Annotated in this window: 105 protein-coding genes and 4 tRNA genes; 66 read left to right on the top strand and 43 right to left on the bottom strand. The window is 58.6% G+C overall.

From position 1 onward, the window contains the following. Positions 1-182: 182 nt before the first annotated feature. Positions 183-1,727, top strand: a complete 1,545-nt coding sequence (locus ACR0FG_RS01965; RefSeq protein ID WP_480889504.1) for a trimethylamine methyltransferase family protein — start codon at positions 183-185, stop codon at positions 1,725-1,727. Positions 1,728-1,780: 53 nt separating this feature from the next. Here ACR0FG_RS01965 and ACR0FG_RS01960 read toward each other — a convergent pair whose 3' ends face one another. Next, positions 1,781-2,026, bottom strand: coding sequence for an EF-hand domain-containing protein (locus ACR0FG_RS01960; RefSeq protein ID WP_170711919.1), 246 nt, complete (start codon positions 2,024-2,026; stop codon positions 1,781-1,783). A gap of 542 nt (positions 2,027-2,568) precedes the next feature. After that, positions 2,569-6,186, bottom strand: coding sequence for a vitamin B12-dependent ribonucleotide reductase (locus ACR0FG_RS01955; RefSeq protein WP_480889502.1), 3,618 nt, complete (start codon positions 6,184-6,186; stop codon positions 2,569-2,571). A 314-nt stretch (positions 6,187-6,500) separates the two neighbouring features. Here ACR0FG_RS01955 and ACR0FG_RS01950 point away from each other — a divergent pair, with 314 nt between their 5' ends. Then, on the top strand, positions 6,501-7,166 hold the full coding sequence (locus tag ACR0FG_RS01950) for a hypothetical protein (RefSeq protein WP_480889500.1): 666 nt from the start codon (positions 6,501-6,503) through the stop codon (positions 7,164-7,166). Between the two features lie 9 nt (positions 7,167-7,175). Here ACR0FG_RS01950 and ACR0FG_RS01945 read toward each other — a convergent pair. The 4 genes from ACR0FG_RS01945 to pdxH form a co-directional block, all read right to left on the bottom strand. Beyond that, positions 7,176-7,252: transfer RNA gene (locus ACR0FG_RS01945), tRNA-Pro, on the bottom strand. A 43-nt stretch (positions 7,253-7,295) separates the two neighbouring features. Next, a complete protein-coding gene (locus ACR0FG_RS01940; RefSeq protein ID WP_480889497.1) occupies positions 7,296-7,763 on the bottom strand; it encodes a DUF192 domain-containing protein in 468 nt (155 codons plus the stop codon). Positions 7,764-7,771: 8 nt separating this feature from the next. Continuing rightward, the gene (locus ACR0FG_RS01935) at positions 7,772-8,299 is read right to left on the bottom strand and encodes a cold shock domain-containing protein (RefSeq protein WP_170711912.1); all 528 of its coding nucleotides are present in this window, start codon (positions 8,297-8,299) and stop codon (positions 7,772-7,774) included. 121 nt (positions 8,300-8,420) lie between these two features. Beyond that, on the bottom strand, positions 8,421-9,026 hold the full coding sequence (pdxH, locus tag ACR0FG_RS01930; RefSeq protein ID WP_480889493.1) for a pyridoxamine 5'-phosphate oxidase: 606 nt from the start codon (positions 9,024-9,026) through the stop codon (positions 8,421-8,423). A gap of 136 nt (positions 9,027-9,162) precedes the next feature. Here pdxH and fabI point away from each other — a divergent pair, with 136 nt between their 5' ends. The 5 genes from fabI to trpE all read left to right on the top strand — a co-directional run bounded on the left by fabI (position 9,163) and on the right by trpE (position 15,161). Continuing rightward, entirely contained in the window at positions 9,163-9,969 is an 807-nt protein-coding gene (fabI, locus tag ACR0FG_RS01925) for an enoyl-ACP reductase FabI (RefSeq protein ID WP_170711908.1), read from the top strand. Between the two features lie 3 nt (positions 9,970-9,972). Continuing rightward, on the top strand, positions 9,973-10,482 hold the full coding sequence (gene gpt / locus ACR0FG_RS01920; protein ID WP_170711906.1) for a xanthine phosphoribosyltransferase: 510 nt from the start codon (positions 9,973-9,975) through the stop codon (positions 10,480-10,482). A gap of 57 nt (positions 10,483-10,539) precedes the next feature. After that, on the top strand, positions 10,540-11,715 hold the full coding sequence (locus tag ACR0FG_RS01915; RefSeq protein WP_480889491.1) for an aminotransferase: 1,176 nt from the start codon (positions 10,540-10,542) through the stop codon (positions 11,713-11,715). Between the two features lie 81 nt (positions 11,716-11,796). Then, positions 11,797-13,638, top strand: coding sequence for a SurA N-terminal domain-containing protein (locus ACR0FG_RS01910; RefSeq protein ID WP_480889489.1), 1,842 nt, complete (start codon positions 11,797-11,799; stop codon positions 13,636-13,638). An 11-nt stretch (positions 13,639-13,649) separates the two neighbouring features. Further along, positions 13,650-15,161 (top strand): anthranilate synthase component I, encoded by a 1,512-nt coding sequence (gene trpE, locus ACR0FG_RS01905; RefSeq protein WP_480889486.1) that lies wholly within the window; start codon positions 13,650-13,652, stop codon positions 15,159-15,161. Positions 15,162-15,191: 30 nt separating this feature from the next. Here trpE and ACR0FG_RS01900 read toward each other — a convergent pair whose 3' ends face one another. Continuing rightward, positions 15,192-16,718 carry a divergent polysaccharide deacetylase family protein gene (locus ACR0FG_RS01900; RefSeq protein WP_480889484.1) on the bottom strand — a complete coding sequence of 509 codons (1,527 nt, stop codon included), beginning with the start codon at positions 16,716-16,718 and terminating at the stop codon, positions 15,192-15,194. Positions 16,719-16,914: 196 nt separating this feature from the next. On the opposite strand from ACR0FG_RS01900, the gene ACR0FG_RS01895 reads away from it, so the two are divergent. The 6 genes from ACR0FG_RS01895 (at position 16,915) to lexA (ending at position 21,740) form a co-directional block, all read left to right on the top strand. Beyond that, on the top strand, positions 16,915-17,496 hold the full coding sequence (locus tag ACR0FG_RS01895) for an aminodeoxychorismate/anthranilate synthase component II (protein WP_170711896.1): 582 nt from the start codon (positions 16,915-16,917) through the stop codon (positions 17,494-17,496). Then, positions 17,493-18,512, top strand: coding sequence for an anthranilate phosphoribosyltransferase (trpD, locus tag ACR0FG_RS01890; RefSeq protein ID WP_480889482.1), 1,020 nt, complete (start codon positions 17,493-17,495; stop codon positions 18,510-18,512). The genes ACR0FG_RS01895 and trpD overlap by 4 nt, the downstream gene beginning before the upstream one ends. Next, positions 18,509-19,321 (top strand): indole-3-glycerol phosphate synthase TrpC, encoded by an 813-nt coding sequence (gene trpC, locus ACR0FG_RS01885; RefSeq protein WP_480889480.1) that lies wholly within the window; start codon positions 18,509-18,511, stop codon positions 19,319-19,321. The genes trpD and trpC overlap by 4 nt, the downstream gene beginning before the upstream one ends. Next, complete coding sequence (moaC, locus tag ACR0FG_RS01880; protein ID WP_480889479.1) at positions 19,321-19,794, top strand: cyclic pyranopterin monophosphate synthase MoaC; 474 nt, start codon at positions 19,321-19,323, stop codon at positions 19,792-19,794. Before trpC ends, moaC begins: the two co-directional genes overlap by 1 nt. Further along, positions 19,791-20,963: a molybdopterin molybdotransferase MoeA gene (locus ACR0FG_RS01875; RefSeq protein WP_480889476.1), complete on the top strand. Its 1,173-nt coding sequence runs from the start codon at positions 19,791-19,793 to the stop codon at positions 20,961-20,963. Before moaC ends, ACR0FG_RS01875 begins: the two co-directional genes overlap by 4 nt. A 78-nt stretch (positions 20,964-21,041) precedes the next feature. Next, positions 21,042-21,740: a transcriptional repressor LexA gene (gene lexA, locus ACR0FG_RS01870; protein ID WP_170712233.1), complete on the top strand. Its 699-nt coding sequence runs from the start codon at positions 21,042-21,044 to the stop codon at positions 21,738-21,740. Here lexA and ACR0FG_RS01865 read toward each other — a convergent pair. Then, positions 21,734-23,764, bottom strand: a complete 2,031-nt coding sequence (locus tag ACR0FG_RS01865) for a ComEC/Rec2 family competence protein (protein WP_480889473.1) — start codon at positions 23,762-23,764, stop codon at positions 21,734-21,736. The genes lexA and ACR0FG_RS01865 overlap by 7 nt on opposite strands. Before the next feature lie 79 nt (positions 23,765-23,843). On the opposite strand from ACR0FG_RS01865, the gene gltX reads away from it, so the two are divergent. From gltX to ACR0FG_RS01850, 3 genes are all read left to right on the top strand, one after another. Next, complete coding sequence (gene gltX / locus ACR0FG_RS01860) at positions 23,844-25,244, top strand: glutamate--tRNA ligase (protein ID WP_480889471.1); 1,401 nt, start codon at positions 23,844-23,846, stop codon at positions 25,242-25,244. Between the two features lie 120 nt (positions 25,245-25,364). Beyond that, complete coding sequence (gltA, locus tag ACR0FG_RS01855; protein WP_480889469.1) at positions 25,365-26,660, top strand: citrate synthase; 1,296 nt, start codon at positions 25,365-25,367, stop codon at positions 26,658-26,660. Between the two features lie 180 nt (positions 26,661-26,840). Beyond that, the gene (locus tag ACR0FG_RS01850) at positions 26,841-27,791 is read left to right on the top strand and encodes an autotransporter outer membrane beta-barrel domain-containing protein (RefSeq protein WP_170711880.1); all 951 of its coding nucleotides are present in this window, start codon (positions 26,841-26,843) and stop codon (positions 27,789-27,791) included. A gap of 8 nt (positions 27,792-27,799) precedes the next feature. Here the strand turns inward: ACR0FG_RS01850 and ACR0FG_RS01845 are convergent, their stop codons facing one another. Beyond that, positions 27,800-28,867 carry a PA0069 family radical SAM protein gene (locus ACR0FG_RS01845; protein ID WP_480889467.1) on the bottom strand — a complete coding sequence of 356 codons (1,068 nt, stop codon included), beginning with the start codon at positions 28,865-28,867 and terminating at the stop codon, positions 27,800-27,802. A 299-nt stretch (positions 28,868-29,166) separates the two neighbouring features. Between ACR0FG_RS01845 and ACR0FG_RS01840 the strand changes: the two genes are divergently transcribed. The 3 genes from ACR0FG_RS01840 to ACR0FG_RS01830 all read left to right on the top strand — a co-directional run bounded on the left by ACR0FG_RS01840 (position 29,167) and on the right by ACR0FG_RS01830 (position 31,775). After that, entirely contained in the window at positions 29,167-29,865 is a 699-nt protein-coding gene (locus tag ACR0FG_RS01840) for a cobalamin B12-binding domain-containing protein (protein WP_170711876.1), read from the top strand. A gap of 139 nt (positions 29,866-30,004) precedes the next feature. Continuing rightward, complete coding sequence (locus ACR0FG_RS01835; protein WP_480889464.1) at positions 30,005-31,039, top strand: Hint domain-containing protein; 1,035 nt, start codon at positions 30,005-30,007, stop codon at positions 31,037-31,039. 76 nt (positions 31,040-31,115) lie between these two features. Next, entirely contained in the window at positions 31,116-31,775 is a 660-nt protein-coding gene (locus ACR0FG_RS01830; RefSeq protein WP_480889461.1) for a DUF1638 domain-containing protein, read from the top strand. A 9-nt stretch (positions 31,776-31,784) separates the two neighbouring features. Here ACR0FG_RS01830 and ACR0FG_RS01825 read toward each other — a convergent pair whose 3' ends face one another. Continuing rightward, positions 31,785-32,195, bottom strand: a complete 411-nt coding sequence (locus ACR0FG_RS01825) for a SufE family protein (protein WP_170711869.1) — start codon at positions 32,193-32,195, stop codon at positions 31,785-31,787. Positions 32,196-32,336: 141 nt separating this feature from the next. Here ACR0FG_RS01825 and ACR0FG_RS01820 point away from each other — a divergent pair, with 141 nt between their 5' ends. Continuing rightward, complete coding sequence (locus tag ACR0FG_RS01820) at positions 32,337-32,861, top strand: hypothetical protein (protein WP_170711867.1); 525 nt, start codon at positions 32,337-32,339, stop codon at positions 32,859-32,861. 7 nt (positions 32,862-32,868) lie between these two features. On the opposite strand, the gene rnd is transcribed toward ACR0FG_RS01820, so the two are convergent. From rnd to purM, 3 genes are all read right to left on the bottom strand, one after another. Next, on the bottom strand, positions 32,869-34,026 hold the full coding sequence (gene rnd / locus ACR0FG_RS01815) for a ribonuclease D (RefSeq protein ID WP_480889459.1): 1,158 nt from the start codon (positions 34,024-34,026) through the stop codon (positions 32,869-32,871). A 115-nt stretch (positions 34,027-34,141) separates the two neighbouring features. Continuing rightward, positions 34,142-34,738: a phosphoribosylglycinamide formyltransferase gene (gene purN / locus ACR0FG_RS01810; RefSeq protein WP_480889456.1), complete on the bottom strand. Its 597-nt coding sequence runs from the start codon at positions 34,736-34,738 to the stop codon at positions 34,142-34,144. After that, positions 34,735-35,781, bottom strand: coding sequence for a phosphoribosylformylglycinamidine cyclo-ligase (gene purM / locus ACR0FG_RS01805; RefSeq protein WP_480889454.1), 1,047 nt, complete (start codon positions 35,779-35,781; stop codon positions 34,735-34,737). Before purM ends, purN begins: the two co-directional genes overlap by 4 nt. 108 nt (positions 35,782-35,889) lie before the next feature. On the opposite strand from purM, the gene ACR0FG_RS01800 reads away from it, so the two are divergent. Both ACR0FG_RS01800 and ACR0FG_RS01795 read left to right on the top strand, forming a co-directional pair. Further along, a tRNA-Ile gene (locus ACR0FG_RS01800) sits at positions 35,890-35,966 on the top strand. A gap of 595 nt (positions 35,967-36,561) precedes the next feature. Continuing rightward, entirely contained in the window at positions 36,562-36,771 is a 210-nt protein-coding gene (locus tag ACR0FG_RS01795) for a hypothetical protein (protein WP_480889452.1), read from the top strand. A gap of 7 nt (positions 36,772-36,778) precedes the next feature. Here ACR0FG_RS01795 and ACR0FG_RS01790 read toward each other — a convergent pair whose 3' ends face one another. After that, positions 36,779-38,098 carry an ATP-binding protein gene (locus ACR0FG_RS01790; RefSeq protein ID WP_480889450.1) on the bottom strand — a complete coding sequence of 440 codons (1,320 nt, stop codon included), beginning with the start codon at positions 38,096-38,098 and terminating at the stop codon, positions 36,779-36,781. A 44-nt stretch (positions 38,099-38,142) separates the two neighbouring features. Here ACR0FG_RS01790 and ACR0FG_RS01785 point away from each other — a divergent pair, with 44 nt between their 5' ends. The 3 genes from ACR0FG_RS01785 to ACR0FG_RS01775 all read left to right on the top strand — a co-directional run bounded on the left by ACR0FG_RS01785 (position 38,143) and on the right by ACR0FG_RS01775 (position 39,408). Next, positions 38,143-39,057 carry an MBL fold metallo-hydrolase gene (locus ACR0FG_RS01785; RefSeq protein WP_480889448.1) on the top strand — a complete coding sequence of 305 codons (915 nt, stop codon included), beginning with the start codon at positions 38,143-38,145 and terminating at the stop codon, positions 39,055-39,057. Positions 39,058-39,131: 74 nt separating this feature from the next. Next, positions 39,132-39,206: transfer RNA gene (locus ACR0FG_RS01780), tRNA-Asn, on the top strand. 127 nt (positions 39,207-39,333) lie between these two features. Next, positions 39,334-39,408: transfer RNA gene (locus ACR0FG_RS01775), tRNA-Asn, on the top strand. An 11-nt stretch (positions 39,409-39,419) separates the two neighbouring features. On the opposite strand, the gene ACR0FG_RS01770 is transcribed toward ACR0FG_RS01775, so the two are convergent. The 4 genes from ACR0FG_RS01770 to zwf all read right to left on the bottom strand — a co-directional run bounded on the left by ACR0FG_RS01770 (position 39,420) and on the right by zwf (position 44,938). Next, on the bottom strand, positions 39,420-41,039 hold the full coding sequence (locus tag ACR0FG_RS01770; protein WP_480889446.1) for a long-chain-fatty-acid--CoA ligase: 1,620 nt from the start codon (positions 41,037-41,039) through the stop codon (positions 39,420-39,422). 166 nt (positions 41,040-41,205) lie between these two features. Next, positions 41,206-42,816 (bottom strand): glucose-6-phosphate isomerase, encoded by a 1,611-nt coding sequence (pgi, locus tag ACR0FG_RS01765; protein ID WP_480889443.1) that lies wholly within the window; start codon positions 42,814-42,816, stop codon positions 41,206-41,208. A 5-nt stretch (positions 42,817-42,821) separates the two neighbouring features. Next, positions 42,822-43,493, bottom strand: a complete 672-nt coding sequence (pgl, locus tag ACR0FG_RS01760; protein ID WP_170711850.1) for a 6-phosphogluconolactonase — start codon at positions 43,491-43,493, stop codon at positions 42,822-42,824. Beyond that, complete coding sequence (gene zwf, locus ACR0FG_RS01755) at positions 43,490-44,938, bottom strand: glucose-6-phosphate dehydrogenase (protein WP_480889441.1); 1,449 nt, start codon at positions 44,936-44,938, stop codon at positions 43,490-43,492. The genes pgl and zwf overlap by 4 nt, the downstream gene beginning before the upstream one ends. 162 nt (positions 44,939-45,100) lie before the next feature. Between zwf and ACR0FG_RS01750 the strand changes: the two genes are divergently transcribed. Together ACR0FG_RS01750 and ACR0FG_RS01745 are read left to right on the top strand one after the other, a co-directional pair. Further along, positions 45,101-46,054 (top strand): radical SAM protein, encoded by a 954-nt coding sequence (locus ACR0FG_RS01750; protein WP_480889439.1) that lies wholly within the window; start codon positions 45,101-45,103, stop codon positions 46,052-46,054. A 102-nt stretch (positions 46,055-46,156) separates the two neighbouring features. After that, positions 46,157-46,873, top strand: coding sequence for a glycoside hydrolase family 19 protein (locus ACR0FG_RS01745; RefSeq protein WP_480889437.1), 717 nt, complete (start codon positions 46,157-46,159; stop codon positions 46,871-46,873). On the opposite strand, the gene ACR0FG_RS01740 is transcribed toward ACR0FG_RS01745, so the two are convergent. Beyond that, positions 46,870-47,139 carry an usg protein gene (locus tag ACR0FG_RS01740; protein ID WP_170711841.1) on the bottom strand — a complete coding sequence of 90 codons (270 nt, stop codon included), beginning with the start codon at positions 47,137-47,139 and terminating at the stop codon, positions 46,870-46,872. The two genes, ACR0FG_RS01745 and ACR0FG_RS01740, sit on opposite strands and share 4 nt — an antisense overlap. A gap of 194 nt (positions 47,140-47,333) precedes the next feature. Between ACR0FG_RS01740 and gyrA the strand changes: the two genes are divergently transcribed. Further along, on the top strand, positions 47,334-50,054 hold the full coding sequence (gene gyrA / locus ACR0FG_RS01735) for a DNA gyrase subunit A (RefSeq protein WP_480889433.1): 2,721 nt from the start codon (positions 47,334-47,336) through the stop codon (positions 50,052-50,054). Between the two features lie 67 nt (positions 50,055-50,121). Here gyrA and yghX read toward each other — a convergent pair whose 3' ends face one another. The 4 genes from yghX to ACR0FG_RS01715 form a co-directional block, all read right to left on the bottom strand. Further along, positions 50,122-51,018 carry a YghX family hydrolase gene (gene yghX / locus ACR0FG_RS01730; RefSeq protein WP_480889431.1) on the bottom strand — a complete coding sequence of 299 codons (897 nt, stop codon included), beginning with the start codon at positions 51,016-51,018 and terminating at the stop codon, positions 50,122-50,124. Between the two features lie 63 nt (positions 51,019-51,081). Then, positions 51,082-52,551, bottom strand: coding sequence for a carboxypeptidase M32 (locus ACR0FG_RS01725; RefSeq protein ID WP_480889429.1), 1,470 nt, complete (start codon positions 52,549-52,551; stop codon positions 51,082-51,084). A gap of 4 nt (positions 52,552-52,555) precedes the next feature. Beyond that, entirely contained in the window at positions 52,556-53,701 is a 1,146-nt protein-coding gene (gene ctaA / locus ACR0FG_RS01720) for a heme A synthase (protein WP_480889426.1), read from the bottom strand. Between the two features lie 60 nt (positions 53,702-53,761). Continuing rightward, on the bottom strand, positions 53,762-54,505 hold the full coding sequence (locus ACR0FG_RS01715; RefSeq protein WP_480889424.1) for an RNA methyltransferase: 744 nt from the start codon (positions 54,503-54,505) through the stop codon (positions 53,762-53,764). A gap of 164 nt (positions 54,506-54,669) precedes the next feature. Between ACR0FG_RS01715 and ACR0FG_RS01710 the strand changes: the two genes are divergently transcribed. From ACR0FG_RS01710 to ACR0FG_RS01695, 4 genes are all read left to right on the top strand, one after another. Next, positions 54,670-55,290, top strand: a complete 621-nt coding sequence (locus tag ACR0FG_RS01710) for a thiamine phosphate synthase (RefSeq protein ID WP_480889422.1) — start codon at positions 54,670-54,672, stop codon at positions 55,288-55,290. A 63-nt stretch (positions 55,291-55,353) separates the two neighbouring features. Beyond that, positions 55,354-56,247: a PfkB family carbohydrate kinase gene (locus ACR0FG_RS01705; protein WP_480889419.1), complete on the top strand. Its 894-nt coding sequence runs from the start codon at positions 55,354-55,356 to the stop codon at positions 56,245-56,247. Continuing rightward, positions 56,244-57,158: a pseudouridine-5'-phosphate glycosidase gene (locus ACR0FG_RS01700; RefSeq protein ID WP_480889417.1), complete on the top strand. Its 915-nt coding sequence runs from the start codon at positions 56,244-56,246 to the stop codon at positions 57,156-57,158. Before ACR0FG_RS01705 ends, ACR0FG_RS01700 begins: the two co-directional genes overlap by 4 nt. Positions 57,159-57,222: 64 nt before the next feature. Then, a complete protein-coding gene (locus ACR0FG_RS01695; protein WP_480889415.1) occupies positions 57,223-57,912 on the top strand; it encodes a DUF502 domain-containing protein in 690 nt (229 codons plus the stop codon). Here the strand turns inward: ACR0FG_RS01695 and ACR0FG_RS01690 are convergent, their stop codons facing one another. Next, positions 57,913-58,941 (bottom strand): patatin-like phospholipase family protein, encoded by a 1,029-nt coding sequence (locus ACR0FG_RS01690; RefSeq protein WP_480889414.1) that lies wholly within the window; start codon positions 58,939-58,941, stop codon positions 57,913-57,915. Positions 58,942-59,003: 62 nt separating this feature from the next. Then, positions 59,004-59,777, bottom strand: a complete 774-nt coding sequence (locus tag ACR0FG_RS01685) for a 3-hydroxybutyrate dehydrogenase (RefSeq protein ID WP_480889412.1) — start codon at positions 59,775-59,777, stop codon at positions 59,004-59,006. Positions 59,778-60,078: 301 nt separating this feature from the next. Between ACR0FG_RS01685 and ACR0FG_RS01680 the strand changes: the two genes are divergently transcribed. The 5 genes from ACR0FG_RS01680 (at position 60,079) to ACR0FG_RS01660 (ending at position 64,336) form a co-directional block, all read left to right on the top strand. After that, positions 60,079-61,893, top strand: a complete 1,815-nt coding sequence (locus tag ACR0FG_RS01680; protein WP_480889409.1) for an extracellular solute-binding protein — start codon at positions 60,079-60,081, stop codon at positions 61,891-61,893. Between the two features lie 32 nt (positions 61,894-61,925). Beyond that, the gene (locus tag ACR0FG_RS01675) at positions 61,926-62,750 is read left to right on the top strand and encodes an arsenate reductase/protein-tyrosine-phosphatase family protein (RefSeq protein WP_480889406.1); all 825 of its coding nucleotides are present in this window, start codon (positions 61,926-61,928) and stop codon (positions 62,748-62,750) included. A gap of 28 nt (positions 62,751-62,778) precedes the next feature. Beyond that, the gene (locus ACR0FG_RS01670) at positions 62,779-63,255 is read left to right on the top strand and encodes an arsenate reductase ArsC (RefSeq protein WP_480889404.1); all 477 of its coding nucleotides are present in this window, start codon (positions 62,779-62,781) and stop codon (positions 63,253-63,255) included. Further along, a complete protein-coding gene (locus ACR0FG_RS01665) occupies positions 63,252-63,929 on the top strand; it encodes an aquaporin (RefSeq protein WP_480889402.1) in 678 nt (225 codons plus the stop codon). Before ACR0FG_RS01670 ends, ACR0FG_RS01665 begins: the two co-directional genes overlap by 4 nt. A gap of 170 nt (positions 63,930-64,099) precedes the next feature. Beyond that, entirely contained in the window at positions 64,100-64,336 is a 237-nt protein-coding gene (locus ACR0FG_RS01660; protein WP_170711817.1) for a hypothetical protein, read from the top strand. Here ACR0FG_RS01660 and ACR0FG_RS01655 read toward each other — a convergent pair. Beyond that, positions 64,325-64,948, bottom strand: coding sequence for an XRE family transcriptional regulator (locus ACR0FG_RS01655; RefSeq protein ID WP_170711815.1), 624 nt, complete (start codon positions 64,946-64,948; stop codon positions 64,325-64,327). The genes ACR0FG_RS01660 and ACR0FG_RS01655 overlap by 12 nt on opposite strands. A 65-nt stretch (positions 64,949-65,013) precedes the next feature. On the opposite strand from ACR0FG_RS01655, the gene ACR0FG_RS01650 reads away from it, so the two are divergent. From ACR0FG_RS01650 to ACR0FG_RS01630, 5 genes are all read left to right on the top strand, one after another. Then, positions 65,014-66,531, top strand: coding sequence for a class I adenylate-forming enzyme family protein (locus ACR0FG_RS01650; protein ID WP_480889399.1), 1,518 nt, complete (start codon positions 65,014-65,016; stop codon positions 66,529-66,531). Continuing rightward, positions 66,528-67,187, top strand: coding sequence for a DsbA family oxidoreductase (locus tag ACR0FG_RS01645; protein ID WP_480889396.1), 660 nt, complete (start codon positions 66,528-66,530; stop codon positions 67,185-67,187). The genes ACR0FG_RS01650 and ACR0FG_RS01645 overlap by 4 nt, the downstream gene beginning before the upstream one ends. A 74-nt stretch (positions 67,188-67,261) precedes the next feature. Beyond that, the gene (locus ACR0FG_RS01640; RefSeq protein WP_480889393.1) at positions 67,262-68,470 is read left to right on the top strand and encodes a multidrug effflux MFS transporter; all 1,209 of its coding nucleotides are present in this window, start codon (positions 67,262-67,264) and stop codon (positions 68,468-68,470) included. A 59-nt stretch (positions 68,471-68,529) separates the two neighbouring features. Then, positions 68,530-70,194, top strand: a complete 1,665-nt coding sequence (locus ACR0FG_RS01635) for a tetratricopeptide repeat protein (protein WP_480889391.1) — start codon at positions 68,530-68,532, stop codon at positions 70,192-70,194. Then, positions 70,191-70,823 (top strand): SH3 domain-containing protein, encoded by a 633-nt coding sequence (locus ACR0FG_RS01630; protein ID WP_480889389.1) that lies wholly within the window; start codon positions 70,191-70,193, stop codon positions 70,821-70,823. The genes ACR0FG_RS01635 and ACR0FG_RS01630 overlap by 4 nt, the downstream gene beginning before the upstream one ends. Here ACR0FG_RS01630 and mfd read toward each other — a convergent pair. Next, positions 70,820-74,272, bottom strand: coding sequence for a transcription-repair coupling factor (mfd, locus tag ACR0FG_RS01625; RefSeq protein WP_480889386.1), 3,453 nt, complete (start codon positions 74,270-74,272; stop codon positions 70,820-70,822). The genes ACR0FG_RS01630 and mfd overlap by 4 nt on opposite strands. Before the next feature lie 18 nt (positions 74,273-74,290). Then, a complete protein-coding gene (locus tag ACR0FG_RS01620) occupies positions 74,291-74,818 on the bottom strand; it encodes a component of SufBCD complex (RefSeq protein WP_170711800.1) in 528 nt (175 codons plus the stop codon). A gap of 120 nt (positions 74,819-74,938) precedes the next feature. Here ACR0FG_RS01620 and hemB point away from each other — a divergent pair, with 120 nt between their 5' ends. The 4 genes from hemB (at position 74,939) to ACR0FG_RS01600 (ending at position 79,776) form a co-directional block, all read left to right on the top strand. Next, positions 74,939-75,937, top strand: coding sequence for a porphobilinogen synthase (hemB, locus tag ACR0FG_RS01615; protein WP_480889383.1), 999 nt, complete (start codon positions 74,939-74,941; stop codon positions 75,935-75,937). Between the two features lie 147 nt (positions 75,938-76,084). Next, entirely contained in the window at positions 76,085-76,657 is a 573-nt protein-coding gene (locus ACR0FG_RS01610; protein WP_170711796.1) for a YSC84-related protein, read from the top strand. Between the two features lie 163 nt (positions 76,658-76,820). Further along, complete coding sequence (locus tag ACR0FG_RS01605; protein ID WP_480889380.1) at positions 76,821-79,283, top strand: penicillin acylase family protein; 2,463 nt, start codon at positions 76,821-76,823, stop codon at positions 79,281-79,283. 97 nt (positions 79,284-79,380) lie between these two features. Then, entirely contained in the window at positions 79,381-79,776 is a 396-nt protein-coding gene (locus tag ACR0FG_RS01600; RefSeq protein WP_480889379.1) for an SgcJ/EcaC family oxidoreductase, read from the top strand. Between the two features lie 3 nt (positions 79,777-79,779). Here ACR0FG_RS01600 and hflX read toward each other — a convergent pair whose 3' ends face one another. The 4 genes from hflX to trkA all read right to left on the bottom strand — a co-directional run bounded on the left by hflX (position 79,780) and on the right by trkA (position 84,337). Continuing rightward, complete coding sequence (gene hflX, locus ACR0FG_RS01595) at positions 79,780-81,051, bottom strand: GTPase HflX (protein WP_170711790.1); 1,272 nt, start codon at positions 81,049-81,051, stop codon at positions 79,780-79,782. Then, a complete protein-coding gene (gene hfq, locus ACR0FG_RS01590; protein WP_480889377.1) occupies positions 81,051-81,290 on the bottom strand; it encodes an RNA chaperone Hfq in 240 nt (79 codons plus the stop codon). The genes hflX and hfq overlap by 1 nt, the downstream gene beginning before the upstream one ends. A gap of 132 nt (positions 81,291-81,422) precedes the next feature. Beyond that, positions 81,423-82,961 (bottom strand): potassium transporter TrkG, encoded by a 1,539-nt coding sequence (locus ACR0FG_RS01585; protein WP_170711788.1) that lies wholly within the window; start codon positions 82,959-82,961, stop codon positions 81,423-81,425. After that, complete coding sequence (trkA, locus tag ACR0FG_RS01580; RefSeq protein ID WP_480889376.1) at positions 82,961-84,337, bottom strand: Trk system potassium transporter TrkA; 1,377 nt, start codon at positions 84,335-84,337, stop codon at positions 82,961-82,963. Before trkA ends, ACR0FG_RS01585 begins: the two co-directional genes overlap by 1 nt. A 153-nt stretch (positions 84,338-84,490) precedes the next feature. Here trkA and ACR0FG_RS01575 point away from each other — a divergent pair, with 153 nt between their 5' ends. Then, on the top strand, positions 84,491-84,913 hold the full coding sequence (locus ACR0FG_RS01575; RefSeq protein ID WP_480889374.1) for a hypothetical protein: 423 nt from the start codon (positions 84,491-84,493) through the stop codon (positions 84,911-84,913). On the opposite strand, the gene ACR0FG_RS01570 is transcribed toward ACR0FG_RS01575, so the two are convergent. The 7 genes from ACR0FG_RS01570 to dusB all read right to left on the bottom strand — a co-directional run bounded on the left by ACR0FG_RS01570 (position 84,910) and on the right by dusB (position 93,878). Continuing rightward, positions 84,910-86,067 carry an MFS transporter gene (locus tag ACR0FG_RS01570; RefSeq protein WP_480889373.1) on the bottom strand — a complete coding sequence of 386 codons (1,158 nt, stop codon included), beginning with the start codon at positions 86,065-86,067 and terminating at the stop codon, positions 84,910-84,912. The two genes, ACR0FG_RS01575 and ACR0FG_RS01570, sit on opposite strands and share 4 nt — an antisense overlap. Before the next feature lie 43 nt (positions 86,068-86,110). Continuing rightward, positions 86,111-86,710 carry a helix-turn-helix transcriptional regulator gene (locus tag ACR0FG_RS01565; RefSeq protein WP_480889371.1) on the bottom strand — a complete coding sequence of 200 codons (600 nt, stop codon included), beginning with the start codon at positions 86,708-86,710 and terminating at the stop codon, positions 86,111-86,113. Continuing rightward, entirely contained in the window at positions 86,688-88,097 is a 1,410-nt protein-coding gene (gene ntrX, locus ACR0FG_RS01560) for a nitrogen assimilation response regulator NtrX (protein WP_170711778.1), read from the bottom strand. The genes ACR0FG_RS01565 and ntrX overlap by 23 nt, the downstream gene beginning before the upstream one ends. A gap of 2 nt (positions 88,098-88,099) precedes the next feature. Next, positions 88,100-90,379, bottom strand: a complete 2,280-nt coding sequence (locus ACR0FG_RS01555; protein ID WP_480889368.1) for a sensor histidine kinase NtrY-like — start codon at positions 90,377-90,379, stop codon at positions 88,100-88,102. Between the two features lie 99 nt (positions 90,380-90,478). Continuing rightward, positions 90,479-91,846 carry a response regulator gene (locus tag ACR0FG_RS01550; protein ID WP_480889366.1) on the bottom strand — a complete coding sequence of 456 codons (1,368 nt, stop codon included), beginning with the start codon at positions 91,844-91,846 and terminating at the stop codon, positions 90,479-90,481. Then, a complete protein-coding gene (locus ACR0FG_RS01545) occupies positions 91,846-92,925 on the bottom strand; it encodes an ATP-binding protein (RefSeq protein WP_170711771.1) in 1,080 nt (359 codons plus the stop codon). Before ACR0FG_RS01545 ends, ACR0FG_RS01550 begins: the two co-directional genes overlap by 1 nt. Next, entirely contained in the window at positions 92,922-93,878 is a 957-nt protein-coding gene (dusB, locus tag ACR0FG_RS01540; protein ID WP_480889555.1) for a tRNA dihydrouridine synthase DusB, read from the bottom strand. Before dusB ends, ACR0FG_RS01545 begins: the two co-directional genes overlap by 4 nt. Positions 93,879-94,087: 209 nt before the next feature. On the opposite strand from dusB, the gene ACR0FG_RS01535 reads away from it, so the two are divergent. From ACR0FG_RS01535 to ACR0FG_RS01455, 17 genes are all read left to right on the top strand, one after another. Next, entirely contained in the window at positions 94,088-95,218 is a 1,131-nt protein-coding gene (locus ACR0FG_RS01535) for a bifunctional 2-C-methyl-D-erythritol 4-phosphate cytidylyltransferase/2-C-methyl-D-erythritol 2,4-cyclodiphosphate synthase (protein WP_480889363.1), read from the top strand. Next, positions 95,215-95,712, top strand: coding sequence for a phosphatidylglycerophosphatase A family protein (locus ACR0FG_RS01530; protein ID WP_170711766.1), 498 nt, complete (start codon positions 95,215-95,217; stop codon positions 95,710-95,712). Before ACR0FG_RS01535 ends, ACR0FG_RS01530 begins: the two co-directional genes overlap by 4 nt. Next, positions 95,709-96,185, top strand: coding sequence for a CinA family protein (locus ACR0FG_RS01525; protein WP_480889358.1), 477 nt, complete (start codon positions 95,709-95,711; stop codon positions 96,183-96,185). The genes ACR0FG_RS01530 and ACR0FG_RS01525 overlap by 4 nt, the downstream gene beginning before the upstream one ends. 185 nt (positions 96,186-96,370) lie before the next feature. Further along, entirely contained in the window at positions 96,371-97,552 is a 1,182-nt protein-coding gene (locus tag ACR0FG_RS01520; protein WP_480889355.1) for an ammonium transporter, read from the top strand. A gap of 137 nt (positions 97,553-97,689) precedes the next feature. After that, entirely contained in the window at positions 97,690-98,367 is a 678-nt protein-coding gene (locus tag ACR0FG_RS01515) for an orotate phosphoribosyltransferase (RefSeq protein WP_480889353.1), read from the top strand. Between the two features lie 199 nt (positions 98,368-98,566). Continuing rightward, positions 98,567-100,057: a replicative DNA helicase gene (locus ACR0FG_RS01510; RefSeq protein ID WP_170711757.1), complete on the top strand. Its 1,491-nt coding sequence runs from the start codon at positions 98,567-98,569 to the stop codon at positions 100,055-100,057. 268 nt (positions 100,058-100,325) lie between these two features. After that, entirely contained in the window at positions 100,326-101,360 is a 1,035-nt protein-coding gene (alr, locus tag ACR0FG_RS01505) for an alanine racemase (protein ID WP_170711755.1), read from the top strand. Beyond that, entirely contained in the window at positions 101,357-102,139 is a 783-nt protein-coding gene (locus ACR0FG_RS01500; RefSeq protein ID WP_170711753.1) for an MlaE family ABC transporter permease, read from the top strand. Before alr ends, ACR0FG_RS01500 begins: the two co-directional genes overlap by 4 nt. Further along, positions 102,136-102,882 (top strand): ATP-binding cassette domain-containing protein, encoded by a 747-nt coding sequence (locus tag ACR0FG_RS01495; protein ID WP_170711751.1) that lies wholly within the window; start codon positions 102,136-102,138, stop codon positions 102,880-102,882. The genes ACR0FG_RS01500 and ACR0FG_RS01495 overlap by 4 nt, the downstream gene beginning before the upstream one ends. 14 nt (positions 102,883-102,896) lie before the next feature. Then, complete coding sequence (locus ACR0FG_RS01490) at positions 102,897-103,550, top strand: hypothetical protein (RefSeq protein ID WP_480889349.1); 654 nt, start codon at positions 102,897-102,899, stop codon at positions 103,548-103,550. Beyond that, positions 103,544-103,993 carry a paraquat-inducible protein A gene (locus ACR0FG_RS01485; RefSeq protein ID WP_480889553.1) on the top strand — a complete coding sequence of 150 codons (450 nt, stop codon included), beginning with the start codon at positions 103,544-103,546 and terminating at the stop codon, positions 103,991-103,993. Before ACR0FG_RS01490 ends, ACR0FG_RS01485 begins: the two co-directional genes overlap by 7 nt. Positions 103,994-104,145: 152 nt before the next feature. Then, on the top strand, positions 104,146-104,928 hold the full coding sequence (locus ACR0FG_RS01480) for a DNA repair protein (RefSeq protein WP_480889347.1): 783 nt from the start codon (positions 104,146-104,148) through the stop codon (positions 104,926-104,928). A 120-nt stretch (positions 104,929-105,048) separates the two neighbouring features. Beyond that, the gene (gene radA, locus ACR0FG_RS01475; RefSeq protein ID WP_170711742.1) at positions 105,049-106,413 is read left to right on the top strand and encodes a DNA repair protein RadA; all 1,365 of its coding nucleotides are present in this window, start codon (positions 105,049-105,051) and stop codon (positions 106,411-106,413) included. Between the two features lie 40 nt (positions 106,414-106,453). Next, entirely contained in the window at positions 106,454-107,062 is a 609-nt protein-coding gene (locus ACR0FG_RS01470) for a CvpA family protein (protein ID WP_480889345.1), read from the top strand. 616 nt (positions 107,063-107,678) lie between these two features. Next, positions 107,679-109,199 carry an amidophosphoribosyltransferase gene (gene purF / locus ACR0FG_RS01465; protein ID WP_480889343.1) on the top strand — a complete coding sequence of 507 codons (1,521 nt, stop codon included), beginning with the start codon at positions 107,679-107,681 and terminating at the stop codon, positions 109,197-109,199. Between the two features lie 262 nt (positions 109,200-109,461). Continuing rightward, entirely contained in the window at positions 109,462-109,710 is a 249-nt protein-coding gene (locus ACR0FG_RS01460; protein ID WP_170711736.1) for a hypothetical protein, read from the top strand. A 42-nt stretch (positions 109,711-109,752) separates the two neighbouring features. Continuing rightward, positions 109,753-110,397 (top strand): SDR family NAD(P)-dependent oxidoreductase, encoded by a 645-nt coding sequence (locus ACR0FG_RS01455; RefSeq protein WP_480889342.1) that lies wholly within the window; start codon positions 109,753-109,755, stop codon positions 110,395-110,397. A 62-nt stretch (positions 110,398-110,459) separates the two neighbouring features. Here ACR0FG_RS01455 and ACR0FG_RS01450 read toward each other — a convergent pair whose 3' ends face one another. The 4 genes from ACR0FG_RS01450 to ACR0FG_RS01435 all read right to left on the bottom strand — a co-directional run bounded on the left by ACR0FG_RS01450 (position 110,460) and on the right by ACR0FG_RS01435 (position 112,977). After that, positions 110,460-111,302, bottom strand: coding sequence for an ATP-binding protein (locus tag ACR0FG_RS01450; protein ID WP_480889340.1), 843 nt, complete (start codon positions 111,300-111,302; stop codon positions 110,460-110,462). Positions 111,303-111,418: 116 nt separating this feature from the next. After that, on the bottom strand, positions 111,419-112,300 hold the full coding sequence (tatC, locus tag ACR0FG_RS01445; protein WP_170711730.1) for a twin-arginine translocase subunit TatC: 882 nt from the start codon (positions 112,298-112,300) through the stop codon (positions 111,419-111,421). After that, positions 112,297-112,755, bottom strand: a complete 459-nt coding sequence (tatB, locus tag ACR0FG_RS01440) for a Sec-independent protein translocase protein TatB (protein WP_480889338.1) — start codon at positions 112,753-112,755, stop codon at positions 112,297-112,299. The genes tatC and tatB overlap by 4 nt, the downstream gene beginning before the upstream one ends. Before the next feature lie 6 nt (positions 112,756-112,761). After that, a complete protein-coding gene (locus tag ACR0FG_RS01435) occupies positions 112,762-112,977 on the bottom strand; it encodes a twin-arginine translocase TatA/TatE family subunit (protein WP_170354368.1) in 216 nt (71 codons plus the stop codon). A 220-nt stretch (positions 112,978-113,197) separates the two neighbouring features. Between ACR0FG_RS01435 and ACR0FG_RS01430 the strand changes: the two genes are divergently transcribed. Together ACR0FG_RS01430 and ACR0FG_RS01425 are read left to right on the top strand one after the other, a co-directional pair. Continuing rightward, positions 113,198-113,503 (top strand): hypothetical protein, encoded by a 306-nt coding sequence (locus ACR0FG_RS01430; protein WP_480889335.1) that lies wholly within the window; start codon positions 113,198-113,200, stop codon positions 113,501-113,503. A 21-nt stretch (positions 113,504-113,524) separates the two neighbouring features. Next, a complete protein-coding gene (locus tag ACR0FG_RS01425; protein ID WP_480889332.1) occupies positions 113,525-114,196 on the top strand; it encodes a helix-turn-helix transcriptional regulator in 672 nt (223 codons plus the stop codon). Positions 114,197-114,206: the final 10 nt, after the last annotated feature.

The following is a 114,206-nucleotide window of genomic DNA, read 5'->3' as shown; positions in this document are numbered from 1 at the left end:
TGTCGCGCTCCATTGGAAGACTTTACATGAGCTATCGAGGAAACCGATGCAGAATGAAGTCTGGAAGATCCAGTTGATCAGCAGAACCATCGGTGCTGACCGGGGTCGGGCCGCGCGCGGTCGTCCGTAACGGATTTCTCCGCCAAACCGTTCTTACCCGCTCAGATATTCGGAATCCCGACATGAATGATCAACCCCGCAATTCTTCCCGCAGCGGAGGTCGCGCCGCACGTCGCGCCGCCCGAGCAACAGCGCTGCCGGATCACCTTCGACCAGTCCGTCCCGGCATGGAAGGCGGAACCTATAAACCCCTCAGTCAGAACGACATGGAGCGTATCCATAAGACTGCGCTGCAAGCCCTTGAAACTATTGGTCTTGCTGATGCTCCTGAAAGCGGTATCAACTATCTTGTAAACGCCGGATGCATCCTTGGGGATGACGGTCGAATTCGTTTTCCCTCCTCTGTGGTCGAGGATGTGCTGGCCAAAGCCAATCGATCCATCACGCTGTTCAGCCGCGACGGCAATACCGACCTGTTGCTGGAGGGAAACCGGGTTCACTATGGAACCGCTGGCGCGGCTGTACATATGGTTGACGTCCACGGCCGCGAATATCGTGACTCAACCGTTCAGGATCTGCACGATGCAGCGCGCATTTGCGAACAACTCGACAATATCCACTTTGTTCAGCGCCCCATGGTCTGCCGCGACATCACCGACAATATGGAGATGGACCTGAACACGATTTATGCTTGCTGTTCTGGATCTCATAAGCATCTCGGCACGTCGTTTACCGATCCCAGCTATGTGGCACCTGCGGTCGAAATGCTGCACATGATCGCTGGTGGCGAGGATAAATGGCGCGCGCGTCCGTTTGTCTCCAATTCCAACTGCTTTGTGGTCCCGCCGATGAAATTCGCGACCGAAAGCTGTCAGGTGATGGAAGAATGCATCAAGGCCGGAATGCCGGTCCTGCTGCTCTCTGCCGGCATGGCCGGAGCAACCGCCCCTTCGTCAATCGCAGGTGCAATCGCGCAAGCCACCGCAGAGTGTCTTGCTGGCCTGGTTTATGTAAACGCTGTAACCCCCGGTGCACCCGCGATTTTTGGCACTTGGCCTTTTGGGCTGGACCTGCGAACCGGAGCGATGACCGTGGGTTCGGGCGAGCAAGCCTTACTCAGCGCGGGATGTGCCCAGATGCACAAATTCTACGGCCTGCCCGGAGGTGCTGCAGCCGGTGCTTCGGATTCGAAACTACCCGACATGCAGGCCGGGTGGGAACAGATGTGTTCAAACGTCATGACCGGATTGGCCGGGTTGAATATGGTGTACGAAGCAGCGGGAATGCACTCTTCGCTGCTTGGGTTCTGCCACGAGTCGCTGATCCTTGGTGATGACCTGATCGGGCAGGCACAGCGCTGTGTACGCGGAATCGAAGTGAATGATGACACCCTCGCGCTTGAACAGATGGCGCAGGTTTGTCTGGGCGGCCCTGGTCACTATCTTGGTACAGACGAAACTCTGGGCAGAATGCAATCCGATTACGTTTATCCCGCTTTGGGGGATCGCACTTCGCCAAAAGAATGGGCGGAACTCGACAAGCCTGATCTAATCGAAAAGGCGATTGCACGGAAAACCGAAATTCTGAGAGAAAGGTCACCAGCGCGATTTGATGCTGCTCTGGACGCTGAGATTCGCGATAGATTCAACATTCACTTGCCAGCATAACGCGTTGAAACTGATGGCCCACCACTGGGCGGGCCATCAAAATCAAGGTTGCATCAGCCGTTGTTGGGCGGAAGCAATCCCGCCTCTTGTGCGACCGCGATTTCATCTGCGTCCAATGCGCCATCGCCATTCGCATCCATCGCCGAGAAGCCATCCGTATCGACTTCGGGCATCACAGCCTGAACTTCTTCGATGGTCAGAACACCATCGCCGTTCGTATCCGCGCTGGACTGGGCGTTGACCAGTGCCGGAAGTCCGATCGCAATTGCTGCGATACCAACCAGATATTGCGGTTTCATGTTTGTGCCTCCTGAGTGAATTTCTGTGTTTCTTGTCCGGACGAACACCACAAACATGGGTTTGGTCGTCTCTGTCACTCAAGCGAGGTCCGATTGCGCAGTTCGCGCCATTCTCCGCGTGTTTGTCCGAGTCGCATCCGCAATCAACCGCTGGGCGAAATGGGCGCTCGAATGATCGGCGAAATTTTCCCTACGCTCGAACGTCAATCCAGCAATGCGCCGCCGGATCGCCGACTCAGGAGCATCTAAAAAGAAAGGGGGCCGAAGCCCCCTGTCAGTTTCGCCTTCCAGGCTCATTTCGTTGACCGCCCGGTGTTTTTTTGCCTGCGGCCTGGACTGCGCATGGGACGAGCGCACCCGCCCCGTGAAAGAGTGGGAGGGAGCAAATATTCCGCCCCACCCTGTTTGTGGCCAACACGGGCATGTCGGCCGCATGGACCAAGGCATTGACGGTAAGTCTCAGCGCCTTGCTCCGTATTCGTCGGGGCCGGTCACTGTGGCAGCGTCCGACCCCTGCGCCCCGGGGTGCCGGGGCGCTGAACTCAGCTACACCCGCTTGTCGCGCCGCAGGTGTTGCACTTCATGCAGGTGCCGTTGCGCACCAGCGTATAGTTTCCGCATTCGCCACAGGGGTCGCCCTCGTAACCCTGCATCTTGGCTTTGGTGCGCGCGTCCATACCGGTTGCGACGGCGGTTTCTGCAGGGGCGTCGAACTGCGCGGCGGTTTCCGCCATGCCAGTCACATCTGACTGACCTCCGTTCAGAACCATCAGATCCTGCGGCAGACGCTTGCGCAGATACCCGGTTGAGCTGATTTGTTTCAGCACTTCCAGGGACTTGGTTGCCGCGCTTTCACTGATTTCCGAGACGTTCGACAGACCATCCTCTTCACCGCGACCCAGATCATCAAAGGTTGCACCTTCGGGTTTCACATGCGCCAGATCGGTGCGGTCCAGATAGGACACGGCCAGTTCGCGGAAGATATAATCCAATATCGACGTCGCGTTCTTGATCGAGTCGTTGCCCTGCACCATCCCCGCCGGTTCGAACTTGGTGAAGGTGAAGGCATCGACGAACTCTTCCAGTGGAACACCGTATTGCAGGCCAACTGAAACCGCGATGGCAAAGTTGTTCATCATCGCCCGGAAGCCAGCGCCTTCCTTGTGCATGTCGATGAAAATCTCGCCCAGCTTGCCATCTTCGAACTCTCCGGTGCGCAGGTAAACCTTGTGGCCGCCCACGATTGCCTTTTGGGTGTAACCCTTGCGACGATGCGGCAGTTTCTCGCGGTGGCTGCGGATCATTTCCTTGACCACAACCTTCTCGATCACCTTCTCGGCCAGAACGACGGCTTTTTCATGCGTCGAACCGCTTTCAAGCACTTCTGCCGCCTCGTCGTCATCCTCGACCAGCGCCGCTGCCAGAGGCTGAGACAGTTTCGATCCGTCGCGGTACAGCGCGTTGGCCTTCACACCCAGCGACCAGCTGAGTTCGTATGCCTTCTGGCAATCCTCGATGGTCGCGTCATTCGGCATATTGATCGTCTTCGAGATCGCGCCCGAGATGAAGCTCTGCGCGGCCGCCATCATGGTGATGTGGCTATCAACCCCGAGGAAACGCTTGCCTTTCTTTCCGCACGGGTTGGCGCAGTCGAAGATCGCGTAGTGTTCCTCTTTCAGGTGCGGCGCACCTTCCAGCGTCATGGTTCCGCAAACATGGTCGTTGGCCGCTTCGATATCCGCTTTGGTAAAGCCCAGATGGCGCAGCAGGTCGAAGGTCGGGTCATTCAGCTTGGTCGCCGGAATGCCCAGAACGCCGGTGCAGAAGTCTTCGCCCAGTGTCCACTGGTTGAAGACGAACCGGATATCAAAGGCGCTTTCCAGCGCGGCATCCACCTTGGCCAACTCATTCGGACCAAAGCCGTGACCGGTCAGCGAGGTGTGGTTGATCCCCGGCGCGTTGCCGATGGTACCGTGGCCAACCGCGTAGCCCACGATCTCTTCGATCTGAGCCGAGGAATAGCCCAGCTTCTCCAGCGCCGACGGCACCGAGCGGTTGATGATCTTGAAGTAACCGCCACCGGCCAGCTTCTTGAATTTGACCAGCGCAAAGTCCGGCTCAATCCCGGTCGTGTCGCAATCCATCACCAGACCAATGGTGCCGGTCGGCGCGATCACGGTGGCCTGCGCGTTGCGGTAACCGTTCTTCTCACCAAGGCTCAGTGCCTCATCCCAAGCCGACATGGCCAGATCGACCAGACGTTTGTCAGGGCAGTTGCCGTGGTCCAGAGGAACCGGCTTCACGGCCAATTTCTCATACCCCTCGGTCACGCCCTGTGACGCGCGGCGGTGGTTGCGGATGACACGCAGCATGTAGTCTGCGTTGCGCTCATAGCCTTTGAACGCGCCTAATTCTCCCGCAATCTCAGCCGATGTCGCATAAGCCACACCGGTCATGATCGCGGTCAGCGCACCACAGATCGCCCGGCCCTCATCCGAGTCGTAGCTGTAACCCATGTTCATCAGCAGCCCGCCGATATTGGCATAGCCCAGACCCAGCGTGCGGAAGTCATAGGACAGTTGCGCGATTTCCTTGGACGGGAACTGCGCCATTGTCACCGAGATTTCCAGCGTCAGGGTCCACAGGCGCGAAGCGTGCATGTAATCCGCCGCCTGAAACTCACCATCCTTGAGGAAGGTCAGCAGGTTCATCGACGCCAGGTTACAGGCCGTGTCATCGAGGAACATGTATTCCGAGCACGGGTTCGAGCCGCGAATCTCGCCGTCTTCGGGGCACGTGTGCCATTCGTTAACGGTGTCGTGGAACTGGATGCCCGGATCGGCACAGGCCCAAGCAGCGTGGCCGACCTTTTCCCACAGATCGCGCGCCTTGACGGTCTTGGCGACCTTACCGTCGGTCCGGTTGATCAACTCCCAATCCGCGTCTTTTTCGACGGCGGTCAGGAACGCATTGGTCACACGGATCGAGTTGTTCGAGTTCTGACCCGAAACCGAGCTGTAGGCTTCCGAATCCCAGTCCGTGTCATAGGTCGGGAATTCGATGCTGTCGTGGCCCTGTTTGGCATAGTCCAGCACGCGCTTGATGTAAGTCTCGGGGATCGCGACCTTTTTGGCCTCGCGCACCGCCTTTTTCAACGCATCATTCGCGTTCGGATCGTGGGCGTCATCAGCAGACCCATCCCACGACCGGATGGCCTCGAAAATGCCGTTCAGCATTTTCTCGTGCATCTTCGATCCGGCAACGATCGAGGCCACTTTTTGCTCTTCGAGCACCTTCCATTCAATGAACTGCTCGATATCCGGATGATCTGCGTCGACGATCACCATCTTTGCTGCTCGACGGGTTGTCCCGCCTGATTTGATCGCGCCAGCGGCGCGGTCGCCGATCTTGAGAAAGCCCATCAGGCCCGAGGATTTTCCGCCACCCGACAGCGCTTCGCCTTCCGCGCGCAGATGGCTGAAATTGGTCCCTGTGCCCGAGCCGTATTTGAACAGGCGCGCCTCGCGCACCCACAGGTCCATGATGCCGCCTTCGTTCACCAGATCATCGTCGACGGACTGGATGAAACAGGCGTGCGGTTGCGGATGCTCGTAAGCGGATTTCGATTTGGTCAGTTTGCCAGTTTTGTAATCGACATAGTGGTGCCCTTGTGCCGGGCCATCGATGCCATAGGCCCAGTGCAGACCGGTGTTGAACCACTGAGGTGAGTTCGGGGCCGCGCGCTGGGTCGCCAGCATATAGCGCATCTCGTCAAAATAGGCGCGTGCGTCTTCTTCAGTCGAAAAATAGCCGCCCTTCCAGCCCCAATAGGCCCACGCGCCCGCCAGACGGTCGAACACCTGCTTGGACGAGGTTTCGCCAGTGAACTCTGCGCCTTCGGCAGGAACCGAACGCCACAGAAATTCCGGGACGCCTTTTTCTTTGACTTTTTTCAGAGCGGACGGAACACCGGCCTTACGAAAGTACTTCTGCGCGATGACGTCGCTGGCCACCTGGCTCCACTTTGCAGGAACTTCGATTTCGTCCAGGCGAAACACGATCGTGCCATCAGGATTGCGGATTTCCGAGGTCGCGGACACGAAATCCAGCTCGGCATAGGCTTCTTGACCTGGTTTGGTGAACTTTCTTTCAATCTTCATTTCCGCTGCCCCAGCTTCAATCTGTCCAAATTCTAGTCTCAGGCACTAAATATTATGGTGCGGGGTGCCACCCGCCTTGCCTTGTGATTCCAGACACAAGGGACCATCCGCTGCTCCGCACAGCGCAAAACCGACACACCGGTTGCACGTCTTAATGGTTTGCTATCCGTCCCTTGCCCGGCGCCATCTTCTGATCACTACCTACCAGATATAGTGGCGCATCCTTCGGCCCATACAATCTGACGTATATTGCCATAGTTGGTCAACGGCCTTTTTCAGCGTTTCTTGAAATCTTTTTTATTGACCAACATTCAATGATCGGCAGGAAATCGCCGCAAACCGATTCCTCCACAACCCGTCCACAGACGATCCATCGCCGCGCAGTCAAAGCTCAAAAACGAATTTTCGTTTTTGACAGGCAGTTTACGGCAATCAAAGCATCCAGTTTGAAGTTAACGGCGATTTCAGAGAATCATCGCAGCTGGCGCAAGTCACATGCCATAGTCAAAAGGACAGGCCACTTTGGACTGGGGAATGGTATTGGTATGCATTTGTTGCGATTACTTCCTGTGCTGGCATTGACCGTGTCCTGTGCGACACAGGAGGACCCTCACGGAGCGCGCAGCGCCCAGTTCTCTGCATACCCGAAACAAATGTTCAAATCGTTCCAGACCGACTGCACCGGTCCCGGCGAAGATTATGTTAAAGCCGGGAATGGTAGTTTTGAATGTCGTGAACAACTTTCACCCGAAGCAACCGCATTCCTGATTCTATCCTTTGACGGTTATCCCCAAAATTTGCCGCGGATCGTGACGCGGTTGAGTTCCACAAGAAACCAGCTTGGCTACCGGGTTGATGCGGACTTGTTCTTCATCGTTCCGCAAAAAGACGGGCAAACGCTAAGAATTCCGGTGGAAAGCGAAACGCTGGACCGGGACTTCAGCCGCCTTTACGCCAGATATGGCGGGACTCCGATCTGAAAGAAGAAGTGGTCGGGGCGGCAGGATTCGAACCTACGACCCCCTGTACCCAAAACAGGTGCGCTACCAGACTGCGCCACGCCCCGGACCGTGCGCCTTCCTAAACATGCTGTTCCGATTTGAAAAGCCCTAACAGGGCCAAATTGCGGGACCCTGCGAAAAAACTTCGTGACGCATCTGCGTTCCCGGACCTATGCCATAGCGATCAGCCAACCCCGCGTTGATTTCCAATACCGCGTAAACCGATTCGCCGCCTTCAATCAGGGTCAGATCGCCCGGAATGGCCCCTTCGTGAACACGCGTAACGATTCCCGCGCGATCCGTAAAAATCATATCCAGAGGGATAAGGGTGTTCTTCATCCAGAACGCGACGCGCTGCGGCGGGTCGAATATGAACAACATCCCTGCCCGGTTCGGTAAGTGTTCGCGAAACATAAGGCCGCGCGATCTTTCCTGAGGGGTCAGCGCCAATTCGACATCGAACCGGATCTGCGCAACATCATTGCGCAATTCGACGCGGTCCGGGCGGCACTCGGCCCGGGCGATGGCGCTAAAACAAAGAAACAGGGTCGCAATGGCCAGGACAAGTGTCTTCATTCAGCGGATTACCCGTTCAGGGCAGCCTCCCAAGCCAGCACCTGCGCAGCCATCCGGCCCCGTTTGCCGTCGATGACCCGCATCGCAAGTGCTTCGCCCGGCTGCAGGTCAGCCAGACCGGACCGGCGCAGAACTTCGATATGCAGGAACACGTCTTCGCCGCTGCCGAATACATTGGCAAAGCCAAAGCCCTTGCCCTTGTCGAACCACTTTACCCGCGCAGCCTCTAACGGAGCTTGCGCGATCACGCCGGGATCAAGCTCGGCAAAATCGGCCAACATCAGCGTATCGGCGCGTTCTGGCGGATCGACGCTGACAACCTCGACCGCCTGAACGCCGCGGTCGGTACGATGGGTCATAATCTCGATGCCAGCGCCATCCGCGACTGAGCTTTGCCCGAAATTGCGCAGGACATTCACGTGCAACAGAATGTCAGGCCCGCCTTCTTCGGACACAACAAATCCGTACCCCTTGGCGGGGTCGAACCATTTAACGTGTCCACGGACGCGATACATGCTGTTCAAATCTTCTGGCACGGTTTTCCCATCACGATAAAACGCAAGTCGTCAGGGGTCCGTTGTTGATGCAAATGGCTCGCAATTTCAAGCCGAAAAAGTCCTTTGATTCTGGGCTGTTGCAATTCACGAAACGTGAGTGTCATGGATTTAACCTCTGCACTTGCCATTCAGAGCCCTGTGCATTCCGGGTCCAGCGAAACCTGTCATGCAGCCGGAACGCTCCATCGGCCCAAAACTCTATCTCGACCGGCGTCAATCTGTAGCCGCCCCAAAAATCAGGTCGCGGCGGGTTGGGACCAAGCCTTGCCGTTACCTTGGCAACTTCTGCCATCAGCGAAGCCCGGCTCTCCAGCGGCTGCGACTGGCGCGACGCCCAGGCCCCCAATCTGCTTTTGAGCGAGCGTGAAGCATAATACTCATCCGCCTGAGGCCCGTCTTCACGGCTAATTGTACCACGAACGCGAATCTGACGCCGCAATGATTTCCAATGCATCACAAATGCCGCTTTTCCGGCAGTCTCAAGCTCTTCCGCCTTGGCGCTGAGATAGTTGGTATAGAACACAAAGGCGCCAGCCTCGATCTCTTTCAGCAACACCATACGAACATTGGGCAAGCCATCATTGTCTACGGTTGCAAGTGCAATCGCATTCGGATCATTCGGCTCTGTTTTCTCGGCCTCTACCAGCCACCGACCCGCAATCTCAAACGGATCAGAGCCAGCGAAAATGCCGTTACGCTCGTTCATTTCCATCCCCTGGAAACAATTGTTTCCGACAGTAAGGCGAGAACCCGCTGTGGGCAAGGGCGGATGGCCTTGATGCAGGGCAATCAATGGCATAAACCAACCGAACATAATCGCGACGAGAGGCGGAGAACCGAAGATGTCAAATCAGTTGATGGCCGGAAAACGCGGCCTCATCATGGGACTGGCCAATGACAAATCAATCGCATGGGGCATTGCCCGCGCCTTGTCCGATGCCGGGGCCGAGCTGGCTTTTTCTTATCAGGGCGATGCCCTGAAAAAACGCGTCGATCCGTTGGCTGCGCAACTGGGCAGCGAAATCGTACTGCCTTGTGATGTGAGCGACGAAGAGTCCATCGACGGACTGTTCGCCGCGCTGGAACAGAAATGGGGCAAGCTGGATTTCGTCGTCCATGCCATCGGCTTTTCCGACAAGAATGAGTTGCGCGGCCGCTATGTCGATACCAGCCGCGCCAACTTTAACCTGACCATGGATGTGTCAGTCTATTCGTTCACCGCCGTGATGCAGCGCGCGGAAAAGATGATGGGTGAAGGCGGCAGTGCCATCACCCTGACCTACTACGGTGCTGAACAGGTGATGCCGCACTATAATGTCATGGGTGTTGCAAAAGCGGCGCTTGAGGCATCGGTCAAATATCTGGCAGAGGATTTGGGCAAGGACGGCATCCGCGTCAATGCGATCTCAGCGGGTCCGATCAAGACGTTGGCCGCCAGCGGCATCGGCGATTTCCGCTATATCATGAAGTGGAACGAATATAATTCACCGCTGCGCCGCAACGTGACCATTGATGACGTCGGCAAATCCGCTCTCTATCTCCTGTCCGACCTCAGCAGCGGCGTGACCGGAGAGAACCTGCATGTGGATTCGGGCTATCACATCGTCGGCATGAAGGCCGTCGATGCACCAGACGTTGAAAAGGGTTAAACCATGAGCGCCAAGGACCGCCTGCCCCATGAAAAAGGCTTTCACATCAGCTGGGATCAAATTCATCGCGACTCACGTGCGCTGGCCTGGCGGTTGGACGGGCAAGGCCCCGACGACGGAGCCTGGCGGGCAGTCGTAGCCATTACCCGCGGCGGCATGGCACCCGCGATGATTGTCAGCCGGGAACTGGACATTCGCACCGTCGATACAGTCAGTGTTAAATCCTACCATCATCAGGCACAGGGCGAGGCCGAGGTACTTAAGGCCCCCAATGCCGACCTGATGGGCGACGGCACCGGCGTTCTGATCATCGACGATCTGGTCGACAGCGGCAAAACGCTGGAACTGGTGCGCGACATGTACCCCAACGCCCATTTCGCCACCGTCTACGCCAAACCCAAAGGCCGCCCTATGGTCGATACGTTCATCACCGAGGTCTCTCAGGACACCTGGATATTCTTCCCCTGGGACATGGCCCTGCAATATGTCGAACCCTATCGCGGCACCGACTGATCCTTCTTCTGTTCAAAAATACCTCGGAGCGCGAGGCAGAGCCTCGCAAAATACCGCATGAGCCACACACGCACCGCCGCCACCTTCCCCCCTCCGGTGATGGAGGCGCGGCGCTGGCTTGACGGTGTCAGTTTCCCGACCGACAGGCCTCTGATCAATGTCAGCCAAGCCGCGCCGGTCGATCCGCCGCCACTTGCCCTGCGGCAGGCAATGGCCGAGTTCGCTGTGAACGAAGACAGCGCGCATCTGTATGGCCCGGTTCTGGGCAACGACGATCTGCGAACCGGGTTGGCCGCGCAGATAGGGCACCATTATGGCTCACATATCTCGACGGATCAGATTGCGATTACGTCTGGCTGCAATCAGGCGTTTTCGGCAGCGATCTCGGCGATCACCGACGAGGGAGACGAAGTTATCCTGCCGACGCCATGGTATTTCAATCACAAGATGTGGCAGGACATGGCTGGTGTCAAAGCCGTTGACTTGCCGACCGGAGACGATTTGTTGCCGGATCCCGAAAAAGCCCGTGCCTTGATGACCGACAGAACCCGTGCGATTGCGCTTGTGACACCGAACAATCCCGGCGGCGTCGAATACTCTGCCGAACTGGTCCGGGCCTTTTACGATCTGGCGCGACAAACCGGCATTCGCCTGCTGGTGGATGAGACCTATCGCGATTTCGACAGTCGCAACGGCCCACCGCATGACTTGTTCCAGCAACAGGACTGGGACAAAACTCTGATCCATCTCTACTCCTTTTCCAAAGCCTACCGCCTGACCGGGCACCGCGTCGGCGCAATGGCGACCGGTTCTGATTTACTAGCGGAAATCGAAAAATTCCTCGACACGGTTGCAATCTGCCCAGGTCAAATCGGGCAATTCGCCGCCCTTTGGGGTATGCAAAACCTGACCCAATGGCTCGCGGACGAGCGGAACGAAATTCTGGATCGCCGCGCGGCGATCACCGAAGGGATGCCTCGGCTCGAAGCAAAAGGCTGGCGGTTGCTGGGACTGGGCGCATATTTCGCCTATCTGGAACATCCGTTTGACATGGGATCGGACGAACTTGCACAGAAACTGGTGCCTGAGGCCGGTATCCTGTTGCTGCCGGGGACCATGTTCATGCCAGATCATGATCCAGCCGGCAAGCGGCAGGTCCGCATCGCTTTCGCCAATCTGGACCGGGCTGGCATCGCGCAGCTTTTTGACCGTTTGCAGGCGCTGCCCTTCTGACCTTGCCCCCCGGCTGCCCGCATCGTATTCAGGGCCGCAACCAACAGGGCAACACCCGCCACCACCAAACAAGAGGGCACCATGGCCGCAGGCATGAAAAACCTATCAAAGACCTTTGTCTGGATACTCATGGGCCTTTTGATGCTGGGCCTCGCCGGGTTCGGTGCGACCAGCCTGACAGGCACGGTGCGCAGCGTCGCGCAAGTCGGGAACGAAAGCGTGTCTGTCGATGAGTACGTACGCGAACTGCAACGTGAAATTCGAGCGGTAGAAGCACAGACCGGACAACCCCTGCAAATGTCACAGGCGCAAGCGCTTGGGCTGGATCAGCAGGCTCTATCGCGTCTGGTTGCTCTGGCCGCCTTGGATAACGAGGTCGGGCAGTTGGGGATTTCCATCGGCGACGAAAACCTGCAGCAAGAGATTGTGCAGATCCCGGCCTTTCAGGGCGTTGACGGTACATTCGACCGCGAAGCCTATCGCTTTCAACTGGATCAGGTGGGTATGAACGATTCTGAATTTGAATCGGACCTGCGCAAGGAATCCGCCCGCACCATCGTTCAGGGTGCTGTCATGGGCGGCGTTGAAATGCCCGCCGCTTTGACCGACGCGCTGGCAAATTATGTACTGGCGCGCCGCAGCTTCACCGTTGCGACGCTGTCGTCAGACGCGCTGACAATTTCCGTCCCAGATCCCACCGACGCACAGATTCAGACCTATTACGATGAAAACGCAGACGTTTTCACCCTGCCCCGCACCAAGCAGCTGACCTATGCAATCCTGTCACCCGAGATGTTGCTGGATACAGTCGAAGTTGACGAGGACGCGCTACGCCGCCGCTATGACGAACGGTCCGCACAGTATCAACAACCCGAGCGCCGTCTGGTCGAACGACTGGTGTTCTCTGACGAAACCGCCGCCACCGAAGCGCTGGCGCAGCTGGAAGTTGGCGGCACGACCTTCGAACAACTGGTCCGGGATCGCGAACTTGAGCTGAGCGATGTCGATCTGGGCGATGTCACCCGCGACGATCTGGGCGATGCCGCCGACGGAGTATTTGCTGCCCAGCTGGACGAGGTCGTCGGCCCGCTCCCTTCGAATTTCGGCCCTGCCCTGTTTCGCATCAACGGGTCGCTGGCAGAAAATGTCGTGACCTTCGAAGACGCCGAGCCCGAGCTGCGTGAAGAGCTTGCCGCAGATCGCGCCCGCCGCCTGATCGAGGCGCAGGCCGAAGATATCAATGACTTGCTGGCAGGCGGTGCCACGCTGGAAGAGCTTGTTGGCGAAACAGATATGGAACTCGGTACCATCGACTGGACGCAGCAAAGCGATCAGGGTGTCGCCGCCTATGACGGTTTCCGAAGCGTGGCCGAATCCGTGCAGGAGGGCGATTTCCCCGAAGTTGCTTTCCTCGAAGACGGCTCGATCTTTGCCCTGCGTCTGAACGAAGAACTGCCACCAAGACCTGAACCTCTGGACAGCGCCCGCGACCGTGTCGCTGAAGCGTGGAAACAGGCAGAAACCGGAAAGGCGCTTGAGGCGCAGGCGGGATCGGTCCTGACACAGCTGGCAACAGACGGGGATTTCACGGCCACGGGCCTGCCGTTCCGCGTTGAAAATGCCCTGACCCGTACCGCGTTTCTGGATGACGTACCGGCGGATTTCATGACGCAGGTATTCGAGATGGAACCCGAAGAGATGCGCGTCATTGCTGGCGAAGGCACCGCCCTGATCGTTCGACTGGACGAAGTTCTGCCCCCTGCCGAGACGGATGAGCAGCGCCAGATGCACGACGCGTTGGCGGCGCAAATGAATCAGGCGCTGGCCCAGAACATCTTTGACGTCTATGTGCGCGACGCACGGACCCGCGCCCGCCCGACCGTGGATCAGCAGGCCCTGCAAGCCGTTCAGGCGCACTACTAAAAGAGACCCTTATGGCCCTGACACCCGATTTCGACAGTTTCGCGCGCGCCTATGATGCGGGTGAAAATCAGGTCGTCTACACCCGGCTCGCCGCAGATCTGGACACGCCGGTTTCGCTGATGCTCAAGCTGACCGGCGCACAACAGGACGCCTTCATGCTGGAATCCGTCACCGGCGGCGAGGTGCGCGGGCGCTATTCGATCATCGGCATGAAGCCCGATCTGATCTGGCGATGCCATGCTGAGACATCGGCCATCAATCGCTCGGCTCGGTTCGACGGCGAGGCGTTTGTGCCGCAAGACGGTAATCCGATGGATAATCTGCGCCATTTGCTTGCCGAGTCGCGCATCGATCTGCCCAACGACCTGCCGCAGGCAGCAGCCGGGCTGTTCGGGTATCTGGGCTATGACATGGTTCGGCTGGTCGAGTATCTGCCGGATGTGAACCCCGATCCCCTGGGTCTGCCTGATGCGATCATGCTGCGCCCGTCGGTCATCGCGGTTCTCGATGGCGTCAAGGGCGACGTGACTGTGGTCTCGCCTGCCTGGGTCAGCGAAGGTCAGTCAGCCAAAGCCGCCTATGCGCAGGCAGCCGAACGCGTGATGGACGCGGTGCGCGATCTGGAACGTGCCATGCCCGCCGAAACCCGCGATCTGGGTGAGGCGCATGAAATTGCGCCTCCGGTCTCGAATTTCACCAAATCCGGTTATATGGAAGCGGTTGAAAAGGCCAAGGAATATATCCGCGCTGGCGACATCTTTCAGGTCGTGCCCGCGCAACGCTGGACGCAGGATTTTCCGCAACCTCCGTTTGCCCTTTATCGCTCGCTGCGGCGCACCAACCCGTCGCCGTTTATGTTCTACTTCAACTTCGGTGGCTTTCAGGTCGTCGGGGCCAGCCCCGAGATTCTGGTTCGCGTCTTCGGAAACGAGGTCACGATTCGCCCAATCGCGGGTACTCGCCCACGCGGGGCCACACCCGAAGAGGACAAGGCGAACGAGGTCGATCTGCTGGCCGACAAAAAGGAACTGGCCGAGCATCTGATGCTGCTGGATTTGGGGCGCAACGATACGGGCCGCGTGTCCAAGATCGGCACCGTGCGCCCGACCGAAGAGTTCATCATCGAACGCTATAGTCACGTCATGCACATCGTCTCGAATGTCGTTGGCGAACTGGCCGGGGACAAGGACGCTCTGGACGCCTTCTTTGCCGGGATGCCTGCCGGAACTGTCTCGGGCGCACCCAAGGTCCGGGCGATGGAAATCATCGATGAGCTGGAACCCGAAAAGCGCGGTGTTTACGGCGGTGGCGTCGGGTATTTCAGCGCGGGCGGCGACATGGATATGTGCATCGCCCTGCGCACGGCGATTGTGAAGGACAGCAAGCTCTACATTCAGGCCGGGGGTGGTGTGGTCTATGACAGCGACCCCGAGGCCGAATATATGGAAACCGTTCACAAATCGAACGCTATCCGGCGTGCAGCAGCAGATGCGGCGCGGTTCACCGGGAATGGGAACCGATAAGAAGACCGCGCGGACCCGCCGCCCTGTTTACTAGTATTCCAGCGCGCTGCCGTCCTTCTGAATCTCGCTCATCATGACCGCCGAGATCGGGGCCATCGCCACGCGGCTGCCCCGATCCTCAAGCCCCCACAGCAGCAGGGCCGAAATCGTTTCCGGGCGCAGGCGTCCCATCATCACTACCGCGCCTTCCTGACCGGCGCGAAAAGCCGCCTGATCCAGAAAACGGCGCATGACCGTGGCATCCTGCCTTGCGCCGTCGAAATCCCGGAAAACCACACCCGACGGTACGCCATTGCGGGCTGCCAGTTTCTGCACCGTGTTAAGGCCGCTGTCCTGCGTCACCAGACCGCGACCGGTATCACCGGCAATTGCGGCAACCTGATCAGCCAGTTTACGGTTTCCCTGAATACCGGTTCCGACGCCTTCGAGAATCCCGACTGCCTCGTGCAATGTCTCTAGCCAGACTGACAGCGACACCTCTGCATCCTGTGCGCTGGCCGCCTGATGCATATCCACCAGCGCCAGCACTTCGAACCCGGCCTCGCGGTGTCGGGCCATTTTTTCGGCGGCCTGCGGGTCGGTCGGGCTGACGGCAAAGCTGATCGGATAGGGGAAATCGGCCAATGCCTCGGCCCCGAACGCACCTTCGTCGTCAATGAGGATGATTGACATCAATGGCTTGTCATCCGGGTTGTCGAACTCGGCTGCATAATCCTGAATCGGTTTCCCCGATCCGGTCGACTGCGTATCGACCTCTTCGGCAGGTGGATTGTTGCGTTCAGTCAACGGAACAACTCGCTTGCCTACCAGGGTTCCAGACGACGATGACTGATCAGACGGGGCTTCGGGTACCGAGAAGATACGCGGCTGGTTGCGCGGTAACGTGTCCTCATCCCCTTCAACCGCGATGGGGTTGTCCTGGATCGAGACCTCTTCCTCGATCTCAGGCGCTTGTGGTTCCGGTTGCAGGCCCGCAATCCGGGGGGCTTCCGTCTCCGTGTCATCCGGCACTGGCGCGGCCTGCGGTGCGGGCTCTGGAACCTCATCCGCCTGCGGTTCGGGGGCTTCAGCAACTTGCGGCGCGGGCTCTGGCGTCTCGGGCGGCTTCGGTGTCGGCGGCTGGACGGTCTCTGCGGTCAGATCGGGTTCTACCTCCTGCTGAGGAACCACAGCCACAGACGCCGGATCAGATTGCGCAGCGGGCGCATCGGCCTCGACTGTCACCGAAGGCGATTCTGGCGCGGCTGGAGCCTCAACAACCGACGGGGCAGATCCGGTATCAGGAAGCGTCCCGGGCCTTTCTTCAACCTCATCAAGACCAGCCTGCACCGCGGCCTGAGGCTCGGTCGGTTCCTGCGCCGGACGTGCAACAAGATCCGCGTCTTTGCCGATCACGTTTAAATCATCTGCATCGGTCGGCGATGGGTTATCCAGAGATTCGGGCGCGGTCGACGCGACCTCGGGCTTAGTTGACAGCGGCGTGTTCAGCGACACCACCGCCCCAATGGCCAGGACTGAGACTGCCCCGGCAACCATTCCACCGTAAAATCCGCCCATCGAAAACTGCCTCTCGCGTTGTTTCCTGCCTCATTCGCCCCTACGCCGTCTGCTGCGGCGCTCACTTGCGCGCGGCAACGGACCCCGAGTCCTCTTGACGCTGCCGCACAAGCCTGAGCATGTATGTCGCGACATTATACCGTGGCTTAAGGCTGCATCGCCAGTCTGAAATGCCCAAGCGAAGATAAGTGCCCAAATGCTGCTGCTGATCGACAACTATGACTCGTTTACCTACAACCTCGTGCATTATTTGGGCGAGCTAGGGGCCGAAATGGTCGTGCGCCGAAATGATGCGCTGGACGTGCAAGAAGCGATGGCGATGAACCCCGCCGGTATCCTGCTCAGTCCCGGCCCATGCGACCCGGATCAGGCGGGTATCTGCCTTGCCCTGACCGAGGCTGCTGCTGAAACCCGGACCCCCCTGATGGGCGTTTGTCTGGGCCATCAGACCATCGGTCAGAGCTTTGGCGGCAAGGTCGTGCGCTGTCATGAAATCGTGCATGGAAAAATGGGCACCATGAAGCACACGGGAAAGGGCGTTTTCGCTGGACTGCCCTCTCCTTTCGAGGCGACGCGTTACCATTCCTTGGTGGTTGATCGCGACACCCTGCCCGATTGCCTCGAAATCACCGCAGAGCTTGAGGATGGCACGATCATGGGCCTGCAACATCGCGAGTTGCCCATTCACGGCGTGCAATTCCACCCTGAATCCATCGCGTCCGAGCATGGTCACGCGCTGCTCAAAAACTTCCTGAACGAGATGAAAGTCCCTGCATGAGTGACGCGCTGAAACCTTTGATCGGAGCTGCAGCTGACCGGCCGCTCACCCGCGCCGAGGCTGAACAGGCCTTTGGCATCCTGTTTGACGGTGCCGCGACACCCAGCCAGATCGGTGGCCTGCTGATGGCGATGCGGACACGTGGTGAAACCGTGGACGAATACGCCGCAGCGGCGGCTGTGATGCGTGCCAAGTGCAATGCAGTCAAGGCACCGGAGGGTGCGATTGATATCGTTGGAACCGGTGGCGATGGCAAGGGAACGCTGAACATCTCAACGGCGACCGCCTTTGTGGTGGCGGGTGCAGGTGTCACCGTCGCCAAGCATGGCAACCGTAACCTCAGCTCCAAATCTGGTGCTGCCGACGCGCTGGGACAATTGGGCATCAACGTGATGGTTGGCTCGGAAGTTGTTGAAAAAGCGCTGAAAGAAGCAGGTATCGGCTTCATGATGGCCCCAATGCACCATCCTGCGATCGCCCATGTAATGCCCTCGCGGCAAGAGCTGGGCACCCGCACGATTTTCAATATTCTTGGTCCATTGACGAACCCTGCCGGGGTCAAACGTCAGTTGACCGGGGCCTTCAGCCGCGATCTGATCCGTCCGATGGCCGAGACGCTGGGCTTGCTGGGTGCAGAACACGCTTGGCTCGTCCATGGCTCTGACGGAACGGATGAACTGACGATTACCGGCGTCAGTTGGGTTGCGTCGGTGGAGGATGGCGCAGTCAAAGAGATCGAGTTGCATCCCGAAGACGCCGGTTTGCCCGTACATCCGTTCGAAGAGATTCTTGGCGGCACACCTGAAGAAAACGCCGTGGCTTTCCGCGCCCTGCTGGATGGTGCGCCCTCGGCGTATCGCGATGCGGTTCTGCTGAATTCCTCGGCGGCGCTGGTCGTCGCCGATGCCGTGTCCGACCTGCGCGAAGGTGTCGCCATGGCCGCCGAAAGCATCGACAGCGGCAAAGCCAAAGACAAGATCGCCGCACTGGCGCGCATTACACAGGAAGCCGCATGACCGAGACCGTTCTGGACAGGATCAAAGCCTACAAACTGGAAGAAATTGCAGCAGATAAGGCCCAGAAGTCCTTGGAAACGCTGGAAGCCGAGGCCAATAGCGCATCCGAGCCACGCGGGTTCGCAAAAGCCCTGCAAGACGCCTCGCGCAGTGGCTACGGCCTGATTGCCGAGGTGAAAAAGGCCAGCCCCTCTAAGGGTCTCATCCGCGCCGATTTTGACCCACCTGCTTTGGCCAAAGCCTATGAAGACGGAGGCGCGGCCTGTCTATCGGTTCTGACGGACACGCCCAGTTTTCAGGGCGCGAAGGAGTACCTTACCGCAGCACGTGAGGCGACCAGCCTGCCCGCCCTGCGCAAGGATTTCATGTATGATCCCTATCAGGTCGTCGAGGCGCGCGCCTTGGGTGCAGATTGTATTCTGATCATCATGGCATCAGTCAGCGACACGCAGGCGGCCGAGCTGGAACAGACCGCATTTGACTGGGGCATGGACGTTCTGATCGAAATACATGACGAGGCGGAGTTGCGCCGGGCAACCGACCTCAAAAGCTCTCTGATCGGGATAAACAACCGCAATCTCAAGACGTTCGAGACGACTCTGGACACCACACGGTATCTTTCCAAACTGGTGCCGGCAGATCGGACTATCGTTTGCGAAAGCGGGCTGAGCACGCCTGCGGATCTTGCGGACATCGCGCGATATGGCGCACGGTCATTCCTGATTGGCGAAAGCCTGATGCGGCAGGATGACGTCACTGCCGCGACACACACACTGCTTGCCAACCCTCTGGTCCCCGGAGTCATGTGATGCCCCTGACCCATTTCGACGCACAAGGTCAGGCACATATGGTGGATGTGTCTGACAAAGCGGTTACTGATCGGGTTGCTGTTGCGGCTGGCTACATCAAGATGGCTGCGGAAACATTTGAAATAATTTCAGAAGGTCGAGCCAAAAAGGGTGACGTTCTTGGCGTCGCGCGTCTTGCAGGGATCATGGGGGCGAAGAAAACCCCGGATCTGATCCCGCTCTGCCACCCTTTGCCTGTTACTCGCGTCGCTGTGGAGTTGACTCTGGATCCCGACTTGCCCGGTGTTCAGATCGAAGCGACCGTTAAGACAACCGGTCAAACCGGGGTCGAAATGGAAGCACTTACGGCCGTGTCGACCGCTGCGCTAACGGTCTATGACATGGCCAAGGCCGTCGATAAGTCGATGGAGATCGGCGGGATCCGAGTTCTTCTGAAAGACGGCGGAAAATCAGGTCGTTACGAAGCAGAATGATTACGGTCGAGGACGCACGCTCACTTCTGTTCGATCTTGTGGATCGACTGCCAGCCGAAACAGTGGCTCTGGCTGATGCCGCTGGTCGCGTTCTGGCACAGGATGTCTGTGCAACCCGGGATCAGCCCCCTTTTGCAGCCTCTTCAATGGATGGTTACGCGGTCAATTCGACCGAGGTCGAATTGCACGCGATGTTCAAACTCATCGGTGAGTCGGCAGCCGGTAATCGCTTTGACGGCACAGTCGGACCCGGACAGGCAGTTCGGATTTTCACCGGTGCGCCGGTACCGGAAGGCGCGGATTTCGTGGTCATTCAGGAAGACACAGATCGACGCGGGGCCCTGATTACCATAACCGACGAACCCGGTTCAAAACCCAACATCCGGCCTGCCGGGGTTGATTTCAAGTCCGGTACACAAATCACTGCGCCCCGTCGCCTGCGGGCGGAAGATGTGGCGCTGATGGCGGCGATGAACATCCCCGAAGTACCTGTCACACGCAAACCAGTGGTGGCGCTGATTTCGACCGGTGATGAATTGGTGATGCCCGGGGAAGCTCCGGGACCAGATCAGATCATCGCGTCAAATACCTTTGGTCTCAAAGCGTTACTGGAAGATGTTGGCGCGCATGTTCGGCTGTTGCCCATCGCGCGCGATTCGGTGTCGTCACTCGAAATGGCATTCAATCTCGCGAAAGGTGCAGATCTGGTCGTGACCATCGGCGGTGCATCTGTCGGAGATTACGATCTGGTCGCGGATGTCTCGCAGGGCCTCGGGATGGAACGATCTTTTTATAAGATTCGGATGCGACCGGGCAAACCGTTAATGGCCGGGCACATCGACGGAGCAGCCATGGTTGGCCTTCCTGGAAACCCGGTCAGCGCCATGGTGTGTGGCTACTTGTTTCTGGCCCCCATGGTCCGGCGGATGTTGGGGGTTGAACAGGTTCTTTCCCCCTTGCGAACCGCGCGCTTGGCGGAACCGATCAGTCAGAACGGCCCGCGCGAGCACTACATGAGGGCGATCGTGGACGAAACCGGAATCCAAGCCTGCCCGGATCAGGACAGTTCCTTGCTCAGCGTTCTGGCGCAAGCGAACGCGTTGCTGGTGCGGGCACCACATGATCCGCCTCGATCCGCAGGAGACCAGGTTTCCTACCTACCAATCTAGGCAATCGGCAAATCCGTTGACACAAAACGTGAACATGCGTAGAACAAAAGAAAACGCATGAGCGACGAGGTGCGAGCGATGCTGACCAAGAAGCAGTTGGATTTGCTGGAATTCATCCATAAACGCGTGCAAGCGGACGGTGTTCCCCCCAGTTTCGACGAAATGAAGGCCGCGTTGGACCTGAGATCCAAATCCGGCATTCACAGATTGATCACCGCGCTGGAAGAACGCGGCTTTATCCGCCGCCTTGCCCACCGCGCGCGCGCCATCGAAATCGTCAAACTGCCCGAAAGCCTTGGCGGCGAACCCACCGCCGGTTTTCATCCGCGCGTGATCGATGGCGATAGACCGTCCGGCCCGCGCCCAGCGAATTTTGAACCCGTTACAGTGGACGCGATGGAATTGCCGGTCATGGGTCGCATCGCTGCCGGTGTGCCGATCGAAGCCATCAGCCATGTGTCCCATCGTGTGGCCGTGCCTGGGTCGATGGTGTCCGGCAATGGCGAACACTATGCGCTTGAGGTGCGTGGCGATTCGATGATCGACGCGGGCATCAATGACGGTGATGTGGTGGTTATCCGCGAAACCTCTGCCGCGGACAACGGCGACATCGTGGTAGCGTTGGTCGAGGATCAGGAAGCCACTCTGAAACGGTTTTTCCGCCGTGGACAGGCCATTGCGCTTGAAGCGGCAAACCCGGCCTATGAGACCCGCGTTCTGCCTGAGGACAAAGTCAAAGTGCAGGGCCGGTTGGTTGGTCTGATCCGCAGCTATTGATCTTGCGGGACCGGCGACCACAGGCGCTGACCCGATACGTCTGCGCTGCTCACGAGTTGCCCTCTTTTAAAGGCCAGACTGCCGGTTATCATCAGCTTATCCGCATCGTACAATTCGCAATCTCCGATCAGGTTTAGCGGAACGGCTGAGATCACGATCTGGTCTTTACTGCATTCATCAAAACTGCGCGCTGCCCTTTTGCCAGTGATATGGATCATCTCTTTTCCAGCGATCAAGTACCGCTTTATAGGATTAGCGTCAGCTGGCCATCGGTTTGCGGCAAAGGCTTGATCATTGCCGTCCCCATCATTCTCGAGCCAGACCGAGGCGACAAAACTGCTACCCTTGCTTTTGCTCAGGGCACGACCTTCGTCGGTCATGATTCCGATAAGGCCACCGGTATCGGCCACCAAAACCTCGGGGCGATGTCCCTGCCCCCAAGATGACGTGACGCAAGCGGCAGCGGCTAAGCCCAACCATCGGGCGCGCCCCTGCCAAAGGACCAGCCACAGCATACACAATGCCAGAACGGGCAGGACATAACCCGGCGGGCTAACGACATAGCCCTGAGCGCCATCCAGACCGGACACCCAATCGGACACGGCCAGAATCCAGCGCAGCCCGACACCCATGACCATCAGAGCCAACCAGTCCAAGCCAATCGGGGCAAGAAACGCCGCGACAACGGCAGCCGGTACAACGATCATTCCCATAACCGGCACAGACACCAAGTTTGCCATCAACCCATAGTGCGACATGGTGTTGAAATGCGCCGCCCCGATAGGAGCAGTGGCCAGACCGGCGATGGCCGAGGACAGAATCAAACCCGTCACCGGCTTCAACCATTTTGGACCGGGCATCTGGCCCATATCTCTAAGCCCGCCGAACGTGGCAACCAACGCGGTTGTGGCGGCAAATGACATCTGAAAGCCGGGGCTGAGTAGGGATTCAGGGCGCAGAACCAGAACGATCAGCGCCGCCAATGCCACAGCCCGTAGCGAGATTGCCCTTCGGTCCAACAACACCGCCCCCAGCATAACCGAAACCATGACAAAAGCGCGCTCGGTCGCCACATTCCCGCCTGACAGGGCCAGATAAATCGTTGCAGCACCAAGCGCGCACACAGCCGCCAGTTTACGGACCGGCAGACGCAGTGCGATAGACGGTAGCGCTGACAATCCGATCCGACAGGTGACAAAGACGAACCCGGTCAGCAGCCCCATATGCAGACCCGAGATCGCCAGCAAATGCGCCAGATTGGACGCTCGCAACGCCTCCAGAGCGTCCTGCCGCATACCACTTCGATCTCCGGTCGTTACTGCTGCTGCAAATCCCCCGATAGCACCCGGAAGGACCGTACGCACATGTCGGGAAATCGCCATGCGCCATCCGGTAACCCGCACACCCTCCATCCCCTGAACAGCCGGGACCGCCGTCAAAATCGGTACGCGGGTGTACCCAACCGCGCCCAATTGTTGGAACCAAGCGTGGCGGCGAAAGTCGAAGCCCCCCGGTTCGACTGGTCCTTGCGGCGGGGACAAATGTCCGGTTGTCATGATCCTTTGCCCCGGTTTCAGACTGACGCCGCTTCCATGCAGAGAAAGCCGAACGCGCCGGGGTCTTTGCTCGGGCGGTATTCCGTCCAGCCTGACCTGATCTAACGTAACCCGCAACGCATCCGAGGCAGAGCGATCAAGCGCGACGACCCGCCCCTCAATCGGGCCGTAGTAACGCCATTTCAGGACCGGCTCGGCCACCATATGCGCCCGCGCGCCAGCCAGCAGAACACCACCTGCGATCAGTGCCAGACAGGTTGCAAGCGGTGCCCAGGCCATGGGCAGCTTAAGGGCGCAAAGTGCCGCGATGACCATCCCCGCAGTCATCGCGGCATAGTGCCCGGGGGCAGGTTCGAACCTGAGGCCGAAATACAACCCGATCCCGGTCGCCAGACAAACGGGCGCCCAGACGAACAGATGCCCGCGCTGACGTAGTAACGCGGCCTCGACCCGTGCCAGAACACGCATGGTTGCTCCCGCCCTTCGGGCTCGTTAGACAGGCGCTAACACTATGCCCGCTGCGGTTACCAAAAGGTTAATCAACACAATGTCCGATCAGGTCGTCACCCGTTTCGCCCCCTCTCCGACCGGTTTTCTGCATATCGGTGGCGCGCGTACAGCGCTGTTCAACTGGCTTTACGCGCGCGGTCGTGGTGGCAAGTTTCTGTTGCGGATCGAAGACACCGACCGCGAACGCTCGACCCCCGAAGCGACGGCAGCAATTCTGCAAGGCATGAGCTGGCTGGGGCTGGATCACGACGGCGAGGTGGTCAGCCAGTTCGAAGGCGCGGACCGACATGCTGAGGTTGCGCATCAGCTGCTGGCCGAAGGCAAAGCCTACAAATGCTTTTCGACGCAAGAGGAGATTGCCGCATACCGCGAACAGGCCCGCGCCGAAGCCAGATCAACCCTGTTCCGCAGCCCATGGCGCGACGCCGATCCCTCGACCTACCCCGACGCGCCCTATGCGATCCGCATCAAGGCCCCGCAGGACGGCACGACGGTGATCCGCGATCAGGTGCAGGGCGATGTGACCATTCGCAATGATCAACTTGACGATATGATCCTGCTGCGTTCCGACGGAACGCCGGTTTACATGCTGGCCGTGGTTGTAGACGACCATGATATGGGCGTGACCCATGTAATCCGAGGCGACGACCACCTGAACAACGCAGCGCGTCAGATGATGATCTACGAGGCGATGGGCTGGCCGGTTCCGGTCTGGGCTCATATCCCACTGATCCACGGGCCGGATGGCAAGAAGCTGTCCAAACGTCACGGTGCACTGGGCGCGCAGGAATATCAGGCCATGGGATATCCAGCGGCCGGAATGCGCAACTATCTGGCGCGTTTGGGCTGGAGCCATGGCGACGATGAGTTCTTTACTGACGAACAAGCCAAAGAATGGTTTGATCTGGACGGAATCGGCAAAAGCCCCGCACGGTTCGATCTGAAGAAGCTCGAGAATCTCTGTGGGCAGCATATCGCCATCTCGGACGACGCTGCGCTGCGGCAAGAACTCGAAGCTTATCTTGCAGCAGCAGAACTTCCCCCACTGACGCAAACACAATCCGGTGATCTGGAACGTGCGATGTATTGCCTCAAGGATCGCGCGCGGACATTCCCGGAACTTGTTGATAAAGCGCACTTTGCCCTGACAGAACGCCCGATAGAGCCGGATGAGAAAGCTGCAAAAGCCCTGACAACTGTATCCGACGGTATACTGGAAGAATTGACGCCGCAGCTGCAAAATGTTAGCTGGTCCCGTGATGCACTGGAGGAGGCCCTCAATTCGTTTGCAGAAGCGAAAGGGGTTAAGTTCGGCAAATTGGCTGCCCCCCTGCGGGCCGCCCTTGCAGGTCGGGCAGTTACACCTTCGGTTTTTGATATGATGCTCGTGCTTGGGCAGGAGGAAACCCTGGCGCGGCTTACTGATGCAGTAAAGTAAACCTGATCTTCATGATCGGGTAACACTGCTCAGATACCACCCGGACTGCGCGCCGCCGCGCAGCCGTTGCCCGCAAGTTCGGACAGCGATCCGGTCGTGCATGAATGAGGAAGGGATGAAATGACCGACAACACCAAAACAGCCACGCTGACCGTCCACGGTAAAGACTATGATCTTCCGATCCACTCTCCGACCGCCGGACCTGATGTTGTCGATATTCGCAAATTGTACAGTCAGGCGGGCGTTTTCACTTACGATCCGGGCTTTACCTCGACCGCAAGCTGCGACAGCACGATCACCTATATCGATGGCGACAAAGGTGAACTGCTGCATCGCGGCTATCCGATCGATCAGTTGGCGGAAAAGTCCCACTTTCTAGAGGTCTGCTATCTGCTGCTGTACGGAGAGCTGCCGGTTGCCAAGGATCTGGAACATTTCGAAACCACCATCACCCGCCACACGATGCTGCATGAACAGATGCAATATTTCTATCGCGGGTTCCGCCGCGATGCGCATCCGATGGCAATCATGGTGGGCGTTGTAGGCGCTATGTCGGCCTTCTATCACGACTCGACCGATATCACCGATCCTCGCCAGCGCGAGATCGCCTCACACCGACTGATCGCGAAGATGCCGACGATTGCTGCCTGGGCGTATAAGTACCATACCGGTCAACCGTTTGTGTATCCTCGCAACGATCTGGACTATGCTTCGAACTTCCTACGCATGTGCTTCAGCGTTCCTGCCGAGGACTATGAGGTCAACCCGATCCTGAGCCGCGCGATGGATCGTATCCTGACCCTGCACGCCGACCATGAACAGAACGCTTCGACCTCAACGGTGCGTCTGGCCTCTTCGTCGGGCGCGAACCCGTTTGCCTGCATTGCCGCCGGTATTGCTTGTCTTTGGGGCCCGGCGCATGGCGGAGCAAACCAGGCCTGTCTGGAAATGCTGGAAGAAATCGGGACCGTCGATCGTATCCCCGAATATATCGCCCGCGCCAAGGACAAGAGCGATCCGTTCCGCCTGATGGGCTTTGGCCACCGAGTCTACAAGAACTTTGACCCGCGCGCCAGGGTCATGAAGCAGTCGGCGGATGAGGTGCTGGATCTGCTGGGGATTGAGGACAATCCCAAGCTGCAGGTCGCAAAAGTTCTGGAAAAGCAAGCACTGGAAGATCCGTATTTCGCCGAGAAAAAGCTGTTCCCGAACGTGGATTTCTACTCGGGCATCATTCTCGAGGCGATGGGCTTCCCGACGTCGATGTTCACGCCGATCTTTGCGCTGTCACGGACCGTTGGCTGGGTCAGCCAGTGGAAAGAGATGATTGCCGATCCGCAGAACAAGATCGGTCGCCCGCGCCAGTTGTATCTGGGCGAGACGCGCCGCGACTATGTGGATATCGAAAACCGCTGATAATCCGAAACGTACAAGACGTAATTTACAGCCCCCGGAGCAATCCGGGGTCTTTTTTTGACCTTCGGTGTTACCGAATTGTTGTCAGCCTTGTGTAAAATCACAAACGGCCGCTCCGATGACTTTCCCGTAGAGATCACCGTGAATATGTTGCCCGCATAACTCTTAAGCCGTGTTGCGATGACATTTCGACCCCTCGTACTGGCCCTTCTGGCCGTTGTAGTCTGCTCTCCGGCCTATGCTCAGGGCATCATTGAAGATGCGTTCAAAAGGCTGCAGCGTGAAAATGCAGCCGGATCGCTGGCCGTGATGGGTCTTGCTGGAATACCCGACGATTCAGCCAGCGCCATTTCACTGCAATCGGATACCAGTAATCGTGATTATGACTTCAAATCAGCCCAGCTTGGTGGTGGATTTCGGCTTGCAGAAGGGGTTCCGATCTATCTGGAAGGATACATCGGCTATGCGCGCTACGACCCTGTCCTGACCTTTTCGGGAACAGGAAATACCACCCGGCTACCGCTGAAATGGACCAGTGTTGTTGCAACTGGCGGCGTTGGATACCAGTTCGATCTTGGCGAGCGTTGGAAGCTGACCCCGATGGCGCATATCTCGGTTGGACGTACGCAATCAGACGCCTCGATCGCGACCCAGGTCGCGGCCAATCTTTTGGGCATCGAGCGTGATTTTGTCGAAAGCGGCGGGCTTTGGGCTGGTGGCGCGGGCGGATCGCTGACACTTGATTATGCCCGCCCGCTTTCGAATGATCGCGAGTTTGAGGCAAGCTTTCGCTATACCCATATCGAATATTGGCCAATCGGCGATGACGAAGATCTGCTGGTCCAATCCACAGCCGCCAATGCAGTTCTATGGACGCGGTATCGGTTTCCAACAGGTAAGCGCATGTTTGGCCGCCCCGTCCGCTGGGTCGGAGACCTGTCTTATTCCTATCTGATCGGCGACCAGTCCATCGTGTTAGGCACAAATTGGCTCGCCCGCGTTGGCGGCGGGATCGAGGTTGATCTGTCCGATACCTGGGTGCCCTGGGTAACGACGACGCGCATCATGATACGTTACTACGGCAGCGATACCGTCAACGGATTTACTGCGGGAATTGGTATAAGCTTTTGACTTCGGCCTTAGAACAGGCTCATCTGATCGCCCGGTTGCAGCGGCACGCGGAACAGATCGCACCGCAGTGGCGCCGATTTGATCTGCAGGCCCAACCGCTTGCAGGCCGCGGAAAACCTCTGCGCTATGATCGCCGCATACTCTCCCTCTCCTCGCATCCGGTGCCCCCAACGCGGGTCGTAATCCTTGCCGCCGTGCATTTCGCGAAGCCGGGACATGATCTTGCCAGCGCGGCCCGGCAGGTGTTCGGCAAGCCAGCTTTGCCAAAGCTCTGACACCTCACGCGGAAGACGCAACATGATCCAGCTTGCGGCATCTGCACCAGCCTGCTGTCCGGCCTCAAGCAGGTGTTCGAGTTCGTGATCCGTCAGACCGGGAACAACCGGAGAAGTCATGACCCGCACCGGAATCCCCGCTGCCGTCAGCCGCTCGATCACACGCAATCGCCGCTTTGGCGCGGGTGCGCGCGGCTCCATGCATCGCGACAAATCGGCATCAAGCGTGGTGAGCGAAACGCCAACACGCACCAGCCCTTGTTTGGCCATTGGTGCGAGAATATCGATGTCGCGTTCAATCAACGCGCCTTTGGTAACAATACCTACCGGATGTTGGAAATCGCGCAGAACTTCAAGGCAACGCCTTGTAATCTTACGGGTATTTTCTATGGGCTGATAAGGATCGGTATTGGTCCCGATCGCCATCGCAGCCACCTTATACGTTCGCCTTGACAGTTCGCGCCGCAAAACCTGAGCCGCATTGGGTCGTGCCACCAGACGGGTTTCGAAATCCAACCCCGGCGACAATCCCAGATAAGCGTGCGTTGGACGCGCAAAGCAATAAACACAGCCATGCTCGCAGCCGCGATAGGGGTTGATGGACCGGTCGAACGGCAGATCCGGCGACTTGTTGTAGGTAATCAGACTGCGTGCCGTTTCATCCCGAACGTCGGTGCGCAAAGGTGGAAGATCTTCTTCGATTTCCCAGCCGTCATCAGTCGCAACAGTTGCAAACCTCTCAAAACGACCCGCGTTATTCGAGCTTACGCCGCGACCTTTTGGCTTTGAATGACTGATCATTTGTTCGCTTTTTGTTCTTTTCTAAGAACGTAGATGCCTCGCAGACAATTTGCAAGGCTGGTGGTAATTTGATCGACCCGCGATCCGGTTGGCGCGCCCTCGTAGACATTTGGGGGAAAAGTGAATTCCACACAGGAAACATTGCAAAAAATTTCCGATGACCGGGCTCACAAACTGTAAAGAGGTCGGTCCCGGAGCAACCGAGGTCGCAATCGTCAAAGTAGACCTGCGACGAAATGGCCAAAACGGAAAAAATCGCCATTATAGGTCACAGACCTAACAGCACAGGGAATCGCCCCATGTCAGACGAAGAAGATATCGTCCTGTCCGAACTCAACGACGAAGAGCTTGTCGAACAAATGTTCGACGACCTTTACGACGGTCTGAAAGAAGAGATCGAAGAAGGTGTGAACATCCTGCTGGAACGCGGATGGACACCATACGACATCCTGACCAAGGCGCTTGTGGGCGGTATGACCATCGTTGGCCATGACTTCCGCGACGGCATTCTGTTCGTACCCGAAGTTCTTCTGGCGGCAAACGCGATGAAGGGCGGCATGGCAATCCTCAAGCCTCTGCTGGCCGAAACCGGCGCACCGCGCGTCGGCAAGATGGTGATCGGCACCGTCAAGGGCGACATCCACGACATCGGCAAGAACCTTGTCTCGATGATGATGGAAGGCGCAGGTTTCGAGGTTGTCGATATCGGCATCAATAATCCGGTCGAAAACTACCTTGAGGCACTGGAAACCGAAGCACCGGATATTCTGGGCATGTCGGCCCTGCTGACCACAACGATGCCTTACATGAAGGTCGTAATCGACACGATGGTCGAACAGGGCCTGCGCGACGACTACATCGTTCTTGTTGGCGGTGCGCCCCTGAACGAGGAATTCGGCAAAGCCATCGGTGCCGACGGATATTGCCGCGACGCTGCTGTGGCCGTGGAAATGGCCAAGGACTTTGTATCGCGCAAGCACAATCAACTGGCTGGCTGAAGAACGCTTCACAATAGATAGACAAGGCCGCCCGTTTCGGGCGGCCTTTTTTGTTTGAAGAATTTTAGCCAAACGCGATTTGTAGACAGGCCGTTCTCATGCTAGAAAGCCCAAAATTTACGAGTTACCCGAGGTTTACGTGCCCACCACATTCACAGCAATCTTTCTTGGCAATCTCGCCGATATCGACACTGTCGAAGGAAACAACACCGCAGAAAACGCCTCGGCCCTTGTCGGGCTGACATTCGGCGGGCCAGGCGACGCCCTGCTCGCCGATGCCGTCACCTGGAGCCCGGTAGGGAATCCAGGTGGGGTCTACAATATGAATAACGCCGGGAATGATCGGTTCTCGATCGATGGCGGCCCCCCGCAATCTTTTGACGGCACTTCGATTTACAACGCGACCATCACCTATATCGATGGAACGACTGCCACAATCACCGCCGTGATTGCGCAGGATGTCAACGGCAACACCTATCTGATGCCGGAATTCTCGCCCAATGCGGATCAGGACGCGCTGGAAGCCGGGCCAATCCAGTCGATTTCCCTCGACAGCCTCAACGGAAACACCTTTTCGGGCCTGACGGCTAACCGTGAAGACTGGGAACTTGTTCCGTGCTTCACCCGCGGCACCCTGATCGCGACCGGGCGTGGCAAGGTTGCGGTTGAAGATCTGCGTCAGGGCGATCGGGTCGAAACCCTTGATCACGGGATGCAACCCATCCGCTGGATTGGAAACCGAACCGTTGACGCGCAAGACGCGTTTGCGCCGGTCCTGTTTAAAGCGGGCGCCATCGGCAATGACCGCGATCTGCTGGTCTCGCAACAGCACCGAATGCTGATCAACAACTGGCGGGTCGAATTGAACACGGGCCACGCCGAAGCACTTGCCCCCGCCCGCCAATTGGTAAACGGTCGCGACATCGTGCTGCAACCCGGCGGTCAGGTGACGTACTATCATCTGATGTTCGATCAGCACGAACTCGTTTGGGCCGAAGGCTGCCTGAGCGAGAGCTTTCATCCCGGCATACTGGGCTGGAACAGCTTCGAAGATGCAACCCGGCAAGAGATCCTGTCGCTTTTCCCTGAACTGGCGCGGTATGGCCTTACCGCCTATGGCCCATCGGCAAGGCCGTCGCTTTTGGCGCATGAGACTTTGGCGTCGGTCGCCTGACAAAGGATGTCGGAACCGGGCTTGCCTTGATCCGGGGATGGTTCTTTGATGGGACCATGGCCACAGGATTGGACGGATGCCGCAGAACGAATTACCAGATGATGCCAGCCTGACTACGACAGGTTACACTGAACCTGGTCGCGCCGGGGGTATCTTGTTGCTGGCATGTGGCGCGTTGGCACGCGAGATACTGGACCTGAAAAAACGTAATGGCTGGGATCATATGGCGCTGACCTGCCTGCCTGCGATCTTCCATGTATACCCTGAAAAGATAACTCAAGCAGTCGAAGACGCGGTTGCGAAACATCGCGATCAATACGACCAAATCTATGTTGTCTACGCCGATTGCGGGACCGGAGGGCTACTGCAACAGGCGTGCGAACGTCTGGGGGTTGAAATGGTCAAGGGCCCGCATTGCTATTCCTTCTTCGAAGGCAATGACCGGTTTGCCCAACATCAAGACGATGAGACAACCGCCTTTTATCTAACCGACTTTCTGGCCCGCCAGTTCGATGCGTTCGTCTGGAAGCCTCTTGGCCTAGACCGTCACCCTGAGCTGCGGGACATGTATTTCGGCAACTACACCAAGCTGGTGTATCAAGCCCAGACCGACGATCCTGAACTGACTCGTCGTGCGATGGATTGTGCGGATAAGATGGGTCTGACTTTCGAACGTCGGATGACCGGCTATGGTGATCTGGAAACCACACTGGCCGATTGGGCCAAGCGTGGTTGATTCACACCATCAGACGCTTGCCAGTGCGACCTCGCGAATACGCTCGATCATGGCGCGCAGCCCGTTCGAGCGCTGCGCCGACAGGTGATCGTGCAGGCCAAGCCGCGCCAGTTCCGCCCCGGCATCCACTTTGCCGACCTCGGCCACCGGTAGTCCATTGTACAACGTCCGCAATACTGCAATCAGCCCGCGCACAATCAGCGCGTCGCTGTCGCCGTCGAACGTGAAAGTGCCGCCTTCGATCGTAGGGTGTAGCCAGACCTGACTTGCACATCCATTGACCTTGGTGGCGGGCACTTTGAACGCCTCATCCAGCGGCTCCATCGCCTTGCCTTGTTCAATCACATGGCGATACCGGTCTTCCCAGTCCTCAAGGAACTCGAAATCCTCGACAATCTCTTCAAAGGCGGGTGTAGCCATGATTGAGTTATCCTTGCGTTACGCGATCACAATTGTGACCTATGCCCAGCTTAACCGGCTGTCCAGTCCCTGCCGTGGCTTTTCAAGCTATGGATTTTGCGTTAACCCGATGCAAGTCAAGTCGTGCAAAGTGTTGGGTCCATGTACAAAACCGTCTCTGTTCTTCTGGTGTCCACTCTGGCCCTGTCCGCCTGCAGCAGTTGGAGAGATTCTCGTGCTAACCCGTCAAACTGGTTTGGTAGCAGCACCTCGACCGATGCGCCGGTTTCAACAACTGATGCCGATGCTCTGATTCCCGATCAAGGGAATGGCAAAGGCCTGTTTTCACGACCAGACCCGGAAGATACCAGCATTCCGATCACCGTTATTGATGAGCTTCGGATAAACGCCACGCCAACAGGCGCAATTGTTTACGCCGCCGGAACAGCCAATCGTCAGGGCGCGTTCAACGCCCAACTGACCCGCGTCAAAAGCGAAGAGAACGCCAAAAATGGCGTGTTGGAATACACCTTTCGCGTGAATTATCCGCCATATGCAACAGCGCAAGGCACGCCCCGGTCCCGCATGGTCTCGGACGCGATCACCCTAAGCCGCAAAGATCTGGAAGGTGTCCGCCTGGTTCGTGTGGTCGGTCAGCAGAACGCCTTGGAATCGCGTCGCCGCTAAGCCGCCGTTACAGGGAAACGACCCGAACCGTCTGACCTTTGGCCGCCAAAGCGATCTTGCCTTCGCAAAGCTTCAAAGCGTCCTCGCCAAATACCTCAAACCGCCAGCCTGACATTGCGGGCAATTCACGTTCACCAGCGGCGATCTGATCCAGATCCGCGCTGGTGGCGATCAGTTTGGCCGCCACGCCCGAGCTTTCGGTTTTGGATTTCAGCAAGACCCGCAGCAAATCAGCTAGCGCCGGATTGACCTTGAGCTTGTCGCGGCTGTTGTCCACCTTAGGCAATTTGTCCGCAGGGCAATTTACACCGCGTTTTACAGCGGCCAGAATTCCATCCGCAATCGGTCCTTTGCGTGCCTCGCGTAGCAACAGGCGCGATCCGCCAAGATCAGACGGCGATTTGGGCTTGGTCGAGGCCATCTCGATCAACGCATCGTCCTTGAACACGCGATTACGAGGAACATTGTTTTCCTGCGCATATCCTTCGCGGAACTGTGCCAACTCGCGCACCACCGCAAGAAACTTGGCCGAATTCGTGCGGGTTTTGACGCGACGCCACGCGTCCTCGGGTTGGATATCATAGGTTGCAGGTTGCGTGAGAATACGCAGCTCTTCCGCAACCCAGTGGCTGCGTCGGGTCTTTTCCAGCTCGGCAGCGAGGTGTTCGTAAATTTTCCGCAGATGGGTAACGTCCGCCAGCGCATAGGTCTTTTGCGCATCGCTCAGAGGGCGGCGAGACCAGTCGGTAAAGCGCGAGGACTTATCGACCCCTTCTTTGCAGATTTTGCGCACCAGAGTCTCGTAACCGACCTGCTCGCCAAAGCCGCAGACCATGGCCGCAACCTGAGTATCAAACAGCGGTGTCGGGAAAACGCCCGCCTCGACCCAAAAAATCTCGAGATCCTGGCGCGCGGCGTGGAAAACCTTGACGATGCCCTCATTGCGAAACAGCTCATAAAGCGGTTCCAGTGACATCCCGTCTGCTAGCGGGTCAACAAGTACAGCGCTGTCTTCTTCGTCCGAGGGATAGGCAAGCTGAACCAGACAGAGCTTGGAATAATACGTCCGCTCGCGCAGAAATTCGGTATCAAGGGTAACGTAAGGATGTTTCGAGGCGGCCGAACAAAAATCGGCCAGCTCTTGCGTGGTTGTCAGGGTTCTCATGCGTGGTGCTGTTCTTGCTCTTGTTTATTGGTACTGCCCGTCTTTTGTCCTCGTTCCGAGCGTTGCACGCGACCATAGGCCGAATAACGATGCCGTGTAAATCACCCGTAAATTGTTAAGGCAACAGAACCGGCGTCTTGTCCCCAGCAGCAAATCGTTTCAGCACTGCGGGATAGAGTTGGTGCTCACAGACCAGAACCCTCGCCGCAAGCGTCTCGGGCGTATCTGGATCTTCAACCTTTACCCGTGCTTGTCCCAATATCGGACCATCATCCAGCGCCGCAGTCACCTCATGCACCGTGCAACCGTGTTCAGCATCCCCGGCCTCAATCGCGCGCGCGTGAGTATGCAGCCCCTTGTATTTCGGCAACAGAGACGGATGGATATTCAACATCCTGCCCTGAAACTCTGACACGAAATCGGCGGTCAGAACCCGCATGAAGCCAGCCAGACAGACAATATCAGGCTTGGCCTGCAACAAGGGTTTCAGCAGTTCAGCTTCAAACGCTGCGCGGTCGCCGTTGAAGGGGCGGTGATCTATTACTGCTGTTGGTATGCCGCGATCTACTGCTTTGCGCAGTCCACCGGCCTGTGCGTCGTTGGACAATACCAGACAAGGCCGAGCGGGATGATCTCCGGTCATGCTGTCCGCCAGCGCGACCATGTTCGACCCGCCGCCCGAAACCAGAATGGCGACGCGTTTATGGCTCACAGCAGTTTACCCGAGTAGGTAATACCTGCCTGCGCCGTCACCGCACCTATACGAGCTACGTTTTCGCCAGTGTCCGATAGCAACGCAGCCAGATCGTCAGCGCGATCCGCTGCGCAGACGACAATCAAACCAACCCCGCAGTTGAAGGTCTTGAGCATCTCTCCCTCGGCGATGCCACCCGTTGCCGCCATCCACGAAAAGACGGGCGGCAATTCCCATGCGTTCAGGTCAATCTGGGCACCCAGGGTCTCGGGAAGGACGCGTGGCAGGTTTTCGGTCAGACCGCCACCCGTGATATGGGCCAGCGCGTGTACGCCCCCTGCCCTGATCGCAGCCAGCGCCGGTTTCACATAAAGGCGAGTCGGCGTCAGCAGAGCTTCACCCAACGACCCACCCCCGAACGGCGAGTCGGCATCCCAGCCAAGCCCCGACATCTCGACCAGCTTACGTACCAGCGAATAGCCATTCGAATGTACTCCGTTCGATGCCAGGCCCAGCAGCACATCGCCTTCCTGAACGCCATCGGGCAAAGTCGCGCCACGCTCCATCGCCCCGACCGAGAACCCGGCCAGGTCGAAATCGCCCTCCGGATACATACCAGGCATCTCGGCGGTCTCGCCGCCGATCAGTGCACAGCCCGATTGCGCACAACCTTCGGCGATGCCTTCGATGATCCGCGCGGCGGTGCCTGTGTCCAGCTTGCCGGTGGCGAAGTAGTCAAGAAAGAACAGCGGCTCGGCACCCTGACAAATCAGGTCATTGACGCACATCGCAACAAGATCGATGCCGACGCCGTCAACAACGCCCGTGTCAATCGCGATCCTAAGCTTGGTGCCAACACCATCCGTTGCACCAACTAGGATAGGGTCCGTGTACCCCGCAGCCTTGAGATCGAAAAGAGCACCAAACCCACCCAGACCGCTCATCACGCCGGGGCGGTTGGTTCGTTTGGCCGCAGGCTTGATGCGGTCGACCAGAGCGTTACCTGCATCGATGTCCACGCCTGCATCGGCATAGGTGATTCCGTTCTTGCCCGCTGTCATGGCCATTCCCTCACTGGTGCTTTCCCGCGCGGGTTAGTCGATTGTGCGGCTTGTTGCAACGGTCAGGCTTGACGCGGGCCAAGATCATGGTACGCAGGGCCCTCAGGCGGGCCTGTAGCTCAATTGGTTAGAGCAGAGCGCTCATAACGCTTTGGTTGCGGGTTCAAGTCCTGCCGGGCCTACCAAAACCGCCAATTTCCCTGACCTGCATCCACGACATTTCAGAATGAGTGGTCGGTATAAAGCAATGGCGTTAGTTTGTGGAACAATACCTCTGCGTTGCGTTCCTGCGACAATGCAAAGGACGTCGCGCCCGAACACACTCAGGCAAGGAAGTTGAGGGAGGGGTCAGTCAAACCCCCTCGTCCGACCCCTCCCACACCGCCGTTCACTCTCTAGCATTTGCGAGATGGCGATGTTCTGTATTTACTTTTGAAATCAGCGACTTTGCCAACAAGGTCAACATGAGGCAGTGACGCTGCCTTAGACCAATCCCTTTCTTTGAAAATCAAATAAATCTTTAAAATAGTCGAAACTCGAATACTTAGATCATCAGCGATTCTGCAGTTGCAGGCAGTGAATTCGTTCACACACCGCGAAATGAATTTGTTAGCGGAAGCCACAGCAACTGAATTCGGAGTATGTGTCACGCCCGTTTGACCGCTTAGATCATCCAAAGCCCCGCAAGAAAACGTAGATGAACGAAGTTTCATCTCCCCATGATTCAAACCTCATTTTCACCAGCCATCTATGCATTACCGGCTTACGGAGGATACGTGGATGGCAAACACAGACAACATGATCGATGGCGGTATTGTCTCGCGCCTGTTCGCCTCTGCAGAAGACAGAAAAGCAAGGCGGGAAAAAAGAGCGGCTGAGAAACGAAAGCAGCGAGAGGCGGATCTGAAGATTGCTCGGGACCTGCAAGAGACCGGGTACTACAACGAACACATGCCGGATTCGTTCTTTTATCGGCATTATTATTTCTAATGCCAGGCTAACGGCCCACGATGATGTCGGCGCACAGCCCGCCAAGGCTTTCGCTTTTGCCCAGCCGTAGAGTGCCACCATGCGCCCGCGCGATATCTGCAACGATCGCCAGGCCCAACCCGACGCCACTGCCCTGATTCTGATTGCGGGCAGGATCAAGCCGGGTAAAGGGTTTTACGGCCTCGGTCCGTTGATCGGCGGGTATGCCGGGCCCGTCATCTTCCACGCGGATACGCAGGGATTTCGGCGTCAGTTTCAGGCTAACCTCTGCGCGTGTGCCATATCGCACGGCGTTTCCGATCAGATTTTCTACCGCACGCCGCATCGCAGTTGGACGCAGTGACGCCGTCCCCTGCCCTTCGACCGAAGTCAGGTTCACATCATGGCCCGCACGCAAAGCGTCGTCCGTGATCTGACGCAGCCAGGGTTCCGGCTCGATTGTTTCCGGCGCGCCTTCGGCAGTGCCGCGCGAGAAATCGAGAAATGCGTCCAGCAATGACTGCATCTCATTGACGTCTTTCAGCAGCGGTTCGGCGTCGTCCTCAGGCAACAACGACAGTCCCAGCTTGAGCCGCGTCAGGGGCGTGCGCAGGTCATGACTGACACCCGACAGCATCAGCGTGCGCTGCTCCATCTGCCGCTCAAGCCGGGTACGCATATCAACAAATGCGCTTCCCGCAGCGCGAACCTCGATCGCCCCACTGGGGGAATAAGGCACCACGCGCCCCCGGCCAAACGCCTGCGCGGCGGCGGCCAGACGCGTGATTGGCCGTAATTGGTTGCGCATGTACAAAAAGGAGATAGAGGTCATGAGAACCGCAAAAAACACCATCGTCACAATCAACTGATGGGGCGCGACCGGAGAGAGACGGCGACGTTCAAAAGCCATCTCAAGCGTGCCCAGATCTGTTGAAAGATATAGGCGCACCGGCTGCCCACGCGGCAGTGCAATGGCGACAAAGTCCGGCAAAAGACTGCGCAGTTCGGAGACCACCTGCGGGGCAATGAAATCGTACCAACGACGGCGACCAACTTCAGGCTCTTCGCTAATCCCAAGGAATCGCGCGGATATCTGCAACCCGCTCAGATCTTGTCGTGCTGCTGCAAGAGCTTGTTGCTGAGTTTCCGACCCTGCCATGGCATCGGTGATCAGATTAACCTCGCGTACGGCATTTCTGGTCATTTGCGCCGTCACATCCTCTAGATGTTTTTGCATGAAGGCGATTGAGACAACCAACAATACGACAACAACCGGCAAGACCAGAATCAAAGCAGCCCGTGCGTACAGGCTGCGCGGCATATAGGGTTTGAGCCATCGCGAATACATGGGCTAAACCTAGCGGGCCGACTGGGTAAGAGAAAGAGGTCAGAATGCAGGCACCCGACGATTTCAATCCCCGCCCCGGTCAGGCCGTCACGCTCTCGGCTGGCCTCCGCCGGGTTCTTGCGCCGAACCCGTCTCCGATGACCTATCGAGGTACCAATACCTATCTGGTCGGAGAAGGCGACATCGCCGTAATCGATCCCGGACCGCTAAATGATGCGCACCTGACGGCGATTCTGGGTGCCTTGGATATGGGCCAGCGCATAAGCCATATTCTGGTTACGCACACCCATCTGGATCATTCCCCGCTGGCAGCGCCGCTGTCGCAAAAAACCGGCGCTCCGATCCTCGCCTTTGGTGGGCCGGATGCCGGTCGCAGTGAGGTGATGACCCGATTGGCGCTTGATGGCCTGTCAGGGGGAGGCGAAGGCATCGACAAAGAATTCCGCCCTGACACAGAACTGTCGGACGGAGAGTTGATCCATGGCGATGACTGGACTCTGGAGGTAATCCATACTCCGGGTCATCTTGGCAATCACGTCGCCCTCGCTTGGGGCGATATCTGCTTTACGGCCGATCACGTAATGGGCTGGGCCAGTTCGCTTGTGTCCCCACCTGACGGCGATCTGACAGACTTCATGGCGGCCTGCCACAAGTTGCGCGGGCGGGACTGGTCGGTGTTCCACTCGGGCCATGGCGCACCCATCACCGATCCTGACGCGCGCCTGGAATGGTTGATCAAGCACCGCAATGGACGCGAGGCGCAGATCCTTGCGGCGCTGGAAGATCGCGCGGCAACCGTCAAAGACCTGACCCGACGCGTCTATACCGACACTCCTGATGCGTTGCTGCCTGCGGCTGAGCGCAATGTGTTTGCACATCTGATTGATCTGACCAATCGGTCCCTCGTGAGTGCCGATCCCAAGCTGTCAGTCACCGCGAAATTCCGAAGGCTCGCTTAACGATCAAATTTTTTTCGCACGATGCGCTTCCCCTCTGGACGACCAGAATCCGGGTTGTTATACGCGCCCTCAGTTCCGGCGTAGCTCAGCGGTAGAGCAGTTGACTGTTAATCAATTGGTCGTAGGTTCGATCCCTACCGCCGGAGCCAAAATTTCCCGTGCACAACGACAAATAGGCACTTCGCGGGCCATAGAACACGGACAAGTTTTTTCGTCGAAAAAACTCTTTCCCCCTCTGGACGCGGTGAAACCGGATTGCTATACGGCGCGAACCGTTCCGGCGTAGCTCAGCGGTAGAGCAGTTGACTGTTAATCAATTGGTCGTAGGTTCGATCCCTACCGCCGGAGCCATTCTTCCAAACTCACTCGGTCAGAGCATCCTTGAAATCCGCACGCAGGTTGCGCTTTAGGACCTTGCCAGTGGCGTTTAGCGGCAGGGCCTCTACAAAGACAACCTTATCCGGCACCTGCCACTTCGCGATCTTGTCGTCGAAATACTCCAGCAGTTCCTGTTCGCTGGGCTCCTGCCCTTCGGCCTTGACCGCAACTAACAGCGGTCTTTCGTCCCATTTTGGATGCGGCACGCCAACCACAGCGGCGGTTGCCAGTTTTGGATGCGCCACTGCGATGTTTTCCAGTTCAACCGAACTGATCCATTCGCCCCCCGATTTGATGATGTCTTTGGACCGATCGCGGATCGTCATATACCCGTCCGGGTCCAGCGTCGCCACGTCGCCCGTGGCGAACCAGCCGTTGTCCAGCAGTGCCTGATCCTGCATCTCGAAATAGCTGTCCAGAACCCAGTGCCCTCGCACCATCAGATCGCCCTGAGTTTCACCGTCATGCGGCAAATCATTGCCGTCATCATCGACGATTTTCAACTCAACGCCGAAAGGCGGTCGCCCTTGGCTTTCGCGCAGTTTGTGCTGCTCTTCCGCAGGCAAGCTGAGATGTTTCGCCAGCGGATAATTGGTAGTACCCAGCGGGCTCATCTCACTCATACCCCAGGCGTGGACGGTATCGACGCCGTAGTCTTCGCGGAAAGTTTCAATCATCGAAGGCGGGCAAGCGGCCCCGCCGATAACCGTGCGGTTCAGACTTGTCAGCGGCGAACCGGACGCGGCGGCATGGGCCAACAGCCCTTGCCAGATGGTGGGAACCCCCATCGCCAGCGTCACGCCATAGGTGTCGATAAGATTAACCAGCGCCTGACCGCTCAGATCGGGACCGGGCAAAACCATCCGCGATCCGGACATCGCGCTGGCATAGGGCGAACCCCATGCATTGACGTGGAACATCGGAACAACAGGCATCACGACGTCCATTGCCGAGTATCCGATCACATCGCGCGTATTCGAGGCGAAACTATGCAACAGGGTCGAGCGATGGGAATACAACACGCCCTTGGGATTGCCCGTCGTACCAGACGTGTAGCAGAGGCTTGAGGCCGTGTTTTCATCAAATACGGGCCAATCGAATCCCGTATCTCCGGTTTCGATCAATTCGTCATAGAACTGAACGCCGGGTAGTTGCGATAAAACCTCGTCATCGCGCGCGCCCATAAGAACAAAGTGCTGAACTGTCGTCAGATGCTCACGCAGAGCTGTGACCAGCGGCAGAAAGGTGGCGTCAAAGAACAGAACACGATCCTGCGCGTGGTTGAAGATGTATGTCAGTTGTTCGGGAAACAGACGCGGGTTGATTGTATGACACACGAACCCGGCGCCAGAGACCCCGAAATAGATTTCCAAATGCCGTCTGTTGTTCCAGGCAAGTGTCGCAACGCGATCCTGTGGTGCCAGCCCCAACTTTGTCAGCGCAGACCCAAGCCGCCGGGCATTTCCTGCGACACCACCCCAGTTGGTTGGGGTCACGCTGCCATCTGATTCCACCGAATAAATCTCGGTTTGACCGTGATACCGCTCGGCATGATCAATCAGTGACGAAATCAGCAGCGGCTGCGTCATCATCTGTCCCAGCATGGACATCCTCCCATTGTTGGCATCGCACCATTCTGGTCCACACACCCGGGCTAATTTGGGCACATGACACAGCGCGCTTCATTGGCAGTAAGCCTGCCAATGTTTTAATTGTCTGACAATAAAAGAATGTGGATTGTGATCAAATGCCTAGCGAAAGGCGTGTTCTCTATTCACGATGGCGCAAGGCAAATTCGACCAGAGCTGCGGTCGATCCATCTTTGCCCACGGTGCCTACCTCACCATCCACAACAGGGCCCAGCGAGGTTGCCAGATCCTTACCCAATTCCACACCCCATTGGTCGAACGAATTGATCCCCAACAGGACACCTTCGACAAACACGCGATGTTCGTATAGCGCAATGATCTGCCCCAACACGAAAGGAGTGAGCTTGGGATAGATCAAGGTCGTCGACGGACGATTGCCGGAAAAAACCCGGTGCCGCGCCTGACGCTCTAACTCGTCACCCTGCAATCCTTTTTCGGCCATGCGCGCGCGTGCTTCGTCCAGAGATCTGCCCCGCATTAACGCTTCGGACTGAGCCAGACAATTGGCCAGCAACAATCGATGGTGGTGCGCCAGCTCTGGTTCGTGCCCGTCAGCGGCGACCATGAATTCACATGGGATCGTATCGGTTCCCTGATGGATCAACTGATAGAACGCGTGCTGCCCATTGGTGCCGGGCTCTCCCCAGACGACGGGGCCTGACGGCACGGTGAGGGAACTGCCATCCATTGCCACGGATTTTCCGTTTGATTCCATTTCAAGCTGCTGAAAGTAGGCCGGCAGGCGTAGCAAACGTTGATCGTAAGGCAATACTGCCCTGCTGGAGTGATCCAGAACCTGCCGATGCCAAATGCCAACCAGCGCCAGCATCACCGGCATATTTTCTACCCAGTCCGCCGAGCGAAAGTGCAGGTCCATCGCCTGCCCGCCGCGCAGAAAGGCGTCAAAGGCGTTTGATCCGACCGCGATCATGACAGGCAAGCCAACTGGCCCCCAGACCGAGTAGCGCCCTCCGACCCAATCGGCAAAGCCAAAAACACGCTCGGACGGGATGCCAAAGCTTTCGGTTTTGTCCAACGCGCTGGACACTGCCGCGAATTGCCGTGACGGATCGCCGCCGCCGTCCACCATCCAGGCGCGTGCGGTGCGCGCGTTTGTCATGGTCTCGATGGTCGTAAAGGTTTTAGAGGCAACAACGATCAGCGTCCGTTTCGGATCAAGCTGCCGCAACGTATCCGCGATATGGGCACCATCCACGTTCGAGACATAGTGCACCCTTGGCCCATCGTGATAAGGGGCAAGGGCATGGGTCGCCATGACCGGCCCCAGATCAGAACCACCAATGCCGATATTTACGACATCTGTAAAACTGCCCCCGACCCCCTGAACCGCACCACCGCGCACCTCTTCTGCAAAGACACGCATTCGCTGTAGTGTCTCAAGCACACCGGGCATCACGTCCTGCCCGTCAACTTCGACCGCGCCGCCGTCAAGATTGCGCAATGCCGTGTGCAAAACAGCTCGATCTTCGGTTTCATTGATCTTTTGGCCCGCAAACATCGCGCCACGACGTTCGGATAATCCTGCTTCGTCGCAAAGTCGGATCAGCGCTGTACGGATTTCGGCATCGATGGCCGTTTTTGAATAGTCAAACACCATATCGCCGGTCGATGCCGAAAACATTTGCGCACGTTTGGGATCGGCGTCGAACAGGCTCAGAATTCGACGATCGGCGTGGGTCTCAGCAAGGGCTTTCAATGCGTCCAATTGCATAGTCATCACTCCGCCCAATGGACTGTCATGCCGCTGAGAACGGCTGAGATTGGTGCCTCTTCCGGCGGCAGCGTCATGGCGCGCTCCAGCGCGTCGCGTTTGGCAGCACCAAAGATGATTAGATGCTTGGACAGAGCGCCCTCTAGCACCGGCGCTGTGAGTGTAATCCTTGGCTCTGGCTGCACTTCGGTCCGTGCTACGGCCAGTGTACGGGCATTGCTGTCCAGCGCAGCCTTCAACCCTGCCATACCCGGGAACAACGAAGCAGTGTGCATATCTTCGCCCATACCCAGCACCAAAACGGACAGCGGCAGAACCGGCGTAATTAGCGTTTCGATTTCAGCAAGCGCATCCTCGGGGTCGCGGCCAGCTACGTACAACGGAACATACTCAGCAACGGAGGCCCGATTGGTCAGCAACCGCGCCCGGATCAGCTTTTCGTTCGAGCGGTCGTCGTCGCTGGCCACGCAGCGTTCATCGGTGGGCAGTACGCGGACACGGTCCCATTCCAGATCCGCTGCACATAAGCCATCAAAAACGGGACCGGGTGTTGTCCCACCCGGAACGGCCAAAGCGATCTTGTCATGATGCAACAAGGCGGATTCGATATCCCCGGCCAACGCATTTGCAACGTCGATGGCCAACATGTCCCGATCGGCATATTCCTGAATTATCATGGCTTTATTCCCTGCCAGTGGCGACCATCCCGTTTCATCAGCAGCTCGGCGTCGCCCGGCCCTGTGCTGCCGCTGTCATAAGGTTTGGGCACATCGCCCCGCGCCCGCCATCCGGCGATGATCGGATCGGTCCAGGCCCACGCCGCCTCGACCTCGTCCCCGCGCATGAAAAGGGTCTGGTTGCCCCGGATCACGTCCATGATCAGCCGCTCATACGCTCCGGGTGGATCCTGATTTTCCGGCCCCAGCGCTTCGGCAAAACTCATGTCCAGCGGTACATCCACCAGTCGCATCCCACCTTGCCCCGGTTCCTTGATCGTGACCTTCAGTGTTATGCCCTCGTTCGGCTGCAGCCGGATTGACAGCACGTTGGCATGACGACCCGCCTCTTCACCAAAGATCGAGTGCGGCGCATCCTTGAACATCACGTTGATGACCGAGGACCGAGCCACCAACCGCTTGCCGGTACGCAGATAAAACGGCGTGCCCGCCCACCGCCAGTTGCTGACATGCGCCCGCAAGGCAACATAGCTTTCCGTAATCGAGCGCGGATTGCCGACCACATCGCGATACCCCGGCCCATCCGGCCCTGCCGAAAACTGCCCCCGCACGATATGATGCGGCTCAACCGGGTCCAGTGCGCGGATGACTTTCAGCTTTTCGTCCCGTACCGCGTCAGGATCGAACTTCGCAGGTGGTTCCATCGCGATCAGGCACAAAAGCTGCATCAGGTGATTCTGCACCATGTCGCGCATGGCCCCGGCGTGCTCGTAATAGGCCTCACGCCCGTTGATCCCGACGGTTTCAGCCACTGTGATCTGGATGTGATCTACATACTGACTGTTCCAAAGCGGCTCGAACAACATGTTGCCGAACCGAACGGCCATCAGGTTCTGAACCGTCTCCTTGCCCAGATAATGGTCGATCCGGTAAATCTGGCTTTCGTCAAAATGTGCTGCCAGCGTCGCATTCAGGGCCTTGGCACTCCCCAGATCGTGTCCAAACGGCTTTTCCACAACGATCCTAGTGTTCGCGTTTGCCAAGTCGTGCACCTGAATTCGTTCAGCAAGGGGGCCGAACAATTCTGGCCCGACCGAGAAATAGAACGCCCGAACGCGGTCGTCGCAGACCATATCGGCCAGACTGCCCCAACCTGCGTTGGAATGGGCATCCAGCGGAACATAGTCGAGCCGCCGCAGAAACTCGGTCAAGGACGCATCATCGCTTTTTGAAACCGAATCCTGCAAAGCCTGCAGCACAAGATCGCGATATTCGTCACTGTTCAATTCGCTACGCGCCACACCGATGATCCGGGCACCCTCGGGCCACTGTCCGGCGCAAAAACGACGATACAGGGCCGGCAGGATCTTGCGCCGAGCCAGATCGCCGGTTCCGCCAAATATGACCAGATCAAATGGGTCGACTGGAATGACACGAGAAACCATGCTTCGTCCTTACCCTGCCCCTTTCGGCATGTCCAATGTTAGCGCAATCAAAGACAGAGAATTCACGTCATCAAAACTCTGTCAGCACGGTCGTATCCTGCTTCCCCCTTGCGCAGCAAAAGGTTAGATCAGTCGGATCGCTGCACAAAACCGGATACGGGAATGAAAGACAACGCCCCTCAGGTCGCCAATATCGGCAAGTTTCAAAACAAATTGGTGACAACCGATGGTCAGACCCGGGCAACGGTCGCCCTGACCCATCCGGAAACGCTTTGGTTCAACACCGGAACCTTGTGCAACATCGAATGCGTGAACTGTTATATCGATAGCAGCCCCACCAATGATGCTTTGATTTACATCACAGCGGCCGAGGTCGAAGACTATCTGGATCAGATCGAAGACCGCAACTGGCCCATTCGCGAGATTGGCTTTACCGGTGGCGAACCCTTCATGAATCCCGAGATGATCGAGATGACCCGCGCTGCGCTGGCGCGTGGGTACGAAGTTCTGATCCTCACTAACGCGATGCTGCCGATGATGCGGCGCAAGATGCGCGAAGGGTTGCTGGACCTACAGCGCGACCATGGCGGCAAGCTGACCCTGCGAGTCTCGGTCGATCACTACCGCCCCGAACTGCATGATGAAGAGCGCGGCAAAGGCAGCTTTGCCAAGACCCTCATCGGGATGGAGTGGCTGCGCGACAACGGGTTCAACATGGCCATCGCCGGACGCACCGTCTGGGGCGATACCGACGCCGAAAGCCGTGCAGGATATGCGGCGTTCTTTGCCGAGCATGGATTTGCGATCGACGCGCACAACCCGGCGCAAACCGTTCTGTTCCCTGAAATGGATGAAACTGTCGAGGTTCCGGAAATCACCACGGCTTGCTGGGGCATTCTGGACAAATCTCCAGACGCGGTGATGTGTGCAAGCGCGCGCATGGTGGTCAAACGCAAAGGCGCAGACCAGCCGGCGGTTCTAGCCTGTACTTTGCTCCCTTACGCACCCGAGTTCGAGATGGGCACAACCCTGGCCGAAGCCGAGGCCGACGTACACCTGAACCATCCCCATTGCGCCAAGTTCTGCGTTCTGGGCGGCGCGAGCTGTTCGGGCTGATGCCCCGCTTAAAATACTAACGGTTCCCTTCAAAACCTGCTATTCAAGACTTTTTCACCTTACCCACTGGGTGAAATCAGTGGCGTTTTAAGGAGTTTCGTTTTGGATCATAGCGTATTTTTCAACCGCATCCGCCATTCTCTGTACGGGGGAAGACTGTCGCAAAGCGCGGTGGACAATATCAACGTCATTCTCGGGTTCTGGGACAACGCGCACCCCGATAACCCGCGCAATCAACTTGCCTACATCCTCGCGACGGTTCTGACAGAAGTCGGTCGCGATATGAATCCGGTGCGTGAGACGTTTGCGAACTCAGACGCTCAGGCCCGCGCCCGGCTCAGCCACAAACCCTATGCCCAATCCGTTCCGCCGCATGGTCACGCCTATTATGGCAGGGGCTATGTGCAACTGACCTGGCGCAGCAATTATCAGACGCAGGAAAACAAACTGGGCGTTCCGCTTGTACGCGAACCTGATCTTGCTTTGAATGCGGATATTGCCATTCAGGTTCTGGTTGGCGGCATGATGGCAGGCGATTTCAACCGCGACGGCCATGGGTTGCCGCATTATGTCAACGAACAGGATCAGGACTTTTTTCAGGCCCGGCGCACCGTCAACATCCTGGACCGCGCATTCGAGATTGCGGGCTATGCCACGCGCTTTCTGAATGCAATCGAAGCTGCCGATCTGGCTGAACGCTCAACGCTGGTCGCCACAAGCGCGGGCAACGAGGCCAACGATGGGTCGGATTCACTGATGCTGCCCTCGTCCGAGCATATGGATGCGCAACAATCGCTTTTGGATAACAGCCAGGGTTAGTTCACCCGAAACTCGCCCACCATGTTCCGCCACTCGCCCGGAGCGATCATCTTTCGATGCGTGAACCGGACCGAATGCAGCGGCCCTTCGATCTCTCTTTGCCAGAAATCTATAAAATCGAACAATTTCGGGTGATCCGGTGCAAGATCGTAATCCTGCCAAATGAACGTGTTCAATACATGAATGTAATCGGGCATGTGATAGAAAAATTCTGCCGTTGTCAGCCCGTACCCCTTGAGCATTAACTCTGTTTCGCTTTGCTCCATGCAGACCTCCACTTTTCTTGCAAGGTCTCTGTATGGTAACACGAAAACCTCCTAATCCTTAGTTAACAATATGTTACTCTGATGTTACGGGGGTTTTTCATGCGCATATACGTTGCTTGCTTGCACCTTATATGCTGGGTCTGATAAGGTGCATCCACAAGATATAGACCCAGAACAAGACACGGGCAGTTTACGTGAGCGATACGCCAGAAATCCCTGAAAACATGGATGAAACCCCGCCCGAGCGCCCCGTTTATGACGGCCCGACGGTCTCAATCGAATCCGAGATGCGCACGTCCTATCTGGACTATGCGATGTCAGTCATCGTCAGCCGCGCGATCCCCGATCTGCGTGACGGGCTGAAGCCGGTGCACCGGCGGATTCTGTACGCCATGCACGAAACCGGGAACACCCACGACAAGGCGTACCGCAAGTCGGCACGCCCGGTCGGCGATGTGATGGGTAAGTACCACCCGCATGGCGACAGTGCGATCTACGACGCGCTGGTGCGGATGGCGCAGGATTTCTCGATGTCGCTGCCGTTGCTGGACGGTCAGGGCAACTTTGGTTCGATGGACGGCGATAACCCGGCAGCCATGCGTTACACCGAAGTTCGGATGGACAAACCCGCCGCGTCCCTGCTGGCCGATATCGAAAAAGAGACGGTTGATTTTCAGGACAACTACGATGGCAAGGACCGGGAGCCGACGGTCTTGCCCGCGCGGTTTCCGAACATGCTGGTCAATGGAGCCGGCGGTATTGCCGTGGGTATGGCGACCAACATTCCGCCGCACAACCTGGGTGAGGTCGTTGACGCTACACTGGCATTGATCGACGACCCTGACCTGACCTCCGAGCAACTGATCGAATACGTCCCCGGCCCTGACTTCCCGACCGGCGGTGTGATGCTGGGCCGTTCCGGTGCGCGCAAAGCGTATCTGGAGGGTCGCGGCAGCGTCATCATTCGCGCCAAAACACGCACCGAAGAAATCCGCAAGGATCGTTACGCCATTGTCGTGGATGAGATTCCCTATCAGGTGAACAAGGCCGCGATGATCGAAAAGATCGCCGAGGCTGTGCGTGAAAAGCGCATCGAAGGCGTCGCCCATGTGCAGGACGAATCCGACCGGAACGGCGTGCGCGTGGTGGTCGAGCTGAAACGCGATGCGACGCCCGAAGTGGTGCTGAACCAGCTTTACCGCTTTTCGCCGATGCAGACCTCGTTCGGCTGCAACATGCTGGCCCTGAACGGCGGTCGGCCCGAGCAGTTGACTCTGCGCCGGTTCCTGACGTCCTTCATCGACTTCCGCGAGGACGTGGTCGCTCGTCGTACCGCCTATGACCTGCGCAAAGCCCGCGAGCGCAGCCACATCCTGTGTGGTCTGGCCGTGGCCGTGTCGAACGTCGACGAAGTGGTTGCCACCATCCGCTCGTCAGCAGATGCCGCCGAGGCGAGAGAAAAGCTGATGACCCGCCGCTGGCCCGCCTCTGAAATCGAGGGCTATCTGCGCCTGATCGACGATCCTCTGTCCAAGATGAACGACGATGGCACCTATAACCTGACCGAGGTTCAGGCCCGCGCCATCCTTGACTTGCGCCTGCAGCGCCTGACCCAACTGGGCGTCAAAGAGGTCACTGACGAGCTTGAAGAACTGGCCGCCAAGATCAAGGAATATCTGGATATTCTGTCCTCGCGCGAGCGCATCATGTCGATCATCGGCGATGAACTGCGCAGCGTACGCGAGCAATTCGCCGTCGACCGCCGCACCGAGATCGTCGACTGGTCCGGTGACATGGAAGACGAAGACCTGATCGAGCGTGAGGACATGGTCGTGACCGTCACCTCGGGCGGCTATATCAAGCGCACGCCGCTGGCCGATTTCCGGGCGCAAAAGCGCGGCGGCAAGGGCCTTTCGGGGATGCAGACCAAGGAAGAGGATGTGGTTACCAACCTCTTCGTCGCCAACACCCATACGCAGTTGCTGTTCTTTACGACCGAAGGGATGGTCTACAAGCTCAAGACCTGGCGCCTGCCGCAGTCCAGCCGCACCGGCAAGGGCAAAGCGATCGTCAATATCCTGCCGATCCCGACCGGGGTGTCCATCGCGGCGATCATGCCGGTCGATGTACCGGACGAAGAATGGGAAAACTTGCAAATCGTCTTTGCCACTAGCGCGGGCGACGTGCGACGCAACCGCTTGTCGGACTTCACCAATGTCCGCCGCAACGGCAAGATTGCGATGAAACTGCCCGAGGGTGTTGAACTGGTAAATGCCCGCATCTGTTCCGAGGATGAAGACGTGATGCTGGTCACCAGTTCGGGCCGCGCGATCCGCTTCCGCACCACTGATGTACGCGTTTTCAACTCGCGCGAATCCACCGGCGTGCGCGGCATCAAGCTGACCAATGGCGACCGTGTGGTTTCAATGTCAGTAATCCGCCATTTCGAGGCCGCCTCGGATGAGCGTGCCGCCTATCTCAAGATGCGCCGCGCCGTAGCTGGGATTGCCGACGATGGCGAGACGGACGAGGACGAAGCAACCCCCGGTACCATCACGCAGGAGCGCTATGCCGAAATGTCGGCGGCGGAGAACCTGATCCTGACCATCACAACCGGCGGGGCGGGCAAGCTGAGCTCAAGCCACGACTACCCCGTTCGCGGACGCGGTGGCATGGGCGTCGCAGCCATGGACAAGGCCATGCGCGGAGGAGAGCTTGTAGCCTCGTTCCCGGTTGAGATCGATGACCAGATCATGTTGGCGACATCCAAAGGGCAATCGATCCGGGTGCCGGTGGACGGCATCTCGTTCCGGTCCCGCAGCGCGGGTGGCGTCAAGGTGTTCAACACCGGCCAGGGCGAAGAAGTCGTTAGTGTCGCTTGGATTGCAGACCAAGGCGAGGAAGACGAAGAATAGTCTTTTCTGCCTGACCAAGAAAAACCCTCGCCGGCACGCTCGGCGAGGGTTTTTTGTTTTCAATAACTTAAGTCAGGTAGTTATTGAAAAACGCGATCGTGCGCTTCCACGCCAGAGTGGCCGCAGTCTCATCATACCGAGGTGTCGTATCGTTGTGGAACCCATGGTTCACGTCCGGGTAGAAATGCACGGTGAACTTCTTCTGATTGGCCCCCAACGCCTGGGAATAGGCAGGCCAACCGGCGTTGATACGCTCATCCAGCCCGGCATAGTGGATCATCAACGGTGCCTCAATTGACGGCACATCTTCGGCCGCAGGCTGGCGCCCGTAGAACGGCACCGAGGCCGCAAGGTCGGGGTAAGCCACCGCCAACGCGTTGCATACCCCTCCGCCATAGCAGAACCCGACGGCACCGATCTTGCCGGTTGAAAGGTCGTGATCGCGCAAAAACTCATAGGCCGCGAAGAAATCCGCCATAAGCTTTTCGCGATCCATCGAGCGCTGCATCTCGCGCCCTTCCTCGTCGGTGCCGGGATAGCCGCCCAGAGGCGACAGGCCATCCGGACCAAAGGCGAGAAACCCGGCTTTTGCCGCCCTACGTACAACATCTTCTATATAGGGGTTCAGCCCTCGGTTCTCGTGCACGACCAAGACGGCAGGCAGCTTACCGGTCGCATTGGCAGGCATCGCCATCAAACCGCTTGTTTCGGCATGTCCATCCGGGCTGTCGAACTGGACCACCATGGTTTCGATGTCCGGATCATCCGGCGCGACCTGCTGCGCCCAGGCATAGTTGGGCTGTAGCTGATCCAGGATCATCGCGCCGGTCACTCCGGCAGCAGTGTATTTCCCTGCCTTCGAGATGAATTCACGCTTGGACATCGTGCCGTGCACATATCCATCAAAAATTTCGAGGATTCGGGGATCAAAATCACTGGCTTTTTTGCGGGCATTTCCGGTCATCTTCGCCTCCCAAGCATATGTTTAGGTACGACGATGCTAACCCGGCGCGACCAATCCGAGAACTCACAAATTATAAAGCGCGCCGAACTTGCCTTCCAGATAATCCAAAAGCGGTTCCGGCCCGGGCTCGACCCCGCTGGCGCGTTGGATGATGTCACGCGGGGCGTAAAGCCCGCCATATTGCTGCACATTCTCGCGCAGCCAGCCGGTTGCGCCCGAGGTGTCTCCGGCTGCCAGTTGCGTGTCCAGATTCGGCACCGCCGCCCGCAGGGCCTGATTCAGACACCCGGCATAGACATTGCCCAGCGAGTAGGTCGGGAAATAGCCAAACAGGCCGACCGACCAGTGCACGTCCTGCAAGCAGCCGTTGGACGGCTGGTCGACCGCATAGCCGAAATCAGCGTGGAACCTGTCGTTCCAGGCGGCCTCCAGATCACCCACCTGCAAGTCGCCTGACATCAGGGCGCGTTCCAGATCGAAGCGCAGCATGATGTGCAGGTTGTACTGAATCTCGTCCGCCTCGGTTCGGATGTACCCGTTGTGGACACGGTTCACCGTCGCATAGAACGCATCTGGATCATCGACCCCAAAATCACCAAAAACCTCTTTCATCTGGCCAAAAAGCCACCCTGTGAAAGCGCGTGAGCGGCCAAGTTGGTTCTCGTAAATCCGGCTTTGGCTTTCATGCACGCCCATCGACACGCCCCGCCCCAACGGTGTCAGGGCATAGGCCGGATCAATGCCTTGCTCATAGGCGGCATGTCCGACCTCGTGGATTGTCGAATAGAAACAGTTGAACGGATCCACCTCGCTTGTGCGGGTTGTGATGCGCACATCCGAGCCGCTGCCAGAGCTGAACGGATGAACCGCTTTGTCGACGCGCCCCCGGTTCAGGTCATAGCCAAAGGCCACGGCCAGTTTCTGCGACAGACGCATCTGCTCCATCTCATTGAAACTGCCGCTCAGGGCCTGCGGCTCGGGCCGATCCAGCACTGCAGCGCGCAAGGCAACAATGCGCGGGCGCATCTGGTCAAAGATCGCGGCGATCTGGGCACCGGTCGTATAGGGTTCGTAATCCTCGACCAGCGCATCGTAGATGTCACCACCCTGCGCCAGCGCCACGCCCTCTTCCTGCCTTAGCGAGACGACCTCTTCCAGCACCGGCAGAAACGCCGCGACATCCTCATCAGCGCGGGCCTGTGCCCACGTCCCCTGCGCCGCAGACGTAACGCGCGCTATGGCTGTTGCCAGATCGGCAGGTACTTTGACCGCACGATCATAGGCCCTGCGGATTTCCCGCAATTGCGCGTGCCCCGCCTCATCCTCGGCACGGGCCTGATCCAGCCACTCGGCAACGCGGGGATCTGAACGGCGTGCGTGCAAGACAGCCTCGATGGCAGCCATTTCTTCGGCCCGCTGAGGGGCAGCACCGCGGGGCATGACGGTTTCCTGATCCCAACCCAGCCGCCCGGCAATTTGACCAAGCGCCGAGGTTTCGCGCTGGAAAGTCATCAGATCGTTAAATGCAGTCATCGGGTCATGCTCCACGAAGCGAGGTTGCGATTGGATAGGCGGTCAGGAAGCGGGCGCGCAGGATCAGGGTCCAGACGATGACGGCCATGAATTGGTGGAAAATGGCGATCTGCCAAGGGGCTGCATAAACGACCGTCAGTATCCCGATCACCACTTGAAGGGACAATGCCGCAAAGGCTGCGTTGAAGGCAAACCGTGTTTGTGGATGCGCACTTGCGCTGCCGCGCCGCCAGACAACGATGGCAAAGATGAACAATAGATAACCTGCACAGCGGTGGATGAACTGCACCAGACCGGGACTTTCAAAGAAGTTTCGCCACATCGGTTCCAGCATTGTTGCGTCGGGTGGCAAAAGTTGCCCACCGATCAGCGGCCAGTCGGTATAGGATCGACCTGCGTCGATCCCGGCGACAAGCGCGCCAAGGAGTATTTGTAAAAAGGTGAAATGCAGCAGGCCGGTCGAGAGTGAGAACAGTTTCGCCTCTTTCGCGCGGCGGGCCTGCATCAGGTCGCGTTCCGTGCGGCCCAGTTCAAAGATGTACCACGCAAGGAACCCTAGGATCACAAAGGCCAGACCCAGATGCACTGCAAGGCGATAGCTGGCAACGGCCGTCATACCTTCGCCCTGCGTGACGCCCGAGGCGACCATCCACCAGCCAACCGCGCCCTGAATGCCGCCCAGCAGGCCTGGGATTAGCAGTTTGCCGGTCCAGCCGGTGGGGATTTTGCGCAGTGCGAAGAACCCAACGAATCCAACCGCCCAAACCAGACCGATGACGCGACCCAGTTGGCGGTGGCCCCATTCCCACCAGTAGATCGTTTTGAAGTCATCCAACTCCATCCACTGGTTCTGGATGCGCCACTGGTCGATCTCTTTGTATTTGTCGAATTCAGCTTGCCAGTCGACCTCAGACATGGGCGGGATGGCCCCCGTGATCGGGCGCCATTCGGTGATCGACAGGCCGCTGTCGGTCAGGCGGGTCAGCCCACCCACGGCGATCATTACCACGACCAAAGCAAACAGGATCATCAGCCAGACACGAATTGCGCCGCGCGCACCGCCGCGACCACGGTCAATCATGCCGGGTTGGACCGCTTCTTGTTTCTGGTCGCCCGAGACTTCTTCGAAGATGCTGCGCTTGCCGCTCATGCTGGCCTCATATCCTTGATTTCGTCGCAAGCTAGGGCCAAGGCGCGCCGAGGTCCAGCCTCAGCCCTTTTCCTTCCAGCGGACCATCTGACGCATGATCCCGTGCAACATCTGAACATCCGCCCGGGTCATCTGCATCCGCGACCACAGGTTGCGCAGATTGGTCTTCATGCCATCGGCCTTTTCAGGGGGATAAAAGAAACCGGCCTGGTCCAGCCGGTCCTCATAATGTTCGACCAGCTTTTCGACCTCGATGCCCGTCGCCCAGTCACCCTTGCCCAGATCGGTTGCCTCATGCACCACGTTGCCTGTTTGGCGCATCCACTCATAAGCGGTCAGCAAAACACATTGCCCAAGGTTCAGCGAGGCGTATTCCGGATTCACCGGGACCGAGATAATCGCGTTGGCCTTGGCGATATCTTCATTCTCAAGCCCTGCGCGTTCGGGTCCAAAGAGAACCGCCACCTTTTCACCCGCAGCTACTTTTTCCGCCGCAATCTGCATCGCCCGTTCGGGACTGAAAACCGGCTTGGTCAACCCCCTCTGCCGAGCGGTCGTGGCGAACACATAGGTCCGATCCCCCAGCGCTCCTGCAAGATCATCGTACAACTGCGCCTCATCCAGCAGCCGCCCTGCCCCGCTGGACATCGCCACGGCTTTGGGATTGGGCCAACCATCCCGAGGCGCCACGATCCGCATCCGGTCCAGCCCGAAATTCCACATGGCCCGCGCGGCGGCGCCGATGTTTTCGCCCATTTGCGGGCGCACAAGCACGAAAGAAGGCTGGGATCGATCGCTAGGCATGGCTTACTCCGAAAAACTTCGCCTGCTCTAATCCTCGCGTCCGCATAGGGCAAGTCGCCCCTGCTTCTTCTGCTCCCAAATACCTTTGCCGAAGGCAATAAAGTTTGCTTCCCCGCCGCAATCCGCTAAACCGCGCCAAAGACCAAAAGCCGAAGGATGCGCCAATGGACACCCCCGAGCAGCCGCAGATCTACCTGATCACCCCGCCCACTATCACGCTGAGCACATTCCCGGACCAACTCGGTCGTGTGCTGGACGGGGCCGAGATCGCCTGTATCCGGCTTGCGCTGGCTGGCAATGACGAAGACACCATCGCCCGCGCCGCAGATGCCTGCCGCGAGGTTGCCCATGCGCGGGACGTGGCGCTAGTGATTTCGAACCATGTGCTTCTGGCGCAGCGGTTGGGTCTGGACGGTGTTCATCTGGATGACGCGGCGCGTTCGGTGCGTGCGGCGCGCAAAGAACTTGGGACCGATGCCATCGTCGGCAGCTTTTGCGGTACCTCCAGTCATGACGGAATGACGGCAGGTGAGGCCGGTGTCGATTATGTGGCCTTTGGCCCGGTCGGCAACGCAGCCCTTGGGGATGGAACCACGGCTGAACGGGATCTGTTTCAATGGTGGTCCGAAATGATCGAAGTACCGGTTGTGGCCGAAGGCGGCCTGACACCCGACCTGATCCGTGACCTGTCGCCCAGCACAGATTTCTTCGGCATCGGGGATGAGATCTGGTCCAAAGATGATCCATTGGCCGAATTGAACACGCTGATTGCAGCAATGACCTGACGCTGGCGCCACACAGCCCCATTCCGCTTGCACGCAAGCCGGGGCTGCGGCATGACACTCATCATGAGTCAAAATAGCGAAATCCTCTGTATCGGCTCCGTTCTGTGGGACGTGATTGGCCGGTCCGCCAGCGTTATGCGGCGGGGCTCGGACGTACCGGGACGCATCACGCGCCTACCCGGTGGCGTCGCCATGAACATCGCCATGACACTGGCGCGGTTCGGCATGACACCAACATTGCTGACCGCGATTGGCCAAGACCCCGAGGGCGACGAACTGGTCCAGTCCTGCACGCGCCTGGGAATGGTCACGGATCACATCTATCGCTCACAAGACCTTCCGACCGACCGTTACATGGCTGTCGAAGGCGCCAACGGGTTGATTGCCGCCATTGCCGACGCCCACTCGCTTGAGGCTGCGGGGGCTAAGATCCTGCGCCCGCTGATGCAAGGGCCACTGGGGTACGAGAACGCGCCGTTCGAAGGCCCGATCGCGCTGGACGGCAACCTGACACTGACGCTGCTGGAAGAGATCGCCCAAAGCCCTGCCTTTGCCAAAGCTGACCTGCGCGTGGCTCCGGCCTCACCCGGCAAGGCGGAGCGATTGCTTCCCTTCCTCAAACACGCCCGCGCGACGCTCTATGTGAACCTCGAAGAGGCCGGGCTGCTGTGTCAGCGCGAGTTCACTGATTCCGAAAGCGCCGCCAAGGGTCTGCTGGACCGTGGCGCCCTGCGGGTTCTTGTCACCGACGGCGGCAACTCGGCTACGGTGGGTGACGCAAACGATATCCTTACCCAAACGCCCCCTTCTGTCCTGGTCACACGCGTGACCGGCGCTGGGGATACCTTCATGGCCGCTCATATCGCCGCCGAGGCGAATGGTGCCGATAATGACACGGCTCTCAGTCGCGCGCTGAATGCTGCCGCAACCTATGTCTCCGGAGAAACCCCACTGTGATCACCATCCACTATTCCGCCGAGGTGCGCGCCGCGAAAGAGGCCGGTCAGCCAATCGTGGCGCTGGAAAGCACCATCATCACCCACGGAATGCCCTACCCGCAGAACATCGAAGTTGCGGCACAGGTCGAACAAGACATCCGCGACGCGGGTGCCACTCCGGCCACGATCGCGGTTGTCGACGGGGTTTTGAATGTCGGCCTTGAAGCAGACCAACTGAAGGCGCTGGGTCAGGCGCAGGGCGTCGCCAAACTGTCGCGTGCGGATATGGCCGCCTGCCTTTCCACTGGCGGAACCGGAGCCACCACCGTCGCCGCGACAATGATCGCTGCGCATTACGCCGGGATCGACGTTTTTGCCACCGGGGGCATCGGCGGGGTGCATCAGGGGGCCGAAACCTCGTTCGACATCTCGGCAGACTTGCATGAACTTGCTCAGACCCCTGTGACGGTGGTCGCAGCCGGGGCCAAAGCCATCCTCGATCTGGCCAAAACGCTCGAAGTGTTGGAAACACTGGGCGTTCCTGTCATCGCCCATGGTCAGGATGAATTCCCCGCCTTCTGGTCCGCCAAATCCCCCTACGCCGCGCCCCTTCGCATGGACAGTGCGGCCCAGATCGCCAAAGCCCACGCCACCCGCCGCGCCCTTGGCCTGCCGGGTGGTCAGCTTGTTGCGAACCCGATCCCGGTCGAGGATCAGATACCGGCCGAGGAACTGGCCCCGATCATCACCGCCGCACAGGCCGATGCGGACACACACCGCATCACAGGCAAAGGCGTTACCCCCTATCTGCTGCAACGAATTTTCGAGCAGACCGAGGGCCGCTCGTTGGTTGCCAATATCGCGCTGGTCAGGAACAACGCCCGCCTTGCCGCCCGAATTTCCAAAGCCCTGACCGAAAGTACCGCGTAACCTTGCCCTATTGTACCAAACGCCCGGACTGATTAACTAATTCGGCAAACCACTCGGGACCGCAATGAATACGCCATTTGACGAAGGACCACATCGCCGACCGGGCCTGTTTTCCCGGCTTCGCGCATCGTTTCTGACGGGCATCGTCGTCATTGCGCCGGTTTGGCTGACCATCTGGCTGATCTGGTCGGTTGTCGGCTGGATCGACAGTGCGGTGCTGCCGTTGATCCCCCAGCGGTTCCAGCCTTCGGAGTATGTTGGCATCAACCTGCGCGGCGTTGGCGTCGTTTTCTTCCTGATCTTCACAATCCTTGTCGGCTGGGTTGCCAAAGGCATTCTGGGCCGGTCCCTGATCCATTTCGCCGAAAGCCTGGTGGACCGGATGCCCGTGGTTCGGTCGGTCTATTCCGGGATCAAGCAAATCTCGGAAACCGTCTTTGCCCAATCCGAACGTTCATTCGAAAAAGCCTGCCTGATCCAGTACCCGCGCCGGGGCATCTGGGCCATCGGTTTCGTCTCGACCACCGCAAGGGGCGAAGTCAGCGCCCGCGCCGAAACAAGCGGCGAATTGCTGAGCATTTTCGTACCCACAACGCCCAACCCTACATCCGGCTTCCTGCTGTTCTTCCCGGCCGAGGATGTCATCCTTCTGGACATGACGATCGAAGAGGCCGCCAAGCTGGTGATCTCAGCAGGGCTGGTTTACCCGAACGAGAAAGATCCGACCGAGCCGCCGGAAGATACCCCCGAATAGTCAGCCGAACATGGCGGGCAGATCCACGGTGCTACGCGCACCCAAATCGGCCTTGTGGTCGCGCAGAAACTGATGCGCCGCGGCCTGCCCTGCCTGTTTCAGCCGATGCAGAATCACCGGGTTTGGCACAGTTTTCGTCGCCGCCGACAAATCATTCATCAACGCATCGTCAGCAATCATATGAACCAGCACCCGGTTCATCTCACCAGCTTTCAACTTCCCCTCACTCAGCAGACGCTGCACGAAATTGATCGCCCGCAACTCGCGAAACAGGGATGAGTTAAAACTGATCTCGTTAATCCGGTTCTGAATCTGCTGCGGAGTCTTGGGCACCTCGTCCCGTTCCAGCGGATTGATGTTCACAATCACCACGTCATCCGGAAGCTCGCCGTCGAACAGCGGATACAACGCCGGGTTTCCAGTATACCCGCCATCCCAATAGGCCTCGGTCCGGCCCGTTTTAGGATCATAGATTTCAACCGCCTGAAACAGGTTCGGCAAACAGGCCGAGGCCAGAATGGCATCCGTGGAAATCTCGTGTCCGGTAAACACCCTGATCTTGCCGCTGCGCACACAGGTCGCGCAGACGAACAGGCCCGGGCCTTCATCGGCGCAAATCTCATCGAAATTGAACCGGTCCACAACCGACTCCAGCGGATTGCGATAAAACGGACCATAGGCATAGGGCGAAATCAGCCGCGACCACGCATCTGCGAACGAAAACGGTGCTGAATATTCAATCGCCTGTGCAATCTGCGCGGGCTCCAGCCCCCGCATCCAATGGGCAATCCGCATGTCGCCAACCGCGCCCATGCGTTTCCATAAGCCATCCAGCGTATCACGCGCGCCCTGCCGGCCAGCACGCACCATCCCGGACTTGAACGCCGCCCCGTTCAGCGCCCCGGCCGAGGTGCCGGTGATCGCAGCAACCTCGATATCTTCTTCCTCAAGCAGCCGGTCCAGCACGCCCCAGGTAAAGGCCCCATGCGCCCCGCCGCCCTGCAAAGCCAGATTGATCCTTTTCACCACCCCAGATCCTTCTTCTGTTCAAAAATACCTCGGGGGTGTGGGGGCAGCGCCCCCACGATAAGCTACAGCGCCGTCCACCCGCCATCGACTGAAATCGTCGTCCCTGTAATCTGCGCCGCCGCATCGGAACACAAAAACACCGTCGTCCCACCCAACTGCTCGACCGTCGCAAATTCCTTGGACGGCTGGCGCTCAAGCAGAACGTTCTTCACCACATCCTCGCGGCTCATGTTGTATTCTTTCATCGTGTTGGGGATCTGAGCGTCAACCAACGGCGTCAGCACATAGCCCGGACAGATCGCGTTGCAGGTGATCGGCTCTTGCGCGGTTTCCAGCGCCACAGTCTTGGTCATCCCAACGACACCATGTTTCGCCGTCACATACGCCGCCTTGTAAGGCGACGCGGTTAGCCCATGCGCCGAGGCGATATTCACCACCCGCCCCCATCCGGCCTTTCGCATCATCGGCAAGGCGGCAGCCATCGTGTGATAGGCCGAGTTCATGTTGATCGCGATGATCGCATCCCATTTCTCGACCGGAAATTGATCGATGGGTGAAACGTGCTGGATGCCAGCATTGTTCACCAGAATATCGCAAGCACCTGCCTGTTCGATCAACGCGCGACACTCATCCCCTTTTGACATATCCGCCTTGATGTATCGCGCATTGGTCCCCGTCTCTTTTGCGATGTCGGCAGCAAGCGCGTGATCCTCATCGCGATCCGTGAACGAGTTCAGAACCACATCCGCCCCAGCTTTGGCCAACTCACGTGCGACACCCAAACCAATGCCCGAATTTGACCCAGTGATGATTGCGGTTTTTCCTGACAGGCTCATGCGACCTCTCCTTGCAAGTCAGATTTTCGCACAGTCTGCCATGCTGCACCTGCAAAGAAAACGGGGAAAGATCGTCGCGCTTAGCCACCTGAAGCAGGGGCTGACCAAGCCAAAAAAAACGCCCGCACGAAGCGGGCGTTAAGTTATTGAGGCAGGTTTCATACAGGCAAGAAACCTATCGAGCAGTGCATCCTTTATAAGCAATTCCGCGCCGTCATCCAAGCTAAAAGTTTGATAATATGAAAAATCATGGCTACGATGAAACCCAAGAAAATAAGGCCAGAGCAGGATTGTTTCCAAAATGAGCCACAATAGTCTTCGCCCCGCACGACCTCTGATCGCGGGAATCGCCTCGGTTTTTCTGGCCACATCTGCACTGGCAGAATCGGCCCATGGCATAGCTATGTACGGAGACCCGGCCTTACCACCGGATTTTGTGTCTCTGCCCTATGCCAACCCGGATGCGCCCAAAGGTGGCAAGGTGGTCTTTGGCAATACCGGCGGTTACGACAGCCTGAACCCCTTTGTGCAAAAAGGAACCGTTCCCTGGCAGCTCAGATTTTGGACACACGAGGGGCTGATGGGGCGGTCCTGGGACGAACCTTTCACTCTTTACGGGTTGTTAGCCGAATCAATTGAGACGGCGCCGGACCGATCCTGGGTCGAATTTACGCTGCGCGAAGACGCCCGATTCTCGGACGGCAGCCCGGTAACGGTCGATGACGTGATCTGGTCGTATGAGACATTGGGAACCGAAGGCCATATTCGCTATCGCGGGCTCTGGGGTAAGATCGACAGCATCGAGCAGACCGGACCACGCAGCGTACGTATCACCTTTAACGAAGAAGATCGCGAACTGGCCCTGATTGCTGGCCTTCGCCCGATCCTGAAAAAGGCGCAGTGGGACGGCAAGGATTTCGCCAACGCCCCGCTACAGGACATCCCCATTGGAACGGGGCCATATGTGATCGACGATTATGAAGCCGGTCGCTATGTGAACCTACGCCGCAACCCCGACTATTGGGGGGCCGACATTCCTTTTCGGCGCGGTACGATGAACCTTGATGACATGCGCATCGAGTTCTATGGCGACGGCACCGTTCTGTTCGAGGCATTCAAAGCCGGAGAGCTGTCAGCGGTCCGCGAGTTCAACGCCGACAAATGGGAAACCCAGTACGGATTTCCCGCCGTCCAGCGTGGCGACGTCGTAAAAACCGAGATACCGCATGGCAAGCCATCGGGCATGACTGGTTTCGTGATGAACACCCGTAAAGCGCCCTTTGATGACTGGCGCGTGCGCGAGGCTCTTATCCTGGCCTTCAACTTCGAGTTCATCAACGACACCATTACTGGTGGTGCACAGCCCCGGATCACATCCTATTTCTCGGGCTCGGACCTCGCGATGCAACCCGGCCCTGCCACCGGGCGCGTAAAAGAGCTTCTGGACGCGTATTCCGACGAACTGCTGCCCGGTACGATCGAAGGCTATACGCTGCCCCAAGGTGATGGCTCTGCCCGCAACCGGGCAAATATACGCGCGGCAACCAAGCTGCTTGCCGAGGCCGGCTGGACTATTCAGGATGGTGTACTGCGGAACAAAAATGGTGATCCGTTCAAAATCTCTGTCCTGCTGCAACAGGGTGACACCGACAACCAGACGGCCGTGGAAATCTACGCCCGCGCGCTCGAGCGTCTTGGCATCGAGGTTACGACCGAAACGGTCGATAGCGCCCAATATGCAGGCCGCACGTCCGAGCAGGATTTCGACATGACAACCTTTCGCCGCGCGCTGTCCCTGTCTCCGGGCAATGAACAGCGGCTGTATTGGGGCAGTGAGAATGCCGATTCACCGGGTACGCGGAACCTGATGGGGGTAAGCTCTCCCGCTGTCGATGGGCTGATCGATGCAATGCTGACCTCCGAAGACCCCGAGGATTTCGTCGCAGCCACCCGTGCATTGGATCGGGTTCTGACCGCCGGTCGCTATGTCATTCCGATCTGGAGCTTTGATGTCGGGCGCATAGCCCACGCCAAAGAACTGAAATTCCCTGATATTTTGCCGATCTATGGCGACGGGCCGGAATATATGCCGCAGATTTGGTGGTACGAAGATTGACGCCCACTTAATATTTCCATATTTCTCGAAATATGGAAATACTGATTCACGACAGACTCGGCGCGCTGGCGCATCCCAAACGCTTGGACCTGTTTCAGCTGTTGATGCGGCGCTATCCGGATTCAGTGCCAGCAGGCGAAATCGCAGCGGCACTGTCGTTAAAGCCGAATACGGCCTCTGCCTATCTGAACGCGTTGAAATCTGCAGAGCTGATATCGCAGACGCGCAATGGCACCTCGCTTCACTACAGCGCGAACCTGCCTGCCGTACGCGGGTTATTTGACGAATTGCTGGGAAACTGCTGCCAGAACCGACCTGATCTGTGCCTGCAAGCCGACACAGATCCCCTGGTGACAACGCCCAACCGGGTTCTGAACGTGTTGTTCATCTGCACTGGAAATTCCGCCCGGTCGATCATGGCCGAGGCGATCCTGAACGCGGAAGGCGCTGGAAGGTTCCGTGCCTATTCCGCCGGAACTGCACCATCCGAGGGCCCCAACTCGAAGGTATTAGACCTGCTGGGTCAGAAAGGTCATGATCTGGAATATCTGCGCTCGAAATCGGTGGATGAGTTTGCCTCATCGGATGCCCCGAAAATGGATTTTGTTTTCACCGTTTGCGACCACGCCGCTAACGAAACTTGCCCCACATGGCCCGGCCAACCGCTAAGCGCCCATTGGGGGCTGGCTGATCCAGCCAAGGCGCAAGGAACAGCGGCGCAAAAGACGCTGGCGTTTCAACAAGCCTACGGTCTGCTGCGAAACAGGATCGCAGCCTTTGTCAGCCTGCCTTTTGAAACGCTCGACCGCATCTCACTGCAACACAAGGTGGATGACATCGGTCGCATGACCGAGTGATCCTCGACCATTCCAAGGACAAACCCGCATGAACATTCTGGTCCTGTGCACCGGTAACTCTGCCCGGTCGATATTGCTGGAATCGATCTTTAACCACAGCGGCAATGGTCGCCTGCGCGCCTATTCCGCCGGATCGCGCCCAACCGGCAAAGTGCATCCGCAATCGCTGGTGCTGCTGGTCAGTAAAGGCCACGACGTTTCCAACGCCCGCTCAAAAAGCTGGGATGAGTTCGCCAAAGACGACGCACCCGAAATGGACATAGTTATCACCGTTTGCGGGTCCGCAGCGGGCGAAACCTGTCCCATCTGGCCCGGTGCCCCGATCCGTGCGCATTGGGGCGTCGAAGACCCCGCCGCTGCGGCAGAACCCGACTGGGACAACGCCTTTCGCACTGCCTATGACATTCTGAACCGCCGCGCGGCGGCCCTGCTGGACCTTCCCGTCGAAACCATGGATCGCGCCGAACTGTCCGCCCAACTCAAACGCATCGGAGCCCTGCAATGACAGCCCGCCAGTATTTTGCCGAATTCCTCGGCACCGCATTCCTCCTGATCGGCGTGGTAGGATCGGGTATCATGGCCCAGTCCCTGTCCGGCGGAAACATCGCGCTTGCCCTGTTGGCCAACGCCATTGCGACGGGATGTATGCTCTACGCCATTATCACCACACTGGGTCCGGTTTCCGGCGCGCATTTCAACCCCGCCGTAACGCTGGCTTTTGCCCTGCGCGGAGAACATCTCTGGCGGGCCGTGGCGCCCTATATGCTGGTACAGGTTGCCGGTGGCATCGCGGGGGTCTGGGCCAGCCATTTCATGTTCGACCTGCCGATTCTGCAGACCTCCGAAACGCTGCACCGAACCGGCCCGCATCAGTGGTTTTCGGAAATCATCGCGACGCTGGGCCTGCTGTTCGTGATTTTCGGCGGAATTCGGCACAAACCGGATACGGTACCAGCCCTTGTGGGTCTCTATATCACCGGCGCGTACTGGTACACATCATCCACAAGTTTTGCGAATCCGGCAGTGACAATCGCAAGAGGATTCACCGATACCTTTGCGGGCATATACCCGGCACATATTCCGATGTTCATCGTCATGCAGATAATTGCTGTATTTATCGGTCATGTTTTGCTGAACTGGTTGTTCAAACCCGACGAGCAACCAATCGATTCTCGTTGAGCTTTCGACCACTGGCCTTCCCGCTGCGGCCAATCCGCAGCGGATTTCTGCCGATATCCCTATCTGATCCGCCTGCGACATTTTGTCATGTCCGCAGCAGCAGCGTTGCATACGTACCCTAAATGCGGGGGAGAGCAATCCTGAAACTGGGACAAGGGAAGGCTCGACATATGTTGAACTGGGTTGATCTAACGCAAGATTGGGGCGCCTCTTTCGCGCGCGCGAAACGCCGTTTTCCGAATTTGCGCGACGGTGATATGGCGCGCCTGCGACAGGATCGCAAGCAGTTCGAAGCCTACCTTGCCGAACGCCACCACCTGACGGTGAACGAGGCGCGCGAAGAGCTTGAGGATTTCCTGTATACAGAAGGTCTGAACCGGGAAGTGAACCAGCCGTTAGGCAAGTGACGTCACCCACAGGATCGTCGCATCCTCGTCGCTGACGGACACAACGTTGTGACCCATGCTGCCATCGTAATAGGCGCTGTCGCCCCGGCGCATCTCAACCGCCTCATAGAACTCGGTATAAAGCCGCACGACCCCGGTCAGGACATACAGAAATTCTTCGCCATCATGGCGCACCCAGCCATCGAACTCTTCCATCGACCGGGCGCGGACCCGGGCGCGATAGGGCAGCATTTGTTTGTTGGTCAGCGTCTCGGCCAACAGTTCATGTTCGTAAGTGGCGGTTGCATGGGCAGTGCCCTCGCCCATCTTGGTTACGGCCATCCGGCCCAGCACCTGATCGCGCTGCGGTTGGGTAAACAGTTGTGGAACCGATATCTCAAGCCCGATCGCCAGCTTCTTGAGCGCATCATAGGTCGGGGACATCTGCCCGTTTTCGATCTTGCTGAGAGTAGACCGCGCAAGCCCGGCCTGATTTGCAGCCTGTTCCAGCGTCCAGTTGCGGGCCTTGCGTAATTCGCGAACGCGCGCGCCAAGGTCCAGCGGCTCGACATGCGCAGGCTCGCCGCTGTCGCGGGCAATACGGATCAGGGATTTCGGATCGCTTGTGGTCATGGATCACTCTATACGGACAGCGGCCCGCGCTTGCAACGCGCCCGGCGCCGCGATAGCCAGACGCCATGCTATCCGTTTTTGATCAGGGCCCACCGCCACCCTGCCCCGTTCCGTTCAACATGGCCGCGCATGTCCTGCGCAATGCCGAGTCGTCGCCCGACAAGACCGCCCTTTCGGTTTTCAGCAATAGCAGTGTGCAGGACTGGACATATGGAGCCCTGAAATCTGCCGTTCTGGGCACCGCGCAAGGGCTTTTGCGATCCGGGTTGCAGCCCGGCGATCTGGTTCTGATGCGACTTGGAAACAGCGTCGAATTTCCTATCGCCTATCTGGCTGCCATCGCGGTCGGGATCGTACCTGTACCCACCTCGTCGCAATTGACCGAACCCGAGACGGCGCGAATTATCGACGATCTGTCCCCTGCAGCCATTCTGCGCGATCCGCAAATTCCCTGCGCCCCTCATCCCCGCCAGATCGCTCTGGACGACCTGATCGCGATGCGGGATTTGCCGCCAGCAGAATTCGCCATGGGGGATCCGAACCGGCTGGGCTATGTGGTCTACACATCCGGCACCTCTGGCAAACCTCGTGCCGTCGCCCACGCGCACCGCGCGATCTGGGCCCGTCAGATGATGGTGGATGGCTGGTACGGGCTGCGCCCCGACGACAAGCTATGTCATGCGGGTGCGTTCAACTGGACCTATACGCTGGGCACCGGGCTGATGGATCCGTGGGCGATTGGAGCCACCGCGCTGATCCCCGAACCCGGAACGGATCTGGTCGATCTGCCGCTCTTGCTGCAAAAACACCGCGCAACGATCTTTGCTGCCGCCCCCGGCGTGTTCCGCAAGATCCTGCAACGGCCAAACCTTCCCAAGCTGCCCGACCTGCGCCACGGGCTCTGCGCTGGTGAGAAATTGTCGCGACATCTTCATGAGCGATGGACTGAAACGACCGGCACCGAACTCTATGAGGCGTTCGGCATGTCCGAATGTTCGACGTTCATCTCCTCAAGCCCGACGCACCCGTCCCGTGGAGAAGCACTGGGCCAGCCGCAACCGGGTCGAAGAGTTGCGATCATCGGCGCAGAGGGACCGGTGCCGCAGGGTCAAGAGGGAACCATCGCCGTTCACCGCGACGATCCAGGCCTGATGTTGTCCTACCTGAACGCCCCGGACGAGGCTCAGGCCCGGTTTCAGGGAGACTGGTTTCTGACCGGCGATCAGGGCGCAATGGCTGTGGACGGACAGATCACCTATCTGGGCCGCGATGACGACATGATGAATGCAGGCGGCTATCGCGTGTCCCCAGTCGAAGTTGAATCCGTTCTGGCGCGCTATCCCGGAATTACTCAGGTCGGGGTTGCTGCGGTTGAGGTCAAACAGGATTCGTCTGTGATTGTCGCGTTCTATACCGGGCCGGAAAAACTGGACGAACGCGCCTTGCAGACCTATGTGTCCACCAATCTGGCGCGCTATAAACAACCGCGCGCCTTTGTTCACCTGCCCGAGCTGCCTGTTGGTGGTAACGGCAAACTTCTGCGCCGTGCCCTGCCGGCCTATTTCAAGGCATCGTCCCAATGACCCAGACCGTCAAGCTAGATATCATGTCCGACCCGATCTGCCCGTGGTGCTACATCGGTAAGACGCACCTGGATAAGGCTTTGGCAGATATCCCGAACCACCCGTTCGTGATTGAATGGCACCCCTTTCAGCTGAACCCCGACATGCCGGATGCAGGTATGGATCGTCGCGAATATCTTGAACGGAAATTCGGTGGCAAGGAAGGTGCTGTGCGCGCCTATGCCCCGGTAGTTGAACATGCCGAAAACGCCGGTCTCAAGATCGATTTCGAGGGTATGAAACGCACCCCGAATACGCTGGATGCGCATCGATTGATCCACTGGGCAGGCATTGAAGGCAAACAGAACGCTGTGGTCGATGCCCTGTTCAATGCCTACTTTGTCGAGGCTCGTGATATCGGAGATCATGAAGTTCTGGCCGACATCGCAGATGGCGCAGGGATGGATGCCGCAGTCGTTCAGAAATTGCTGAAATCTGACGCGGATCGCGAAGATATCAGTCAGCGCGACAGCCATTCGCGGCAGATGGGAGTAAGCTCGGTTCCGACCTTTATTGTTGCGAACCAGCATGCGGTTCCCGGCGCACAACCGCCTGAATTATGGGCAAAAGTAATCGGCGAAATCATGTCTCAGATTGAGGCTTCTCCTGCAGAATAGCACATAGGTCTGTGCGTTTTCCAACCTAGCTCCAACCCGCGCGCCATGATAGCGCAGATGGGAAGGAGTGTCTTATGACCAACCGCATGTCCAAGGCCGAATTCATCGCACTGATCGCAATGATGTTCGCCACAATCGCCTTTTCCATCGACGCGATGCTGCCCGCCCTGCCCGAGATCGGCGCGCAGCTTAGCCCCGATGACGTGAACAAGGCGCAATTGATCCTGACGTCTTTTGTTCTGGGCATGGGGATTGGTACGTTTTTCACAGGCCCGATTTCGGACGCGGTCGGGCGTAAACCTGTGATCTACGGGGGGCTGGCACTTTATATGTTCGCGGCTACCGTCGCATGGGCCAGTTCTTCGCTGGAGCTGGTTCTGGCGGCGCGCATCCTTCAGGGGATCGGCGCAGCTGGTCCGCGCGTTGTTGCCATGGCCATTATCCGCGATCTGTATGCAGGCCGGGAAATGGCGCGGATCATTTCAATTGCGATGATGATATTTACCCTGGTTCCCGCCTTTGCGCCTTTGATGGGCGCAGGGGTGATCGCGCTTGTTGGATGGCGCGCCATCTTTGTCTGTTTCGTCCTGTTTGCATTGGTCATCATCATCTGGATGACCATCCGGCTGCCCGAGTCCCTGCCTGCAGAAAACCGCCGACCATTCCGCCTGCCTCTGATGATCGCAGCGGTTCAGGAAATGCTGACCCATCCAACGGTTCGACTGTCCATCATGGTTCAGACCCTCTGCATGGGGCTGTTGTTCACCATGCTGACAATGGTGCAACCGGTCTATGATGTGATCCATGGCCGCGCCGAAAGCTTTCCGTTCTGGTTCGGATTTGTCGCTTTCGTCTCTGGCTCGGCAAGCCTGCTGAACGCGGCGATGGTGGTTCGCATCGGGATGCGTCGCATCGTGACCTGGGCGCTGGGTGGTCAGATATTGATCACCTCGGTCGTCATTCTGTTGAACATGACCAACCTCTCAGCGGAAACATCCTTTGCGCTGTTTGTTTTCTGGCAAACGACCGTGTTCTTCATGGCCGGTGTAACAATGGGCAACCTGAACGCAATCGCCATGGAGCCAATGGGACATATCGCGGGCATGGCAGCGTCAGTGATCGGCTCCATCGCAACTGTCCTTGCCGCAGCGATTGCGGCTCCGGTCGGGTTGCTATTCGATGGATCGATCACGCCGCTGACCGTCGGCATCCTCACGATGTGCGTGATTGGCTTTGGTCTGATGCTGCACATGGGCCGGATCGAAAACAGACTGCCTGCCTGATCTGTGCACCTGCCTCGAAACGCGCTATCCTGCCTGAGACTTCAGGGGGGAATGTTTCGATGAGCTATGACTATGATCTGGGGACATATAGCTGCCGCGTCACGACATCTTCGGAGCAGGCACAACTCTGGTTTAACCGGGGGCTGATCTGGACTTACGGGTACAACCATGACGAGGCTGTCGCCTGTTTCCAACGCGCCGCCGAACATGACCCGGACTGCGCCATGGCCCATTGGGGCGTGGCCTATGCGGCTGGGCCAAATTACAACCTACCGTGGGATCTACGCGATGAGCAGGGGCAGACCAAGGCGTTGGCCGTGGCCTATGACGCGACGCAACGGGCAATCGCTCTTGCGGATCGCTGCACCCCGGTCGAACAGGCCCTGATCCGCGCCTTGCCCGCGCGTTACCCACAACGTGATCCGGCGGCAGACATGCACCGTTGGGATTACGCCTATGCCGATGCGATGCGCGCGGCATTTGCCGAACAGCCCGACGATTTGGATCTGCGCACGATCTATGTTGAATCTCTGCTGAACCTGACCCCATGGCAAATGTGGGATCTGAAAAGCGGCCAACCCGCGGATGGTGCCGCGACGCTTGAAGCACAAGAGGCATTGGAATTCGCCATGGCGAACGACCCGGCAGCGATGGAGCATCCGGGCCTGCTGCACCTCTATGTGCACCTGATGGAGATGTCGCCGACGCCTGAGAAGGCGCTGAAAGCCGCGGATGTCCTGCGCAGTTTGGTGCCCGATGCGGGCCATCTGGTGCACATGCCCACCCATATCGACGTGCTGTGCGGACACTATCACAACGTCGTCTACTGGAACGAAAAAGCCTCAGTCGCGGATCTGAAGTATTACGAGCGTGAAGGCGCATTCAACATCTACACGGGCTATCGTCAGCACAACTATCACTTCGCCATCTACGGCGCGCTGTTTCTGGGTCAGATCGAACCCGCCTTACGTGCCAATCAGGGACTGTGGGACACCACGCCCGAGGATATGCTGCGCATCGAAAGCCCGCCGATGGCCGACTATTTCGAAAGCTACATGTCCATGGGGCCCCATATCCTGATCCGCTTCGGCCGGTGGGAAGAGGCGAAAGCGTTGGAACTGCCCGAAGACCCCGATCTCTATCGGACGCTGACGGCCACCACACACTACGCCCGTGCGGTTGCACACGCCGCGACAGGGCAAGTGGTTGAGGCAGAGGCCGAAGAACAGTTGTTTCTTGCCGCCAAAACCTGTGTTCCCGAAACCCGCAGGTTGCACAATAACCGTGTCATCGATCTGCTTGAAATCGCGTCTGAAATGCTGCGCGGTGAGATCGAATACCGAAAAGGCAATTTCGAGATCGCTTTCGCGCATCTGCGCCGCTCGGTCGAGTTGGATGATACGCTGCCATACGATGAACCGTGGGGTTGGATGCAGCCCACGCGGCACGCGCTTGGGGCGTTGCTGTTCGAACAGGGGCATGTGACCGAGGCCGAGGCCGTCTATCGCGAAGACCTTGGCCTAGGCGGAACCCTCAGCCGCGCCTCAATTCACCCTGACAACGTCTGGAGCCTCAAGGGCCTGCATGACTGCTTGAAATCACGCGGCGAAGATGTTGAAATCGTACAAATAAAGCAGCGACTTGACCTTGCCCTTGCCCGCGCGGATCGGGCCGTGGCCGCATCTTGTTTCTGCGCGCAGGCCTCAATGCAGGCCGCTGAATGAGGCTCATCCCTGTTCTGGCAATCGTGCTGCTCTGCAGCCCCGTTCTGGCCGATCGGCAGACGTTCCCTCCTGTGGATGAGGCCGATCGCGACCCTTCGCTGATAACCTTCCGCGACGCGCTGCTTGCAAGCGTCGCTGCGCGTGACGTTGACGCGGTGGTCGCTTCGACCTGCCCGGATGTCTATCTCAGCCATGGCGGCGAAGGTGGACCGGAGGAGCTTCGCACCAATCTGGCCGACAACGCCGAAGACTATTGGTCCGCGCTGCAGACCACCCTGTCCCAACCCGGTTATTTTGACGATCAGGGCGAATTCTGGATGCCGCATCAGTGGCAGATCACCCTGCCCGCCGATCTGGACCCAACGATTGCCTATTTTGTGACCGGCGAAAACGTGACGCTTCGGCAAGGCGCATCATCCGACGCGCCGATCCTCGCGCTGATCAGCCACGAAGTCGTGCTGATCCCGCAGTTTCAAGAAGGCGTCGACTATCAGCGCATCCTGCTGACCGATGGAACTCCGGGCTTTATGCATCGCGATTTCCTATGGCCCATGACCGGCTATCGCGCCGCATTGGTAAAATCCGAAACCGGCACTTGGCAGCTTTGCACCTTTGTGACCGGCGATTAGGTTTTGGTCTTTTTCTTCTGAGCGACGACCTTTTCGGCCAGATCCCGGGCGATGGCAAAAGCGCCCTTGATCTTGTCGCTGTCCTTCTTCCAATCACGCCGCACCACAATCTTGTTGTCCTTGACCTTCGCCAGCCCGCGCTGGTTCTGGATGAACTCAACCAAACCCTCGGGCGAGGCGAACTTGTCATTATGAAACTGGATAGTCGCCCCTTTTGGCCCGCCGTCCAGCTTGGCAATGCCTGCCCGTTTGCACAATGCCTTGATCCGCACGACCAGCATCAGGGTGTTGACCTCTTTCGGCAGGGTCCCAAAACGATCGATCAGTTCGGCAGCGAACCCTTCGAGTTCCACCTTGGTCGAGAGAGAGGACAGGCGACGATAAAGCCCCAGCCGCACATCCAGATCGGGCACATAATCCTCGGGGATCAATACCGGCACACCCAGATTGATCTGCGGGGCCCATTGGTCATCGGCATCCGACAGCCCCTCCATCTCACCGGCTTTGATCTTGGCAATCGCCTCTTCCAGCATCGATTGGTAAAGTTCGTAGCCGACATCGCGCATCTGGCCCGACTGTTCCTCACCCAGCAGGTTGCCAGCGCCGCGAATGTCCAGATCCTGCGAAGCCAGCGTAAACCCGGCGCCCAGCGTATCCAGCGAGCCCAGAACGCGCAGGCGTTTCTCGGCCGTCGCGGTCAGGCGCGCACGCGGTTTCGTGGTCAAATATGCGTAGGCGCGGGTCTTCGAGCGCCCGACCCGTCCGCGAATTTGGTACAACTGGGCAAGACCGAACATATCCGCCCGATGTATGACCATCGTGTTTGCTGTCGGAATATCCAACCCGCTTTCCACAATCGTGGTCGCTAACAGCACGTCGTACTTGCCGTCGTAGAAGGCGTTCATCCGGTCATCTAGTTCACCTGCCGCCATCTGCCCATGCGCGACCACATAAGTCAGCTCCGGCAGTTGCTCTTTCAGGAACTCCTCAATCTCTGGCAAATCTGAGATGCGCGGGACCACATAGAAGCTTTGACCGCCGCGATAGTGTTCACGCAGCAACGCCTCACGGATCGTCACCGCGTCGAACTCGCTGACATAGGTTCGGATCGCCAGACGGTCGATGGGCGGCGTGCCGATGATCGACAGATCGCGCACGCCGGTCAGCGATAGTTGCAAAGTGCGCGGGATCGGCGTGGCGGTCAGGGTCAGGACGTGCACGTCCGAGCGCAGCTGTTTCAGGCGTTCCTTGTGACCCACGCCAAAATGCTGTTCTTCGTCGATGATCAGCAGACCCAGATTCTGAAACCGTATCCCCTTAGCCAGCAGTGCATGAGTTCCGATCACGATATCGACCGTGCCCCGCGCCAGCCCATCGCGGGTTTGCTGTGCCTCTTTGGCCGAAACGAACCGCGACAATTGCCGGACCTCCAGCGGAAAGCCCCGGAAGCGCTCTTTGAACGAGGCTGCGTGCTGGCGCGCCAGCAGCGTGGTCGGTGCAATCACCGCAACCTGAACGCCAGACATCGCAGCGACAAAGGCCGCGCGCATGGCAACCTCGGTCTTGCCAAAGCCCACATCGCCGCAGATCAGGCGGTCCATCGGGGCGCCGGAATGCATATCCTCCATGACTTCCGAAATCGCGCGCAGCTGGTCGTCTGTCTCCTGATAAGGGAAGCGCGCGCTGAACTCCTCCCACGCGTGGGGCGGTGGGTCCATGACCGGAGCCTTCCGCAATGCGCGCTCGGCGGCGATGCGGATCAGCTTGTCCGCCATCTCCCGGATGCGTTCTTTCAGTTTGGCCTTCTTTGACTGCCATGCACCGCCACCTAAACGATCCAGCACCCCTTCGTCATGACCGTATTTCGACAGCAGTTCGATGTTTTCGACCGGCAGGTACAGCTTGGCCTGTTCCGCATACTCCAGCAACAGACATTCATGCGCGGCCCCGGCGGCGGTGACGACCTCCATCCCCTGATAGCGCCCAATGCCGTGGTCCACATGCACCACCAAGTCACCGGGGGACAGAGATTGAGCTTCGGTCAGGAAGTTTTCAGCCTTGCGGCGTTTCTTGGGTTGGCGGATCAGGCGGTCGCCCAACACATCCTGTTCGGAAATCACCGTCAGATCAGGGGTTTCGAACCCATGCTCCAGCGCCCAAACGGCCAGATGCAAGCCCCGTTTTCCAACGCGGGTGCCGTCGGCGACGGGGATCGCCTCGGCCAGACCTTCGTCCTCGATCAGCCCGGTCAAACGTTCCCGCGCGCCTTCGGAATAGGACGCGATCAGCACGGGACCCTTAGTCATCTTGTCGGTGATATGCGCAGCCAAAGCACCAAACAGGCTGATGCTTTCCTGCTGACGTTCGGGTGCAAAATTCCGCCCGATCCGCCCACCGGCGTCGATCACGCCCGGCCCGCTAGCCTGCGGCAAAGGGCTGAACTGCAGCACCCGACGATCGCCCACCGCCTCTTCCCATGCGGTGTCATCCATGTACAGTAATCCGGGCGGGGTCGGCTTATAGACCGTATCCATACGCGACCGGTTTTCCAGCGCCAGCTTTCGCGTCTCAAATTGATCGGCAATCGTGTCCCACCGCGCAAGCCGCGCAGGTGTCACCTGATCATCCACGGTAATCGTCGCACCCGGCAAATAGTCGAACAGGGTTTCCAGTTTTTCATGGAAAAACGGCAGCCAGTGTTCGATCCCCTGATGTTTGCGGCCCGCGCTGACAGCCTCGTACAGCGGATCATCGGTGCCCGCTGCGCCAAATTCGATACGATAATTCTGGCGGAACCGGGTGATAGCCGCCTCGTCCAGAATAACCTCGGAGACCGGGGCCAGTTCCACGACATCAAGCTTTTCAGTGGTGCGCTGTGAAACCGGATCGAACCGACGCGCACCGTCCAGCACGTCTCCGAACAGGTCCAGACGTACGGGGCCGGAATCGCCCGGAGGGAAAACATCGATGATACCACCGCGAATGGCATAATCGCCGGGCTCCATCACCGTGGGGCTTTGGATAAAGCCCATGCGGACAAGGAAATTCCGCAGCGCCTCTTCATCGATGCGGTGGTCCACGCGCGCGGTAAACGCAGCCTCGCGCAGCACATCACGCGCGGGTACGCGTTGGGTTGCTGCGTTCAGCGTGGTCAGCAGAACATATCGATCCGGCATCTGGTGCACCAGCGCCGCCAGTGTCGCCACCCGCGCCGCTGAAATATCAGCATTGGGCGACACCCTGTCGTAGGGCAGACAATCCCAGCCGGGAAAGACAAAGACCGGCATATCGGGGGCAAAAAAGGCCAGCGCGGCGCGCATCGCCTCAAGCCGTTTGTCATCACGTGCGACATGGCAAACAGGCCCGGATAGGGCGACCTCGGACAGCACAAGCTGCGCGTCAAACCCTTCGGGGGCGCCGCCTACCGCTACGTGGTTCGGAGCCTTCATCGCCTTGCCTTTCCGATTTTACCAACCCAGAACGCCGATGGAAAAGTTCTGATACATGCCCCAAAGCGAAGTGACCAGTATCGAAAACATCCCGATGATCTGCGTGTAAATCCGGCACCGCGTCAGGGTTTTCGAGACAAGCTCCAGCGTTGCTTCATGCCGGCGCAACTTGCGAGCTGCCGTAATGTTGATCCCGGTCACAAAGCACAGCGGGAAAAGCAGCAGGAATACCGCCTGCGCAAATTCAACCCCATAGTAAAAGCCCAAAACCGCTAGACCGGTAAAGAAGAAGCACCCTAACGCAAGAATCACGATCCCCGAAACATCCATGACGTACAGCAGCCGGTTCACGTTGATGCGCGTAATGTCCAGAAGATCGCGTTCGTTCTGGCCACCTGTTCGACGGGCACGGACCACAAGGTCATACGGCACGCCCAGCGACCAGTGACTGACCGAAGACCAAAGAACGGCTAGCGCGATCCAGAACCAGAGATTCGAAAAGCTACGCATGTCGATGAGTTCGAAAATCGAAGAGTAAATGTCCAAGCGTCAGCCCTTTATTCATCGTCCTTGGGGGCTAACCTTGCACCGACGCGCCCATTGTTACCCTTGAGACCACGGCGAATTCATGCCACCCAATGCGCAATTGTTCAAGGAGAGCGCGCCATGAAACCGACTATTGCCCCCTATCCTTTGACCCGGTTCCGCCGTGCGCGGCAATCAAACGCGATCCGGGGGCTGGTTCGTGAAAACACGCTGACCACGGATGATCTGATCTGGCCAGTATTTGTACGCGAAGGTGAAGGCGTGGAAGAGCCCGTGCCTTCGATGCCCGGCGTCGTGCGCCGATCCGTCGATCTGATCGCGAAAGCCGCGGTTGAGGCTCAAGCGCTTGGAATTCCCGCAATCTGCATCTTTCCATATACCGATACGTCACTGAAAACCGAGGATTGTGCCGAAGCCTGGAGCCCGGACAACCTGTCGAACCGCGCTATTCGGGCGATCAAAGCCGCCGCGCCCGATATCGCCGTCATGACCGACGTGGCACTGGACCCCTATAACATCAACGGGCATGACGGCTATGTCGTCGATGGCGAGATCGTGAATGACCAAACGGTCGAGGCACTGGTAAAAATGACGCTGGCACAGGCCGAGGCAGGCGCAGACATCATCGGACCATCCGACATGATGGACGGTCGTATCGGCGCGATGCGCCAGGCGCTTGAAGCCGCAGGGCATCAGAACGTCATGATCCTCAGCTATGCCGCAAAATACGCAAGCGCTTTTTATGGCCCGTTTCGCGATGCCGTGGGGGCATCCGGTGCTTTGACCGGGGACAAGAAGACCTATCAGATGGATCCGGCCAACTCGGACGAAGCTTTGCGCCTGATCGAACGCGATCTGACCGAAGGGGCTGATATGGTTATGATCAAGCCCGGTATGCCCTATCTGGACATCTGCCGACGGGTCAAAGACACGTTTGGCGCACCGACCTATGCCTATCAGGTCTCGGGCGAATACGCGATGATACAGGCCGCAGCCCAGAACGGATGGATCGACGGCGAAAAGGTGATGCTGGAAAGCCTGATGGCATTCAAACGTGCAGGATGCGACGGCGTCCTGACCTATTTCGCACCCCAAGTGGCGTTAGCCCTGCAAGGATAGCCTTCGACTGTCACGCGAATTTTCGCCGATTCATTTGGCACATCACGCCCCAGTCAGCTTTCCCGTGACATAGCGGCCTATTCGGCGTATTCTTGCACATAAGATCGGGAACACCCGACAAATCAGGCAGTTATACAGAGAAAAAACATGAGCAGTTCCAATTCTCCCCGACTAAATCGTCGTGGCTTTGCGCTTGGCATGGCCGGTCTGACGCTAACCGCCGCATGTGGCAACGGTGTCGGCAATTCCAACGCAGCAACGATTGATGCGCGCGTTGATGCAACGCTGAACGAGATGTACGCCAAGTATCCAAACACGGCCGAGATAGCCAACAAGGCCAACGGCATGTTGGTCATGCCGTTGATCACCGAGGCCGGGTTCATCTTTGGCGGTGCCTACGGTCAGGGTGCGTTGCGCATTCAGGGCGCGACGGTCGATTATTACTCGGCCATTTCCGGCAGCGCAGGCCTTCAGATTGGCGCACAACAATACGCGCATGTGCTGTTTTTCATGACCGAAGAAGCGTTGAACGATTTCCGTCGCTCCAGCGGTTGGACCGCAGGCGCTGATATTGGATATGTTGTCGATTCAACCGGTGAATCGATCTCGACCGACACAACCCAGTTGCGCAAACCCGTGCTTGCCGCCGTCTTCGGACAGGCAGGGCTGAAGTTTGGTGCAACAGTCGAAGGCACCAAATACACCCGCATCATCCCCTGATTTCGGATACCACGCCCCCCACTGACGAACCCCGCCGCCTTCTGCGGTGGGGTTCATTGTTTTCGCGCATTCGGACAGTTTACCGTGGCTATCCTCTTCCGGTTCGGACGGCGTTCCATTAGTCTCAGCCGCAACCGATAAGTGCTGGAATTGTGGGGCAGGAATGGGTCTGGTTTTTCGCTGGCTTGTACGAATTGCGACGGGTCTGATCCTGCTGGCCTTAGCAGCGGTCGGGCTAGTTTATTTTCTGGCAAGCCAGTCCCTGCCCGACTACGATCAGACGGTCGAGGTAAACGGGCTGAGCGCCCCTGTCGAAATCGTGCGCGATACCGCGAATGTGCCACATATTCTGGCGCAAAATGATCCCGACGTGTTCTTTGGTCTTGGATATGCTCACGCTCAGGACCGGCTTTGGCAGATGACTATTTTGCGCCGAACCGCGCAGGGCCGGTTGTCGGAAATCTTTGGTCAGCGCACGGTCCATATCGACAAACTGCTGCGCCGGTTCGATCTCTATGGCCTCGCCCACCGCTCGGTCGAGGTACAGGATGACTATACCAAAGCCGCGCTGCGGGCCTATTCGGCGGGTGTCAACGCCCGACTGGACGAAATCAATGAAAAGGCTCTGGGCCGTGGTGCCCCCGAGATGTTTCTGTTCGACGTTCCGGTCCCCCCGTGGCAGCCCGGCGACAGCCTTGCGGTGATCAAGCTGATGGGCCTGCAATTGTCCGGCCATCTGGCAGATGAAGTGCTGCGCGCCCGGACCTCGCTGATGCTGGATGATCCCGCGCGACTGGTGGATATCCTGCCCGATGTACCCGGACCCGGCATCGCAGCCCTGCCGGAGTATGCAGCCCTGTTTCCAAACCTGCCGCGCTATGCCACCGGCACGGCCATTCCCGACATCCCCCTTTCGCCCTTCCCCGAACGCGGGTTGGCAGGCGCATCAAACGCCTGGTCCGCCGCGCCGTCGCGATCCGCCAGTGGTGGAACGCTTTTGGCCAACGACCCACATCTGGGCTTCACCGCACCCGGCGTCTGGTATCTGGCCCGGCTTGAGCTGGCCAAGGGTGGTGTGATCGGGGCGACAATACCGGGCATTCCCGCCGTGATGACAGGGCGCAGCGATCGGCTGGGCTGGGGTCTGACATCGTCATATCTGGATGATCAGGACGTTCATATGGAACAACTGAACCCAGACAACCCCGAGGAATACCTTACGCCGAATGGGTACAAACGCTTTCAGAGCCGCCCTTCGATTATCGAAATCAAAGACGAATCGCCGATCACACTGACCCTGCTCTGGACAGATAACGGCCCGGTTCTGCCGGGAACGCATTACGATCTGGAAACAATTACACCGCCCGGCCATGTCGCGTCCCTGTCCTGGAGCGCACTTAGCCCTCGGGATACCTCGTTGACAGCGTCGATGGCACTGATGAACGCGGACACCGTGCGGCAGGCCATCACGGTGGCCGAAGATTTTATTGCGCCCTCACAAAACCTGTCGCTGGTCGACAAGGACACAATTGGGATGAAGCTGATCGGCGCGATGCCACAGCGTGATCTGAACAACCAAAGCCGCGGACGTATTCCCACCCCCGGCTGGCTGGCCCGAAACCAGTGGCAAGGCCGCTTGCCCTACGCCGATAATCCCGAATTTGTGGCTCCTATCGGAGGGGTTCTGGGCAACACCAACAACAAGATGATCGACCGCCCCTTCCCGCTGCATGTGTCCTACGAATGGGGTGACACGCAACGCGTGCATCGCTGGGAACGATTGATGCAATCGCGCGAGGTTCACACCCGCGACAGCTTTATCGAGGCGCAGCTGGATACAGTCAGCTTTACGGCCCGATCACTGTTGCCTCTGGTCGGAGCCGACCTGTGGTTTACCGGCGAATCCGCGCCCGAAGGGACACCTGAACGACAACGACAGATCGCGCTGGATTTGCTGGCAAACTGGAACGGCGAGATGAACGAACACCTGCCCGAGCCATTGATCTATGCGGCATGGCTACGGGCATTGCAGATCCGCCTGATCTCGGATGAGCTTGGCCCATTGGCCGCCGAGTTCAAACATGTCGAACCCTTGTTCATCGAACGTGTTTACCGCGACATCGACGGTGCCTCGGTCTGGTGCGACGTACACCAAAGCGCCCCGGTCGAGACCTGTACCGACATGGCGCGCCTGGCGCTGGACGATGCGATCATCTGGATTTCCGAACGCTATGGGACCGCACTGGAATCGCTGCGTTGGGGCGACGCGCATCAGGCGACCCACGATCACCCCGCTCTGGGCCGGGTGCCCCTGCTGCGGTACTTCGTAAACATCCGCCAATCGACCAGCGGCGGGGACAACACTTTGTTGCGTGGACGGACCTCGGGCACCGGATCGGATCCGTTTCAGAACGTGCATGGTGCAGGCTATCGGGGCGTCTATGACTTTGCCGATCCCGACAGCTCTGTCTTTATCACCGCAACCGGTCAATCCGGGCACTTCCTCTCGCGCTACTATGACGATCAGGCGCAGCTTTGGCGCCGCGGAGAGTACATCCCGATGTCGCTGGATATTGGCTTGGCCCGTGCAGCAGCGGTCGGCATTACGACATTGAATCCGCGCTGATCCAATCGGCAATTCCTCGCCCCTTTTTCTGCGCTACGTGGACGAGCGCGCGCCGCTTGGCATAATGTGCGCGCAATAAGCGTAAGGGGGTATTCAAATGGCCAGCGTCCGCGACGTATTGAACAATCTGGCGCGCGACTATGCCATTGCCTGGAGCTCGGGTGATCCCGATGCGGTGGCCGCGTTCTTTGCTACCGATGGGCAGATTTCGATCAACAGAGGCGAGCCTGCCGCAGGGCGAGACGCTATCGCTCAAGTTGCACGAAATATGTTCAAAGATTTTCCCGATCTCGAATTGAGATGCGACATGATGCGATGGGCGGGCCCTCATACTATCTTTGTATGGACCCTGGAAGGTGAGCACGCCGAAACCGGCAATCGCGTCGTCACCCGAGGCTGGGAAGAATGGGAACTGGACGCGGATCATAAGATTCAGTCGTCGCAGAACTGGTTCGATGTCGAAGACCATCAGCGACAGACCAATGGTTCGTGACTGTTACAGCCCTGCGAACTGCGCCGCCTGTTTGTCGGTCCAAAGAACGGTGATCTGAAACCCGTCTTCGTCCTGTTCTTCGGATCGCACGACATCCTGACGAAACAACCAGGCGCGTTTGTCACCCTCGGCAAAACTCAGATGCAGTTTTGTCTCGTGCCGTGCGCCTTGCAGTTTCGTAGCAATTTCCGCCAGCAAAGGACCAACACCTTCGCCCGTCACCGCCGAGATGGCAAATATCGCCGGATCACGGTCTGCACGGGCCATCGTTGCCTCGCGATCATCAGAGCCTAGCAGGTCAATCTTGTTCCAGACCTCAAGCCTGGGGCGATCCTCATCCACACCCAGTGAGGCAAGGATGGTTTCGACATCCTGTGCCTGCGCCTCGGTTTCTTCATGGCTGATATCGCGTACATGCACGATCAGGTCTGCGCCCAGAACTTCTTCGAGGGTTGCCCGGAACGCGGCAACCAATTCAGTTGGCAGGTTCGAGATGAAACCCACCGTGTCCGACAGGATCACCTCGGGGCCATCAGGCAGTTCCACCCGTCGCATGGTCGGATCCAAAGTGGCAAACAGCATGTCCTTGGCCATGACTTCGGCCCCGGTCAGGCTGTTGAACAGCGTTGATTTACCGGCGTTGGTGTAGCCCACAAGCGCAACAATCGGATACGGCACCTTGGCCCGCGCCGCGCGATGCAAGGTGCGGGTCTTGACCACCTTTTGCAACTGACGCCGCAGACGCACCAGTTGTTCGTCAATGGCACGACGGTCGGCTTCGATCTGAGTTTCACCGGGACCGCCGACAAAACCCAAGCCGCCCCGCTGGCGTTCAAGGTGGGTCCAGGCGCGAACAAGCCGCGTGCGCTGATAGCTGAGCGCGGCCATCTCGACCTGCAGCACACCTTCGCGCGTGCGGGCACGATCGCTGAAAATCTCCAAAATCAATCCGGTCCGGTCGAGGATCTTGACCTTCCACGCTTTCTCAAGATTGCGCTGTTGGACCGGAGTTACGGGGCCATCGATCAGGACCAGCTCAATCTCATTCTCATGAAACCGTTCGCCCAGTTCATCGATCTTGCCGCTGCCGAACAATAGTCCCGCTTGCGCGCGCGGTAGGCGCACGACCTCGGACCCGGCTACGTCGAGATCGGGCAAAGCAGCGGCCAGAGCAACCGCCTCGGCCAGCGCCGGTTCGGGGACACGGCGCTGTTCATCTGATTTGATTTCGGGATGCAGCACCCAAGCCCGGGTGCGCGTCCGTTCATGTTCCATCAAGAGGCGTCTTCGCCCTCATACAGGTTGATCGATTGCGACGGCATGATGGTAGAAATCGCGTGCTTGTAGACAAGCTGCGACTGTCCGTCGCGGCGCAACAATACGCAAAAGTTATCAAACCAAGTGATAACACCTTGCAATTTCACGCCGTTGATCAGGAAAATCGTGACCGGGACTTTTGCTTTCCGTACATTGTTCAGGAACGCGTCCTGAAGATTTTGTCTGTCCGAAGCCATATTTTTATAATCTCGCCATTGTTCTTGCTACGCGCTGCGGACCAACGCGCTCCCTCCGGCAGAGTATGGAGGGGAGCGCACAGATATTCCAGACGAAAAATTAAGCAATAGCGCCAAGTTGCCGTGATCCGGTCAATCACGCCACAGTGAAGGGGTAATCAACGCGATAATCGCCAGCGTTTCCAGACGACCAATCACCATCGCTGCGCAAAGCGTAAGTTTCGCGCCATCTGACAGGTCAATCAACCGGATCGGCGTATCTGTGGCGAGTTCGATCAAAGGCCCAGTGGTGCTAAGAGCGGCAACGCTGAGCACCATGGCATGTTCAAACCCGACCCCCATCGCGGCCAGCAGAACATCGAACAAAGCCAAAGTCAGCGCAAACAGCATGAAAAAGATCCAGGCGATGAAAGCACCATCGCTTTGAATACGCCGATTGCCGCCGCCTTCGCCACTGACGGATGAGGGATAGATCAGCCGGTCAATCTCGCGCTTACCGTTGAGATACAGCGCAAATACCCGCAATAGTTTGACGCCGCCCGCGGTAGTTGCGACTCCGCCTCCCAGCAGCGCCAGCCCCATCAGGATCAGTCCGGGTGTGCCCAACCCTGACAATTGTTGCGCATCGTTCCAATTGGCACTTTCAAATCCGGCGGTGGTCAAGAATGACATCACCGTAAACAGCATTCCCCAAATCACATGCAAAGCCTGCCCAATGGTGATCTGCAGCCCAAGTTCAGCCACGCCTGCCAAAACACGAAAGAACAGCAACGCTGCAACGGCCAGAACAATTACTAAACCAATCCTGAATTCGGGGTCTTTGTCCAACCGTGCATAGCCCGAAGTTGCGGTATCCGTTGAAAATGTCAGCCGCGACAAGGCAAAGAACAGGAACAGAAACAAAATAGCCTCACCCGTAACGCCCGCCGTTGCCCCTTCGAGCCCGCCAACCGGCGAAATGCCCGAGGTCGCCATGGTCGACATTGCGTGGCACACGGCGGTAAGTCCCTGCTCTCCGGCGATCAGAAGCAAGATCCAAATGACCCCCGTCAGCCCCGCATATACCGGCGTCAGAGTCCGGGTCACGCGTACAAGCAAACCGCGCGGGTCCATCTTTTCACTTTGCGCCACCCCCGTGACAGGCCGTCCCGGCTGCCCGCGAGCCGTGACCTCGAACCCACCCAAGGACAAAGGGGCAAGAATTGCGGCGGCTGCGATCCACATGAGCAAACCACCCATCCATCCAACAAACGCACGCCATAGATGCAACGGAGCGGACAGTCGTGACGGATCGGGGAACAAGTCGGCGCCCGTCGTGGTCAGGGCGCTGACCATATCGAAATAGGCATTCAGAAAGCTGGTCGTCCCCAGCGCGTCATGAAAGGGTACCGCAAGAAACAGCGGCAGAATGGTGAATGAGGCCAGCAACACCGCAAGTTGCCCCAGCGTACCCCTGCGTGATTTGCGGCTAAGCTGTGCCAGCCCGATAAGCGTGACGACAAAAAGACCCAGCAGCCCGGAATAAAAAAACGATCGCGACGTATCATGGTCGTTCAGAACCAGCGCATAGACCGCAGGTATCCACATCGCCAGCGAGGCGATGCCCCAAATCATCAAAAGCAGGGGCAGACGCCGCCAAACTCCAAGCTTTTGTTCACGCACCCGGATCATCAGAAAAAGTCGATCGAAACCTGCATCAAGCGTTCAACCTCGGGCACGTCCTTGGCCAAGGCAAAGATGGCGACCACATCTTTCTCATCAATGCGCAGGCTGCCAGTCGGGCGCAACAGTTCATCACCCTTGCGGACCGCCCCCACCAGCACACCTTCGGGAAAATCGATGTCGCGCAATTTTTGCCCGGCCATGGGTGAGGTTGACAGAACCTCGGCCTCGATCACTTCGGCTTCTGCATCGCCGATGGAATAAACCTGTCGCACGCGCCCATGGCGGATATGGCGCAGGATCGAACTGACCGTGGTGGCGCGCGGGTTGATATAGGCGTCAATGCCCAATGGCCCCATCAGGGCGACCATGCTGGGATCGTTGATCAGTGCGATGGCCAAAGCACAGCCTTCGCCCTTGGCCCGAACCGCAGCCAGCATGTTGGTGCGATCATCATCGGTCACGGCAAGCATGGCGTCGGCACGGTCAATCCCCGCCTCGTTCAGCAGAGCCGAATCCAGGCCGTCGCCATTCAGAACAATCGTGCGCTCCAAAGCCTCGGCTGCAACTTCGGCACATTTTCGGTCGCGCTCGATTACCTTAGCACGGACTCGGCTCTCGCGCTCTTCCAAGGCACGGGCGACCTCAAGGCCGACATTTCCGCCACCGACGATAACAATCCGGTCCTGCTTGCGCTGCGCTTTGCCGAACACCTCCATGGTGCGGTCGACATCCTTGACGCTGGTGAACACATAGCATTCGTCACCAACAAAAAGCTGATCCTCGGATTCCGGCGCAAACAGTGACCCCTCGCGACGCACCCCAACGACGATGGAACTGAGCGTCGAGAACAAATCGGTCAACTGTCGCAGCGGCGTGTTCACAATCGGGCAGTCCTCATCCACGCGAATGCCCAACAGTTGCGCTTTTCCGTCCATGAACACCTCGGTGTCAAAGGCAGACGGCGCAGACAAGCGGCGCATCGCTGCGGCGGCAACCTCGCGCTCGGGGCTGATCACCACGTCAATCGGCAGGTGATCGCGGCGATATAGGTCCGAGTGGATGGCCTGCAGATAGGATTTAGATCGCAAACGCGCGATCTTGCGCTGGATCGAGAAGACCGAATGCGCCATCTGACAGGTGACCATGTTCACCTCGTCCGAGTGGGTCGCGGCGATGATCATATCCGCATCACGCGCCCCTGCCCGTTCCAGCACATCCGGGTAGCTGGCAAAACCGGCGATGCCCTGAACATCCAGCGTCTCGGTCGCGCGTCGTACCAGATCAGGGTTGTTGTCCACCACGGTGACATCGTTCAACTCGCCCGAAAGGTGCCGCGCAATCTGCCAACCAACCTGACCGGCGCCGCATATGATGACCTTCATGTTCCTGGCCCTTCTGCCTGAATTCTTTGAATGACAGATGCCCCCAAAGCGGTCAATTGAATTGTCATGAGCCTGTGAATACGGCAATGTAAGTGTATGAAAACAGTAATACCCCTGCTTGTTTCTATGATGGCATTGTCCGCCTGCGGACCAATGTCGCTCTACTATCGCGAAGGCGAAAGCGTTGCGCGAATGCAGTCCGAGACGACAGAATGCCGTGTTCAGGCTGTCAATGACGTTCCGGTGAATAACCAGATACGTCAAAGCCCGCCAGTCTATTGGCCGGGGCGGTCCTATTGCGACGGTCGCGGCAGGTGCTATCGCACTCCCGGCTGGTGGGAGCCGGGCAACATCTACACAGTCGATGTGAACAAAGGCCTGCGCAACAATGTCGAGGCGCAGTGCATGGCGAAGAGAGGATTTCGTCCGGTTAGCCTGCCGCCCTGCAGATCGGGTGTTAAATCCCGTGTCCCGGCCGCGCAAACCACGAAGCTGCCGCCATTGAATAACGAATCCTGTTTTGTGAAATTCAAAGACGGATCGTTTCAGATCATCACGCCCGGTCAGGCCGGTTAGGCTGCGCCACGCCGACGCGCCAGCCAGATATGCGCGGCAATAGCTGCGATATAAAACCCGACTACTGCAACCAGCATTCCTGAAGTGCCCGTTTGCCAGAGCACTGCTAACAGAACCGGTGTGCCAAGCAGGTTTCCGGCATTGCCCATCTGAGCCATCGCTCCATAGCTCAACGCCTGACTATCCGCCGTTTCATTCAACTGCGGCACGGCGGCGAAACTGCCCCCCTGCACCAGCCCCAGAACAGCGAACAAAGCAATACAAACCGCTGGCAACGGCAGCCCCAGAAATCCCGCCACAATCGCTGTAACACCCAGAACAAAGCCCAGATTTATCACGGCCACGCTGGACATCACGTTCAGCAGAAACGGAACCGCCAACCAGGACAAAGCGATCCCTGCCAATGGCATCAATCCCGCCACCGTCGCGCTGATTTCCGGCGGCAATAGACCGGGCAGAATGGCCAGTAGAGACACAAAGGTCAGCGTATAAAAGAACCAGCCGATTGCCGGCGCAGATACAAAGGGCGAGCGATAGGTCTGCTTGTGCACATCAAAAATGGCACGCCAACCCAGGCTGTGGTGGCCGGTTTGGACCTGAATGCGACAGAAAAATACTGAAATGGCGATCAACAACATCAGCACGCCGTGAAGCAAAAAATAAGCCGGTAATCCGAACTGGCTGACAATACTCAAACCAATCCATGCGTTCAGAGCAAAGGCAACGCCGAAAAAGGTACTCCATAGCACCATGGCTGCGTTACGCGCGCTTCCTTGGGTGATCTGCGCGATCAAGGTTGGTGCCGAAACGACAATGGCAAGGTGCGAAAATCCTTCGATCAGGCGACTTGCCAGCATGACAGGATACCCAGGCAGAGTTGCCTGAAAAAGCGATATGAATCCACCCAGCACCAGACCCCAGATCAACAAGCGCGAGGGGCCAATCCATCCGGTAAGCGCCCCGGACAACGCCCCTAACACTGCGCCCATCAGGCTGATGATTGACAGCAGCCAGCCGATCGCGTCGGCATTATCGGGATAGTGCAGCGTGACCTCGGCAAAGGGCACGGCGATCTTGGCAAACTGTGTCGCCGCAACAAGCCCGGCGACCCACAGTAAAAGCACCTGAAAGAAAACGCGAAGTGATGGAGACATAGGCCTGTTCTAGCGGGCTGAGACCACCACTGGAACGCATAAATTATGCGCGCCCTCCCCGCGTACCACTGACCAGCCGGACCGGCGTTCCGTCAGACAGATACAGACGTTCCCAAACGATCTCACCCGCGCTGATGCGAATTCTGTCATGCAACGCCTCAGAAGTCAGAAAAGACTTCGGGTGTGGCGTGTGAACGTCCCACCACCCTTCACTATCCAGTTCGGCCTCGGCGTTTCGGATCTCATCCGTAGCGAATTGCCAAAGCGACACGCCAAGCAGCGCGCGCTGGCTGGTTTTCCAATCCCGAGCGCGACTAACAGAATAAGCCAGACATCTGTGGCTGGCTTCCTCGACCAGATGCAGGCAATCGGTTGAATTCACCACCAGTCTCTTCAGAGCCGCGTCATCCGCGCGCGTGGGCTCGAATACAGCAAACGCCGCCTGCTGCGTTTTTGCTGGCGGGTTTTGAACCCCGTTCTCCCATCGTGAAACAGTCGCCTGATCCACCTCTAGCATATCTGCCAGAGCACCCTGCTTCAGCCCGACAGACCGGCGCAAATGTTTCAGACGTCTGCCGAATGCCGGAAAGCCGCGCGCGTTCAGTCCAGAGCGCGGCGGATCATTCCGCCGGTTCTGGTTCATCAATCTGCGCGACACGCGCGCCGGATTTGTTGGATGTGACCACGCCCAGAGATTTCAGCTTGCGATGCAGCGCACTGCGCTCCATGCCGACAAAGCTGGCGGTGCGGCTGATGTTGCCGCCGAAACGATTGATCTGGGTCAGCAGGTACTCCCGCTCGAACGCCTCGCGCGCTTCGCGCAGCGGCAAAGTCGCCAGAGCGCCCGACAAAACAACGCGACCGGATTCGTCGGACTTTTCTTCGTCGTTCGGCAACTCGCGCGCCTCGACAGGCCCTGTGCCGTCGCCAAGGATCAGCACACGCTCAACCAGGTTTTTGAGCTGTCGCACATTGCCCGGCCAGGTCATGGTCTGCAACAGGGCCACGGCCTCATCCGACAGTTCACGCACTGGCAACCCTTGGGTCTCATTGCACATTTCGATGAAATGTTGCGCCAGAACCGGGATATCCTCGCGCCGCTCTTCCAACGAGGGCACCGCAATCGGGACGACGTTCAGGCGGTGATAGAGTTCTTCACGGAACCGATCCGCCGCGATTTCGTCTTCCAGATCGCGATTGGTGGACGAGATCACCCGCAAATCGACCCGCACCTTGTCTGTGCCTCCGACGCGCTGGAATTGCTGATCCACCAGAACACGCAGAATCTTGGATTGCGTGCCCAGCGGCATATCGGCCACTTCGTCGAAATAGATCACACCGCCATGGGCTTCTTCCAGCAACCCGGATTCAACACCGCGCTCGGACGTTTCGCGTCCGAACAGAACTTCTTCCATCCGCTCAGGCTCAACCCCTGCGCAATTCACAGTCACGAAGGGCGCATTGGCGCGGTTCGAATGCGCATGGATGTACCGTGCGGCGATTTCCTTGCCTGATCCGGCCGGACCACTCAGCATGACGCGCCCGTTCGATTTGGTCACTTTGTCCAGATGGGACTGCATCGCACGGAACGCCGCCGATTTTCCGATCATATCGGAATTGCTGACCTCTTTCCGCTTGAGCGAGGCGTTTTCACGGCGCAGGCGCGAAGTTTCCATCGCGCGGCGGATCACCACCATCAACTGATCTATATTAAAGGGCTTTTCGATAAAGTCATAAGCGCCCTGTTTGATCGCAGCCACGGCGATTTCGATGTTCCCGTGGCCTGAAATGATTACCACCGGCACATCCGGATTGTCGCGCTTGACCGCCTTGAGGATATCGATCCCATCCATGCGGCTGTCTTTCAGCCAAATATCCAGGATCAGCAGCCCCGGGGGTTCCGAGTTGATGGCGGCCATGCAATCGTCTGAATTGCCTGCCAGCCGGGTGGAATAGCCTTCGTCCTCAAGAATGTCGGACACCAGTTCGCGAATATCGCGTTCGTCGTCTACGATCAGAATATCGCTCATCTTTAGCCTGCTTTCACTATGTTGGTTTTGGTCGCCTGTTTCGGCGCTGCGGTCGGGGCGCCTGATGCCCCGGGAAGACGAATGACAGCCATTGCGCCAAAATGGTCCTGTCCGTCAAAGACGGGCGCATCCTCCAAAGTCAGCGCTCCGCCATGTTCTTCGATGATCTTCTTGACGATGGGCAGGCCAAGGCCCGTGCCCTCGTCGCGGGTGGTTACATAAGGTTCGAACAATCGCGCACGGTCTTCAGGCAGCCCGATGCCATTGTCTGCAATGGTAATCAGCGTTCCCGCATCGTCAGTTGAAACCTGCACCTTGATCTGCGGCTTCAGATTGTCCGGCGCACCTTTTTCTTTCAGTGTTCCAATGGCTTCGCCCGCGTTCTTAATCAGGTTTGTCAACGCCTGATTCAGCATGGTCGAATCCACATCCCGCAGCACCGGTTCATCGGGCAAATCAGCGTCGATCTGTACTTCCGGCTGGCCCGCGCGCTGCAGCAGAACCGCCTCGCGCACCAGTTCGACGATATTCTCTTCTCGTCGCTCCGGTTCCGGCATCCGCGCAAATTTCGAGAACTCGTCGACGATGCGTCTCAGATCATTGGTCTGCCGCACGATCACATCGGTCATCGATTCCAGACTGCTGCACTCCTCCTCATCCAGTTTGCGCGAGAATTTGCGTTTGATCCGCTCGGCGCTCAGCTGGATCGGGGTTAAAGGGTTCTTGATCTCATGAGCGATGCGCCGCGCGACATCGCCCCAGGCCGCCATGCGCTGTGCACTGACCAGATCGGTGACATCGTCAAAAGCCACCACATAGCCTTCAAGCCCGCCATCCTCGCCGCGTCGGGTCGCCATGCGCACCAGCAGGTTTTCAGCCCTGCCCTTGCGCGTCACTTTGATCTCGCCCTGAACAGCTTCTTGCCCGCTATCGATCAGACTTTCGAATAGCGGCAGGAATTCGGGCACGGCGATACCGATGGCCAGATGCTCTTCACCCCTCGACCAGTCCAGCAAACGCTCGGCCGAGCGGTTCACGAAAGTCACGCAGCCCTCGGGGTCGACCCCGACAACGCCGGATGTGACCGAACTGAGGACCGAGTCAAACAGACGTCTGCGCCTTTCGATCTGGCGGGTGTTTTCCAACAGCGTATCGCGCTGGCCTTTCAACTGCCGCGTCATCTGATTGAAATACCGGCCCAGCATGGCGATCTCGTCATCGCTGGCCTCTTCGATGACCTGAACGCTCAGGTCGCCCGCGCCAACGCGCTGCGCGGCGGTGGTCAACCGCCCGACCGGGCGAGACAGGCGTTCGGCAAACCACATGCCCAGCGACATGGCCGCAAGGATCAGGATCACCGCAAAGCCCAGATACAAAAGGCCAAATTCAAACAGAACCCGGCCACGCTCGCTTTCCAGCTGACGATAGAACTGCGCGGTTTCCTTGGTGTCGTCTAACAAGGTCAGCAACTGCCCATCAACCTCGCGGCTGACGTACAGATACCGATCTGCGTAGGCCTGCAACGGAACCAGCGCACGAAACTCGCTATTGTCCCAATCGTCGATGATCGCCATGCCAGTGTCATTGGCCTGGATAATCTGTTCGGGCGTAGGTTGTTCGTAATCAAACAGATAGGACCGGTCCCCGCGCGAGCGGATTTCGCCGCTGCCGTCGATCACATACGCTTCGCGCAGGCCACGCTGAATCTGCGCCTGGCCTTGCGCCAGAACCTCTCGCAGTTCAGCGTCCGAGATGTAAAAGTCCCGTGCCCGCGCAGTATCCAGAAACCGCGCCAGAACCGAGGCATCCTGCGTCAGACCTTGCCGGTGTTCCAACTCATAGGCTTCGGCTGCGGTCAGAGATGATCCGACAACCTGCCGGACCCTATCCGAAAACCAGCCTTCGAGACCGATATTCACCGTCAGTCCAGCAAAGATCGCCACGGTCACGGTCGGAACCAGCGCCAACAGCGTGAAAGCGCCGATCAGGCGCAGGTGCAGGCGCGAACCCGCAGATTTGGCCCGCCGCGCAGCGATCAGGCTGCCCACCTGGCTTAGCACCAGCGCGGCCACGACAAGCACATAGACCAAATCGGCAAGCAGAATCAGTCTCAGCGTCGGCGCCGTTGCGCCCAGATCAAAGGGGCCAATGACCAGATAGGTTGCCAGCGTCAGGACGGGGCCCAAAACCACCAACCCAAGACTGCCAATATTGCGCAATCTCCGTGACTTGCGCCACCGATTGATCGATAGGATCGGCCGGTTCTGTGCCCGGGTTGCCACCGTCTGCCCTCATTCTGATGTGCCGCCTGCGCGGCTTACCGCCATATGTCGTGGTCGTTGGCCGGGACGAACCCGGATGCCACGGTTTGTGTGGCGATATTACATCAGTTTGCGACGACGTGTCACCTGAATATCGAGATCGGTAATCTTTTTCCGCAGTGTATTCCGGTTAATCCCTAACAAATCAGCACATTTTGCCTGATTGCCGCCGGTTGCTTCGAGCGCGATCTCGATCAAAGGGGCCTCCATCTCGCGCAGGATGCGCTGATACAGGCCCGGAGGCGGCAGGATGTTCCCATGCAAGTCGAAGTACCGCCGCAGATGGCGTTCGACAGAAGACGACAGCTTTTCCCGCTCACCACCGCCCAGAACCGGCTCGGCCTCGGGCTGCGAGCCCAACGCCGTCTCAACCTCGTGTTTCGAAATTTCGTCAGCGCGGCTGGTCAGGCTCAGACGGCGGATCGCGTTCTCCAACTGGCGCACATTGCCGGGCCAGGAATAGCGCCGCACCAGTTCGACCGCCTCGGGGCTGAGCCAGCGTTTGTTGCCGCCGTCAAATTCCTCGCGTGACAGAAAATGATCGGCCAGAAGGGTGATATCATCAACCCTTTCACGCAGGGCCGGTACCTGCACCGTTGCGCCGGACAGGCGATAGTACAGATCCTGCCGCACCCGCCCACTTTCCATCGCTTCGGTTAGATCCGTCTGGCTGGTGGCCATGAACCGGGGCACATGATCCCCCGGCGTGTCCATCATCCGCACGATACGCGCCTGAATCTCATCACCGATGTCCGAGATTTCGTCGATCAGCAGCGTCCCGCCCCGGACACGTGCCATCACCCGAGCGGGGCCTTCCAAATCGCTCAGGTCCGCCGCTGTCGCAGTGACAAAGGGCAATGTGCGCCGGTCCGAGAAATCATGAATAGCCCGCGCAATCAGCGACTTACCCGTACCACTTTCACCGGAAATCATCACCGGCAGGTCCGTGTTCATCACCCGTGCCACAAGACGGTAGAGCGCTTGCATAGCAGGCGTGCGCCCGACCAGAGGCAACTCATCCGGCCGTTCGCTGCTTTGGCCAGGTGTCTCGGGTTGCGCGCGCTGCTTCTTGTCCAGCGCGCGTGCGGTGCGCTTCATCAGATCCGGCAGATCGAAGGGCTTCGGCAGATAGTCATAGGCGTCCGCTTCGGCCGCCTGAATGGCCGTCATGATGGTGTTCTGCGCCGAAATCACGATCACCGGCAAACCCGGCCTGTCCTGCGCGATTTTGGGCAGCATTTCCAGCCCGTTGCCATCCGGCATAACCACATCCGAGATCACAACGTCGCCCTTCCCTTCGCCAACCCACCGCATCAGCGTGGTCAGGGACGAGGTTGCGTGCACCTTGCACCCGGCACGGGTCAGCGCCTGTGTAAGAACTGTGCGGATCGTGCGGTCGTCGTCGGCAACCAGAACTGTGCCATCCATCAGGTGCTCTCCTTGCTCATGTCTTCACGCGGGGCGCGGCGCAGCGACAGGCGGAATACGGTGCGTCCGGGCACCGAATCCGCCGTAATCCAACCATCGTGGTCGGATATGATTTTGCTGACCAGCGCCAGCCCCAACCCGGTGCCGTTCTCGCGGCCCGATACAAACGGGTCGAAAATATCGCTGCGGATTTTCTCGGGCAGGCCCGGGCCGTCGTCGATGATTTCCACTTGCAGCGGCAGCGAATGACCCGATCCATCGCTGCGGCGCAGGCGGAAGGAATGTTCGAAATACGTGCGCAGCCGGATCGTTCCGTCGCCAACTGCCGCCTCGGACGCGTTTTTCAGCAGGTTCAGGACCACCTGTAGAAACTGATCCGGATCGCCATAGGCCAAGGGCAGAGACGGGTCGTATTCCTCGATAATGGTCATATGCGCCCCGAACCCCAGCAAGGCCGACCGGCGCGCGCGGTCCAGAACATCGTGAATGTTGACCGGCTTGAAATCAGGTTCCGACAGATTCCCGAATTGCTCGACCTGCTCCAAAAGCTTCACGATCCGTCGACTTTCGGCAACAATAAGGTCTGTTAGTTCAAGGTCTTGCGCCGGGATGTTCATACTCAACAACTGCGCTGCGCCTGTAATCCCTGCCAGCGGGTTCTTGATTTCATGCGCCAGCATCTCGGCCATGCCGATGGCCGATTGCGCCGCTGATTTGACGGTGTTTCCCCGGGTCATCCGCCCCGCCAGTTCGCGGGGTGAGATGATCATGATCATCGACCCGGGATGCCCCATCAACGGCGCGATCTGCAAGGCGCATTGCAGCGGCGCGCGGCTGCCCGATCCTACATCCACATCATTGACGAACAAGGGCGTACCCTGTTGGCGGGCCCGCAGAAACGCCTCTTCCAGCGGCGCATCAACCGCCAGCTGATCCCAGACCGGATGGCTCAGCACCGACTTGCGCGAGGCGTTCAGGAACCCCTCGCCTGCCGAGTTGACATCCGTAATCCGGTCTTCGGCATCGATGATGAACGCCGGAACCGGAAGCGAGGCCCAGATGCTTTGATCCGAAGTCATGCCGCCACCTCGTGCCCCGGAGACAAAGCATCGCCCAACAGGCGCAGCACCTCATCGGTATCTCGCGCGGTCAGAACCGCGCGCCGCAATTGGGCTGGCGTTCCAGCCTCATCCATGTACCAGCCCAGATGTTTACGTGCGACGCGCAAACCAAGATCCGTGCCGTAAAACCCCAGCATCGCCTGATAATGCGCCCGCACCATGTCGATCAGATCCGCGCCCTGCGGAATTTCGGGCGCCTGCGCGCCAAACAGGTCGTGGCACACCTGCGCCAGAAGCCAGGGCTTGCCCTGTGCCCCACGACCAATCATGACGCCATCAGCACCGGACTGATCCAGCGCATTGCGCGCCGCATTGCTATCCACAATATCGCCATTGGCGATCACCGGGATCGAAACCGCATCCCGAACCGCCCGGATCGCGCGCCAGTCTGCGCGGCCCTTGTAGAACTGGCACCGGGTCCGACCATGGATCGTGACCATCTGAATCCCGGCATCCTGCGCACGGCGCGCCACGTCGGGGGCATTCAACAGATTATCGTCCCACCCCAACCGGGTTTTCAGCGTGACCGGAACATCCACCGCGCTCACCACCGCTTCGATCAGAGTCAGCGCATGATCCGGTGTTTTCAACAGGGCCGAGCCGGAATAGCCGTTCGTCACCTTCTTGGCCGGGCACCCCATGTTGATGTCGATCACCCGCGCACCGCGATCCGCGACCTGACGCGCGGCTTCGGCCATCCAATGCGCCTCACGCCCAGCCAGTTGCACGGCGGTGTTTGCCACATCCGCCGATAGCTCGGCCCTTTCGCGGACACCGGGCTTGGCCTGCACCATTTCCTGACTGGCAACCATTTCGCTAACCACCATCCCCGCGCCAAAGCGCAGGACAAGATCGCGAAAAGGCCGGTCGGTGATTCCAGCCATCGGTGCCAGCAACACCGGAGGGGTCATGTCTTTGACAGCAAGACGCAGAGTCAACGTGCTTAATCCTTGAGCAATTGCGGATTTGATATCGAAATCGCAGCATATGAACAAATATTTCACGACCAACAAGCCTGAGAAATCATCATTCGCCTAATTATTAGGCACATAACCGCAGGTGATTGCCTCTGCTTTCACCGCACCCTAAACACGCAACACCATCAGAGGATCGAACGCATATGCTCACCGCCGCCATAATCGTCGCTGCAGGTCGCGGCCAACGCGCGGGCGGTGGCGTGCCGAAACAGTGGCGCACACTGGCAGGACGCCGGGTGGCGGACTGGACGATTGATCGCTTTCGGGGGCTGGTGGATCATGTGGTGCTGGTTCTGTCCTCAGATGACAACTTTGCTTGGGATGAGTTCACGGATACGGGCCTCATCCTAATCCGCGGCGGCGCGGATCGAGCAGGATCGGTCCGAAACGGCTTGCAAGCACTGCAGGGCAAAGGCGTTGCGCATGTCCTCATTCATGATGTTGCCCGCCCCTGCGTTAGCCCCCGGATAATCACGGATGTTCTGTCGGCACTGACCACAAACGACGCCGCAGCACCGGGGCTACCGGTCACCGACGCGCTCTGGACCGGATCCGGAGCGTTTGTCACCGGCGTTCAGGATCGCGCGGGCCTGTTCGCAGCACAGACACCGCAGGGTTTTCAATACGATGCAATCGTTGCGGCGCATGACGCCCACCCGGGCGGCTCTGCGGATGACGTGGAAGTCGCCCGTGCGGCCGGATTGCAGGTGGCCATCGTCCCCGGCGATGCCGACAACATCAAAATCACACGCCCCGAGGATTTTGCCCGGGCGGAACGGATATTGGGAACACATATGGATGTAAGGTTGGGCAACGGATATGACGTACACCGCTTTGGCGATGGGGATCACGTGATCCTTTGCGGCGTCAAAATCCCGCATGATCGCGGGCTGCAAGGCCATTCGGATGCGGATGTCGGAATGCATGCCGTCACCGACGCCATCTACGGCGCGCTGGCGCAAGGCGATATCGGGCAGCATTTCCCGCCCTCGGACCCGCAATGGAAAGGGGCCGACAGCCGGATCTTCCTGCGCCACGCGGTCGAACTGGCCGGACAGATGGGCTATCGCGTCTCGAATGTCGACTGCACTCTGGTTTGCGAATTCCCCAAGATCGGCCCCCACGCGCACGCCATGCAGGAAGAGATGGCTGGGATCATGGGGTTGGATGCCGCTCAGGTCTCGGTCAAGGCGACCACGTCCGAACGGCTGGGCTTTACCGGCCGCAGCGAGGGCATCGCCTCGTTGGCGACAGCCTGTCTGGTGAAATCATGACCGCCGCGCGGCTGATCGGCACCGTCTGCGGCGTAGGCTATCTGCGTCCTGCCCCCGGCACTTGGGGATCACTGGCTGCGCTGCCGCTGGCTTATATCCTGCACCTGATCGGGGGCTTTCCCCTGCTGGTCATCGCCACCGTCGCGGCCTTCTTCGGCGGTCTCTGGGCCACCCGGGTCATGACCGAAGGCACGGACAACCACGACCCGTCCGAGATTGTCATCGACGAGGTCGCGGGCCAGTTCATCGCCATTTGGGCCATCTCGTACCCCGCATGGGCGCATGGGATCGCGATTACCGCCCTCTGGCCCGGCTGGATCGCTGGATTTCTGCTGTTCCGCCTGTTCGACATCACCAAGCTCGGACCCATTGGCTGGGCCGACCGGCTGGGCGACCCTATGGGCGTCATGCTGGACGATGTAATCGCGGGCCTTTTTGCGGCTATCGGCGTCGTGATCCTTGCTGGAATTGCACATGGAGTAATGGGTCTGTGAGCGTCGCCAACCTGCTGGACCACGCCAAAGCGCAGGGCGTGATGATCGCAACAGCCGAAAGCTGCACCGGCGGCATGGTCGCTGCCGCTCTGACAGACATCCCCGGCAGTTCCGCCGTGGTCGAACGTGGGTTTGTCACCTACACCAATACCGCCAAACAACAGATGCTGGACGTACGGGCCGAAACGCTGGACGCCTATGGCGCGGTGTCGGAACAGATCGCGCAGGAAATGGCCGAGGGCGCGTTGCGCAACTCTCAGGCGCAACTGGCGGTTTCGGTCACTGGCATCGCAGGCCCTGGCGGGTCTGAATTCAAACCCGAGGGGCGCGTCTGCTTTGGCCTCGCTGCCGATGGGCAACCGACGCGCACCGAAACCGTCGAATTCGGCGCGCAAGGCCGAGACAACGTGCGCAGGGCGGCTCGTGACCATGCCCTGAACCTGCTGCTGCAAGGCCTTTCCCAATCCGCCTAAATTCTCGGCACCTGCCGCCAATAGGCGCAAAATTAATCATCAGTTGAGAAAAGGCCGCGAAATTGAGCGGCTTTTTCGCCGTTGCCTCTTTTTTACCCGACCTTGTTCAGCATCTAACGCTGCCCCATCACTCACGCAAACGCGGCCGCTGGCCAGCGCAGACCACAGGGAAAGGAGAGCGGCCCATGAACGGAGCCGATACAGCCTGGATCATCGTTGCAACAGCACTGGTCCTGTTCATGACATTGCCGGGGCTTGCCCTGTTCTATGGCGGGCTTGTGCGTGCCCGAAATGTGCTCAGCGTGTTCATGCATTGCTTTTCGATTGCCTGTTTGATGAGCATTCTGTGGTTGGTCGCAGGGTATTCCATCGCCTTCGGGCCCGGTGAAAGCGGTCTTTGGGGCGGGCTAGGCAAGGCGTTCCTGAACGGTGTCGACGCCGACAGCCTTGCAGGCACCCTGCCCGAGATCCTGTTCTTTGCCTTCCAGATGACCTTTGCCATCATCACCCCCGCCCTGATCGTCGGGGCCTATGTGGAACGTGTGGGTTTTGGCTTTGTGCTCACCTTCTCGGCGCTCTGGATGCTGCTGTGTTATGCCCCGGTGGTGCATTGGATTTGGGGCGGCGGGATGCTGGCTGATGGCGGCATTCTGGGAGAGATTGGCGTGCGCGATTTTGCGGGCGGTATCGTGGTCCATGAAACCGCAGGTCTGGCCGCGCTGATCATCGCCGTCATCCTCGGCCCGCGCTGCAACCGCACCACGCCTCCGCACAATCCCGGCTACGTGATGGTGGGTGCCGCAACGCTGTGGGTCGGCTGGTTCGGCTTTAACGGCGGCTCGCAATTGGCCGCTGACGGCGGGGCCGCGATGGCGATGACCGTTACGCACCTGTCTGCCGCCACCGCCTCGCTGACATGGGCGCTGTGGGAACGCATCCGCTTTGGCAAAGCGTCGATGGTGGGTCTGGTCACGGGCACCATCGCAGGTCTGGCCTCGATCACCCCGGCCTCGGGCTTTGTGGGTCCGGTGCAGGCGCTGATCATCGGCGCGGTTGCGGGCGTGCTGTGCCAAGAGGCCGTGAACGTCATCCGCAACAAGCTGAACATCGACGACACGCTGGACGTGTTCGCCGTGCACGGCGTCGGCGGCATCTTCGGCACCATCATGATCGCCCTGTTCGGTCTGGGCACTTGGACAGCCCAGCTTGGCGGCCTGATCATCGTGGGTGCCTTTACGGCAATTGTCACCTTTGTGCTGGTCAAGGTGGTTGCACTGATCACGCCGCTTCGCGTAGACGCAGAGACCGAGACAAACGGGCTCGATCTGTCGGTACACGGGGAACGTGCCTATGACATGAGCAGCTAAGCCCACCTTGGCTGTTCTGCCCGCATGGGCGAAAGCGGACCTCTTGGGGGTCCGCTTTTCTTTTGTGTCCCCCTCGACTCTGGCCCAAGGGTCGGGCTATCAGCCCGCAACATTCCCTTAGCTCAGAGGTTTGCGCCATGATCCCCAGTTCCTTCCCCGACAGCACCGAAATCGCCCGCCTGACCGCGCGGATGCTGCTGGAGATCAAGGCGGTGCACTTCAATTCGCGCGAACCGTTCACGCTGGCCTCGGGCCTGCCCAGCCCGACCTATATCGATTGCCGCAAGCTGATCTCATACCCGCGCATCCGCTCGGCCCTGATGGACTTTCTGACCGTCACTGTGATGCGCGATGCCGGGTTCGAGGCGTTCGACAATATCGCGGGTGGTGAGACCGCAGGTATCCCCTTTGCCGCAATGGTTGCGGAACGCATGGCCCTGCCGATGACCTATGTGCGTAAGAAGCCCAAAGGCTATGGCCGTAACGCCCGCATTGAAGGCGCGATGAGCGAGGGCGAACGTGTTCTGTTGGTCGAAGATCTGACCACCGATGGCGGCAGCAAACTGTCGTTCGTGGATGCGATCCGCGAAACAGGCGCGACTTGTGGGCATACGGCAGTGATCTTCTACTACGGCATTTTCCCCGAAACCGAAAAGACGCTGGGCGATCACGGCGTGAAACTGCACAGCCTTTGCACATGGTGGGACGTGCTGGCCGAAGCTAAGGCCCAGAAAGCGTTCGACAAAGAGACGCTGGACGGGGTCGAGGCCTTCCTGAATGACCCGCGCGGTTGGCAGGAAGCCAACAAAAGCTGACGTGGCGGCAGCTGTGCAAGGTTCGGAAACAACGTCCGCGCGCAGTGCATCAATCACACAATATGTTGACGCGGGCACCCCTCATCCTTCAATATGATGGGGCCCGGAGATATGCACAGCCTATCCCCAGAAACATACAATTTGCCCCGACTCAAGGGGCTAAGCTATGGACGGTGCCTAACAGGCATAGAGAGCAGCAATGAACGAGATCAGCAGTATCGAGCAGGCAGCGGCGCAGATTCAGAATCCGGAAACCATGCCGCATTCCATTGAAGCCGAACAGCAGCTTCTGGGTGCGATCCTGACGAATAACGATCTCTATGACCGGGTGGCTTCGATCATCGGGGCCGAGCATTTCTATGACCCGGTCCACTCACGGATCTACGAGGTAGCGGCCACGCGCATCGCCAAGAATGCGCTGGCCTCGCCTGTGACGCTCAAATCCTTCATGGCCGAGGATGAGGGCCTGAAAGAACTGGGCGGCCCGGCCTATCTGGTCAAACTGGCCGGTGCCTCGATCAGCGCCTTCGCGGTGCATGACTATGCCCAGATGATCTATGACCTCGCCATCCGGCGCGAGTTGATCCGGCTGGGCCGCGACATCTCGGACAAGGCGGCGCGGGTCGATGTGTCCAGCGAGCCCAAGGAACAGATCGTCGAGGCCGAGCAACAACTTTACCAGTTGTCCGAGCAGGGCCAGACCGAACAGGGTTTTCAATCCTTCCTCAAGGCGGTCACAGAAGCCGTCAACGTCACCAACGAAGCGTACCAGCGCGGTGGCGGCATGGCGGGGATTTCCACCGGTCTGGCCGACCTGGATAAGCAGCTTGGGGGTCTGCATCCGTCCGACCTGATCATCCTCGCCGGTCGCCCGTCGATGGGAAAAACCTCGCTGGCGACCAACGTCGCGTTTAACGTGGCCAAAGCCTATAAGCGCGGCACCAAGCCCGATGGCAGCGAAGGCGCGATTGACGGTGGCGTGGTCGGCTTCTTCTCGCTCGAAATGAGCGCCGAGCAGTTGGCAGGCCGAGTTCTGGCCGAAGCTTCGGAAATTTCCAGCCACAAAATCCGTCAGGGCGACATGACCGAGGCCGAGTTCCGCCGTTTCGTGGATGCCGCCAAAGAACTGGAAGCCTGCCCGCTGTTCATTGACGACACCCCTGCCCTGCCGATCTCGCAACTCGCGGCGCGCGCCCGGCGATTGAAGCGGACGCATGGGCTGGACCTGCTGGTGATCGACTATCTGCAACTCTGCCGCGGGATGGCCGACAACCGCGTCAACGAAATTGCCGAAATTTCGATGGGCATGAAGGCCATTGCCAAGGAGTTGAACATCCCGGTCATCGCCCTGTCGCAGCTGAGCCGTCAGGTGGAAAACCGCGACGACAAGCGCCCGCAGCTTTCTGACCTGCGGGAATCCGGCTCGATCGAACAGGATGCCGACGTGGTGATGTTCGTGTTCCGCGAGGAATACTACAAAGAACGCGAAAAGCCCGGCGATCACGAGCTTGATAAGATGGAAGAATGGAAGCAGGCTATGGAACGCCTGCATGGCAAGGCCGAGGTTATCGTCGGCAAGCAACGCCACGGCCCCATCGGCACGGTCGAACTGTCGTTTGAGGCGCAGTTCACCCGCTTTGGCAATCTGGTCAAACCGTGGCAGCAGGACAGCCAGATCGAAGGCTATTGATCGCGCGGCCCCTGTGCTCACCTGGCGTTCGGAGCTCAGACGTCGCAACCAGCCCTCAACGCAAGAACTCGTCAACGATAATGTCCGCACGTCACTTTTGATCTTTACCGTCGCACAATCGCTTAATCGCCGGAGAACGCGGCCAAAGCCTCAATAGGCCTGTCCCACTTGACTGTTTTGCAACAGGCAGCAGATTGCGCCGGAAAACGACGTTGCTTTCAGCGCGTTCCCTCTTGACCTCTGTCATCGCAATGTCATGAACGAGGCCATGAGTACTGCACATCTGACCGTTAACCTTCATGCCCTGACCCAGAACTGGCGCACACTGGATGCCAAGACCAACGTCGAGACCGGCGCCGTGGTCAAAGCCGACGCCTACGGTCTGGGCGCGGAACCGGTGGCCTGGGCACTGGCCGAAGAAGGCGTGCGCAAATTCTTCGTCGCCGTCGCCGAAGAAGGAGCCATCGTGCGCGAGGCGGTTGGCCCCGAGGCGCTGGTCGCCGTGTTCTCGGGTCACATGGATGGTGACAAGGATTTGCTACGCAATCACAAACTGACGCCGCTGATCAACTCGCCCCAACAGTTTAAACGACATATCGAGGCCCTGCCCGATCACCCGTTCGGCATTCAGCTGGACAGCGGCATGAACCGTCTGGGGCTGGAACCGGCAGACTGGGCAGAGCTGAAACACGAAGCGCTAAAGCGGAACCCGCTGGTCGCCATGTCTCATCTGGCCTGCTCGGACGAACCCGAACACCCGATGAACCGCCAGCAGCTTGAGACATTCAGGCAGATGACCGACGGGATCGAGGTGCCCCGCTCGCTGGCCGCGACCGGCGGCACCTTGCTGGGCCCCGAGTTCCATTTTGACTTCTGCCGACCCGGAATCGGTCTGTATGGCGGGCTGCCCTTTGCCGGGGCCAAACCCGTGGTCACCGTCGATCTGCCGGTGATTCAGGTGCGCAAGGTCGCGGTGGGAGAGACCGTCGGTTATGGCAACAGCTGGGTTGCGCGCCGCCCGTCGCGCATCGCAACCGTTGCCGCAGGGTATGCCGATGGGCTGCATCGTGCCATTGGCGGCGGAATTGATACCTTTGCTGGTGATCAGCCCTGCCCGGTGGTAGGACGTATCTCGATGGATCTGATCACCGTGGATGTTACCGATTTGCCTTACGACCCCGACCGCCTGCGCATACTGAACGGGCACCAGACCGTGGATGACCTTGCCGAAGCGGCAGGCACCATCGGATACGAGATTCTGACCTCGATGGGCAGCCGGTATTCGCGGGGCTACGTGGAATGAATCCTGTCTCGCTGCTGGGCGGAGTGGGACGCGCAGTGCTGACCATGCTGGCCGCTTTTGGCCGCGTGGCACTGTTCGCGCTGGATGCGATTTCGCACATCTTCCGCCCGCCCTTCTATCCGCGCGAGTTCGGCATCGCGCTGATGAATATCGGCTGGCTGTCCCTGCCCGTCGTGGGTCTGACCGCCATCTTCACCGGCGGCGCACTGGCCTTGCAAATCTACGCAGGCGGCGCGCGTTTCAACGCCGAGGCCGTTGTGCCCCAGATCGTCGCCATTGGCATGGTGCGCGAACTTGGCCCGGTGCTGGTCGGCCTGATGATCGCCGCGCGCGTGACCTCATCCATCGCGGCTGAAATCGCGACCATGAAAGTGACCGAGCAGATCGATGCGCTGGTCACCCTGTCCACGCATCCGATGAAATACCTGACCGCGCCACGTGTGCTGGCCGCGCTGATCACCGTGCCTGTGCTGGTCGGGATCGGGGATATCATCGGCATTGCAGGCGGCTATACTGTGGCCACCCAGAACCTTGGTTTCAACCCGGCGGCCTATCTGAAGAACACAGTCGATTTCCTTGAGGCCCGCGACATCATATCCTCGCTGGTCAAAGGGGCCGCTTTCGGCCTGATCGCGGCCATCATGGGCTGCTACTACGGCATGTCCTCGGGCCGCGGCGCGCAGGGCGTGGGCCGCGCCACCAAGGGCTCGGTCGAGGCCGCTGCCGTGCTGATCCTCGCCGCCAATTTTGTCCTAACAGGGGTGTTCTTCTCGCTATGATCCGGATGGAGAACGTACATAAAGCCTTTGGCGACAACCACGTGTTGCAGGGCATGAACCTTGAGATCCCCAAGGGCACCTCGATGGTGATCATCGGCGGCTCGGGCACCGGGAAATCGGTCGCGCTAAAGTGCATCCTTGGCCTGATCAAGCAGGACAGCGGCACCATCTATGTGGATGGCAAAGATGCCAGCAAGGGCGACCGCGATGCCTTTCTGGCCCGGTTCGGCATGTTGTTTCAGGGGGCCGCGCTCTTTGACTCGCTGCCCATCTGGCAGAACGTCGCCTTCCGCCTGCTGCGCGGCCCGCTCAAACGCCCTGCCGATTACGCCCGCGAGATTGCCATCGACAAGCTGCGCCGCGTGGGCCTGCGCGCCAAGGTGGCCGATCTTTACCCGTCCGAACTGTCGGGCGGGATGCAAAAACGCGTCGGCCTCGCCCGCGCCATCGCCGCCGACCCCGAGATCATATTTTTTGATGAGCCCACAACGGGTCTGGACCCGATCATGTCAGGCGTCATCAACGACCTGATCCGCGAGATCGTGACCGAGATGGGCGCCACCGCGATGACCATCACCCACGACATGAGTTCGGTCCGGGCGATTGCCGACAACGTGGCCATGCTGCATGACGGCGTGATCCAGTGGACCGGACCTGTGGCACAGATGGACAGCTCGGGTGATCCTTATGTCGAGCAGTTCATCAGCGGGAGCGCGGAAGGGCCGATTGAGGCGGTGCGGTAGATTAGGTGAAGTAGATGGATCCGTTTGAAGATTTGGAAGAAGTTATTCTTGAGATCAAGAAGATTAACGGTGGACACTTGGGCGGCACAAAAGACCATGCCCATGCTACGCGGATTGCGGGAAAACTGTTTGAGCAATATGGGAAAGCCATAGAGCTAGCAAAACAATTGGGGCAACCAATTCAAATATTAGACCCATCTAGATCTGAAAATGTTGAAAAGGCGTGTGACAGAGTCCTTGTTCAAATCCAGCAACTAGAATTGACCTTTAAGATTATTAAGGGGTCCAGAAGCGTTTTAGTCGATTATGAGAACCATCATGTTCGCTTAACAAAAGAACAGGTCGAGGAGATTGAAGGGCACATAAATGAGGCTCGACAAAAAATTCGATCCTCAAGTGCGTTCGAAGAAAAGCACAAGCGGAGGCTTCTGAATCGGCTGGAGAAACTCCAATCCGAGATCCATAAGAAGATTAGTGACCTGGATGTCATGTTGGCAGGTGTAACTGAGGTGACCGCCGTAGCGGGCCAAAGTGCCAAGAACCTGAATCCAGTGGTGGATTTGTTTAAGAGAATTTTCCTGATCGCTGAAGGAGAATCTGACGAAGCGCTTGGACTTCCAGCACCTCCGAAACAAATCGAAGACAAAACTGGAGATGCGGAATCTTAAAGATCGCCACCCTCTCGCTCCTGATCCTCTACCCCATCGCATGGTTCGCCCCACTGATGCGCGCGGGCCTTCTCCCGATCTTCGGGCTATCAGAGATCAGCGTCATCACCGGTCTCCAATCCTTGTGGAAATCCGACATCTTCCTCGCGCTGGTCGTCACCGTCTTCGCCCTCTTCGCGCCCTACATCAAAACCATCGGCACCGCGTTGATCCAATGGAACCTGCTGGACCCGCGCGTTCAGCCCGCGCTCAACATCCTCGGCAAACTGGCGATGGCCGACATTTTCCTCATCGCGCTCTACATCACCTTGGCCAAGGGCATCTCTTACGCGACCATCGAAACAGCGTGGGGATTATACCTGTTCACGGGCTGCATTCTGGCCTCGTTGACCCTGGGTCATATTACAGAGATGACATTCCGATCACGAAATCCTCAGACCTAATTGATTGAAAACATTAAACTGAGTATCATCTTTATACTTCGAGCAGCAAAGTTTTTGTAACTCACGGGTCCGTAGCGGATCACCTTGCTTGTTTGTCGTGTCTTCCGCTTCTGGTCCCGGTCTGTACCGGTTCAAGAAGGAGATGCACGATTATGCACACACTCCATAACGTAACATTGCAATTTCAGAATGCCTTTATTCGTTTTACCTTTGTCCTGATCTGCGCCGCGGCCCTTTTCGCCGTCACCGTGACCATTCTTTCCGCATTTGGCATATTGCCGTGGCTGTCCATGCAAGCCGGTTTAACCGGTGGCACCACAATTGACGCAGGGATCTATATCCAGATCGGAATGACCGCTCTGATCTTGATGCTCGCCTTCTACCTGCCCGCCAATGCTCGGATGATGGCGCTGGAAAACAACCATCGGAAATTCGCGCTGAACATGCACGACATCGTCGATGCCTATCAGGTCGCCCACGCCGCCGACCGTAGCGGTGCGTTTTCGCTGAGGTCCGAGTTCGACGCGGTCAAGGAACGCATGGCCTTTCTGCGCGACCACCCTGATCTGCAGGGGCTTGAACCGCAGATCCTGGAACTTGCCGCGCAGATGAGCCAGGTCAGTCAGGAACTGGCCGATACATATGGCGAAGCCAAGGTCGCGCGTGCCCGCATGTTCCTGCAGCAACGTCAGGAAGAGATCGAACAGTTCCAGCACCGGATCGAGGATGCCCAGACCATCCAACACGAGCTGCGCCAGTGGACCCGCGACATCGAGATCGAGGAATCCATCGCCAAATCGCAACTCAGACGCCTGCGTGATGAGTTGTTCGAACTGTTGCCGGAACTCTCGGCCCAATTGCAAGCACCACCTGACGACAAAGACCCAACCGCATCCAGCGTGATCGCCATGTCGCCCCCGCGCGCCGCAGAGTAGGCGCATCCGCGCCCGCCGGGGGCGACGGCCCGCAGGGCCCGAGCGCACGGCGCCCCACCGGCGGTGAGGAAAGCCCGCAAGGGCTTGAAGAACCGGCCATCCTCGGGCACCAAGTGCGCCATGGCTAAGACGACATCTTTCTCCTGCTCCGCCTGTGGCGCATCCCACTCACGCTGGTCCGGGCGCTGCGACGCCTGCGGCGAATGGAACACCATCGTGCAGGAAACCCCGCTTTCGGCTGGCCCCGCAAAGAAGTCCCTCGGTGGCAAACGCGGCCAGTCCATCGCACTCACGGACCTCGCTACCGAGGAAACCCCACCGCCCCGCACGCTCTGCGGGGTTGAGGAACTGGATCGTGTACTGGGTGGCGGCCTTGTCCCGGCCTCGGCCCTGTTGGTCGGCGGAGACCCGGGCATCGGCAAATCTACCTTGCTGCTGCAGGCCGCCGCCCGTTTTGCGCGCGCTGGCGTCAAAACCATCTATGTCTCGGGCGAGGAAGCCAGCGCGCAGGTCCGGATGCGTGCCCGCCGCCTTGGGCTTGAGGACGCGCCGGTGCAACTGGCGGCCGAGACCAACCTACGCGATATCCTGACAACGCTCGAGACCGAAAAGCCCGGTCTTGCGATCATCGATTCGATCCAGACCATGTGGGCCGACAACGTGGACAGTGCGCCGGGTTCAGTGTCACAAGTCCGGGCCGCAGCGCATGAATTGACCACGTTTGCGAAACGACACGGCGTTTCCATCATCATGGTCGGTCACGTCACCAAGGAAGGCCAGATCGCAGGTCCACGCGTGGTCGAACACATGGTTGACACCGTGCTGTATTTCGAAGGCGAACGCGGCCACCAGTTCCGCATCCTACGCGCCGTCAAGAACCGCTTTGGCCCCGCAGATGAGATCGGTGTGTTCGAGATGACGGGCAAGGGTCTGGCGCAAGTCACCAACCCTTCGGCCCTGTTCCTGTCCGAACGCGGCACCCCCAGCCCCGGGTCGGCGGTATTTGCCGGGATCGAAGGCACCCGCCCGGTGCTGGTGGAACTTCAGGCGCTCGTCGCGCCCTCACCGCATTCGCAGGCCCGCCGCACCGTTGTGGGCTGGGACAGCGGGCGGCTGGCGATGATCCTCGCAGTGCTCGAAGCGCGCTGCGGCATCCCCTTTGCAGGGCTCGATGTCTATCTCAACGTCGCCGGAGGTCTGAAAATCAGCGAACCCGCCGCCGACCTTGCCGTGGCCGCCGCACTGCTCAGCGCGCGTGAAGACACCGCCTTGCCCGCCGACACCGTCGTTTTCGGAGAAATCTCGCTGTCCGGGGCACTTAGACCGGCCCCGCAGACTGAAAACAGGTTGAAAGAGGCGCAAAAACTTGGTTTCACGGCGGCGATTGCTCCGGCAGGTGGCAAAACCGGTACTGTGGCAGGTCTGACACTCACCCGACCCTCTGATTTGGTTGGGTTTGTTGGCGAAACCTTCGGAGCAGGTTAAGGTCGCGCCCTGAGGGGCAGAAAACGAACAGGCGAGGGCCATGGAAGGTTTTACAATTATTGACGGGGTCGTTGCCCTGATCGTCGTGGTGTCGGGCCTGCTGGCCTATTCGCGCGGGTTCCTGCGCGAGGTTCTGGCCATCGCAGGTTGGGTGGCCGCCGCCGTGCTGGCATTCATCTTTGCCCCGCAGGTGGTTCCGCTGGTCAAGGAAATCCCCGTTGTCGGAGATTTCCTGCGCGACAGCTGCGAATTGTCCGTGATCACGGGCTTTGCCGCCGTGTTCGCCGTTGCGCTAATCGTGGTCAGCATATTTACGCCACTGTTCTCGTCGCTCGTTCAACGTTCGGCCATTGGTGGTCTGGATCAGGCGCTAGGGTTTTTCTTCGGCATCGCACGCGGCATCCTGCTGGTTGCCATCGCCTTCTTTGTCTACGACACGGTTATGACCGGACAGTCCTACACCATCGTTGATGAAAGCCGCTCGGCCAAGGTGTTCGAACAGTTCAGCGACCGCATCGAAGAACAAAACCCCGAGGCTGCTCTGGGCTGGATCACCGCGCAATATGAACAACTTGTCGCCAGCTGCGCGGCCCATAGCGGTCTGGACAGCAGCGAGGCCGAAGCGGCCACCGGCACCGCCAACGAATAAGGTTTTGCCTTTCGAGAATTCACAAACAAAACCCGGCCCTGCGCCGGGTTTTTTCTGCCCATATGGGGTCAAACGAACCCCTCGCCGCCGCACACCGCGCATCGAATGGTCTTGAGCCCGAAACACCCGTCACACCGGGACGGGATCGGCCTGCCGTGAATGTCCCGGCTTTTGATCACCTCGCCGGACCCTTTGCAGATCTCGCAGGGCGCGCGCCCCTGCCCTCTGCATCGGTGGCACCTTCGCTTGACCGTTTCTGCCTTTTTCGCGCCTTGCTTGTGCTGCCACATATTCTGTTCCCCACCAAACTTCTGAACGTCTTGCTTGGCGTTCATCCGGTCATCTGAGCACATGGGATGATTTTTGTCACCTTTACCGCGCAACCGCTGCGTTGATTGCCGCTCCGACTGCGGCAAAAGGTGAATGTGATCCTTTGATGACAAGCGCGGCGTTAGGCTTTAAGTGGAACCCGAAACAGCCAGGGAATCAGAGCCGTTGACCTTGCCCGCACCCCATGATGCCAATTGCCAGCACTCATGCAACACGCGGCATCCTCGTCGACTTGGCCCCCTGAACAAACTCAGCGTTACATCGTCGTAGAAATTGGAGCCCGTACATGTGTGGGATTTTGGGGATTGCAAGCCGGACACATGATGTCTTTGCGGAAATCTATGACGGTCTGCTGATGTTGCAGCACCGGGGTCAGGATGCCTCGGGGATCGTCACCTATAACGGTGAGTTCTTTCGCGAGAAAAAGGCCAACGGGCTGGTCAAGGATGTGTTCAACGCGCAGGACGCCGAGACCTTGCTGGGCAAGGTCGGGATCGGCCATGTGCGCTATCCCACAGCCGGATCGCTCAGCGCGGCCGAGGCGCAGCCGTTTTTCGTAAACGCGCCTTACGGCATCTATCTGGTCCATAACGGCAACATCACCAACACCGCCGAACAGCGCGAGAAGGTGACTGGCAAATACAGCCGCCACCTGCGCACCACTTCGGATTCCGAGATTCTGCTGAACGTGCTGGCCGACAAGGTGGCCGATGCGATCAAGGTGAACGGCAATTCCGACCCGATCCGCAACATCTTTGCCGGCGTGAAAATGACGATGGAGCGGGTCCAGGGCGCCTATTCCGTCATCTGCCTGATCGCGGGCGTCGGTATGCTCGCCTTCCGCGACCCATACGGCATCCGCCCTCTGTCGGTTGCCAGGCGCGAGGCCGAAGGGCAAGGCGACGATTTCGCCTTTGCGTCCGAAGATGTGGCCTTTGGCATCAACGGTTTCGAAAAGCTGCGTGACCTGCGCGCGGGTGAGGCGATCCTGATCGACCTCGACGGGAACATGCACGAGTTTCAGGCCATCGAAGGCAAGCTGACGCCGTGCATCTTTGAATATGTTTACCTCGCCCGCCCGGATTCGTTGCTGGATGGTGTTTCTGTTTACAAGACCCAGATGCGAATGGGACAGACTCTGGCCAAACAGATCCAGGACTCGGGTCTTGAAATCGACCGGATCATCCCGGTGCCCGACAGCGCCCGCCCCGTTGCGCTTGAGGTCGCCAAGGCCACCGGCATCTCGTACCGCGAAGGACTGGTCAAGAACCGCTATGTCGGGCGCACCTTCATCATGCCTGGACAGGCCGAGCGACAGAAATCCGTGCGCCGCAAGCTGAACGCGGTTCCGCTGGAGTTCGAGGGCCACAATGTCCTGCTGATCGACGATTCCATCGTGCGCGGCAATACAATCACCAAGATCGTACAGATGTGCCGCGAGGCCGGAGCCAAGAAAGTTTACGTCGCCAGCGCCTCGCCGCCGGTGAAATACCCCAATGTCTACGGCATCGACATGCCGACCAGACATGAACTGATCGCGAACGGCAAAGAGATTGAGGACATCCGGCAGGAACTGGGCGCAGACGCTCTGTTCTATCAGCATCTCGATGACCTGATCTGGGCTGCGAAGGAAGGCAACCCCGAGATCACTGCCTTTGATTGCTCGTGCTTTGACGGTGATTACATCACCGGCGTTGGCGAGGATTATTTGCGGAACCTGGAAAACAGCAGCCGCGTCAGCCAGAAGAAAGAAGATATGCAGGTCGTCGGCGGTTCGTGGAACGCGGCCAAACTGGCCTCGGGTTGAAGCTGCTGTATCCCGTGCGAATCAGCGCGGGATGCAAGGTTGTGACAATGGCAAAGTGACCAAGGGGAAGAATTGGCCGGTGGTGAAAATCCGCCGACAACCCACCGCTGAAACCATCGGAATTGCAAAGACTTCCATTACCGCTTCGGTGCACCGCTCGCGCCCACCGCCGCATGACCTTTTGTTCGGGCGTCCGGTTTGTTAGCTCGCGGCTCTGAAACCACTCGCACAAAGGGGCCAGGGTCCGCCCTGTCCGCAGCTCATGTCAAACGTAACCGTCAAAAGTGCGGCCACCCAGCAGGGCGCGCTGAACAAAAGCTCTGTTTCCGTTCTGGGCGTCTTTGGCCCAAAAGCTGATATGCGCGCGTTGGTGCGTATGGGATCGGGGCGCGTGAAAAAGGTCAGACCGGGCAGCCGCGTGTCGTCCGGCAAGGTTCTGGCCATTGATGAAGATGGAATCATGCTGCGACAAAGCGGCCAGAACAAGCGGATCGCCATCCCCGGAAGCTGATCCGGACTTGACGCTGTGGCCACAGGCGTTCAAACCGCGCCCATGACCGATCAGACCAAAATCGCCCTAATTACCGGGGCCTCGCGCGGATTGGGTGCTGCCCTGGCCGAAGCCCTGTCGCCCGAATATCACATCGTCGCCGTCGCCCGTACCACCGGCGGGCTGGAAGAACTGGACGACCGCATTCAGGCACGCGGTGGCACGGCCACGCTGGCCCCGATGGACATCACCGACCCCGATGCCATGGCAACGCTGTGCCGGGGTATCCATGACCGTTGGGGCAAGGTGGATCTGTGGCTGCACACGGCAGTGCATACATCGGCGCTGACCCCTGCGAATTTTGTCGATCCCAAGGAATGGACCAAGGCGGTCAACACCAACGCCAACGCGACCTCGGTTCTGATCCCCTTTGTTGCGCCCCTGCTGGGCGAAACAGGTCATGCCGTGTTTTTTGACGACCCCAAGGCGGGCGAGCGGTTCTATGGCATCTACGGCGCCACCAAGGCGGCGCAGATGGCGCTGGCGCGTAGCTGGGCGGCGGAAACAGAACGCACCGGTCCGCGGGTGTCGATCATCGAGCCTGCACCGATGCCCACCGCCGTACGCGCGCGGTTTCACCCCGGAGAGGATCGTGATCCACTGACCAGCCCCGCGGATGAGGCTGCGCGGATTGTGGCGCTGCTGTAGGAATGGCCCGTGCCGGGCCAGGCCTCCGGCGGGAGTATTTTTGAAAAGATGAAGCAGGCGGTTTATTCGATGTGAACGCCGGTGCGCCCGGCAAGGTCGACAAAGAACTGCCACGCGACACGGCCCGAACGCGCGCCGCGCGTCGCTTGCCATTCGATCGCCTCGGCGCGCAGGGTTTCAGGGTCAGCACTTACCCCATAAGCGGCGCAATAGCGGTCGATCATTGCCAGATATTCATCCTGATCGCAGGGGTGGAAGCCAAGCCACAGGCCGAAGCGATCCGAGAGCGAGACTTTCTCTTCAACCGCTTCGGACGGGTTGATCGCGCTGGAGCGTTCGTTTTCGATCATGTCACGCGGCATCAGGTGGCGGCGGTTCGAGGTGGCGTAGAAGACCACGTTTTCCGGGCGGCCTTCGATGCCGCCATCCAGCACTGCCTTGAGTGACTTATAGTGCTGGTCATCATGGCTAAAGCTCAGATCGTCGCAGAACAGGATAAACCGGTGCGGTGCAGCGCGCAGATGATTCAGCAGGCGCGCGACCGAGGACATGTCTTCGCGCTGCAATTCCACCAGCTTCAGGTCGGGATAGTCAGCCTGCAAGGTGCCATGGACGGCCTTGACCAGGCTGGATTTCCCCATCCCCCGTGCGCCCCACAGCAGCGCGTTGTTCGCCTTGTAGCCCGCCGCAAACCGGCGCGTATTGTCCAGCAGCGTATCGCGTGAGCGGTTGATCCCAACCAAGAGGTCCAGATCGACCCGGTTGACCTGTGCAACTGGGTCCAGCCGATCGGGCTCCACCTGCCAGACAAAGGCCGGGGCGGTGTTGAAATCGGGCGCGGCCAGCGGCGCGGGCGCGATCCGGTCCAGCGCATCGGCGATACGGGTCAGGGCTTGGTCGTCCATCGGCTCCTCCGGTGTTGGTTGCCGGGTTCAAATCACGTTCGGGGCGGGTCAACAAGGGCTGCAAACGAAAAAGGCGCGCCAATCATCGGCGCGCCTTTTGAAGTAGCGAGCGTGAATTACTTGGTGTCTTCGTAATCCTGCATCATGTCTGCATCGGCCTCAGCTTCTTCGTCATCATAGTAGCCATCGGCGCGCAGCTGCTCCTCGCGCTTTTTCTCGACGCGGGCGACGAGGAAGATGGACACTTCGTAGAGGCCATAGACCACGGTGAACAGGATGATCTGAGTGATAACGTCGGGGGGTGTAACCACAGCCGCCAGCACCAGAATACCGATCACCGCATATTTGCGAACCTCGCCCAAACCTTGCGCGCTGACCAGCCCGGCCTTTCCCATCAGGGTCAGCAGGACGGGCAGTTGGAAACACAGGCCAAAGGCCACGATGAACTTGATCGTGAGGTTAAGATATTCCTGTGCCGATCCCTGAAACACGACGCTGAGAGGGGCGGCATTGACCCCATCGGCGACCGCTTCGCCATCCGTCCCGAATTGCTGGAAGCCCAGAAAGAAATCATAGGCCAGCGGCGTGACGACATAGAACGCAAAGCTTGCCCCCAATAGGAACATGAAGGGCGAGGCCAGCATAAACGGCAAAAACGCGTTCTTTTCGGACTTGTACAAACCCGGCGCAACAAAGCGCCACATCTGCATCCCGATATAGGGGAAAGCCAGAATGAACCCGCCCAAAAGCGAGACCTTGATGGCAACAAAGAACCCTTCCTGCGGCGAGATGAAGATCAGTCCGCAATCCTGACCGCGCTCGCTCAGCACCTGACACAGCGGGCTGGTGAGGAAGTTAAAGATCGGTGTGGCCACCGTAAAGCAGATGATCATGCCGATCAGAAATGCAACGACGCTGTGGATCAGCCGGGTGCGCAGTTCCGCCAGATGTTCGATCAATGGGGCCGAGGAATCCTCGATCTCGTCGGTGTTGCTCATGTCTTGCTTTCAGTATTCAGCGCGGCCTCGGCCTCTTCGGCTTTGGCCAGAGCATCGGCCGCTTCCCTGGCCTTGCGCTCGGCAGCGGCCCGTGCAGTCGACGCCTGAATTTTCTTGGCCTGCTCTGCCCGTTCAGCCGCCAGCTTGCCAGTTGCACTGTCAGGGTCGAACTTTGTCGGATCGATGCTTTTTGCAACGTCGCGTGCGGCTTCGTTCACGCTGTCCATCGCCGTGCTGACCGGGTTCGCGGCAGCGTTCAGACCCTTCTTGATCTCATTCACGCCCGCCTGATCTGCCGCCTCGTTCATCGCACTGCTGAACTCGCGCGCCATACCACGCGCCTTGCCGACAAAACGCCCGACATTTCGGAACAAAACCGGCAGGTCTTTGGGCCCGACAACAATCAGGGCCACGATGCCGATAACCAAAAGCTCGGTCCAGCCCAGATCAAACATCTGCGCTTAGGCCTTGTCTTTGTCGGTCTCGGGCGTGACGTCCTTGGCCATCTCGGATGCGTCCTGCTCCAACTCATCCGCGCCCTCTTTGACGCCCTTCTTGAACGAGGTGATGCCCTTGCCTACTTCGCCCATCAAAGAACTGATTTTGCCGCGGCCAAACAGAACCAGCACCACAACGGCGATTAGCAACAGACCGGGAAGGCCGATATTGTTAAGCATGTGTCTTCTCCTATCAGGTCGGCACGATCCGCACCGTGAATTCCATTTCGGCCCCTGTTTACGCCCCTGCAGCCCAGTGCAAAAGGGCAGCGGGTCTTTTCAGCATCCAAATTTGAACGCTTCAAACGATTTTTGAGGGCTCGCTTTTTTCAACTGACAGGTTTATGTCAGTTGAAAGCGGCTAGGAAAGGACATCGAAACCTGGTCAACGGAGATACACATGACCCATGTCGCAGAAATCGTCACCTTCACACTAGCGGACGGCACCACCCCGGAAGAGTTCGTAAAACTCAGTCAGGCGTCCGAAGGGTTCGTCCACGCGGCCACCGGATTTGCCCATCGTCAGCTGAGCCAGGGCGCAGATGGCCGCTGGACCGATTACGTGGTCTGGACCGATATGAAAGCCGCACAGGACGCCGCCGCACAATTCATGCAACAGGACTGCGCCGCCGCCATGATGGCAGTGATCAATCTCGACAGCGTCCAGATGCGTCACGAGACCGTGCTATGGAACATGACCGCCTGATCGCGGTCAGAACGGCGTGTCATGCGCCGCACTGACCGCCTGTTCGACATCATCCAGATCCTGCGCGATGGCAAACTGCACCGCGCGCAGGACATTGCGGACCGGCTCGAGGTATCGGTCCGCACGATCTACCGCGACATGGATACGCTGGTCGCATCGGGCGTCCCGGTCGAGGGCGAGCGTGGCGTCGGCTATATGGTCCGCGAACAAATCACCCTGCCCCCGTTAAACCTGACCCCGGCCGAGCTTGAGGCGTTGAATCTTGGCATGGCTATCGTGGCACAGGCCGCCGACCCCGATCTCAAATCCGCCGCTGAGTCACTGGCCGACAAGGTAGACGCCGTGCTTCCCACCCAGGTCGTGGCCGAGGCCGACACATGGAAATTCGCCGTTTACCCCTTTGCGGATGCGGCGCGCGGACTGGCCCATATGGCCCCGATCCGCGCCGCAATCAAATCGCGCCAGAAGCTGCACCTCAACTACCGCCGTATCGACGGCACCTTGACCGACCGCATCATCCGCCCGCTACACATGGAATATTGGGGCCGCGTCTGGACCCTGACCGCCTGGTGCGAGCTGCGGAATGGATTCCGGGTCTTTCGCATCGACCTGATCGAAACGGTTAAACCCTTGCCCGAGATATTCGCGGACGAGCCCGGCAAACGGCTGGCCGACTACGACCCAACCGCCTGACGATCTTCAT

It is taken from the genome of Ruegeria sp. E1, from assembly GCF_056534225.1.
The sequence above is the reverse complement of the archived record's forward strand: the minus strand, read 5'-3'. Positions and strand labels throughout refer to the sequence as shown.

What these genes read in the sequence shown, in the direction of transcription:
- ACR0FG_RS01790 (WP_480889450.1), bottom strand. Translation starts at nt 38,098, where the DNA reads ATGTATTCGCGATGGCTCAAACCCTATATGCCGCGCAGCCTGTACGCA.
- ACR0FG_RS01875 (WP_480889476.1), top strand. Translation starts at nt 19,791, where the DNA reads ATGATTACGGTCGAGGACGCACGCTCACTTCTGTTCGATCTTGTGGAT.
- mfd (WP_480889386.1), bottom strand. Translation starts at nt 74,272, where the DNA reads ATGAAGGCTCCGAACCACGTAGCGGTAGGCGGCGCCCCCGAAGGGTTT.
- ACR0FG_RS01630 (WP_480889389.1), top strand. Translation starts at nt 70,191, where the DNA reads ATGAGGCTCATCCCTGTTCTGGCAATCGTGCTGCTCTGCAGCCCCGTT.
- ACR0FG_RS01960 (WP_170711919.1), bottom strand. Translation starts at nt 2,026, where the DNA reads ATGAAACCGCAATATCTGGTTGGTATCGCAGCAATTGCGATCGGACTT.
- ACR0FG_RS01665 (WP_480889402.1), top strand. Translation starts at nt 63,252, where the DNA reads ATGACAGCCCGCCAGTATTTTGCCGAATTCCTCGGCACCGCATTCCTC.
- ACR0FG_RS01425 (WP_480889332.1), top strand. Translation starts at nt 113,525, where the DNA reads ATGCGCCGCACTGACCGCCTGTTCGACATCATCCAGATCCTGCGCGAT.
- ACR0FG_RS01940 (WP_480889497.1), bottom strand. Translation starts at nt 7,763, where the DNA reads ATGAAGACACTTGTCCTGGCCATTGCGACCCTGTTTCTTTGTTTTAGC.
- lexA (WP_170712233.1), top strand. Translation starts at nt 21,042, where the DNA reads ATGCTGACCAAGAAGCAGTTGGATTTGCTGGAATTCATCCATAAACGC.
- ACR0FG_RS01480 (WP_480889347.1), top strand. Translation starts at nt 104,146, where the DNA reads ATGCACACACTCCATAACGTAACATTGCAATTTCAGAATGCCTTTATT.
- ACR0FG_RS01685 (WP_480889412.1), bottom strand. Translation starts at nt 59,777, where the DNA reads ATGAGCCTGTCAGGAAAAACCGCAATCATCACTGGGTCAAATTCGGGC.
- ACR0FG_RS01865 (WP_480889473.1), bottom strand. Translation starts at nt 23,764, where the DNA reads ATGCGTGTTCTGGCACGGGTCGAGGCCGCGTTACTACGTCAGCGCGGG.
- ACR0FG_RS01500 (WP_170711753.1), top strand. Translation starts at nt 101,357, where the DNA reads ATGAATCCTGTCTCGCTGCTGGGCGGAGTGGGACGCGCAGTGCTGACC.
- trpC (WP_480889480.1), top strand. Translation starts at nt 18,509, where the DNA reads ATGACCGAGACCGTTCTGGACAGGATCAAAGCCTACAAACTGGAAGAA.
- ACR0FG_RS01585 (WP_170711788.1), bottom strand. Translation starts at nt 82,961, where the DNA reads ATGATCCGGGTGCGTGAACAAAAGCTTGGAGTTTGGCGGCGTCTGCCC.
- ACR0FG_RS01680 (WP_480889409.1), top strand. Translation starts at nt 60,079, where the DNA reads ATGAGCCACAATAGTCTTCGCCCCGCACGACCTCTGATCGCGGGAATC.
- ACR0FG_RS01950 (WP_480889500.1), top strand. Translation starts at nt 6,501, where the DNA reads ATGATCGGCAGGAAATCGCCGCAAACCGATTCCTCCACAACCCGTCCA.
- ACR0FG_RS01570 (WP_480889373.1), bottom strand. Translation starts at nt 86,067, where the DNA reads ATGTCTCCATCACTTCGCGTTTTCTTTCAGGTGCTTTTACTGTGGGTC.
- trpE (WP_480889486.1), top strand. Translation starts at nt 13,650, where the DNA reads ATGGCCCTGACACCCGATTTCGACAGTTTCGCGCGCGCCTATGATGCG.
- ACR0FG_RS01825 (WP_170711869.1), bottom strand. Translation starts at nt 32,195, where the DNA reads ATGGCTACACCCGCCTTTGAAGAGATTGTCGAGGATTTCGAGTTCCTT.
- tatB (WP_480889338.1), bottom strand. Translation starts at nt 112,755, where the DNA reads ATGTTTGATCTGGGCTGGACCGAGCTTTTGGTTATCGGCATCGTGGCC.
- ACR0FG_RS01495 (WP_170711751.1), top strand. Translation starts at nt 102,136, where the DNA reads ATGATCCGGATGGAGAACGTACATAAAGCCTTTGGCGACAACCACGTG.
- hfq (WP_480889377.1), bottom strand. Translation starts at nt 81,290, where the DNA reads ATGGCTTCGGACAGACAAAATCTTCAGGACGCGTTCCTGAACAATGTA.
- yghX (WP_480889431.1), bottom strand. Translation starts at nt 51,018, where the DNA reads ATGACCGGAAATGCCCGCAAAAAAGCCAGTGATTTTGATCCCCGAATC.
- ACR0FG_RS01520 (WP_480889355.1), top strand. Translation starts at nt 96,371, where the DNA reads ATGAACGGAGCCGATACAGCCTGGATCATCGTTGCAACAGCACTGGTC.
- purM (WP_480889454.1), bottom strand. Translation starts at nt 35,781, where the DNA reads ATGACAGCGGGCAAGAACGGAATCACCTATGCCGATGCAGGCGTGGAC.
- ACR0FG_RS01740 (WP_170711841.1), bottom strand. Translation starts at nt 47,139, where the DNA reads ATGGAGCAAAGCGAAACAGAGTTAATGCTCAAGGGGTACGGGCTGACA.
- ACR0FG_RS01895 (WP_170711896.1), top strand. Translation starts at nt 16,915, where the DNA reads ATGCTGCTGCTGATCGACAACTATGACTCGTTTACCTACAACCTCGTG.
- ACR0FG_RS01795 (WP_480889452.1), top strand. Translation starts at nt 36,562, where the DNA reads ATGGCAAACACAGACAACATGATCGATGGCGGTATTGTCTCGCGCCTG.
- ACR0FG_RS01910 (WP_480889489.1), top strand. Translation starts at nt 11,797, where the DNA reads ATGGCCGCAGGCATGAAAAACCTATCAAAGACCTTTGTCTGGATACTC.
- ACR0FG_RS01900 (WP_480889484.1), bottom strand. Translation starts at nt 16,718, where the DNA reads ATGGGCGGATTTTACGGTGGAATGGTTGCCGGGGCAGTCTCAGTCCTG.
- tatC (WP_170711730.1), bottom strand. Translation starts at nt 112,300, where the DNA reads ATGAGCAACACCGACGAGATCGAGGATTCCTCGGCCCCATTGATCGAA.
- ACR0FG_RS01655 (WP_170711815.1), bottom strand. Translation starts at nt 64,948, where the DNA reads ATGACCACAAGCGATCCGAAATCCCTGATCCGTATTGCCCGCGACAGC.
- ACR0FG_RS01645 (WP_480889396.1), top strand. Translation starts at nt 66,528, where the DNA reads ATGACCCAGACCGTCAAGCTAGATATCATGTCCGACCCGATCTGCCCG.
- ACR0FG_RS01435 (WP_170354368.1), bottom strand. Translation starts at nt 112,977, where the DNA reads ATGCTTAACAATATCGGCCTTCCCGGTCTGTTGCTAATCGCCGTTGTG.
- pdxH (WP_480889493.1), bottom strand. Translation starts at nt 9,026, where the DNA reads ATGAACGAGCGTAACGGCATTTTCGCTGGCTCTGATCCGTTTGAGATT.
- ctaA (WP_480889426.1), bottom strand. Translation starts at nt 53,701, where the DNA reads ATGAGCGGCAAGCGCAGCATCTTCGAAGAAGTCTCGGGCGACCAGAAA.
- ACR0FG_RS01710 (WP_480889422.1), top strand. Translation starts at nt 54,670, where the DNA reads ATGGACACCCCCGAGCAGCCGCAGATCTACCTGATCACCCCGCCCACT.
- ACR0FG_RS01460 (WP_170711736.1), top strand. Translation starts at nt 109,462, where the DNA reads ATGTCAAACGTAACCGTCAAAAGTGCGGCCACCCAGCAGGGCGCGCTG.
- ACR0FG_RS01785 (WP_480889448.1), top strand. Translation starts at nt 38,143, where the DNA reads ATGCAGGCACCCGACGATTTCAATCCCCGCCCCGGTCAGGCCGTCACG.
- ACR0FG_RS01470 (WP_480889345.1), top strand. Translation starts at nt 106,454, where the DNA reads ATGGAAGGTTTTACAATTATTGACGGGGTCGTTGCCCTGATCGTCGTG.
- ACR0FG_RS01600 (WP_480889379.1), top strand. Translation starts at nt 79,381, where the DNA reads ATGGCCAGCGTCCGCGACGTATTGAACAATCTGGCGCGCGACTATGCC.
- ACR0FG_RS01530 (WP_170711766.1), top strand. Translation starts at nt 95,215, where the DNA reads ATGACCGCCGCGCGGCTGATCGGCACCGTCTGCGGCGTAGGCTATCTG.
- ACR0FG_RS01915 (WP_480889491.1), top strand. Translation starts at nt 10,540, where the DNA reads ATGAGCCACACACGCACCGCCGCCACCTTCCCCCCTCCGGTGATGGAG.
- ntrX (WP_170711778.1), bottom strand. Translation starts at nt 88,097, where the DNA reads ATGAGCGATATTCTGATCGTAGACGACGAACGCGATATTCGCGAACTG.
- ACR0FG_RS01850 (WP_170711880.1), top strand. Translation starts at nt 26,841, where the DNA reads ATGACATTTCGACCCCTCGTACTGGCCCTTCTGGCCGTTGTAGTCTGC.
- ACR0FG_RS01965 (WP_480889504.1), top strand. Translation starts at nt 183, where the DNA reads ATGAATGATCAACCCCGCAATTCTTCCCGCAGCGGAGGTCGCGCCGCA.
- ACR0FG_RS01635 (WP_480889391.1), top strand. Translation starts at nt 68,530, where the DNA reads ATGAGCTATGACTATGATCTGGGGACATATAGCTGCCGCGTCACGACA.
- gltA (WP_480889469.1), top strand. Translation starts at nt 25,365, where the DNA reads ATGACCGACAACACCAAAACAGCCACGCTGACCGTCCACGGTAAAGAC.
- radA (WP_170711742.1), top strand. Translation starts at nt 105,049, where the DNA reads ATGGCTAAGACGACATCTTTCTCCTGCTCCGCCTGTGGCGCATCCCAC.
- gltX (WP_480889471.1), top strand. Translation starts at nt 23,844, where the DNA reads ATGTCCGATCAGGTCGTCACCCGTTTCGCCCCCTCTCCGACCGGTTTT.
- purF (WP_480889343.1), top strand. Translation starts at nt 107,679, where the DNA reads ATGTGTGGGATTTTGGGGATTGCAAGCCGGACACATGATGTCTTTGCG.
- ACR0FG_RS01695 (WP_480889415.1), top strand. Translation starts at nt 57,223, where the DNA reads ATGAATACGCCATTTGACGAAGGACCACATCGCCGACCGGGCCTGTTT.
- gpt (WP_170711906.1), top strand. Translation starts at nt 9,973, where the DNA reads ATGAGCGCCAAGGACCGCCTGCCCCATGAAAAAGGCTTTCACATCAGC.
- hflX (WP_170711790.1), bottom strand. Translation starts at nt 81,051, where the DNA reads ATGGAACATGAACGGACGCGCACCCGGGCTTGGGTGCTGCATCCCGAA.
- ACR0FG_RS01510 (WP_170711757.1), top strand. Translation starts at nt 98,567, where the DNA reads ATGAACGAGATCAGCAGTATCGAGCAGGCAGCGGCGCAGATTCAGAAT.
- ACR0FG_RS01675 (WP_480889406.1), top strand. Translation starts at nt 61,926, where the DNA reads ATGGAAATACTGATTCACGACAGACTCGGCGCGCTGGCGCATCCCAAA.
- moaC (WP_480889479.1), top strand. Translation starts at nt 19,321, where the DNA reads ATGCCCCTGACCCATTTCGACGCACAAGGTCAGGCACATATGGTGGAT.
- ACR0FG_RS01955 (WP_480889502.1), bottom strand. Translation starts at nt 6,186, where the DNA reads ATGAAGATTGAAAGAAAGTTCACCAAACCAGGTCAAGAAGCCTATGCC.
- ACR0FG_RS01605 (WP_480889380.1), top strand. Translation starts at nt 76,821, where the DNA reads ATGGGTCTGGTTTTTCGCTGGCTTGTACGAATTGCGACGGGTCTGATC.
- ACR0FG_RS01660 (WP_170711817.1), top strand. Translation starts at nt 64,100, where the DNA reads ATGTTGAACTGGGTTGATCTAACGCAAGATTGGGGCGCCTCTTTCGCG.
- ACR0FG_RS01820 (WP_170711867.1), top strand. Translation starts at nt 32,337, where the DNA reads ATGTACAAAACCGTCTCTGTTCTTCTGGTGTCCACTCTGGCCCTGTCC.
- ACR0FG_RS01430 (WP_480889335.1), top strand. Translation starts at nt 113,198, where the DNA reads ATGACCCATGTCGCAGAAATCGTCACCTTCACACTAGCGGACGGCACC.
- ACR0FG_RS01535 (WP_480889363.1), top strand. Translation starts at nt 94,088, where the DNA reads ATGCTCACCGCCGCCATAATCGTCGCTGCAGGTCGCGGCCAACGCGCG.
- ACR0FG_RS01705 (WP_480889419.1), top strand. Translation starts at nt 55,354, where the DNA reads ATGAGTCAAAATAGCGAAATCCTCTGTATCGGCTCCGTTCTGTGGGAC.
- ACR0FG_RS01455 (WP_480889342.1), top strand. Translation starts at nt 109,753, where the DNA reads ATGACCGATCAGACCAAAATCGCCCTAATTACCGGGGCCTCGCGCGGA.
- ACR0FG_RS01670 (WP_480889404.1), top strand. Translation starts at nt 62,779, where the DNA reads ATGAACATTCTGGTCCTGTGCACCGGTAACTCTGCCCGGTCGATATTG.
- ACR0FG_RS01830 (WP_480889461.1), top strand. Translation starts at nt 31,116, where the DNA reads ATGCCGCAGAACGAATTACCAGATGATGCCAGCCTGACTACGACAGGT.
- ACR0FG_RS01490 (WP_480889349.1), top strand. Translation starts at nt 102,897, where the DNA reads ATGGATCCGTTTGAAGATTTGGAAGAAGTTATTCTTGAGATCAAGAAG.
- zwf (WP_480889441.1), bottom strand. Translation starts at nt 44,938, where the DNA reads ATGGTTTCTCGTGTCATTCCAGTCGACCCATTTGATCTGGTCATATTT.
- ACR0FG_RS01450 (WP_480889340.1), bottom strand. Translation starts at nt 111,302, where the DNA reads ATGGACGACCAAGCCCTGACCCGTATCGCCGATGCGCTGGACCGGATC.
- ACR0FG_RS01550 (WP_480889366.1), bottom strand. Translation starts at nt 91,846, where the DNA reads ATGGATGGCACAGTTCTGGTTGCCGACGACGACCGCACGATCCGCACA.
- ACR0FG_RS01770 (WP_480889446.1), bottom strand. Translation starts at nt 41,039, where the DNA reads ATGCTGGGACAGATGATGACGCAGCCGCTGCTGATTTCGTCACTGATT.
- pgl (WP_170711850.1), bottom strand. Translation starts at nt 43,493, where the DNA reads ATGATAATTCAGGAATATGCCGATCGGGACATGTTGGCCATCGACGTT.
- ACR0FG_RS01610 (WP_170711796.1), top strand. Translation starts at nt 76,085, where the DNA reads ATGAGCAGTTCCAATTCTCCCCGACTAAATCGTCGTGGCTTTGCGCTT.
- ACR0FG_RS01640 (WP_480889393.1), top strand. Translation starts at nt 67,262, where the DNA reads ATGACCAACCGCATGTCCAAGGCCGAATTCATCGCACTGATCGCAATG.
- pgi (WP_480889443.1), bottom strand. Translation starts at nt 42,816, where the DNA reads ATGCAATTGGACGCATTGAAAGCCCTTGCTGAGACCCACGCCGATCGT.
- fabI (WP_170711908.1), top strand. Translation starts at nt 9,163, where the DNA reads ATGTCAAATCAGTTGATGGCCGGAAAACGCGGCCTCATCATGGGACTG.
- ACR0FG_RS01545 (WP_170711771.1), bottom strand. Translation starts at nt 92,925, where the DNA reads ATGACTTCGGATCAAAGCATCTGGGCCTCGCTTCCGGTTCCGGCGTTC.
- ACR0FG_RS01575 (WP_480889374.1), top strand. Translation starts at nt 84,491, where the DNA reads ATGTCGCTCTACTATCGCGAAGGCGAAAGCGTTGCGCGAATGCAGTCC.
- dusB (WP_480889555.1), bottom strand. Translation starts at nt 93,878, where the DNA reads ATGACCCCTCCGGTGTTGCTGGCACCGATGGCTGGAATCACCGACCGG.
- rnd (WP_480889459.1), bottom strand. Translation starts at nt 34,026, where the DNA reads ATGAGAACCCTGACAACCACGCAAGAGCTGGCCGATTTTTGTTCGGCC.
- ACR0FG_RS01840 (WP_170711876.1), top strand. Translation starts at nt 29,167, where the DNA reads ATGTCAGACGAAGAAGATATCGTCCTGTCCGAACTCAACGACGAAGAG.
- trpD (WP_480889482.1), top strand. Translation starts at nt 17,493, where the DNA reads ATGAGTGACGCGCTGAAACCTTTGATCGGAGCTGCAGCTGACCGGCCG.
- ACR0FG_RS01750 (WP_480889439.1), top strand. Translation starts at nt 45,101, where the DNA reads ATGAAAGACAACGCCCCTCAGGTCGCCAATATCGGCAAGTTTCAAAAC.
- ACR0FG_RS01650 (WP_480889399.1), top strand. Translation starts at nt 65,014, where the DNA reads ATGCTATCCGTTTTTGATCAGGGCCCACCGCCACCCTGCCCCGTTCCG.
- ACR0FG_RS01725 (WP_480889429.1), bottom strand. Translation starts at nt 52,551, where the DNA reads ATGACTGCATTTAACGATCTGATGACTTTCCAGCGCGAAACCTCGGCG.
- ACR0FG_RS01715 (WP_480889424.1), bottom strand. Translation starts at nt 54,505, where the DNA reads ATGCCTAGCGATCGATCCCAGCCTTCTTTCGTGCTTGTGCGCCCGCAA.
- hemB (WP_480889383.1), top strand. Translation starts at nt 74,939, where the DNA reads ATGAAACCGACTATTGCCCCCTATCCTTTGACCCGGTTCCGCCGTGCG.
- ACR0FG_RS01845 (WP_480889467.1), bottom strand. Translation starts at nt 28,867, where the DNA reads ATGATCAGTCATTCAAAGCCAAAAGGTCGCGGCGTAAGCTCGAATAAC.
- trkA (WP_480889376.1), bottom strand. Translation starts at nt 84,337, where the DNA reads ATGAAGGTCATCATATGCGGCGCCGGTCAGGTTGGTTGGCAGATTGCG.
- ACR0FG_RS01565 (WP_480889371.1), bottom strand. Translation starts at nt 86,710, where the DNA reads ATGAACCAGAACCGGCGGAATGATCCGCCGCGCTCTGGACTGAACGCG.
- alr (WP_170711755.1), top strand. Translation starts at nt 100,326, where the DNA reads ATGAGTACTGCACATCTGACCGTTAACCTTCATGCCCTGACCCAGAAC.
- ACR0FG_RS01515 (WP_480889353.1), top strand. Translation starts at nt 97,690, where the DNA reads ATGATCCCCAGTTCCTTCCCCGACAGCACCGAAATCGCCCGCCTGACC.